The following is a 115,343-nucleotide window of genomic DNA, read 5'->3' on the forward strand; positions in this document are numbered from 1 at the left end:
CAATTGTGTTGTTAAGAAGCTTCAACGTCTTCTCGTCGAGCGCGTCGTCTGTGACCACACAAGCTCCGGTTTCTTCATTCACAACGTTACGCCACAAGCGCTGCAAGAATCGCATGCCGCCAACAACATTACGCGTATTCCATGGACGGGACTCAGAAAGCGGCCCCATGCTCATTTCGTACAGGCGGAACGTGTCTGCACCATAGTTTTCGTACATGTAGTCTGGAGTCACAATATTCTTTAGACTCTTGCCCATTTTGCCGAACTCGCGGTTCACACTTTCGCCGTGCCATGTAAAGGTTGGCTCGCCAGCGCCGTTTGCAGCACCTTCTTCAACCTCATCAGCAGGAACGTACTGTCCGCGCTCATCCGTGTAAGCGTAAGCCTGAATCATACCCTGGTTAAACAGGCGGTGGAATGGTTCAGCAGAATCCACGTAACCCAAATCGTAAAGCGCCTTATGCCAGAAGCGCGAGTAAAGCAAGTGCAAAACTGCGTGCTCCACACCGCCAACATAAAGGTCAACGCCGCCAGAAACATGCTCTTTGCCGGGACGGTTCGTGCCCATCCAGTAGTCATATTCGTCGCTGTCAACCATATGCTCAGCGTCGTTTGGATCCAAGTAGCGCATGTAATACCAGCAAGAACCAGCCCAGTTTGGCATAGTGTTGGTATCGCGATAGTAGGTTTTTACGCCGTCGCCAAGGTCGAGCTGAACTTTTACCCAATCATCGTTTCGGCTCAATGGTGCTTCAGGCTCCGAATTTGCGTCGTCTGGAGCGTAAGTTTTCGGCTGATAATCAGGAACGTCCGGCAAAGCAATTGGAAGCTCGCTATCTGGCACTAAGTGAGCAACACCGTCCTCATCGTAAACGATTGGGAATGGCTCGCCCCAGTAGCGCTGGCGAGAGAACAGCCAGTCGCGAAGTCGGTAAGAAACCCTACCTTTTCCTACGCCTGCAGCTTCAAGCCACGTCGTTACCTTTTTAATAGCTTCGTCCACGCGCAAACCGTTAATAGACAACGCATCACCAAGCTTATGCGTATGCTCTACTGCTGAATTAATAACGATTCCGTCGTGAGAAACGAATGGAGCTTCACCTTCGTAATCCGCCAACTTTTCGCCAGAATCAGCAAGCGGCTCAACAGTGTAGATTACTGGCAAACCGAAGGCCTTTGCGAAATCGTAGTCGCGCTGGTCGCCGCCAGGAACTGCCATAATTGCGCCCGTACCGTAGCCCATAAGCACGTAGTCTGCAGTAAAGAGTGGAAGTTTTGCTCCAGTTACAGGATTAATTGCATAAAGACCAGTAAACAAGCCGGTTTTTGCTCCTGCATCTTCCGTGCGATCTTTAGCAGTTTTTGCGCGAGCTTGAGCTTGATACTCTGCTAAGCCTTCTTTAAGGCTTGCGTAGCCGCCCTTCCAGCTTTCCGGAACGTCTGCACCCCAAGCTTCTGGCACATGCTCAAGAATTGGGTGATCCACAGAAACAACCGCAAAAGTAGTACCAAAAAGCGTGTCTGGACGAGTCGTATACACTTCCAAATCGCGAGTTTCGCCGTCCGCACATGGCACTTCAAAATGCACAGAAGCGCCGTGAGATTCGCCAATCCAGTTTCGCTGCATAAGCTTAACTTTTTCAGGCCAATCAATAGTGTTCAAATCTTCTACCAAGCGGTGTCCGTAAGCGGTAATTCGCATGGACCACTGGCGGAGGTTGCGCTGGAATACTGGGAAGTTTCCGCGCTCAGACTTACCTTCTGCAGTAACTTCCTCGTTTGCAAGCACAGTTCCCAATCCTGGGCACCAATTTACAGGAGATTTAGAAATATAAGCAATGCGGAAATCGTTTAATACATCCGCTTGCTCTACCTTGTTAAGCTCTTCCCACTTTTTGCCTGCAAAACCAGGAATTTCGCGCTTGCCGCTCTTAAATTCGTCAACTAACTCAGCAATCGGACGAGCAGAACCTTTACCGCCATCTTTGCGCACAAAATCAGGGTTGTACCAAGCATCATAAAGCTTCGAGAAAATCCATTGCGTCCAACGCACATAATTTGTGTCAATCGTTGCAAAAGACCTACGATCATCAAAGCTCAAGCCCATGCGGTGCAATTGCCTGCGCATATTAGCAATATTTGCTTCAGTAGTAATGCGCGGATGCTGACCAGTTTGCACAGCATACTGTTCTGCTGGCAAACCAAAAGCGTCGTAACCCATTGCGTGAAGAACATTCTCACCCTTCATGCGATGGTAACGGCTTACAACATCCGTTGCCAAGTATCCAAGAGGATGTCCAACGTGCAAGCCCTTACCGGAAGGATATGGGAACATGTCCATTGCAAAGAAAGAAGGACGACCATCAGCAAGCTTGCCTTCGCCATCCTTCAAATCGCCCTTAACATTAGCAGCCCAGAACGTGCCTTGCTCGTCCCAGGTTTTTTGCCAGCGCTGCTCGATATCTTGTGCGAGCTGCGCATTGTAACGAAAAGCTGGCTCAGCAATAGTAGCTTTGTTGTCAGCTGTTGCATACTGTTGATCGTTGTCGTTCATACCCTAGGACTATAGCGTCTCACATCGTCATTACGCAACACTTTTTACAAGTTTTATGAAGAAAACATGCACTTTTGTGTAAGTTTTCCCAATAAGTGCACAAAATTACGTTATGCTACTCATTTTATGAAATAAGTCGTTAGAATAGTGATTACAGTTTATTAGTAAATAAATATTAAAAAATCAGATAAAAATTACTTAAAACTATAAATATTAAAGGGGATGCGCTTTGAAAGTATCAAAAAATACATTGCTACTTATTGCTTGCTTAGTTTGGAGCGCTGCAGGATTTAATATTCTTCACATCGGATTCATTGCATACCCATCCTACCTATCACCAATAAATTACGCTTTGTCACTGCTAGTTTTTGCGATATTTCAATTCCTCATTTTTGGCAAACTTGTTAAAAAACATACTCAACGAATCCACAATTATGAGGAAGAAAAACAGTTTTTCCTTAAATTCTTTGACGTAAAATCCTTTATCATTATGGCTTTTATGATGACTGGCGGCATTGCTTTGCGCGCAAGCAATATAGCTCCCGAACAGTTTATTGCAGTGTTTTACACAGGATTAGGCGCTGCACTATTTTGCGCAGGACTGCTCTTTGGATATCAATTTGCTAAAGCTGTATGCCCAGCACTACAAAACACTCATACTATGCAATAGCGCTCACAAATACCTGCATCACCTGCAACACCGGCAATATTTCCAAGGAATATTTAACTCGCACTCTATGTAAGGAAGTTACTATGAACCATGCTATGAAGCATTATATTAATACGTCTTTGTTGTATGCTGTCCTCGCCATGATTGGCGGCGTCTTTTATCGTGAATTTACAAAATTTAACGCTTTCCACGCAAAAACTGTGCTTGCCGTAGTTCACACACACTACTTTATGCTGGGCATGGTTGTTTTTCTGTTACTCATACTCGTTGAGAAAAACTTCAGTTTTAGTAACGAAAAGACTACACGAATCTTAATAACGTATCATATTGGACTCAACCTCACAGCGGTAATGATGGTTACTCGCGGCATTACACAAGTGCTACGTCTCCATCTCAGTCCGTCTATAGATTTTGCCATCACCGGTTTAGCAGGAATCGGGCACATCCTACTTGGCGTAAGTATTGTACTCATTTTATTGCAAATTAAACACAGCATCACTCATTGTGCTCAGACTTCAGTAAAATAGTGATTTTGCAAACAATAAATTACCCACGAATTATTACGCATGCAACTCTCCAACATGTGTAATACTCATATCGCACGTGCTACAACGTTAAGAAGGTTGCTATGAATAATAATGTGTACACAAAAAGCAGATCATACGCACCAGATCGTTTTTTTGAATGCGAAGGCAAAGGCTTGCAATGGATGCAAGAAGCTCACGCACATGGCGGCCCACGCGTAGCGAAAGTATTTGAATGGGGAAATGATTACCTCAATATCGAACGTATTAACACTACTTCTCCTACACCGTTAGCAGCATTTGAATTTGGCGCTGCACTCGCCCACATGCACGATTATGGAGCACAATATTTTGGAGAAGCTCCAGCAGATTACGATGGCACCTGCTACTTTGGTCCGCTTACGGATCCGGTTCCAATGCCGACTGGCACATGGCATAGTGTTATTGATTACCTTGCGGACGGACGATTGCGCCCTATGGTTGAGCTTGGGATTGCTCGCAGAGAGCTTACTAAAAGCGATTTAGATCTTACCAACGAAGTTATTGATGCACTGCCTGATTTATTAGGAAAAGCTGCAGAAGATAAGCCTGCTCGAGTTCACGGAGACTTGTGGAGCGGAAACGTTTTATGGACAAAAAGTGACGACGGCAAGCATACTGAAGCTGTTCTTATAGATCCAGCTGCACACGGTGGACATCGTGAAGAAGATTTAGCTATGCTGCACTTATTTGGCATAAGTTACTTTAAGCAGATTATAGACGGATACCAATCTGTGCACCCACTTAAATCAGGTTTTGAGCAGCGTATGACTGTTTGGCAACTGTACCCTATTGCTGGTCATTGCGTATTCTTTGGTGGAGGATACGTAGAAGAATATCGCGATATGTGTCAAAACTTGCTACACTGTTAACAAACAAACAGCAAGTAGCAACAATACGTTACTGTCAATAAACAGTAGCGTAATTTATACGACAATAATCTGCAATTAACCTATAGACTTCATCGTAACCATTACGAAAGGCCATTATTATTATGATTCGTTTGCGCAAGCATGCTTGGCATCGCACTTTTATTGTGCTAACAGCATTAGTTTCGATGCTACTTGTTACTAGTTCTTGTGGTGCGAAGCCACAAGCTACTCCTACACCAACAAGTCCAGCGCGCATTCATCATGGCAATGTTGTTATTTTCACACCTGCTGACGGATTAGCATTAACACGCCACAAACCATTAAGCACGTGGGATCAGCTAGTTCCAGAATTAGTAAAAAGCCTAAAAAGCAAAGGTTTTACTGACAATGCTATTGTTACTAAAACTTCTTCAAGTCTTGAAGATCAAAGTCAAGACGTGCAAGATTATGTAGTAAATTTGCTCACACCCCTACACTTACAACAAGAGAAGATTACAGGTAACACAAAAAAGACCAATAGTAGCAAACAAAAGATTGACACCACAAGCACAACAGCCACAAATACAACTATAAAAAAGCGACTGCAAGCAACAACACTGGTAATCGCTCCGTGGGCTAACAAAAATGGCAATAATAATTATGGCGATTACGTATCATCACCTACTGCAAACACAGCGCAACAAGTTGCAGCACCAACAGACTCAACGCAGTCACAAGATTCTCAATCACAAGACAATCAACATACGCTTCGAGCGGAACAGCGTTTAGCTTCAGCACTTCGTCTTGCTCAAAAAGCTGGCATGCACGTAGTTATGCTTTCTCACTATATTCAAGGTTCTCAGCCTGACGTGCTTTTCCACCTCTCTGATGCCAGCAGCATTGGAGAAACACAAGCAGCAACTTTAGTACAAAAGCTTGCTCTTGACCGCGCTACACGAGAAAATCCTCGCTATATTGAAGTGCTTTTACCATGCCACAACCAAAAGAATATCAATACACACGCTAACAATATGAGTGAAAACAATGACCAAGCACCTTTGGATGCTGATAACATGTCGGATACTACAGGCAGCGACACAGCAAATCTCAAAGATGATTTCGCACAACAAGCATTCGCTGGAATTTGGAAAGTGTTACGACCATATTTTGCTTCTGGCGTATTGCGAAGCACGTCTGGAAAATTACACGCTCATAGCACAGAAAAAGATTGGGTTAACGTAGCTTTTGATGCTGATGCTGCAGACGCAGTAAAAACAGAATTAAAGAATCGCATTACACGCAACACGCATTTACTAACACCTTCACCACTTCATGTTGATGGCATTATTGCGCTCGACGATCAGATTGCATGGCAAACTGCGCAAACTTTGCAAGATTTCGGCTACGAAGGTAGTGCCGCAGATATCAACCCGTCATTTACACTGCCGGATGTTATAGGTAGTTTTATTGGTAAACGTAATCTTATTAAACGACCAGTTCCTGCTCCACGCAGCACTCAGGATCACATGGCAAAAGATGTGCAAGAGCAGCAGCAACCTAAAGAGTATGATGCAGCACAAGCGAAAAAATGGCCAGCAATAACTGGTTACGGCGCGTACAAGAATATTATGCCGAATATTGTAAACGGCAAACAGTGGATGACAACTATTGAGCACAGAGCGCAAATAGTTCACGATATTGTCACTACATGCGATTCGCTTAACCGTACTGGCAAGCTCGCACCAAAAATCACCACAACGTCAACAACATTGGCAGCTGGAATTAGCGTACCTACTGTTCGCGAGCAACTGCTGGCAGTAAGCGCTACAAACTTAAAAGCTCGTTTAATTGATCCAGGCTATATTTCCTTAGCTGACGCGGGTTTGTAAGCATCTCCCTACCGTTTACGTGGAGCGTATATCACATGCTCAATAAGATCGTGGTAACGCTCCGCAACAGCTTGGCGACGCGCTTTTAAGCTTGGCGTAATTAAACCGTTTGCTTGCGTAAACTCATCCGAAACGATTTCAAACTTGCGAATAGACTCAGCACGCGAAACCAAAGCATTAGCTCTAGTAACAGCACGCTCAACTTCTGCGCGCACAATACTATTGCGCGAAGCTTCCTGCAACGAACGCACTTGGCAGGCACCACGAGAAGCAAGCCAAGTATTTACTTCTGTTATATCAAGCGCAATAATAGCTGCAATAAACGGCTTTCTGTCTCCAATTACTACCGCTTGAGCAATAATTGGAGAAGACATTAAAGAAGCCTCTAAAGCATTTGGCGATAAGTTCTTACCACCAGCAGTAATAATAAGATCTTTCTTTCTGCCGGTAATACGCACAAAACCGTCGGCATCTAAGGAACCAAAATCACCCGTATGCAACCACCCGTTAACAATTTGTTGACGAGTAAGCTCAGGATTATTATGATACCCTTTGCATACTGCAGGGCTTTTAATACATAATTCACCATCATTGGCAATCGCCACCGACACACCTTTTACCGGCAAACCAACAGTACCAATACGATAACCTGTTGTAGGATTCACCATCGAAGGCGCACATGTTTCCGTCATACCGTAACCTTCAAGCAACGGTAAACCAATCCCATTAAAGAAATGCGCAATCGAAAGATCGAGCGGAGCTCCGCCAGAAATAGCATATGAAACAGCGCCACCAAAAACTTGTAATAATGGCTTATATACCAGCTTTTTACATATTGCATGACTCAGCGCTAACATTGGCGGAACCATTGCTTCAGATTGTTGCGCGTACGACCATTGACGAGCAACGTTTGCAGCATAAGCAAAAATAAAGCCCTTCATGCCTCTACCGGCTTTCTGTGAAGCTGCATTGTAAATTTTTTCAAAAATACGCGGAACACCCAAAATAAATGTTGGCTTAAAAGTTTGAAAATCGTTAAGAACTGTTTTTAAATTACTTGTTAAACCAAGCGTAATATTTCCAGCAAAACAGAATAATTGCATAAACCTCGCAAAAACGTGTGCTAATGGCAAAAACAGTAACAAGCGAGGGTTACCTTTTAAAGCAATATCTGGCATAGAAATAACACCCGATTGAGCAATAAAAGCAAAATTACTGTGTGTAAGTTCAATACCCTTTGGCTCGCCAGTTGAACCTGAAGTATACACAATTGTGGCAATGTCACTACCTCGAACAGCATGCATGCGCTCGTAAAATTCCGCATCAGTGACCGCTTTACCATACTCGATGCATGCATCAAGCGCACCACGATTCATAACATGCACATCGCGAAGCGTATCGCACTCAGCTTGCACTGCCTCTATTTTCGGCAACATGTCAGAAGACTCAACAAACATGGAAACAACTTGAGAATCTTGCACAATATGTTGTATCTGCAACGATGAGCTTGTTTCATAAATAGGCACTGTGAGCGCACCAATAGACATAATTGCCATATCAAGCACAGTCCACTGCCATGAAGTATGAGCAATAATCGACACAGCATCACCTGGCATAACTCCACGCGCAATAAAACCCTTAGCAACAGCGATAACTGTATCTCGAAAATCTTGAGCCGTGTACGACTGCCAAACACCGTTATTATCAACATATTCAACCAAGGAACCGTTAGCATTGCGCGCCACACGATTTTCTAACAGAGAAAACACGTTAACATCAATATCGATAGCATCATCAAGTGGACGAGAGTACTCTTGCATATGCGCTCCTCTGTGTTTGCCGCATTATCGTATATCTTTACTATACGCGATTCACAATAATCAGCCTATGCTCATATCTACAAGATTGTCGTAAATTTTATTCATTATTCTACAAACATTCCATGTTTCACTTGATTTTTTCTCCAGCGCACAAAACATACTCATATTGTGTTCCATTCAGGTTGCCGGCTTCAAAACAATGTGACGGCGCACTGTTTGAGCAGCAGGATTTACATAAACACGATTTTTCTTCTTTAAACCCCATTGCACACATCGTTTACCACAATGATCAGAACCACCTTCAACATGCCCAAATTTCTGACCTTTCTTTACTCCTACTCCAACAGTAAGCTTCGTGACTGCAGGCTCAAATGTAGAAGTCAACTCACCATGTCGAATACTCACTACTGACTTTCCAGCAACTTTTCCAGCAAAACTAATAACGCCATCTGCTGGCGCAAATAAAGCAGTACCAGTTGTTGCCGCTAAATCAACACCGCGATGCCCTGCTAACCAAGGTTTAGGCGGTGGACTATATGCTTTCACAATACGTGCAGGCTTTACTGGCCACTGCATAACAGAACGACAAGTATCTGCGCTAGAAGCACTTTTAACAAGAGCACACTTATAACAACATGCACTTGCTGATTTTGTAATATAATATCTCAACTGTTGATTGCGCCGTAACACTTCAGATTGCGACAAGAGTGCAGTAAGTAGCACAGCTAGTGCTACAAAAATTCCCAAACTAGCAAAGAAACGACAGAATAGTCCATAAGTATTTCGCCTTTTGCTACTCTGTTGTAACCACCGCTTCATTGCCATCCTAACATGCGAATATTTATTATTGAACATATGCATGCGTACTCCTATGCACCATTTAACGGAATTTACCTTTGATATAAGTGTTCCAAGTCAAGTACAAAAAACATAGGATTTTATTGCATTGTGGATAAAACATACGTGTCAACCAACTCACCGCGACACGCCAAAACACGCCGTATTTGCATCTTAAGAAATTCCGTGTAATATATATGTCTTGTGCGCGGCACACAGTCAAGCACAAGATATTCCTGCGTAGCTCAGTTGGCAGAGCGTTCGACTGTTAATCGAATGGTCGCTGGTTCAAGCCCAGCCGCAGGAGCCATAAAGCCACTGGTTATCCAGTGGCTTTTTGCGTTACAAGCTAGCATAGTAGCGTAACTCAACGTGCTATGTCTGCCATGCTCCTGTGCGTGGATAACATAAACACTTTGGCGTATTATATAAACAGTTGTATTGAGCATATAACAATATTGAGCAATTATCGATAAACAGAGGAAGCATATGATTCAACGTATCTTTGCTAATGTTGACCAGAACAGAAAGCGGAAGCTTATTGTTCTGGTTGTAGGCATTGTTGTACTCGCTTTAGCACTTACCACTTTGGGAACATTCTGGTATATAAAGCAAACTGAGCGCACCAAAGCAGCACGCAAGCAGTGTGAGATTAAAGTCGCACAAGTGATGCAAGCAAATAATTTATGGAAGCAGCTCATAGCCAACAAAGTAATATTGGGTCTTACTAAAGATAATTCTTCTGACGCTAAAAAACTTGCACGCATTATTAGTGAAAAAGTTCCAGATTATGTAGCATGCACAGCAAGTTCTCCAGAAGAACTTGGCAGTCAAAGCGCACAAGCACTAGCTTCATACGATTGGTACTTAAATAGAGCAGAAAAAGTACGAACTTTGTCTGTTGCTTTGCTCAATAAAAACAAAGACAAAGATAAAGGTACCAACAAAGATACCAGCAAAGAAGAAGAAAAAACAAAAGAAGAAACAAAAGAGGTTCAGCAAGCCACTAACAACGTAATTCGTAAGTCGAACGTTGTTCCACAAAGGCGACAAAGCGCTCCAGGCAATGCAAAACCAGGCGAAGGAAAAGACAAGAAGCCTGACGCCAAGAAGCCAGATGGCAAGAAACCTGACGCCAAGAAGCCAGATGGCAAGAAACCTGACGCCAAGAAACCAGATGCCAAGAAGCCTAACGATACGGACAATAAAACTAACAACACTGATAAGAAAGGAAAATCTGGCGAACAGGGAGAATCTAAACCGTCAGTAGGTCAGCAGGATCCACTAGATATTATCGACAAAAATTCTCCTTCACCAAGTGAACCTACTAAGCCTGGAGAAACTCCTCCGCCAAGCAATCCTTCTAAGCCAGGAAACTCTAATTCCGATTCATTTGTTGACGGAGTTGGACCTGTAACGAACATTATTGGTAAATAAATCGTAACCCTTACACTCTTCTGTAGTATCGATTAATGCTCAAGCAAAAAGCTCTCGCAGGTACATACTTGCGAGGGCTTTTTGTATTAGCAATACCCTATTGGGGGTTATTTCCCAAAAAGGGTGTAAAGCTAAGCTGATGAATATTCTGTGGCATAAACCACAGACGCAACACTGTTACTAACTCTCAGTTAGCTAGCTGAGAAAATAACGGTAATCACCCAAACATTGTTAAAAACTCAGTCAACAAACTGAGAAAACAACGGTAATCACCCAAACACTGTTAAAAACTCAGTCAAGTATCTGAGAAAGTAACGGTTGTATGTTACTGGTGCAGTACGTAATCTGCGTTAATAACGAATAAGCGGGGTTATACGTTCTTCGCGCAGTACGTAATCTGCGTTAATAACGAATAAGCGGGGTTATACGTTCTTCGCGCAGTACGTAATCTGCGCTAGTAACAGCGTTTGACGATGTATTGTTATATTCAGCTAATACATACTTGGAATGCCGCTTAGCATAAGAAATAGCCCACATTCGATATGCTGTGAGTCTTACTGTCGTAAGGGTTATGAGCTGATTTTTTACACAGTTTTTGTCCGGGTAGTGGCGAATATGCAGCAAACAGATTCGATTACCGCAAAACGCTTGTATTGCAAGGTCTAAGACATGATTTCTTACACACTTTTGGCCTATAACCCCCTATTGGTACGGTGGCGCCAAGCGACAGAAACTGACGTAGTGAACAAAAGGAGTTAAGCCCAAAAACTGCGTCTAAAAAACGTGTTTTCGTTGAAATACAGATGAATTGAAACTAGCAAGTTGAAATACTGAAGAATTAAAATACCAGGAAAATTAGGCACAACTAAGCTAAAAGTCGAGTATTCAGCATTACGTACGATTTTTGTAAAACATGTTTTCGCATATATCAGACACCACAATTATGGATGCATAGTCAGGCATGGATAATCAGCTTCAGAGCATTGGATTCTCATAACTAAAGCCATGCTGAAACATCTTGCGCAAATGCCATTGCGGTATTATAGCCCAATTGCGCAGTTTTATAATATTAGAAAGCGTGCAAAATATCTCATACGATATCCTGCACGCTTTATTCAACATACGTTTATTTTTTATACCTACAACCAGTAAACGTAACTTCTACTCAACTGTTGTACGATTGTTGCATATTCCACTTAAATCAACTTCTTCAAGCGGAATAACCTTAGTATGATTCTTAATCTTGTAACCAACATACAAAATCAAGAACAACGGCACAGACATGTACGTAATGCCAATAGCCTGCCAGTTAAGAGTTGCAAATGAGTGCAAATCCTGACCAACAATAACTAGAACGCACAGCAAGAATGCTACAATCGGACCGAACGGATACCACTTTGCGCGGTATACTAAATCATCCAAAGAATGCCCTTGCGCCACATACGCCTTACGGAAACGGTAGTGAGCCGCTGCAATACCAGCCCAAGCGATAAAGCCTGTTAAACCACTTGCTGCGACCAGGAACATGTATATTTGCGAACCAAAGATACTCATAAAGAATGTGAACAAAGCTACCACAAATGTTGCAAGCAAAGCTGGAACTGGAATACCACGGAAGCTTACCTTACCGAAAACTTTCGGAGCATTACCATCCTTTGCAAGAGCATAAAGCATTCGCGTTGACGCATACATACCGGAATTTGCTGCAGAAATAACAGAAGTCAAAATCACAGCATTCATAACAGCTGCAGCAGCCGCAAGACCTGCACGTTGGAACACAAGAGTGAATGGGCTAATAGCAATATCCGTTACGTCAGATCCAAGCAAATTCTTGTCAGTGTAAGGAATAATGCACGCAATAACGAAAATAGCGAGGATGTAGAAAAGAAGAATACGCCAGAACACTTGCTTAACAGCCTTCGGAATACTCTTTTCTGGCGTTGCTGACTCTCCAGCAGTAATACCAATAAGCTCAGTACCTTGGAACGAGAAGCCAGCAATAGCAAACGCACACAACACAGCAGGAATACCACCAGCGAATGGAGCATCCTTATGAGTGAAGTTTTGCAAGAATGGTGCCTTGCCGCCAATAATGCCAACAATCGTCAAGGAACCAATAACAAGGAATACTATTACTGCAACGACCTTCACAATAGAAAGCCAATATTCTGTTTCACCAAAGCACTTAACTGTAAGAACGTTAATCAGCAAAATAAGCATAAGAACTGCCAATGAGAAAATCCATATTGGCACTTTCGGGAACCAGTATTGCAACACGATTGCTGCAGTACTAACGTCTACAGCCACCGTAATAGCCCAGTTAAACCAGTAGTTCCAGCCCATTGCAAAACCAAGCGCAGGATCAATAAAACGTCCGGAATACGATGCAAACGAGCCACTAATAGGCATGAACGTAGCCATCTCACCAAGAGATGTCATAAGGAAATAAACCATGATGCCGATTGCGCCGTACGCAAACAAAGCGCCGCCAGGACCAGCCATGTGAATTGTTGCACCGCTGGCAACAAACAGACCGGTACCAATGCTGCCACCTAAGGCAATCATAGAAATATGTCGCGTTTTTAAAGCGCGGTGAACATCGTGATTCTGCTCAGAAGTTTGTGTGGCAGTAGATGATAATGAATCACTCATTTTTCCTCCTTCTTAACACAATCAGAGGCAAAAACAAGCAACAGCGTGCGTGTCGATAGCGCTCCGCAGCGAATGCCGACTCGCTGCGACAGTACTTGGCATATTAAACCAAGTCCCAGCATACTACCTTTGGGAATCAGCAGTAAACTTCGGCGCTCTCCCCTTTGGCAAACATTCATCGCTTTCCCTAGCTCATGTCTGCTACTCTTGTTGAGCGCGACCTCTGGTCGATGGTGTTCATTTTTAGTACGACTTGCAGACAAACAGTAAAAAATACGGCGTGGCGCATAAAAATTGGAAATAATAACAAAAAACGTCACCTCATAAGAAGTGACGTTTAAAATTTGTGGAGCTAGGGGGATTCGAACCCCCGACCCCCTCCATGCCATGGAGATGCGCTACCAGCTGCGCCATAGCCCCGTTTTTATTTATGCCGTTCAAACGAACCTTTGATAGAATACAACAAATTCGTAGTCTTTCCAAATGCGGCGTGTCGAATCATACGCATGCAACACATGCACAATACCGCACTTTCAAGCGGATACCAATCCACATATGACGCACACAAAACACAACAGACCACACCGAAACTCAGTAAGCGCCACTCAGCAATATCTTCAATACGTTACCCCCAGCAAATCAGCCATATAACTACGAATTACTATTAGCTCCGCCTGAAACTTGACCACTTCCTGGCGCAGTAGTACTAGTTGATGATCCACTACCACTGCTGCTACCAGATCCAGCACCAGCATTAGCTCCCGCACCTGCAGTTGAAGTATCACTCCCCGAACTATTGCCGCCAAAACCATCGCCTGAATTTGAACTATTACTATTATTATTCGTATCCGCGCCAGATTCGTTATCTGTATGACCATTCACAGTACTGTCAACATTCTCGTGACTATGCAAATTCTTGCCATTATCTTCATCAGTTGGTTCTTGCGTTGTAGTGTCATTTTCAACAGGTTTCTTATGCTCCACTCGCATATTCTGATTGTTGCGTTGCTGCGGTTGAGGCTGCTGTTGCTGCTGTGGAGCTTGCTCCTGCTGATTCATATTATCGGTGCCTTTACCTTGCGTAAAAAGCAGCACTACGCAAGCGGTAACAACAACAGCCAACAATGCACTCAAAACAGCAATAATAATCGTCGCACGTCGGCTACCAGTATGACGAGCAGGCTCAGGCGGCACAGCATTATAATTTGAACGAATAGCTTGCGATAACGGTATTGGTTCAGCAAGAGAACCTTCCGACAATGCCATGTCTTCTTCACGCTGCTTGCGCAATGCTGAAAGCTCTAAAATACGCGTATTTTCTAATTCTGGATTACGAACTTGTGAACTTACTGTGCGTCCAGCAATTGCGTCAAAAGGCTGCGTTGGTTGCGTTAACTGCTCAGGCTGAGTTGGCTGCATAGCCTGAGTGGATTGCGCAGATGAATCATATTGTTCTCCAGGAATAAATAGATTATTTCCATCTTCCGAAGGATCATCCTGCCATGGTGAAACATCAGATGAATATGGCATATGAATACCATCTCCCGTACTTTGAGAACTAGTTTGCGCATTATCAGCATTATTTGCGATATTATTTGCGATATTATTTGCAGCATTATTTACGGCATCAGCATTATTACGCAAATCCACAGTATCACTGCTCGCAGTGCGTTCAGCAACATTATTTGCATTTGCTTCCGCTAGCTTGCGAGACGACGCATGAATCACATTTTGATACAATTGGGAAGCTACTGCCGACACAATCGAACCAACAGCTACACCTATAACTGAACCAGCAATACCAATTTTAGAAGCAAGCAAAAACGACGTCACTGCTGCAAGCGAGCCAGCTAATACTTGCGTAAACGATATGCCTTTGAAGAAATTCTTCACGTATGTACCCTACATCTACCAATAGCATTAACAAATATAAGGCAATCTGCCCAACACTATTACCGATTTGTTACCAACAATGATGGTAGCACTCAATACAGGAGTTGCACAGTATTGCCTCATAAACTCTTACAACAACGTCACAAGATAATCACATGCTCATTGCAATAACATGCTCAACACAACACAACAAACTATAGTGAAGCTGAATTCAATGAAGTTGATTGCAACGTTACTTTTTTACGCAAAGACGCTTGCTTCACTTTTTTCTCATCGTAATGTTCACCAAAACTTGCAATAATAATAGCTGCAAATATTAACGCAAATCCCACGAATGCCATATTTGACACATGCTCATGATAGAACAACGTAGAAAATAGCAGTGTGAATAAGCTTTCAGTGCACATAATGACGGAAGCGTTCGCAGTAGAAAGATTCACCAAACTATAGTTTTGCATAATCTGTGCAACTACTGTTACTACTACAGTAAGATACAACATATTAGCAATAATTGTTACATGGTCAGCACCATGAAAGTTTGGCAGTGGCTCACTTATAAGAGCACCTGCCATAAAGAGCACTGCAGAGACAGCAAATTGCCCGAAAGTTAATGTCACAGGATTATATTTACGTGAATAGTATGCAAGGAACGTCAAATTAAACGCAAATACTGCTGCACAAATGAGCGTAAGTACATCTCCATACGATAGCGTCAGCACAAGCATTCCTGGTTTTAATGCCACAAAACCGACTCCTGCCACACAAGTTACTGCAGCTATCAAACCTAATAACGTTGGCTTTTTCTTCACAATAAGCCAAGCTGAAAATGGCGCAATCACACAATAAGCTGCTGTAAGAAAAGCGCTGCGTCCCGGATCAATTGATCGCAAACCTTCAGTTTGCAACACTAACGTAGCATAGTAGGTAACGCCAGTAAGTAACGAAGGAATAATTAATGTAGCAGTAAAGGTTTTACGAAGCGTATTGAAGAAAATAACGACCATAATAGCGCACGCACCAACCATACGCACACCCATCAGCCATTGAACAGGAAAAACCTCAAGCGCATATTTTGAAGAAACATAGCTGCCACCCCAAATAGCAGCACAAATAAGCAGCATGAATTGAGCTGTACGAACACCCTTACCTTGAGGCATGCCAGATTGATTGGTTAACGATTGAGCCGTTACATCCTTCACCTTCATAATGCTTCCCCTTCAACTATAAAAGTTGATTCTTTAAAATTTCTCTTTTGTAAAGCATTTTAACTTATAAAGTACACAGAATAGCCTTAAAAACGTGAAAAGTACAACTTTTTGGCGTTTCCCCGGAAAATTTCCGACGTACAACTCGAAAAACTCGAACACCCGACTCTTTTACTTTATTTATTTCACATATCGCGAAATCGGTGATTTATATCACAAGTACATAACTTTTTACATCACACACTCGAATCCTCCTCATAATCAGCGTAATGTAGCTATAAATACGTAATGTAATTGCACACTATAAGCGTGAGGCAATACTGTTTAAAACGAAAGGAATTATTATGGCAACACTTACAGCCGATATGAAGGAATTTATTGCGAATAATTTGGCTTGGATTGCAACAGTAAGCAAAGATGGCGAGCTTGATTTGGGACCAAAAATGTCTATGTTCGTGCTTGACGACAACCACCTTGCCTACCACGAGCGCACTGCAGGCCAGCATTTTAAGAACTTGCAAGACGGCAGCCAGTTGGTTGTAGCAGTTGCTAATTTGGCAGAAAAGAAGGGTTATCGCTTCCGCGGGACCGTAACTCTTCACACTGATGATGCGATTTACGAGGAGCAAGTTCGCGTTGCCGAAGAAAAAGGCACAAAGAAACCAGCTGCAGTTCCAGTTATGGAAATCACTGAGATTCAGGATTTGACTTCTGGCGCTACTGCCGGTAAAACAATTGCGAAAGATTAATACATCGTCATTCAGTCGTGTGGATATTCGTGAGGTAGAGATTTGAGATTTTTCGCACTGAACGAAGGACGCTCGCACTATAAGCGCTCGCTGCTGAGCTTGCACGGAAAGTCCACTGGACTTTCCGTCTGAGCAAGCTCACGCTCCGACCTGCTTTCGCGCGCGCTTTGACCGAGCTTGAAATCAATGGGATTTCAAGCTCCTTCAAAGCGTGATTTGGCTCAATTGTGAAGCACGGTGTGCTTAACGCTCGCGCGGGCAACGCGCTCGCTACTGAGCTTGCGTTGAAAGCACACTGTGCTTTCAACTTGAGCAAGCTCAGCGAATCGAAGTGACTTCTCGCGCATTATGCAGCTCGAAGTCGTCGATTCGCAAATCAGCCGAACGGCTATGCCGTGAGGAATGAGCGCGAAAGCAGGTCGTCGCGCAAAACGCCGAATTACTACGTTTCAAGCAAGCAGCATACAATATCGAGTGGCGTTCGTCCTCAACGGCGAAGATGAACACCACTCAATTTTTTTATTTGATTATTTTATTTGATTATTTAGTTGTCGCTAATTTACTTCGTTTCTTTACGCAATGCTTGCAATCTAGCGTTCATTTCTTCCGCTTTCTTCTTCTCGAAGTAATACATTACTGCAGCAATAGCAATCGGGAAAATAACAGTGAACACAATCCACCCGCAAACCACTAATGGTTCATCTTTGAATGAAATCCATCCAACAATCACCGATACAATAAATTGAATAGCAATTGGCGGCACTAACGCAAAAACGAATTTTGCAAGGTTTGACATACGCTCATTCGACCAAAAAATAGCAAATACTCCATAGCCTATGCCTATAACAAATGTTGCTACAGCATAAGCTGCAATTCTGTTTCCAACCGCGCTATGCGCTAACAAGCTCGACACAAAACTGATTGCAGTAAAAATAGTGCACCCTATGCCAATGCCTTTAACAATATTTTTTACCATTGTTTTACCTAAAGTTGTAACTTGCTTTTCCATAATAATCATTTCCTTTTTAAGTATTAAAAAATTAGTATTAAAATTTTTGATAGTTTTATATTTGACTACGCTTAAAACTACATCCCTAAGCGCTTTTTGAACCCAGATAAGCATCTGCGACTAATCCACTCAACGCTTCCGTCGTCCATTTTTACGCTCATACTTCCGCCGAATCCTGGATCAACTCGAACAATGCGATTTAAGTTCACGATTGCGGATTTAGATATGCGCACAAACGACGCGAATTGCGGATTATCAAAATCCATGAGGCGCTTGTAAGACACGCACTCGCCTTTATCACTGCGGATGATTACGCGCGAATTTTCTACGCAAATCATAATCACATCTGGCTCGTGCATAACAATAATCGAATCATTAATATAACCATATATGAATGAATTATTATTGCTATTTGCCGCATTCGCAGTATTATTTTCAGCATTCGCAGGATTATTTTCAGCGCTGCTTACTTCTGCAGTTTTAGAATCAATGCCCTGCAATTGCGAAATAATGCGTTTAAGATTATCGTCAATATTGTGAACCGACAACTGAACAGACTGCTCTTCTTCTGGCGGCACAATAGCAATTGTTACTTTCATCAAGCCTCCCTTCCGTATACTACCGTTAGCGTTTGCTAGCTTTTGCTAAGTTTTCTTAGCATTTGCTAGCTTTTTGTTTTGTAATTTTGACTATACGGCACTGTAAATAGTCTGTCTTTACAAAATCGCTAAACGGTAGTTTTCGGGTTTTAAGCGGCAAATAAGTGGGAAAAATAGAAAATTACGCAGCTCCCCAAATGCGAATAAGACGTTGGCTCGTAGGATCAGCTGCAGGACCTTGATCGTAAGCATCCAAACGCCAATGAATCGAGCCGTCCGCGTTAAGGCTTGGAATTAAGCGCGCCCAACGACCATTTCCCATTCCGCCAATCGTCTTATAAGAAGGATCTACCTTGTCTAATCCAAGCAGCTTATGAACAGTTTGAGAAAGGCAAGAGCCGTGAGAAAACACTAGTAGATCGCGGTCAGAACCGGTTTTGCGCGTCCACTCTTCAACAGTCGCAGCTGCACGCTCGCCAACTTCTTGTTTCGTTTCTGCACCGTGACGAAGTTCTCCACCCTCGCCTTTTACCCAAGCGTTAAAATCTTCCGGCCATTGTTCGCTAATCTGCTGGCGGTTCAATCCTTCCCACTCACCAAAAAAGCGTTCGCGCACGCCATTTTCAACATGCACATGAAGCCCAATCTTATCTGCAAAAGCATGAGCTGTTTGCTGCGCGCGAATAAGTGGAGAAACAATCGCCACAAAACTAGCGTCCGCTTCTTCCGGCGTAATGCGCACATGCTCAGCACTATTCGGATCCTTTGGATCTTCCAAGTCGGAAGCGCCAAAAAGCACACGCAAAGCTTTACCAGAACGAGTCACCTGATCCATTCCAGAATCATCCAAAGCAATATCAATCATGCCTTGCAAACGGAACTGTGCATTATACGGAGTTTGACCGTGGCGAATAAGCATAACAGAGCGAGCAATTCCTTCGTGCGCACTATTAATGGAATTATTGACGTTACCCGCAACATTTTCTACGAAATCAACCATGGTTTGTACCGTACTTTCTTCTTACTTCTCAGTTTCGCTAGCGTCTTGAATCTCGCTAGCATTTTCAGTTTCGCTCATATGTTCCGGAAGTTGCAAATCGATAGCAGGGCAATCGTTCCACAAGCGCTCTAAGCGATAGAACGCACGTGCTTCCTCATGCATCACATGAACCACGAAATCACCGAAATCAAGCAGAATCCACTGAGCTAATTCCAAGCCCTCTCGAGACAAAGCCTTGCGCTTGTTGTCTTTCAGGAACAAATCTTTTTCAATTTCTTCAGCAACAGCCAATACTTGACGCTCATTAGAAGCAGAAACAACTAACATAGCATCCGTAATACCAAGCAAACTACTCACATCAAAAGCCTGTGCATTCGTAGCTTTTAACCTATCTGCGGCAGCGGCAGCAATACGAACCGCATTAATTGAGCTTTCTAAAGCTGTCATAATGTTAGTACTCCTTAACTATCAAGTGTTTTATTAGCGTTCCCAAGCCGGCTTCCAGCCTTCTACTACATGCTGAGTATTTTCCGAATACACCATAGAATCCGACGGAACATCGTGACGCACTACAGAACCTGCACCCGTAGTAACTCCATCTCCCACAGTAACTGGAGCCACAAACAGATTACCTGCACCAACGTGAGCACCCGAACCAATCGTTGTATGATTTTTATGCACGCCATCGTAATTTGCTGTAATCGTGCCACCACCAATATTCGTATGCTCACCCAAGTCAGCATCGCCAATATAACTTAAGTGCGGCACTTTCGTACCATTGCCAATATGCGCTTTCTTCATTTCCACGAAAGCACCAGCTTTCGTTTCTTCACCAAAAACGTTGCCTGGACGCAAATATGTCCACGGACCAATGTTAGCAGCCTTACCAATATGCGATTCCTGCACGCGAGAACGTTCTACCACAGCATTCTCATCAATTTGCGCATCAATAAGCGTCGTATAAGGACCAACTACAGCACCACTTGCAACCGTAGTATGACCTTGAAGGAAACAACCTGGAAGCACAGTAACATCTTGAGCAAGCGTTACATCATCTTCAATCCAAGTCGTATCTGGATCAAGAATCGTCACACCTTCAAGCATCCACTTTTCGCAAACGCGCTTATTATGCGCTTTCGCGAGCGCAGCCAATTGCACTCGCGTATTGACACCTTCTACACTTAATGGATCTGCAGCAGACATTGCACCAACATGACCAAACTTGCGAGCATGTTCTAATGCATCCGTTAAATAGAATTCACCTTGAGCATTTTGAGCATTCAGATTTGCGATAGCATCACAAAGCACCGCAGCGTCAAACACGTATACGGAAGTATTTACTTCGTGAATCGCAAGTTCTCCAGCATTTGCATCCTTATGTTCAACAATACGTAACACGTCACCATTAGCTTCACGAACAATACGGCCGTAGCCAGTAGCATCGTCTAATACTGCTGTAAGAACAGTTGCCACATTGCCATGATTGTTATGGAAATCAACTAAAGATTGTAAAGTTTGCGTATCTAGTAATGGCATATCGCTTGCAGCAATCAGCACAGCACCTTGTACTGGTTCACCAGTTTCGTTGTGAGCGATTTCGTTAAGATCTTTAATAGCACATTGCACTGCGCGGCCAGTGCCAGGTTTTTCATCCTGATTGACAATAAGAACACTATTGTTGTAACTAATGGCAGCTTCCGTTACACGCTGAGCCTGCGCATGCACAACTACAGCAAGCTTTCCAGGATTCACACCAATCATAGCGTCCATAACACGGTTAAGAAAAGTTTTTCCAGCGAACATATGAAGAACCTTTGGTGTCGCCGAACGCATACGCGTTCCTTCGCCAGCCGCCAAAATAATTGCTGCAGCTACTTTATTCTTTTCCACTCGTGCTCCTTCGCTATATGGTATACATCATTATTGTTACTATCTTTCATTCTATTACGTCTTATCGTCCAGAAAAAACGTACGTTTCAAACAAAAGGGGTTATAGGCCAAAAGTGTGTAAGAAATCATGTCTTAGGCCTTGCAATACAAGGGTTTTGTGGTAATCGAATCTGTTTGCTGCACATTCGACACCTGGACAAAACTGTGTAAAAAATCAGCTCATAACCCTTATGGCAGTAGGGCTTGTGGCATATCGAATGTGGGCTATTCCTTTAGGCGCTTGAGCGTCGAAGCAAGAATCGTACGAATATTTAATAGCAATTCGGCTTGAGTGGCGTTTTCTCAGTCGGTTAACTGAACTAGTAACAGTGTTTAGGTGATTACCGTCGTTTTCTCAGCTAGATAACTGAGCTAATAACAGTGTTCGGGCGATTACCGTTGTTTTCTCAGTCGGTTAACTGAACTAGTAACAGTGTTTGGGTAATTACCGTTGTTTTCTCAGCTAGATAACTGAGTTTTTAACAATGCTGAGGCTATGGTTTATGCCACAGAATATTCATCAGCTTAGTTTTACACACTTTTGGGGAAATAACCCTATAACCCAACAAAAGACAGAGACAAAAACGCAAAAACGCTACCCGGGAAACCCAAGTAGCGTCTGCAGCAAGCTCCCTCACCTGGATTCGAACCAAGACAAAGGGTTCCAAAGACCCGTGTGCTGCCATTACACCATGAGGGAACGGCGGAAAAAACCGCCAAGTCACCATTATGCCATAATATTAAAAAACGTCAAATTGGCGTGGCGCACAGGCACATTACTGGTTTTACGCAAATAAGAAGCCTTGACCGTGATGCTCTGGATAAGTATCGAACAGCTTAGCAACCGAACCATCCTCAAACACTGCTTTAATAGCACTTGCAAGAAGCGGAGCGATTGAAAGAACAGTTAAACCATCCCAACGCTTTTCTTCTGGAATTGGCACAGTATCAGTCAAAACCACTTCGCGAGCGCCACAAGCCTTCAAACGTTCAACTGCAGGACCAGAAAGCACGCCGTGAGTTGCAACAACAGTAACCGACTTAGCACCAGCTTCCTTCAATACGTTGCAAGCACCAGCAATAGTTCCAGCAGTATCAATCAAGTCGTCAACCATCACGCAATCGCGACCAGCAACGTCACCAACTACGCGATTTGCAACCGTCTTGTTAGGGCAAGTGATATCACGAGTTTTATGCACAAAAGCCAAAGGACCGCCGCCCAAGCGCTGCGCCCACTGCTCTGCTACGCGAATACGACCTGCATCAGGAGACACAACAGTTACGTTTGCAAGATCATCACGGAAACGATCACGTACGTAATCAACCAAAACTGGCATAGCAATCAAATGGTCAACAGGACCATCAAAGAATCCTTGAGACTGAGCAGCATGTAAATCAACGCTCATAATGCGATCAGCACCAGCAGTTTTCAGTAAATCAAACATCAAGCGGCAAGAAATAGGCTCGCGACCACGATGCTTCTTATCTTGACGAGAATAGCCAAGAAGTGGGCATACTGCAGTAATAGAGCGAGCAGACGCACGTTTCAAAGCATCAATCATAATCAACTGTTCCATAATGGACTTGTTAACAGGATCACTGTGACTTTGTAACACAAACACGTCAGTGCCACGAACGGACTGCGTATAACGAACATACATTTCACCGTTAGCAAAATCGTATGCTGTTGTTTCCAATACATCAATACCAAGCTGATTCGCTACATCACGCGCAAGCTTCGGATGGGCGCGACCGGTAACGAGAACAAGGTTTTTATCTGGCTTTCCTTCAAGGACGATGCTCACCATATCTCCAAACATTAGTTCGCTTTAGTTCGCGAAATGAACATAATTAATAGTAACTTTTTGCACAGACGATAAACGACAAGCCGAAAAATCAATAGTTACGCACGATACAAACCATGCTTAACTATATACTGAACTACACCGTCAGGAACCAAATACCATACTGGCTCACCATGCTCAGCACGTCTACGTACGTCAGTAGAAGAAATAGACAATGCTGGAATTTCTAAAATATCAACAGGCAAATGCTGTGCGTCACAATGAACCATGTCGTCACAATGAACTACTACGCCAGTATCATTGGTATGTGGTTCGCGAGGAAGCAATGGTGAATTAGAATCTGCCAGCTTTTCTGGTCTAGAATAACCAGGACGAGTAACAGCCACAAACCGCGCTAAGTTCCACATTTCGCGCGCATGCTTCCATTGCATAATTTCAGCAACAGCATCAGCACCAGTAATGAAGAACAGTTCGGCATCCGGATGCTGAGCATGAATATCTCGCAAAGTATCAATAGTGTAGGTTACTCCCGGTCGATCAATATCTACGCGAGAAACAGTAAATTTTGGGTTTGAAGCAGTGGCGATCACCGTCATTAAATAGCGGTCTTCAGCATTGGTAACTTTTTTATCGAGCTTAAACACTGGTCTACCAGTTGGCACGAAAATAACTTCATCTAAATCATACACCCAAGCAACTTCCGAAGCTGCTACCAAGTGACCATTATGAATGGGATCAAAAGTGCCACCCATAATACCAATACGTTGACGCTCATGTACATTGCCGCGCGTAGAAATGCGCCTATGCTTCAATCTTGCTACTACGGCAGGCGCAGCTTCTTTACCTGTAAACGAACCCTGAAACAAATCAGACATACGACGTTCTTCATCAGCGTGTAGCTCAGGATTCATACGTTTCAGATTCCTTATCTTCTGCTTGAGTTTCATTCACGAGACCAGAAGCCACATTAGCACCGTCTGGATTAATGTTACCCATTTCTTCATTCCACTCATCTTGCACAACGCGTTGAATTTCAATGAAAGTTGGCAGCGGAAAATCTGGCTGATACGCACTGCGAATACCCGCTACAGCTTCAGTAATACGCGGCAATATGGCTGTCATAGCGTCAATATCATGTTCACGTTCTAATTCACTAAATTTAGCAATATGTTCTTCCATGCGCCGCATGCACTCAAGAACGTTTTCAAATGCAGACTCATCAGGAAGTGTTACATCACGAGCATCAGCGTCAGGCCAGCCCATTAATACAGCATCAGCATATTCAAGTGACGAACGTTGCGAAGCGGAAGCAATACCATCTTCAATTTGCACTAGAAAAACGTATCTCACAATAGATAAGCGCTCAGCGGCAATATTAAGAGCTTCAGCTGGAGTCAAATTCACGTCATTATTAGGCATACTCTTACCTTACCGCCACGTGACTATTAAGACCAGAACATCTACTTTTTAATTTGCTTACTGTGGCGCGCCGCTCCAAACGCGAGAAAACCACCCCACATTTGGAGGGTCTAAGACCGCACAACACTCCAAACGCGAGAAAACCACCCCACATTTGGAGTGCGCGAACGTACATGCTCAGTGCAAAAACTACTCGCGTATTTGACCGTCTCCGTAGCCAATCCACTTGGTTGTTGTCATTTCACGCAAACCCATAGGACCGCGCGCATGCAATTTTTGTGTTGAAATACCAAGTTCAGCACCAAAACCAAATTCTCCACCATCCGTGAATCGCGTTGAAGCATTGACCATCACTACCGCCGAATCAACATTGCTAATAAAACGCTGAATAGTTGAGTAATCTTCAGCAAGAATAGTTTCAGTATGCCCCGTAGAATATTGCGCAATATGAGCAGCTGCAGCATCTGCATCTTCCACAATTTTTACACCCATATTGAGTGACAAATACTCGCGCTTCCAATCTTCCGTAGTAGCATGCTCAAGCTGTAAACCAGCAATATGAGCAGCTTGCAAAATATTGTAAGACGTATCGTCAGCATGCAATGTAACCTTATGTTCAGCTAAAGCAGCAGCAATTTGTGGTAAAAATTCTTGCGCAACACTACGGTGCACCAATAATTTTTCTGCAGCATTACATACGCCTACACGCTGAGTTTTTGCATTGATAATAATCGGTATCGCTTTTTTAATATCAGCGCTTTTATCTACATAAATATGTACGTTTCCAGCACCCGTTTCAATAACTGGCACTGTAGATTCTTGCACAACTGTAGCAATCAAATTTGCGCTACCTCGAGGCACAAGCACATCAACATGACCATGCGCATGCATCATAGCTGTGGCTCCATCCCTACCCAAATCATCAACTGATTGAATAAGATCAGCACTAAGACCAGCTTCTTTAAGCACTGACTGAATCACTGCAATACTTGCTTGATTCGTATGCTGAGCAGCACTCCCACCACGCAATATGGCAGCATTACCAGATTTAATACACAAAGCTGCTACATCAACAGTTACATTTGGGCGAGCCTCATAAATCATACCCATCACACCTATTGGCACACGAACTTGCGAAAGTCGAATACCATTAGGTAGTGTGTAACCTCGCACAACTTCACCTACAGGATCTTGTAATTGAGCAATATTTCGCACGCTTTGTGCAGATTGTATAATGCGTGACTCATCGAATTTTAGTCGATCGAGTTTACCAGCATCCATACCGCGCAATTGAGCTTCCTCAAGATCTTTCGCATTAGCAGCAGCAATACTTGCAGCAGCAGCTTCTAACGCATCAGCCATAGCTTCAAGCAGCGCATTTTTTGCACGAGTATCTGATTTTGTGAATACTCGCCATGCAGTGCGAGCAGCGTCCGCACGATTATTCACTACATCATCAACAGTCAACGCTTTCCCCCTGTAGATTATTATTCGCTTCATTCCTACCGTAGCATGAAAATTGTTACATGTACGAGATTAGCACACGCCCGTTCGCCTAGCGCTTCAGGTACCATAGTTGGTAGCAATTATCAACATTGAAATCAACGATTTATCAGCATCAACAGTTACGGAGGCATTATGGTAACAGATACCGCTATTTTCCATAGCACGCGTTCCACTACGCCAATCTGCACAGCAAAACAAGCAATTCGTCAAGGAATTGCAAAAGATGGTGGTTTATTCGTAACTGATACTCTTGGTAGCAAGCATTACGATATTTCAAAACTTCAAGAAAAGTCATATCAAGAGATTGCTACGGAAATCCTACAACTATTACTGCCTGACTATTCAACACAAGAGCTTGCTGATTGCGTACAACTTGCTTATGGCAGCCAATGGTCTGATGCTGCTATTACGCCACTTCAGCAACTTGGAAATACGCGAGATTTTGTGCTGGAACTGTTCCATGGTCCTACTTGCGCGTTTAAGGATGTAGCGTTACAAATACTGCCACAGTTGATGTCGCGAACTCAAACTCAAGGTGAAAAAACTACATCAGACAGCGAAAAGAACGTAATGATTCTTACTGCAACTTCTGGAGATACTGGAAAAGCAGCTTTAGCTGGTTTTGCTGACGTACCTGGCACTTCTATGCTTACTTTTTATCCAGAAGGCAAAGTTAGCAGAGTTCAGGAATTGCAGATGACTACGCAGCTTGGCAATAATGTGCAGGTTTGTGCAGTTCGTGGTAATTTTGATGATGCTCAAACAGGTGTCAAACAAATATTCACCAATAGCGAGCTTACGAAAAATCTTGAAGATTCTGCAAATACAACATTATCTTCCGCTAATTCAATTAATGTTGGTCGCCTTGTGCCACAAGTTGTGTACTATTTTGTGGCTTATAAGCAGCTTGTTGAACGCGAAGTCATACAGCTTGGCGATGAAGTTGAATTTTGTGTTCCAACTGGCAATTTTGGTGATATTCTTGCCGGGTATTACGCGAAAATGTTGGGTTTGCCTGTAAAACATCTTATTGTTGCTAGCAATAGTAATAATGTACTATTTGATTTTTTGGTAAGCGGCACTTACAATCGTCAACGCCCATTCCATCACACTGTTGCTCCTTCTATGGATATTTTAGTTTCTTCTAATTTGGAACGCATGTTGTATTACATGTGCGATAAAGACACGCGTTTAATCCAAATGCTTATGAACGATTTACAGCAGTGGGGTGCTTTTGAGATTCCAGAAAATGTGCTTGCAAAGATTCGTTCACTGTTTGGTTGCGGTTGGGCGAATGAGGATCAAATTCGCGAAGCTATTGATGATTGTTGGAATCAATACCAGTATGTGATTGATCCGCATACCGCTTGTGGATATTTCGTCATGCAGCATATGCCACATGACGAAAACGTCCCGAGAGTACTGCTAAGCACTGCAAGCCCGTATAAGTTCCCTCGCGTTGTTGCTGAAGCGTTGCATCTTGAACATGTGCAAGATATGGATGATTTCCAATGCATGGATGCTCTGAGCAAAGTAACTGGTACGATATCTCCAAGTATGCTAAGAAATCTTGAGCATAAGATTCCTCGTTTTACTGATGTTATTGATATTGCTGAAATGCCTAGCTACGTTCAACAACAAGCTCATCATTTCGCAAAATAACAGTCACAAGAGGTGCTATAGGATGTGAGAGGCTAAGGTGCATACCACAGCCTCTCACCTATTCATCATCCTTGTTAAACAGATTTTCATACACTTTTGTAATAACGTTTAAATCGTGTCCTTTTCTAGCAGCTGCTGCAAAAAATCTTCGTCTACGCACTAAAGGTTCGAGATTTTTCGTACGCTGAGCAGTTTTACGCCCAAGCTCCCAAGCTGCTTCATTAAATACTCCCGACTCTTGAGCAGAAGCCATACATTGTGCAATGGCAGCAGGATCAACCTTCTTATGTTGTAATTCCATTCGCGTAGCTTTTGCGCCTAACATGCGCGCTATGCAAGAACGGATTACTGTGTGCGCATATTGATAGTCATCAAGAAGATGTAATTCCAGCAAACGTTGAATAACCGCCTCAACAACAACCTCAGAATACCCTTTTTCTTGAAGACGCTGGCGCATATCCATCACAGAGCGAGGAGCATAATCTAAAAGCCGTAAAGCAGCTTCCTTGCAATCGTCTTCATGAGTTGATTGAGCGGCAGAAACTTGCTGAACAATACGAGAACCATGACGAACGAGATTATTCTTAGCTTTTTTCCTGCTGCCAAAACGAAATCGCACAGCTTTTCTATCTGTAACTTCTTCCCCAGCAGCAATTGCAGTTGCTGCAGCAATATCTTCAGAAGATTGCATACTGTCTGAAATATCTGAAACATCTGAAATGTCTGAAATGTCTGAATTACTGATGCAGGTAGAGCTGCTGAGAAGTGCTGAGTTTCCATCGCGATCATCGTATTCGTGAGTAGTGATGCTTTCACTGCTGCTACTTTCATCACTTTCACACAGTTCATCGTCTACATTATATGAAACTGCACTCGTTCCATACGATATGTTGTTTGTAGGATGTTTTGTGCTTCGTAACGCTGTTTTATGCAATAACTGCTTACGAGTACGAGGAATATTGTTATCATTTTCGCAATCTTCCTCTTTCGCAAGCACTACTGGATGTTCACGAAGAAAACTCGCTACACTTATCACCATATTTCATCCGCTTTATAAGCCCAACTTACTGTTACTTTTGCTGACACATCTTTTGCTACAGCATCTTACTTTGTATCTCTTTACTTTGTATCTGTATCAGTATCTTCAGCTTGATTTAATTCAGCATCTTCAGCGAATTGATCTTTGGACCGCATTAAACCTAATGAAGCTTTAATTTTTTCACTAATTTCTTCAGTAATAGCTGGATTATCCTTCAAGAATTTACGGACATTTTCACGACCTTGACCAAGCTGATCACCTTCGTAAGTAAACCATGAACCAGATTTCTTAATAACATCAGCCTGCAAGCCCATATCAATAACGGAACCTTCAGTAGAAATACCTTCACCGTACAGTACATCAAATTCAGCAGTCTTAAATGGCGGAGCCATCTTGTTCTTTACAATCTTCACTTTGGTGCGATTACCAACAGCTTCTTCACCATTTTTAATAGTGGAAACGCGTCTAATATCCATACGCACAGATGCATAGAATTTCAGAGCTTTACCGCCAGTAGTAGTTTCTGGATTACCAAAGAATACGCCAATTTTTTCTCGAAGCTGATTAATAAAAATAGCAGTAGTGCCAGCTTGAGAAAGAGCACCCGTCATTTTACGCAACGCTTGACTCATTAAACGAGCTTGTAAACCGACGTGACTATCTCCCATATCTCCATCAATCTCAGCTTTTGGAACCAAAGCTGCTACAGAATCAACTACAATCACGTCTAAAGCACCAGAACGAATAAGCATATCTGCAATCTCTAGCGCCTGCTCACCATTGTCTGGTTGAGAAACAATCAAAGCATCAGTATCAACGCCTAATTTACGAGCGTACACTGGATCAAGCGCATGCTCAGCATCAATAAATGCTGCCACACCACCATTACGCTGAGCATTAGCAACAATATGCAAAGCTAATGTTGTTTTACCTGAAGATTCAGGACCATACACTTCCACAATACGACCACGAGGCACACCACCAATTCCTAAAGCAGTATCTAATGCCAATGAGCCAGTAGGAATAACTTCTACATCCTGCATAGGCTTATCGCCTAAACGCATTGCGGAACCTTTGCCATACTGTCGTTCAACATTAGCCAGTGCAGTTTCTAACGCTGCTTGGCGACGCGGATCGGCCTTATCTGCATCAATAAGGCGATCGATATTACTTTTATTTTTTGTTTGCGCCATGTCTGCTACTCCTTTCGCATACCGTTATGTATCGAACGACCTTAGTTCCACACATGTTGCTCACACAAGTGCTCTGAAACAATGTGGATAAAAGCTACAAGCCATAACCACTACAGCACCCATTGATTGCAATCACTTAACAATTCAAGTATACACAATATACGAACATTTGTTCGATATTGCGTGTCTTATTAACATCAACTCAACACACTCAAGCAACCATGCTTAACGAGCAGGCATAGGAGGAGCATTATGATCTTTACCCCACCGCTTACTATCAGGAATACCCATATGATCACATAAAACATTCCACACAACGCGAGGCTCAACGCCAGCTTCTAACGCATCATAAGCGTTCATACCATGCAACTTTTGCAAGCCCTGATCGCGCGCAATACTACGACCTAATTCACGCCCAAAAATCTCTTCAAGCAACTGCCAAAATTCACGCTCGCGCATACATTCCCCTAATTGTTATTACCATAAGCAACACTCAACGCATTATTCAATAATGTGAGAAGATTATACACAGTAGCGTTACGAACTTCTTCACGACCACCCGATAATCTCAATTCAAAAACAAGCACAATATTGTTACTATCGCTGTAATCCCACATATTATTCACGCACTCACATTTAAGCTCTAAACGAGCCTTACAAACAAGGTCACTATGGAAATTACTAACACTCGGTAAGCATAAACCAACATACACTAAACCAGCAGGCTTATTACCATCAGAGCCAGGTCCTGCAACACCAGTAGTAGATAGACCAACTATAGGAAAACAGGAAGCATCTCCATCAGAAGCATCATACGACCATCCACCACCGCGATACACGCGAGCAGCACCCACTGCCATTTGCATAGCAACATCCGGATGAACCGCACCTTCAGTCTGCAACAGATGAGCATTTACACCCAATATTTTCGCTTTGGCATGAATATCATACGTAACAGCAGAACCACAAAATACCCGAGAAGCTCCAGGAACAGACACAAAAGCATCAGCCAACAGTCCACCAGTTAACGATTCAGCAGCAGCAATATGCAAACCTTGCTGCAAACTTTGATCTAACACACTCGCAGCAAGCGAGTAAACAGAAGTTGATGCAGAAAAAGTCGATAAATTTTTCATATTACACTCGATATACTCAGTTTCATACTCAGTCTACTCGCATAAGCTTACGACAGTAATCCATGGTTATCGCATACAATACGACCAAATATGCTTGTAGCTTACAGCTTCTCTTAGCACAACACTACAAAAGCATCTCTAAGAAAAACCGTAAGCTACAAACTATAAGTTGCTCGCAACAAGTTACATGCAATATAACAACAAATATTATTACTCCTGTGGAGGCGGTGGCACCGGCAATCCCGAATGCCTACCTTGAGAACGATCAACCGCATGCTTATCAAAAAATGCGCTATATATGTACAAAACTGCAGAATAGAAGGCAAAACCTAAGGAAATGCCAAGCAAGCCAAACGCCACAGCATAGTACGAAATAATCCAAGCAGGAAGTGAAGCAGCATAGAACGTAGCAATAATAGGGGCAATAATCATAGCAATGCCAATAGATTGAGTTAACGTCTTATACTTTCCAGCAGAAGAAGCTGCAATTACTTTGCCACCATTATGAATAACATAAAAACGCACTGCAGTAATAGCAATCTCGCGCACTAAGAACAAGATTGTTATCCACCAATAAATTTCGCCGAATACTGAAGCGATAATTAACGCAGCCAATATGAGAATTTTATCAGCAATTGGATCAAGCAACTTACCTAATTCAGTAACTTGGTTATATGTACGAGCCATCCAACCATCAAGCTTATCCGTTGCAGCTGCAACAACAAACAACACAAAAGCAGCCCAACGCACTGGAACAGAATTGAAGCCCCATGCGCCCGCACACAAATATAAGCCAATAAAAATAAGCGACAATATAATGCGTGCATAAGTCACTATATTTGGAGCACAATTCCAACCATCAAAAAGCGATGATTTTGCATTCTTCTTCATACCCATATCCTTCATAATATCGCACAATGAAAACTTCTGCATTACCACGAGCACACTTATTGCATGAATACTATCGTATACCACTGCACTATGCTACAACGAGTCAGACTCGCCACGAATAAATGCCAAAACTTTCGGCAAATCTTCAGGCTGAACCAAAACTTCGCGAGCTTTAGAACCTTCAGAAGGTCCAACAACGCCACGAGATTCCAGCAAATCCATCAATCGGCCAGCCTTCGCAAAGCCAACACGCAGCTTTCGCTGAAGCATTGAAGTAGAACCAAATTGCGAACCAACAACAAGCTCCGCAGCCTGAAGCAACTCATCCATATCGTCGCCAATATCACTTGTTTTCAGCTTGCTTTGAGCTTGAGCATCCGCTTTTTGAGCCATCTGCTCAATATCTTCACGATACTTTGGCTTACGCTGCGTGCGAACATACTCCACAGCTTTACGAATTTCAGATTCGCTCACCCATGAACCCTGTACACGTTGAGGCTTAGCAGCACCCATTGGAAGGAACAAAGCGTCACCTTGACCGATTAAAGTTTCAGCACCAACAGTATCGAGAATTACTCGAGAATCAGTTGCAGATGAAGTAGCAAAAGCCAAACGGGAAGGAATATTTGCTTTAATCAAACCTGTTACAACGTCAACAGACGGACGCTGAGTAGCGAGAACCAAATGCACGCCTGCAGCGCGAGCAAGCTGAGTAATACGCTGAATAGAACTTTCAACATCGTTCTTAGCAACCATCATTAAATCAGCCATCTCGTCCACAACCACAAGCAAATACGGGTATGGGGCAACTTTTCGCTCAGAGCCAGCCGGCGCGTGAACCTTTCCTTCGCGAACAGCCTTGTTGAAATCTTTCACATGTCGGAAACCGAAGAATTGCAAGTCGTCGTAGCGAGCATCCATCTCTTTAACAACCCACTCAAGAGCTTGAGCTGCCTTCTTAGGATCCGTAATAATCGGCGTGAGCAAATGCGGAATGCCAGCGTATGCAGAAAGTTCCACGCGCTTAGGATCAACCATAATCATACGAACTTGCTCAGGAGTTGCACGCATAATAATCGAAGTAAGCATTGAGTTAATAAAACTCGACTTACCAGAGCCGGTGGCACCAGCAACCAGCAAATGCGGCATTTTATCGAGAGCTGCCGTTACAAAATGACCCTCAACATCTTTTCCAACGCCTGTAAGCATAGGATTAGGATCATCCATGGCCTTTTGCGAGCGCAACACGTCACCTAAGTGCACAATTTCGCGGTCTACGTTTGGAATTTCAATACCAATCGCAGACTTTCCTGGAATCGGAGATAAAATACGCACATCCGTACTAGCTACAGCGTATGCAATATTTTTTTGTAAATTGGTAACTTTTTCAACTTTTACTCCAGGACCAAGTTCCACTTCATACTGCGTAACAGAAGGACCTCTAAGAAAACCGATTACGCGCGCATCAACATCAAACTGCTCAAACGTGGAGGTCAAAGCACGAATAACATTGTCATTAGCAGGAGTACGAGCAGCATGAGGCTTTCCATGAGCCAGCAAATTCAAATCAGGCAGTCGATACGGTTGTAAATCATCAGTATGAGTATCAGCAGATTCCGCCGCACCCGTAGCAACTTGAGCAGTTGCACCATAAGCACCAGCACCATCGCCATGAGGTGCATCCGAATCTTCCTGATTACGACGATACTGATCCATTCTTTCAGCCGGAATACTCGACCACGGATCAGCTATAGCATCTGCAGTATTACTCATAGGAGCTTTAGGTAACGTTTCTGCAGAAGTAAACTTAGCTGCAGAAGAGGCACTACGAGGTGTCACATAGTCAGTATCAGTATAAGATTGTTCAGACCCTGGCACATGTGAATCACGACCAGCGCCGCTACTTACAGTACGAGCTCGCTTAGGTTCCACATGCTCAAACTCTTCATTGGTATCTCCATGTACAGCGGCAGCATGAGCAAACGCATCATCACCAGCGTACTCATCAAGCAATTCTTCACTGTTATTATTCTTTTTACGTCCGAATAGTGATTGCCACAATTTGGATAGTAGAGAAGTCTTTGCAGACTTGCTCTTTTCTCGAGGTGATGCTTCATCATGCGTTGGCACGCCTTCAGCAAAATGCAAAGAATGAGTATCGTCATCAGCATCTTCAGTAGTATCATCAGCATCTTCAGCATCTTCATCAGCATTTTTAGATGACTTTCGATGGGAATGCTTTGTGAACATACTCGCAACACATTGAGCAATATCAGTCACATGAAGACGAGCAATCAGCAATATTGCAAAAATAGAGATAATAACAAAAATAATAAGAGCAAAAATACGAGAAAGACCCCAAGACAGCGGCGATCCTAAAGCAAATCCCAATAATCCACCAGATTTTTGCAACGCTTCAAAACTAAAAGTATGACGTTGAGCAGCAAAAACAATATCAATAATTGAACAAATAGACCACAGTAACAGAATAAAACCGCCTATAACACGCGGATTACCTGAATCTGCACCACTATTGCGCATTAAACGAAAAGCAACAACAGTTAACCAAACTGGCAATACCACGCTCATAACGCCGAGCAAACTTGAAGCAAGCACGTGCAAACCTATGCCAATGAAACCACTTACACGAAACCATTCAGAAGCACAGAATAACACAGCAAGAACCAACATAATAAAGCACAAACCATCCCTGCGGTAAGCTTCATCATATTCTCCAACACCAAAAAGCGTGCGCACGAGCTTCCCTAAAGTTCGTGGTACAAATAGAAGCATTGTCTCCCACCATGGTTCCTTAGGCGCTGCCTTACCAGCCATACAATACTCCTTCTGCACTATGCGCTATTAGTACGCAATGTCATCATCAACAACATACAAATGTATAACCATACCAGTCTACTCCATAGACGGAGGTTATTGGGGTTATAGGCCAAAAAGTGTGTAAGAAATCATGTCTCACGCATTGTAATACAAGTGTTTTGCGGTAATCGAATCTGTTTGCTGCACATTCGCCACCCGGACAAAAAGTGTGTAAAAAATAAGCTCATAACCCTTATAGCAGTAAGGCTCAATGTATATCGAATGTGGGTTATTTCTTATGCTAAGCGGCGTTCAAAGTAGGTATTAGCTGAATATTTAACAATAAATCGTCAAACTTTGTTACTAATGCAGATTACGTACTGCGCGAATAACGCTAAATCGCAATTATTCGTTACTAATGCAGATTACGTACTGCGCGAATAACGCTAAATCGCAATTATTCGTTACTAATGCAGATTACGTACTGCGCGAATAACGCTAAATCGCAATTATTCGTTACTAATGCAGATTACGTACTGCGCGAATAACGCTAAATCGCAATTATTTGTTACTAATGCAGATTACGTACTGCACCAGTAACATATGACTGTTCTTTCTCAGTTTGTTAGCTAAGTTTTTAATGCTGTTTAGATTATGGATTATAGACACATAATATTCATCATCATAGTTTTACACACTTTTTGGCCTATAACCCGGTTATTGAAATAAAGCAATGAAGAAATGAAAGAATGAAGCGGTTGCCACTTACCCTTTACGCCCTTACAACCCCACTCTTCCAAACAATGCCACAAAACAAAAACGACTAGCAAAAACTAGCCGTTCAAATGGGGTGGCTAACGCGGCTTGAACGCGCGACCTTCTGAACCACAATCAGATGCTCTACCGACTGAGCTATAGCCACCATGTGCATGAAACATACAGAATCACACAACAGAGGAATACTATACACGAATTTTCTGATTTACGCCAGCATCATCTATTTCGGCGCGTCGTAATGTATTTCATATTCATCATACTCATATTCGTGTTGTGGAGATTTGAGATTTTTCGCACAGATTGTATGTTTGCATGTTTATGAAGTTTTGCAATCGCAAATAAAGAAATCCCACAAAACTCACATCATTCGACAATGGCAAATGCAACAATGAGTGTATGAGTTTTTCTGAGCACAATCAACGCATTTTTGGCGTAACTGAAAATAGCAACAACCTGACCGCACTTCTGCTTGGCTCAGGCGAGCTTGGCAAGGAAATTGCGATTGAGCTTATGCGATTAGGCGTGCATGTTTGCGCTGCCGATAGCTACAAAAATGCTCCAGCGATGCAAATAGCTCACGAATATCGCGTGCTTGATATGTCGGACGCCAATGCATTGCAACATCTTATTGACGAAGTGGAACCGAATATTATTATTCCTGAAGTTGAAGCAATTGCCACAAATGTGCTGAAAAATGCTGCGCAACAGCATATTCAGATTGTTCCCAGCTCCGATATTGCTGCCATTGCTATGGATCGCGAGCGCTTGCGTAGAATTGCGCACGAAGATTTAGGGCTGCCTACTACACCGTATTGTTTCGCTTCATCGTATGAAGAATTATGCGATGGTGCTCAGCAGGTCGGCTACCCTTGCGTTGTTAAGCCTGTTATGAGCTCTTCTGGTCACGGCCAGTCAATAGTTCGCAGTCCTGAACATTTATTTGCTGCGTGGAATGAGGCTCAGCATGGCAGACGAGCTGCAGTTGGGCATGAAAATGAGTGTTCTCGCGTTATTGTTGAAGCTTTAGCTCCGCTTGATTATGAGCTTACTGTGCTTACTATAAGTTCTTCTGCAGGTATTACTACTTGCGAACCTATTGCTCAATGTCAGCAGGATGGGGATTATAGAGAATCTTGGCAGCCTGCGAATATTCCAGAATCGATTCGCGTTCAGGCGCAGAATATTGCGAAACGCGCTGTAGAAGGTTTAACTCATATTGCGCACGATTCTAACGAAACTGGTTGGGGTGTTTATGGAGTCGAATTATTTGTGTTGACTGATGGTTCGCTTCTTTTTAATGAGCTTTCACCTCGACCACACGACACTGGCATGGTGACTATGATTTCCCAGCATTACAGCGAGTTTGCGCTTCATGTGCTCGCTATTTTAGGTGTGCCAATTACAGCAACGTATACTGCGCTGTCGTTGCGAGATGGCGAGGTTGCCGCAAGTCACGCTGTAGTTATTGAAGGCAATGGTGCTGTTGGTTTTACTCATGTTGCTCAAGCTTTAAGCACGGATAGCAAGAGTAATAATCGTTTGAATCTGCGTATTTTTGCTAAACCTTCAGTTTATGGTCACAGACGCATGGCTGTTGCTCTTGCCACTGGATTAGACGCACAGGATGCTCGAAACAGTGCGACACGCATTGCACACACGTTGCGGACGGTGTCTGCAAATATTGAAATGCGTTGAAAATCATGTGATTGAGCATAGTTTTGTAAATAGATTTCGTAATTTTTGCCGGCAGTTTTGTAGGCAACAATTGTTACGCTAATCGTGCTGGCCAAGGTCAGGTAAACCTACAAATACTGTTGGTTTGCGCCTACAACTATGAGTGCACGTAAGAGAGGGCATATCATGGAAAAACTTGATAAGTTGTATGAAGGCAAAGCCAAAAAACTGTACGCTACCGATGACACCAATGTGCTCTGGGTTGAATATATGAACCAGGCAACCGCTGGTAACGGTCTGAAGAAAGCTCAGATCGCCGGTAAAGGCAGTTTAAATAACCGGATTACTTCTTTACTATTCCATCTACTTGAGGCGCGCGGCGTAAAAAGCCACTTCCTCGGACGTATTTCCGATACTGAACAACTCGTAAAGCGTATGCGCATGTTCCCGCTGGAAATTATTATGCGTAATACTGCTGCCGGTTCTTTTGCAAAACGGTATAACGTTAAAGAAGGAACCCCACTGAAGAAGCCATTGTTGGAGTTCTGTGTGAAGTCTGACGAACTTGGCGATCCGTTTATTAATCCAGAAGGCGTTGTCGCTCTAGGTCTTGCAACCGACGAAGAGATGGCGGAAATTACTCGTCAAGCTCACGCAGTCAACAATGCTTTGCTTGATATTTTCTCCAAGATTGACGTGCAGCTTGTTGATTTCAAGATTGAAGAGGGCGTAGACAGCGAAGGCAATATTCTTCTTGCTGATGAGATTACGCCTGATACTTGCAGACTTTGGGATAAACGCAATGCTGGTACGGATGGAGTAAGTCATTTGGATAAGGACTTATTCCGACGTGATTTAGGCGACATTATTCCTGCATATGAAGAAATTCACAGCAGGCTTGCAAACTTGGCACAAAGCGAAGGCTTGGATGTTGCTGTGCGCAAACCTGATGATTGCGTAGAATAATAATGATTGTTGTGGCTCGTGCCTTGTTGGGTGCGAGCCACATGCATTCTTACTGATTTTAATAATTTAATTATTGGTAATATTGATACCTGAATTACTACTAATGTGATTCCACTCAATTACTTATAACTTAATTACTTATAATTTAAAAACCTATACAACAACAAACACTGCATTCATACCGCACATTCAACAAGGTAGGTTTCTCGTGGTATTTCGCGTATATGTGGAAAAACGCAATGGTTTTGACGTTCAAGCACAACAGCTTTTACATGAGCTTAAGGAAATTCTTGGCATAAGCGCGATTACTTCCGCACGCATTATCAATAGATACGATGTAGAAGGTATTGGGGAGGATTTGTTCAATACTGCTGTGCGAACAGTATTCAGTGAACCACCAGTTGATAATACGTATGATTATTTGCCTATTGAAACAAGCGAGCACGTGTTCGCTGTCGAATTTTTACCTGGGCAGTTTGATCAGCGCGCGCAATCCGCAAGCGAATGCATTCAGCTTATTAGTCAAGGTGAGCGCCCAATTGTGCGAACTGCTAAAGTCATTGCATTAAAAGGCGATCTTGATGACGCAGCTATGCAAGCTATTAAACATTACATTATTAATCCTGTTGAAGCGCGTGAGGCAGCTCTCGATGAAGTCAATAGTTTGCAACGCGAAACAGTTGTTCCAGCAGATGTTGAAGTAGTGAATGCGTTTAATGATTTAGATGATGCAGGTTTGCAAGATTTTATTCATTCGCGCGGTTTAGCTATGGATTTGGCTGACGCAAAGTTTTGCCAGCAGTATTTCCGTTACGAGCAGCGGAATCCTACTATTACTGAGATTCGCGTTATTGATACATACTGGTCTGATCACTGCCGTCACACGACTTTTGGTACTGAGCTTACTGATATTACTATTGACGACGATACAGTGCAAAAAGCTTTCCAACGTTATCTTTCATTGCGCAGTGAACTTCAACGCGAAAATAAGCCTGTGTGCTTAATGGATATGGCTACTATTGGCGCTAAATATTTGAAGCATACTGGTGAATTAAAGAATTTGGATGAGTCCGAAGAGATTAATGCTTGCACAGTAAAAGTTAAGGTTGACGTGAATGGTCATGATGAAGATTGGCTGTTCCTATTTAAGAATGAAACACATAATCATCCTACGGAGATTGAGCCTTTTGGTGGCGCTGCTACGTGCATTGGCGGCTGCATTCGAGACCCTCTTTCTGGACGTTCCTACGTTTACCAAGCTATGCGCGTGACTGGTGCTGCGGATCCTCGTACGCCTATTAGTGAAACTTTAAATGGCAAACTTCCGCAGCGAAAAATCGTAACTTCTGCTGCAGCCGGCTATTCTTCTTACGGAAATCAGATTGGTTTAGCTACAGGTGAAGTTCATGAGTTATACCACCCGGGGTATGTTGCTAAGCGCATGGAAGTTGGTGCTGTTGTTGCCGCTACCCCAGCCGACCATGTACGCAGGGAAACTCCTGCTCCTGGCGATGTGATTATTCTTCTTGGCGGACGCACTGGTCGCGACGGCATTGGTGGAGCTACCGGCGCTTCTAAAGCGCAAGATGTTGAAAGCATTGAAGAATGTGGCGCTGAAGTACAAAAAGGTAACGCTCCTATTGAGCGTAAATTGCAAAGGTTATTCCGTCGCAAGGATGCGTGCCAGCTTATTAAGCGTTGTAATGATTTTGGTGCTGGCGGCGTTTCGGTTGCAACTGGCGAAATCGCCGACGGCTTAACTATTAATCTCGACAAAGTTTCTAAAAAGTATGAAGGTCTCGACGGTACTGAGCTTGCTATTTCTGAATCTCAAGAGCGTATGGCTGTAGACGTTGCTGCCAATGATGCTGAAGCATTTTTGCAGTATGCTCGTGAAGAGAATCTTGAAGCAGAAATTGTAGCAACTGTTACTGAAGAAGCTCGTATGCGCATGACTTGGCGCGGAAAAACCATTGTGGACTTAAGTCGCGCGTTCTTAGCTTCTAATGGTGCCCCAAAACAGCAGGTACTTCATATTGAAGCTGGAAAATCTTATACGAACCCGTGGCAAGATAAGTCTGATTTGACGCTTACTGAGCGTATGCGTGCTCTTGTTTCAGACATTAATATCGCTTCTAACAAGGGTTTGTCAGAACGTTTCGACTCTACGATTGGCGCTGCGACTGTGCTTATGCCTTTTGGCGGTCGTCGTCAGCTTACTCCTGCTCAAGCTATGGTTGCGAAATTCCCAGTATTTGGTGAAACCAATACAGCTTCCGCAATGGCTTGGGGCTTTAACCCATATTTGATGGAAAAGAATCAGTTTACTGGAGCTTACGTTGCAGTTGTTGAGTCTTTAGCAAAACTTGTAGCAAGTGGTTTCACGCGCGAACGCGCTTATTTGAGTTTGCAAGAGTATTTTGGCAAGCCTCACGACGTTCCAGAACGTTGGGGTAAACCGGCTGCAGCAGTTCTTGGCGCTTTAAGTGCGCAGCTTGATTTTGGCGTGGGTGCTATTGGCGGCAAGGATTCTATGAGTGGTAGTTTTGAGCATTTGGATGTGCCACCAACTTTAATTTCGTTTGCTGTTTCCACTGGTGACGCGCGTTTAACTGTTTCGCCTGAATTTAAGGGTGTCAATCATAAAGTTATACGCATTGCTCCAAAATATAAATCCGACGGAATCACTCCTGAAAAGGAAAGTTTCCTTGAAACTCTGAGTATTATCGAAAATATTACGAAGAATAAGCAGGCTCTTGCTATTGCCACACCTGGCTATGGTGCTAGTGCAGAGAGCTTATTCAAGATGACGCTTGGAAATCATATTGGTCTAACTTTATTCAACAATATAAGCGACGACGATTTATTTAAGCCAGCATATGGCACATTCTACGTAGAACTTCAAGAAAACGCAGAAGTACCGTCTCAAACGGACGCAAGTTTAGTTGATATTGCAATTATTGGCGAAACAAAAGAAAATTACGCAATCACTTCAGCTAGTGGTGAAGAAGTTGATTTGCTTGATTTGCAAAAAATTTGGGAACATGAGCTTGCTTCAATCTTCCCATATAAGAAGCCTGGTGAAATTGTAGAAACTATTAATCATGAAACTCATGTTTCTACTACAAAACGCGCGCACACAGGAAATCTAAAACCGCTTGCGCATCCTCGCGTTATTATTCCAGTTTTCCCTGGAAATAATTGCGAATACGATACTCAAGCTGCTTTTGAGCGCGCAGGCGCCGACGCACATACACTTATTATTAATAACTTAAGTGCCAAGGATATTGCTGAGTCTGCTAATAAGCTAGTTGAAGAAATTAAGAAGAGTCAGATTGTTATGATTCCTGGTGGTTTCTCCGGCGGCGATGAACCGGATGGTTCAGCAAAATTTATTACAGCATTCTTTAGAAACCCTGAAGTTACGGATGCTGTGCGCGATTTACTTCAGCATCGCGATGGCTTAATGCTGGGTATTTGCAATGGTTTCCAAGCACTTATTAAACTTGGTTTGGTTCCGTTTGGAGATATTATTCCTATTGATGCTCAATGCCCAACTCTTACCTACAACACTATTGGCAGACATCAAAGTCGCATTGTTCGTACACGCGTCGCTTCAAATATGTCTCCATGGTTAAACAATACGCAGGTTGGAGATATCCACACGGTTGCAATTTCTCATGGTGAGGGTCGTTTTATTGCAACTGACGAAGTGATGCAAAAACTCATACAAAACGGTCAAATTGCTACACAATACGTTGATAGTAATGGTGTACCGAGCATGAGTCTTAGCGTTAATCCGAATGGTTCAATGATGTCAGTCGAAGGCATTACTAGCCCAGATGGCAGAGTTTTTGGAAAGATGGGTCATTGCGAGCGCGCTGGTCGTGGCTTGTATGTCAATATTCCTGATTTTCACGAGCAGCCACTGTTTCATGCTGGCGTAGAGTACTTTACAGCATAAACAATCCACTATTATTACGCTTAATTATGGTGAAAAGTTTATGCAGCATGATTAATAATTCAGCAAACACAGTTATCGATTGGCAGGGGAGTAAAGATGTCTGCAGAGCTTGAAAACATTCATGAAGAGTGCGGTGTATTTGGCGTTTGGGGTCATTCGGACGCTGCTCGACTCACATATTTTGGATTGCATGCGCTGCAGCATCGTGGGCAAGAAGGTGCCGGAATCGTATCTAACGATAATGGTGCTCTCCACGGCTACCGTGGGTTAGGCTTGCTTACGCAAGTATTTAGTAATGAGCAGGTTATGGATCGTCTTACGGGAAACCGTGCGATTGGTCACGTGCGTTATGCTACCGCAGGTTCGGGAAGCGTTGATAATATTCAGCCTTTCTTGTTCCGATTCCACGATGGTGACGTTGCTCTTGCACATAACGGAAATTTGACGAATTGCACTAGTTTGCGCAATTCTTTGGAAAATAACGGTGCCATTTTCCACTCAAATTCCGACACTGAAATACTCATGCACTTAATCAGACGCTCTCATAAGCCAACTTTTATGGAATGTCTTAAAGAAGCGTTACTTACTGTTCATGGCGGATTTGCTTACTTGCTACTTACACAGGATGCTTTAATTGGTGCTACGGATCCGAATGGTTTCCGCCCTCTTTCGCTTGGCAGAATGAATAACGGCGCATATGTGCTCGCTTCAGAAACATGTGCGCTTGATATTGTTCGCGCCGAATTTATTCGAGATATTGAACCTGGCGAAATTATTGTTATTAACGATAATGGCTACACCATTGAACGTTATACGGATCATGTGCAGCACGCTGTGTGCTCAATGGAGTTTATTTATTTTGCTCGTCCAGATTCTAATATTTACGGCATTAATGTGCACGCTGCTAGAAAGCGCATGGGTTCTCGTTTAGCTCAAGAGTCTCCTGTTGAAGCAGACATGGTTATTGGAGTGCCTAATTCTTCGCTTTCTGCCGCCGCAGGATATGCAGAAGCAAGTGGACTTCCTAATGAAATGGGGTTAATCAAAAATCAGTATGTAGCTCGCACGTTTATTCAGCCTACGCAAGAATTACGCGAGCAGGGAGTGCGCATGAAGCTTTCTGCTGTGCGTAGTGTTGTTCAAGGAAAGCGTGTTATTGTTCTTGATGATTCAATCGTGCGCGGCACAACTTCTAAGAGAATTGTGCAACTTTTGCGAGAAGCTGGCGCTAAAGAAGTGCATATGCGTATTTCTTCACCTCCACTGAAATATCCTTGCTTCTATGGTATTGATATTCAGACTACGAAGGAGCTTATTGCTGCAAAACATTCAGTTGAAGAAATTCGCGATTACATTGACGCTGATTCGTTAGCATTTTTGTCGCTGGACGGGTTAGTTGAGTCGATTGGATTGCACAAGCCTGCGCCTTACGATGGTTTGTGTGTAGCGTATTTTAACGGCGACTACCCTACTGCTTTAGATGATTATCGTGAAGAATTTTTAGCTTCCCTTGCTCCTGAAGAGCGCAAGCATTTGCAAGAAATTAGCAAGCATAGTAAATATGCACACGAAAATCTTATTTAGCTTAATAATTTACTTATTTATTGCAATTGATTAATAAAACTTAAGAAAATACGTATATTAATATGACGAAAGGAACCAACATGCCACACGCATATGAAGAAGCTGGCGTAAGCGTAGAAGCAGGATACGAAGTAGTACGTCGCATCAAATCGCATGTGAATCGCACGAAGCGCCCAGGCGTTATGGGTGGCATCGGCGGATTCGGCGGATTGTTTGACTTGGCATCCCTCGGCTACAAAGAACCTGTGCTTATTTCTGGAACAGACGGCGTTGGAACCAAGCTTATGGTTGCCAACATGATGCATAAGCACGATACGATTGGCATTGATTGCGTTGCGATGTGTGTCAATGATATTGCAGCACAGGGCGCAGAACCATTATTCTTCCTCGATTACATTGCTTGCGGCAAAAATAATCCTGCACTTCTTGAGCAGGTTGTTGCAGGCGTTGCAGACGGCTGCGTGCAAGCTGAAGCTGGCTTAATTGGCGGAGAGACTGCTGAAATGCCTGGAATGTATGCTGAAGACGAGTACGATCTTGCTGGCTTTGCGGTTGGTGTTGCAGAGCGCTCCAATATTGTTGACGGTTCTACTATTACTTCCGGCGACGTGCTGATTGGTCTACCTTCTTCCGGAGTCCATTCGAACGGTTTCTCGCTGGTTCGTAAAGCTTTGTTTGAAGAAGCAGGTTTTAGCGTTGATACGAAGCTGGATGAGCTTGATGGCAAAACGCTTGGCGAAGTATTGCTTGAGCCTACGCGCATTTATGTAAAGGCTTTGAAGCCACTGTTTGCTGAGCATCTTATTAAGGGAGTTGCTCATATTACAGGCGGCGGATTTATTGAAAATATTCCGCGCATGTACGCAGACGATTTGGCTGCAAACATCGACACTCATAGCTGGAATGTTCCGCCTATTTTTGACGTTATTGAACAAGCAGGCAAAGTTGCTCACGCTGAAATGTTCAACGTTTTTAATATGGGCATTGGCATGGTTTTGGCAGTTGATGAAAGCAAAGCAGACGACGCAATGCGAATACTAAACGAGCATAACGAAACCGCTTATATTATTGGCAAGATGACTAAACGCGAAAACGTTGCAGTCGAATTGCAATAAAACTATAAAGGACAAAAAATGAAAGTTTTAGTAGTTGGTTCCGGCGCGCGCGAACACGCTATTGCACATGCACTTCTTAAAGGCGAAAGCGTTGAAGAAGTAACTGTTGCTCCTGGAAATCCTGGTATTGCAGCAGACGGCATTCAAACTGCAAACATTAGCCAGTCGAATCACGAAGCTCTTATTACGTTCATTAAAGATAACAACTACGATTTTGCGTTTATTGGTCCAGAAGTGCCACTGATGAACGGTATTGTTGATGACTTTGAAGCTCATGGTATTCCAACCTTTGGCCCAAACAAGCATGCGGCTCAAATCGAAGGTTCTAAAGATTTTGCCAAAAAGCTTATGGCTCGCCACAATGTTCCAACGGCAGCATACCAAACTTTTGACGCTTTAGAGCCTGCGCGCACCTATGTACTTGAGCATGGTGCTCCAATTGTAATTAAGGCGGACGGCTTGGCTGCCGGCAAAGGCGTTACTGTTGCTATGGACGAGAACACTGCTCTCGAAGCCTTGGAAGATATTTTCGTCGATCACCGTTTTGGCGCCGCTGGAGCAAAAGTTGTGATTGAAGAATTCTTGCAAGGTCAAGAGTTTTCGCTAATGAGTTTCGTAAGCGGAACCGACTTTTGGGTTATGCCAATTTCGCAAGATCACAAGCGCGCCTACGACGGAGATAAAGGGCCAAATACTGGCGGAATGGGAGCTTATAGCCCTGTGCCACAAATTAACGACGAAACAGTTCAGCGCGCTATAGATGAAATTGTGCGTCCAACTGTTGAAGGACTAGCTCAAGAAGGCACACCTTTTACTGGCGTACTGTACGCTGGCTTAATCGATACGAAAGATGGTCCAAAAGTTATTGAGTTTAACGCTCGATTTGGGGATCCAGAAACAGAAGTTGTGCTCCCACGATTAACATCAGATTTTGGTGCCGCTATCTGGAATATTTTGCACCATAAGACACCAGTTTTTACTTGGCAAAAAGAGGGTGTGACACTCGGTGTCATTATTGCTAGTGAAGGATACCCTGGAAACTTGGTTACTGGCACACCACTTCCCCACATTCCTGCTGACGAAACGCAAGGACAGCATGTGTATTATGCAGGAGTAAAAAGCGCAGAAGAAACTCATAATCTCATCACTTCTTCCGGTCGTGTAGCTCTTGTGCAAGTGCACGGGAAAAATGTAACAGATGCGCAAAACACTGTTTATACCATATTAGACAGCATTAATCTTCCACACATGTTCTACCGCCACGATATTGCTTCAAAAGCGTTACAGTAACAGTAATTGCTCACGACAGCGATTCCCAAATTTGAGAAATAACCCCAAATCTCACTATGGGACCCAATATTCCACTGGATCCCATAGTGAGATTTATTTATAAGCTACACAACTTGATGCAATTACGGCATAGTGAAGAAGTTAGTATTGCGCGTATAGCTCTTCCCCGCTGTAATGTCATATTGTATAAGTTTATAGTCGTTAAGCAGCTGCTTCGTTTCTTTATCCATATCACGGTATGCCATTGGTCTGCCGTTACGATCCAAATAAATTGACTGACCTTCAGGAATCCTATCCCATCCTTGAATCGTATTAACAACCGGCGGTTCCATTGCACTCACATGCTTATGCAACTTTGTAAGGAAAGCAACATAAGGAGAAACTCGCGCATTCATATGACGAGCAACTTGAGCAATAAAGAAGTTTGGCGAAGAGTACACATCAGTTTTAGCAGTATGCTTTTTCGTCACACTCGTTGCACGAGCAGCTTTATTTGACCAAATAAAGTAATCAGTTAAATGCAATATAAGAGAATTATTCTTATTCGCACTTGCAGTAGAATACGCTCCAGGAAGATGATCACCATAGAACAAAACCGTTACTGGCTTATGCAACTGATCCAGCTTCTTCAAAAACTTCTCAGTGGCTTTATCCGTATAGTTTGCTCCCTTAGCGTATGTTTGAATAATAGATGATTCTTCTTCACCTAACGGCGCATCATCATCAGTAGACGATACCTGAAACTCATTATTTTCATACCAATTGTTATACGGCATATGGTTTTGCATCGTAACCAATTGAATAAATTCTGGCGACTTCTTGCGAGCAATCGAATCCAAAACGCTATTGTATGCGGACTCGTCAGAAACATAAGGATTCAAATCAATACGATGCTTGTATTTAATAACTTCAGGACGTCGAAGCGTATAGAACTTAGTAAAACCAAACTTCTTATAATTCTTAGCACGCAAATACATAGACGGTTCAAACGGATGGAAAGCAAGAGAATTATTACCATCATTCCAATACTTATTGATAGTAGGCGTCCACGAAAGTTTTGGAACTAACTGCTGATACGGACTCGTAAGAGAAGGATCAAAATTAACCATGCTCAAACCAGTCATCGTCATATATTCAAGATTTGCAGTTCCGCCACCATAGCCAGAGGAAAGCATAAGACCACTATCCGTGTTTTTCTTCACACCGTTTATAAATGGAGTCACAGTCTTATTAAAAGCAAGTCCTGGAACGCGAGCAGGATTCGCAAATGATTCAGAAAGAATCACAATAAGCGTACGATCATTAATCTTATTGTTGCGCGAAGCGTTAATAATTTGCGCCTGCTTCTCATAACGAGCAACCACTTCTTTCATCGTACTTTCGCTATAATTAGCCGGCTTCGTCATCACTTTTGGATTTACTTGTCGCATAAAAGCTACTAGTGGGCCATTAATCTGAGCATCGTATGAAGAATCCCACATTGCTGGAGTATCGCCCATAATCTTATTAAAAGAGTTAGCTACAGAACCAACTGTTCCAGCTGAAGCAATATAAAATGCGAACAGGCTTGCCATCACTACAAAAACGCCACCACGCATACCATAGCGCAAATCTTTGCGCTCAAACCACACAACCATCCCACGATTTTTATCGATCACATGAATCACCATAAACACGGCAATAAAGAAAATTATCGATAGAATCGCAAAAGCAATAACACGAGGCGCATTAGGCGGCAAGAATGTGGAAATATTGCCAGTATCACTCTGTAGGAAATTCAAATCTGCAGGAAGAATCGCCTCATTGCGCACAAATATTTTCATGTACTCTACAGTGGCAACCAGTGTAGCAACAACTAGCATTATGAGCGATGTAATCCAAAAACGGTTTATAACAATCAGCAACAAGCCGTAGAGAACAGCAACAATAAGCACATTCAGTAGAAATACAAAACTCAATACTGTCCACATATTGCTTACCATACGAACAAGATTTTCGTATAAAGCAAGAAAAGCTTGCTTTTTCGCACCAGCTTGCACACCAAGTTGAAGAATAGTAACAATCGCAATATCGTTAAGAACGAAAAATACTATATATAGCCAACGTGGAATTGCTACTTGATGTTCGTTGCATACGGTTCGCATCCGAGTAAAGAAATGTAACAACTTACTTTTGTGTTCTTCGTTGCATTCTTGTTTTTGTTGTTTACTGTTCTTTTGACGATTTTCTTGAACTACTTCTTTTTTCTCTTCTTTTCCTTCTTTTCCTCTTTCTTCTTCACCTTCTTTTGCTTTACTTTTCAAAGATTCCTCTGCAATTGTATTCATAATCTATTCCAATCGTTCCACATCAACGAACATATAAAGACCACATATATAGCTTCTTATTGTAATTATGAGCCTCGTCATAGTTTATTTTTATAAGCAACACTGCAAATATTCATACTTACGATGGATTACAATATGCGCTTCAACTACGTATTATTAGAAATATGTAATCATCGTATTAAAGACAGTCTGTAACAAGTAGAAAACAATCAATAATAAAAATAAAAGCTAATATTGAGAAAAATTTCAGATACATACGTTATATTAACAAGTTTGGTAGCGCATTGTGCATATCAACAACGATAACCATAATTCAAACGTACTCAACGAGAAAGTGTAGGGCTCAAGTATGCTGCAATTGGCAAAAGTAAGTCTTTTGCAAGGCTGGCTGCCAACAAGCTTATTTAGCGTAACTGGCATTGCTCTAGTATTACTGATTGTCATACGAACCAAAAAAGGCAAGCACTTACTGCACTTACTCTTACAACTTGGAGTTGCAAGCATAGCTTTTATTCTTGGTGGCGGCATTGCTTGGCTTATTTCCGACGTATTTCTTGTGTTTGGCGTAAGTCTCGGTTGGCTTGTTATTCTTTCTATTGCATGCGGTTTTGGTCTTATTGGTTTTGCGGGAGCAGCGTTAGTGCTTTCACGCGGATGGAAAAGACTGATTGCAATCATTTCGATTCTTCTCACAATAACAAGCACTGCACTACGCGTTGACATGGTGTATGGAGAGTACACTACGCTTGGCTCCATATTCGGCATGGGTAATTTTCCAAAACTAGAAATCACGAAAGAAAAATCAGCTACAGCCAGTATTCGAGAATGGCGGACCCTAGCAGAACATCATAAATTACCAAAATTACCACAAAAAGGCATTGTACGTTCAGCATATATTCCCAATACCGCATCTCACTTTAATGCACGCACAGCAAACGTATACTTACCACCAGCAGCATTAGTCAAGCATCCACCAAAATTACCTGTTATGGTTATGATGGCCGGTCAACCTGGTAGTCCTAATCATTTTTTTGCTGCAAGTGATATTGCGCGCACATTAGACACCTACGCGCAAAAACACTACGGTCTTGCACCTATTGTTGTAGCGCCAGATCAAAACGGCGCAGCAACGCACAACTCACTGTGCTCAGACACTCACGTGTATGGCAAAGCAGAAACCTATTTAATGCGCGATGTACCACGTTGGATCCGCAAACATTTACCCGTAAGTAAAGATCCTAGTATGTGGCTTATGGGAGGCTTCTCACAAGGCGGCACGTGTGCTACACAATTAGTTCCAGCATACCCACACATTTTCAGTGCAATATATTCAGCAGGTGGCGAACTAGAACCAACATATGTTAACCGTCAAGAAACTATTAAACAATACTTTTACGGCAATACTGCATCATATGAGCGGCACGTTCCCAGCAATGTTATGCGCAAGAACGCTCCTTTAAAGCAGGATTATTACGCTATTGCCGGATCTTGGGATCCTAAATCTCAATCCAATCAAGCAACTATTGCTATCAGCGCACATAAAGCTGGTATGAACGTTCTCACTATGCTTGCTCAAGGATCAGGCCATGATTGGCATACTGTACAAGCAGGATTGCGTATCGTTATCGACCGATTCTGTAAAAAAACGGGTATTGCCAATAGCGCACCAAATTTACATACGTATCCAAATGTACAAATTCTTGTTAACCAACACGTGAATCGACACTAATATGAAACTGTTCTTTTTCCAAAAATATCGCAAGCAGAACAACGCTGAGATTGCTACTAAATCGTCGAATCATCACACGAAAATTTTAGCTAAAGATTTCATCATGTGGCTGCAGCAACGAGTTTTCGCAATTACGTTAACTTGTGTTTTTATTATTATTAACTGCATCCACTGGTTAACCATTACGTTGATGCATATTTATACTTACGGCACGAATGCTACTCTCGCACAATTATTTATGCGTCACCATCCTGCAAAAGGTCCAAGTTTCTTCTTCGGACATGGCAATGTCACAAATTTGCTAGTCAAAATATGTCATTCGCTTATTTTTGTTAACAGTATGCCGTCGCTGCTTGTTAATTGTTTATTAGTTATTGTGCTTATCGGTGTTGCTGAAACACGTATTAGTAAATTGCGTATTATTACCATCGCAATAGTAAGTACAACAATCGGCATAATAGTTGGTCTTACGATTATCGGTAATCTTTCTATCATTATTCGCAATATGCATTGGATTACTAAAATCCCTATTAGACTATCACCATTCACACTGTTTATCGGCGCTTTTATGGCATCTGCAGCTTATGAATCAATTTTATGGCATAGACGCATGCTGGTAATCGGTTACGCTATCACTTCAGCAATGATGCTTTACAGTGGTAATCCTGGTGACTATTGCACTATTATTGCGGCACTTACTGGTCATATTATTGGCAATCTTATGTGCAAGTCAAAGAACGTGCAGCAAAAAGTAAATTGGTGGGAAGGAACTGATTACGAAATTCATCGACTTTTTGCTGTAGCACAAAGCATTGTGGCATTAGGACCAGTATTAGCATTATCGTCTCGCTCGCATGCTGGCATTCTTACTACACTTGGCTTATTTATGTCACCTCAAATGGGTTCTAAGCCATGGCTTACCCGATGCATGACAAATTACAGCACTAATAGCTGCTTACTTCATTCTGGTTTACATCATGCAACTATTGGCGGTTTATGGATTCGTATTCTGCTACCGATGATCACTATGCTGATTATCGCTTGGGGATTGTTGCGCGGACGTAAACTTGCAGCATGGACAGCTATAGTTATTAACGCATTAACAGTATTGTATGCTGGCATGTATTTTGCTGTTTTGCCGTTAATTGCCACGAGTCAACATGTTTCATCGCATCAACATAATGCGGTTGCTGTTGCTTTTATGCTTACTGTACTTCCACCACTACTTATCACTATTCTACTCATCATTAATGTAAAACATTTTTCTATTCGCACAAATCGACTGCAAGTGCGCTTAGGTTTAATTGCTATTATTATCGCTTTATACATTACCGGTACCGGGTATATTACTTTAAGCCTTATGATACCCGACGATTTTAAACCGTCTGCCGATATTTACCATTTACTACGCGATCTACCAGGGCGCTGGATGCCACTCGGCTTTGGTAATCGTTCTAATGCCATGCTTCGCACAGAAACACCATTATCTTCGGCATTAGCGCAGTCTGTTGGCGTAATATTTTGGGCAGTGCTGTTTATGGTGTGCTTTACTTGGTTCCGCAGTAAGCTTTCTACAAGCGAACAAGATAGAAAACGAGCAAGCTCTTTAGTAGAACTTGGCGGCAATACGATGAGCTTTATGACCACATGGCCAGATAATTATTACTGGTTCTCACAAACTGGTCAATCTGCCATCGCCTACCGTCTAAACTACGGTATTGCGCTCACTCTTACTGGTCCTTTTGGTAATACAAACGAATATAAGCAAGATCTTCGCAGATTTATTCAAGTATGTGAAAAAAATTCGTGGACTCCAGCATTTTATGCTGTCCACGATCATATACGTCAAGAACTAGAAAATCTTGGTTTTACCGCTATTAAAGTCGGTACTGACATGCTAGTAAATCCTCACGAATGGCAGACTCGCGGCAAAAAATGGCAAGATATTCGCACTGCTATTAACAAAGCAAAACGAGACGGTATTGTTGACGTCTTAACTACTTATAATGAAGCACCATGGGATATTCAACAGCAGATTGTAGAAATTTCAGAAGAATGGGCTGAGTTGAAAGCTCTTCCGGAAATGAAATTTACTTTGGGTGGCTTGGATGAGCTTCAAGACGAACGCGTAAAAATTTTATATGCCATTAACCAGCAAGGTCGCGTTCTAGGCGTAACAAGCTGGATGCCTACGTATCGCAATCACCGGATTATTGGTTGGACGCTTGATTTTATGCGTCACCGTACTGATAGCCCTAACGGCATTATGGAATTACTTATTGCGCGTATGGCAGAACGCTTACGCGACGAGGGCTTAGAGCACCCTGAATCAGCTGTAGAATTTATGAGCCTTTCAGCAGCACCTTTGGCTGGTATTGACGAACAGTCATTGCATGACGGCGAACCGCAATCAACCAATGTTATTACTCACGCACTTTCCATGATGTCAGACATTTTGGAACCTGCTTACGGTTTTAAATCATTGTACTTCTTCAAGAAAAAATTCCAACCAACAGCAAGTTCAGTGTATATCTGCTACATGGATTCGGCAAAATTAGCACAAATCTCGCTAGCTGTAACTCACGCGTACTTGCCAGAAGCTAGTGCAAAGCAAATATTAGAAATGGCTAAATCGCTACGACCGAAAAGTGGTGAGACGAACAAATGAAACTAAAACTTAACAAATAATTTGTTAAGTTTTGTATCAAACTTCGGCGAGTTCTCCCTACGGTTGCGTAAAGTAACAAGTGCACGTCAGGGAGGTTCATCGTGTCAGAAATAAAGCCAACCGTCGCTGTCGTCATGGGATCCTCAAGTGATTGGGAGACTATGCGTCATGCTTGTGAAATCCTCGATAAGTTCCAAATTCCTTATATGAAACGGGTTATTTCCGCACATCGCACGCCAGAACTTATGGCTGACTTTGCGCATAATGCCCGCAAAGAAGGGTTCCATATTATTATTGCTGGAGCTGGTGGAGCTGCCCACTTGCCTGGCATGATTGCTGCACAAACTACGCTGCCTGTTATTGGCGTACCAGTGCGTTCTCATGCTCTTTCAGGGTGGGATTCACTGCTTTCGATTGTGCAAATGCCAGGAGGTATTCCTGTTGCAACAACTGCTGTCGGTAACTCTGGAGCCACTAACGCAGGCTTACTTGCCGTAAGTATTCTAAGCACAACCGACGAGCGTCTTGCTAACGAGCTTGCAGCGTATCGCGAAGAACTTAAAGCGAAAGTTGAGGAATCTAATGCCGACCTTATCTGAAGTTACTAATGGCGCTGTTGAACGTTTAATGCCAGGTGCCACTATTGGAATCATCGGTGGCGGTCAGCTGGGACGCATGATGGCTATTGCAGCGCGTCATATGGGCTTTAGAATTGGTGTTCTTGACCCGACGCTTGATTGCCCTGTGTTCCAAGTGGCAGATTTACAAGTTGAAGCTAATTATGACGATCCAGAGGGCTTAAGAGAACTTGCAGAACGTTGCGATGTACTTACGTATGAGTTTGAAAACGTGAGCGCAGACGCACTCGATAAAGTTCGTCATCTTACTGCTATTCCTCAAGGAACTGACTTGTTGAGAATTACGCAAGATCGCGTAAGTGAAAAAACCTTTATTAATAGTCATGGAATCGAAACAGCTCCATGGCGAGAAGTAAATAATCTTGACGATCTGGATACTGCTATTGACGAAATCGGTTTGCCTGCTATTTTGAAAACTCGCAGAGGCGGCTATGATGGTCACGGTCAGGATGTGCTGCGTACCGAAGAGGATGTAGCAAATATTCATCATCGTGCAGATCGCGGCGGCAAATTCCCACCTTCAATTCTTGAAGGTTTTGTTGATTTTGCTTTTGAAGCGTCTATTCTCGTTTCTGGCAACGGTAAAGATTTTGTAACGTACCCTCTGGTAAAGAATGTGCATCACAATAGTATTTTGCACATGACGCTTGCACCAGCTGTAGTTGATCCACAAGTTGAACATGCCGCGCACGAACTAGCTTTGAGATTAGCTCGCGGCTTTGAACTTGCAGGCACTTTAGGTATTGAGCTTTTTATTACGAAAGACAATCGCGTAGTAGTAAACGAACTTGCACCTCGACCACACAATTCTGGGCATTACACCATTGAAGCTTGTGATATGAACCAGTTTGAAGCGCATATTCGCGGTATTGTGGGATGGCCTTTGCAAAAGCCTAAGCTACTTTCTCCAGCAGTTATGGTGAATGTGTTAGGACAGCATGTGGCTCCTGTGCGCTCACTCATTTTGGAGCACCCAGAATGGCATGTGCACGATTACGGAAAAGCGGAAGTACGCAAGAACCGCAAGATGGGTCATATTACGGTACTCAGCGACGATCCAGTTGAAGCTGCGGCAGCCTTAGATTCTACCGGCTGCTGGGATGATGAGCTCGACTAAATACAATATATAGTAATAAAAGTAATAAATAAGTATATGTAACTATTGCAAGGTACTTGATGAGACTTACTACCTTGCAATAGTTACTGTAAAAGTCTTGCAATAGTTGCTGTAAAAGACATAACGAAAGGATGCGAGATGACTGACGGACCTTTACGTCGGCATACGAAGCAAAAAGAGATTGTACTCGCCTATTTGCGTGAATCTCGTAATTTTGTTTCTGCACAAGATTTACACCGCATCCTAGCTAAAAATGGCGAAATAATAGGATTAGCCACTGTGTATCGCAGATTAAATGCGCTTACACAAAGCGGCGAAGTAGACACTGTGCGTTTTAACGGACAACAATTATTCCGTATTTGTGACGAAAATACGCATCATCACCATTTGGTATGCGAACGATGCGGAAAAACTGTTGATATTGAGCCACCTGATGACGAAGGATGGATTCATAAGATTGCGCAAGCGCACGGTTACACAGTTGTTGACCACACGCTGGAAGTATTCGGTTTATGCGAAAACTGCCGGAAGCAGTGAACGCGAGTTTCGTAGCGAGCGCTTATAGCGCGAGCGTTATCTCACGTTTGGAGCGTTCATAACCGTGAAACCCTCCAAGCGCGCGCAACTTATCTCACATTTGGAGCGTTCATAACCGTGAAACCCTCCAAGCGCGCGCAACGACCTGCCGAAGCGCTTAAAGCGTAGCGCGAAAGCAATTCGGAGAGGAAAAGCGCACACACTACCCCAAGTTTGGGGACTTAAGTAGGGTGCAAGTAAACAAACGCGCGCAGACCTCGCTTGCGTTGAAAGCACACCGTGCTTTCAACCTTGAGCACTCGGCACTTTTAAAAAGCCCGAAATTCGGGTTATAGGCCAAAAGTGTGTAAGAAATCATGTCTTAGGCCTTGCAATACAAGCGTTTTGCGGTAATCGAATCTGTCTGCTGCATATTCGCCACTACCCGGACAAAAACTGTGTAAAAAATCAGCTCATAACCCTTACGACAGTAAGACTCACAGCATATCGAATGTGGGCTATTTCTTATGCTAAGCGGCATTCCAAGTATGTATTAGCTGAATATAACAATACATCGTCAAACGCTGTTACTAGCGCAGTTTACGTACTGCGCGAAGAACGTATAACCCCGCTTATTCGTTATTAACGCAGATTACGTACTGCGCGAAGAACGTATAACCCCGCTTATTCGTTATTAACGCAGATTACGTACTGCGCGAAGAACGTATAACCCCGCTTATTCGTTATTAACGCAGATTACGTACTGCACCAGTAACATACAACCGTTACTTTCTCAGATACTTGACTGAGTTTTTAACAGTGTTTGGGTGATTACCGTTGTTTTCTCAGCTAGATAACTGAGTTTTTAACAGTGTTTGAGTGATTACCGTTGTTTTCTCAGTTTGTTGACTGAGTTTTTAACAGTGTTTGAGTGATTACCGTTGTTTTCTCAGCTAGATAACTGAGTTTTTAACAGTGTTGCGTCTGTGGCTTATGCCACAGAATATTCATCAGCCGAGCTTTACACACTTTTGGGGCTATAACCCCGAAATTCCAATAATTTCGGGGTTGGTAAAAGAGACAACAAACCAAAAACACAACCAAAAACACAAACCACACGACTCTGCCCTGCCTTCGTCAATCGAGACGAAGGCAGACCTCGCTTGCGTTGAAAGCACACTGTGCTTTCAACCTTGAGCAAGCTCGGCACTTTTAAAAAGCCCGAAATTCTTATAATTTCGGGCTTGGTAAAAGTGCCCCCGACGCGACTCGAACGCGCAACCAACGGATTAGAAGGCCGTTGCTCTATCCTTTGAGCTACAGAGGCAAACAAATGGCTATTATATCAAAACGTCACTATCAACGCGCCATATAACGCACCATATAATCGCAAATAATGCTTATTTATGCAACAAAAGACTCAAACATATTCAACACAATAAACGCAATTAAAAAAATAATAAGCAACACTACTCAAACCAAATAATGCACCACTTATAACTACTGCGCAGGGAAGCAAACGCAACGAAGCAAACACTACTCAATAATCCACGCAAGCGACATGAGCACAGCAAGGAAGAACACGTTTACCAACGTATACGTAAGCAAATAGCGTCCCCTATGCTCAGCATACTGGTGCGTAATGCCCTTGTAGGAAATAAGCGAAGCCATAGACGCAATCAGCGTGCCCATACCACCAAGGTTCGTACCAATAATCAGCATCTTCCACTGATTACAGAATCCAGAAAGCAAAATCGTCGTTGGAACGTTGCTAATGAACTGGCTCGAAGCCACAGAAACTTCCATAGGGTGCGTACCAACCCACATTTGCGCAAGATCGCTAAAACCAGGAACGCGACGCATATTGCCAATAAAAATAAAGAACATAATAAACGTAAGTGGCAACGCCCAGTCGAGTACACGGAACACATGACGGTCACAAAGAAGAAAAGCAACCACCATAATCACTAGCATCAGCCAGTCTGGAATCCAACCACTCACACCACACAAGCACACCACAAACAGCAGGCTATACACAATCACGCGCCAACGCGTAAAACTCATACCATAGCCCATTACGCGAATCTCATCCGGCTGCGGATGACCATGCGAAGGAGCTAACACGCTCTGCTCAATATCGTCGCCATGCAAACCAACAAACTGATCAACTTTACGCGATTTAAAAAACACGAACGCAAACACAACCATCAACACTGCAGCAGTAACAGTGTATGGTGCCATAATCTTCAAAAAATCTTGCGTTGACATATGCGTTAACGCTTTTAAGTACAGATTATGCGCATTACCAATAGGAGTAAGCATACTGCCAACATTGGCGCCAATCGTCATCAGCGTAATCACAAGAATCGCTTGTTTTTCAGCATTTGCCATCACCAGCACAGATAGCGCAAACGGCACGAACGTGACCAATGCCACATCATTCGTAATCCACATTGCAGAGAAAAACGTGAGCGACATAAGCACAAGTACAAGTCCACGTTCTGTTCTCACATGCCTAAGCAAGCGCGCACCAATCGCGCGAAACACACCAATACGCTGGAAACCACACACCACCATCATCAAGCACACAAGCTGCAAAATAGTGTTTACATGAATATAACCTACATATTGAGCGTCCGGAGGCACGAGAAAACAAGAAATAATCGCTAAAATAGCCGCAACAATAAGAATGGTTTCACACTTGACCACGTTTAACAGCCAGCGCTTCATCATTCCTCCGTAAGGCAGTAGATACAACTTAACCTATTATACTAGAAACCCTTTCCCATGGAGCCACCAAGTTCCCGACAAAATCATTGAAATAGCAAGGCATAGGAGACTATTAAGAGCTAGATTTAGCCGCAAATACGCAATACAAAAATCCGCCCTTTTTTAGGACACGCGCATCGCAAAAATTGCATTTAAAGACAAGATTGCGTATATCATATTAAAACAAAGAATTTGTTGTCTACACAAGAAGCGAATTATGGCAGAAATAAACACAACAGAAGATCAGAAGCTTGAACAAAAACTTGCTCGTCAAATTCATCTTCGTGAAAACCACCAGCGAAACACTGCAGATTTAGTTGTTGAATGCTTGGTCAACGAAGGCGTTGAAGTAGTTTTCGGCATACCAGGTGAGGAAAATATTCCACTTCTTGAGGCGATTGAGCGCGATGGTCGCATTCGTTTTGTACTTACTCGCCACGAGCAGGGTGCTGGTTTTATGGCAGCAACTTACGCTCATATTACTGGAAAGCCGGGCGTATGCTTAGCAACACTGGGTCCTGGAGCACTAAATCTTACGCTTCCTGTAGCTCAAGCAAACGCAAGCACTACCCCACTTGTTGCAATTTGCGCGCAAGGTAACGTTTCTAGGCTTTATAAGGAATCTCACCAGATTATTGATTTAGTTGCACTTTTCCAGCCGATTACACAATGGTCTTCTATGATGCTTGCTCCTGCTTCTGCGCCGGAGATGGTTCGTAAAGCGTTCTCTATTGCGGGTCGTAACCGCCCGGGAGCTACTTGCCTTGTTATTCCGGAAGATATTAGCGAAATGCCAGCGCCTGCAGACGCAAAACCGCTTCCACTGCCGCATCCGCTGCATATTATGCCAGCTCCGGACACTATTGAGGAAGCCGCTCAAATTATTAGCCGCGCAAAGCAGCCTATTATTTTGGCAGGAAATGGTGTTGCGCGCTCTCACGCAGAAAATCAGCTTCTTGCATTTGCTGAGCAACTTAATGTGCCGGTTGCAACTACGTTTGAAGGTAAGGGTGTTTTCCCGGATAATCATCCGAATGCGCTTGGCGTCGTTGGCTTTATGCACCGCGATTACGAGAACTTCGCGTTTGATACGGCTGATTTGATTATTGCAGTCGGTTTTTCGATTCAGCAGTTTGATCCTAAGAAAATCAACCCGAATATTGATAAAACTATTATTCACATCAATACTTTTGTGGAAGATACTGACGCGCACTACCCTACTGCGCTGAACATTATGGCAAATATTGGGCAGACGTTGAAAACTCTTACTTCAGTATTAAAGGATCGCAACATTACTTTCGACGTAAGCCACCCTCGTATTCGACAAATGCTTACAGAAGAACTACACTCTTGCGAAAATGACGAAAGCATGCCAATGAAACCGCAGCGCGTAGTTTACGATATTCGTCGCGCTGTTCCTGAAGGCACGAAGGTGCTTGTAGATACGGGCGCTCTTAAAATGTGGATGGCACGCTTGTACCCAACTATGCACCCGAATACTTGCATAATCGACAACAGTCTTTCTACTATGGCTTGGACGCTTCCAGGCGCTGTTGGAGCTTCATTTATTCGCGATAATTCCGGCAAAATGAACACAAAACCAGTTTTGGCTGTGATGGGCGACGGAAGCTTCATGATGAACGTGCAGGAAATTGAAACTGCAGTGCGCGTTGGAAGCCGCATGGTGGTTCTTGTTTGGGAAGATAACGCGTACGGCTTAATTAAGTGGAAGATGGAGCTTCATGCAGGTGAACACGAGTACGTGGACTTCCATAATCCGGACGTGCCAAAATTGGCTGAAAGCTTTGGGGCACGTGGTCACTGCGTTAAGAAGCCGGAAGATTTGTACAATATGCTTCGCGCAGCTTTGGAGCAAGAAAGCGGAGTGGACGTAATTTCCTGCCCAGTTGATTACAGCGAGAATATGAAGCTTATTGAAAAGCTTGGAGATATTGACTTTAGTAACTGACGCATAGCTCCAAACGCGGGAAAATTATCTCACGTTTGGAGCGTTTGTGGCTGTGAAACCCTCCAAACGCGCGCGACGACCTGCTTGAGCGCTGCGATTTAGCGCGCGAAAGCAATTCGGAGCGGGAACTCGCTTAAGTTGGAAGTCCAGTGGACTTCCAACGCGAGTTTCGTAAGCGAGCGCTTATAGCGCGAGCGTTATCTCACATTTGGAGCATTTGTTTTGCTAATCTCTGCACAATAAGTTTTGCAAATAAAAAAGCTACATGATTTGCGATTGCAAGCTTTTGCGCGCAGCTTCCATAGAAGTGATCTGCCCAAGAAGCGCAAGCTTTTCTTGCCCATCCGGCAGTTTTGCCATGCGCGCTCGAGCCGCACCAATTCTACGCATATAACCAATATCAAGCAGTCGAATAAGCAGCTCGTTCGCATACTTACTTTCTGCGCTTGTAGCTCTACGCAGCGGCTCTGAAGGTGATCCACCTGCAGTTTGTTGCACTTGTTGCGTTTGTTGTACTTGTTGATTATTCGTGCCTTCTAATATTTCAGTAGATGCAGGAAGCGGCAGAGGCATAACAGACAACTCAGTAATCACTGATTCAAGCAGTGGACCTGCAGATTTTGTCATCATATGCAACCACAAGCCTTGCGTAACATTACCGGCTGGCAATCCTCCCACAGCAACAAATGCCTGGAATAGCGTACGAAATACAGGAGTAATAAAATTATTTAACGTAAGTTGCGCAAATAATTGTTCGTTAAACGCAAGCGGCACTTGTAATAATAACGCCATAAACTGTTGCTCACACATGAATACAGCATCATCTACGCGATAATAACGCTGATTTTGAGCCGCACTTCGCATGATTGCTATTCGAGAAGATTGAGAATCTGCTGTACGCTCAACACCAGTCTGCTGCACACCTGCTGGAATCATATGATACTTAGATGCGTAAGCGTCGTCATCTCGAACTTGCAAACGACGGCGAGCCGCCTCAACTTCACGCCGCATCACAACCAAATCAACACCGATTGCACGCACAGCTTTACGCATATACAAGTCAAGCAGCGAACGGTCACGAATTTGTGCAATAAGAGGTGCCACCGCTTTCACCGCACCCATTTGACCTGTAGTATACGATGTTTCAAAACGGTTAATTACCGTATCAATCACAAAATCGTATAGAGGACTTGCGTGAGCAACTAGCGAACGCACAGCTTCGTCACCACGCTGAATGCGTAAATCACAAGGGTCAAGATTATTGTCAGCTACTGCAACAAATGTTTGCGTTAAAAATGCTGAATCCAAGCCGAAAGCGTGAAGCGCAGCCTTTTGACCAGCAGCATCACCGTCGAAAGTAAATACGATGCGTGAACTTACTGACTGACCATTTACTTTTATAGGGCCTACAAGTTGAATTGCTCCCAAAGAATCGTCTGCAATAAGTCTGCGCACAATCTTTGCATGCTCAACACCAAAAGCAGTGCCACAAGTAGCAACTGCAGTGTCAATTCCAGCTACATGGCATGCCATTACGTCGGTGTAGCCTTCAACGATTACGACTTGACGTTTTTTAACAATATTTGCTTTGGCTAAGTCAATTCCGTATAGAACCTGCGTTTTGCGGTATAGCGCAGTGTCGGGAGTATTAATATATTTTGCACTAATAGCATCGTCGTCGTACAGTTTGCGAGCACCAAAACCAAGAGTTCTACCAGTAGAGTCGCGAATAGGCCAAGTTAAGCGGCCACGGAAGTAGTCGTATATTCCGCGCTGACCGAGTCGAGCTAAGCCAGCATCAAGCAGTTCTTGACGCGTAAAACCTTTATTCGCTAAGTATCTGACTAGATTATCCCAACCTTTAGGCGCATAACCGCATGCGAAATACGCGCTTTGTTGCGGAGTAAAGTTTCGCCCTGCAAGTAATTCGCGTGCAGGAGCAGCTTCCTCAGTGCTCAGTTGCGAAACGAAAAATTTTTGTGCTTCTTCGTTTGCTTCTAACAGTCTGGCACGTTTGGAACCAGCATGAGCTTGAGCGTCACCGTTCTGCTGCTGATAGTGCATTTCAATGTGGTATCGGTCCGCTAAAAACTCTACTGCTTCACGGAAATCAATATTCTCTTTCTTCTCGACGTATTTAAATACATCACCACCAGCACCACAGCCGAAACAATGCCACATTCCTAAGCTTGGACGCACGCTAAAACTTGGTGTTTTTTCATCATGGAATGGGCAAAGACCTACAAAAGTGCCAGTTCCAGAAGGCTTCAGTGTTACTGTTGCAGACACGATATCGTATAAGTCTGCTGCTGCGCGCACGCGCTCAATGTCTTCTTTCACAATCATTCCAACCATAGTGTCTAGCTTATCGCAAACCGACGGCGAGTGGTATTGCGCGCGTGACTACAATCCCCGTTTTTGACGATTACACAGTTTTGCCGTTTGCCATAATGCACTCAAGGGGTTATATACCAAAACTGTGTAAGAAATCATGTCTCACGCATTGCAATACAAGCGTTTTGCGGTAATCGAATCTGTTTTCTACACATTCGCCACCCGGACAAAACTGTGTAAACAATAAGCTCATAACCCTTACGGTAGTAAGGCTCATCGTATATCAAATGTGGGTTATTTCTTATGCGCAGTCATTCTGCACTAGTAACGAAAAAACGCCGATATTCGTTACGGACGCAGATTACATACTGCGCGAGTAACACTAAATCGCAATTATTCGTTGCTGGCGCAGTTTGTGCACTGCACCAGTAACATATGACCGTTGTTTTCTCAGTCGATTGACTGAATGAGTAACAGTGTTTGGATTGTGGCTTACACCACAGAATATTCATCAGCTTAGCTTTACACACTTTTGAGCCTATAACCCGACTAAAAGGTATGAGCATAAAAAAAAATGGGGACTGAGTATTACCTCAATCCCCATCTCATTCAATAGCTCAACAATACTACTCAGAGCTTCACACAAGCTACACTCAAAGCAACACTATTTCGCTTAGCAATTATGCTTAGTGACGGATCTTGCGAAGAGCAGCACCCATACCAGCAAGCACGGAAGCAGCAACAGCAGCCAAAGCTACAGCAGCACCAGTGTGAGCCAATGGAGCAGCAGCAGCTGCAGCATGCTTCTTCACAGGAGCCTTAGCAGCAGCCTTACCAGGGAAGTTACCAGCCTTCTTCATAGCATCCAAAACTTCCTGAGCACCAGTATCGCAGCTCAAATCCTTAGCATGATCATTAGCAGAATCCAAGATAGCTGCAGCACGAGTACGATTATGATGCGCAACCTCAGCAAGCTTAGAAGCAGCAGCGAGCTTAGTCTTAATAACCTTAGCTGCATCCCAATCCTCAGCCTTCTGAGCATCCTTATAATCATCCTTAAGCTCAGCGAGGATATCCTTCACAGCAGCCTCAACATGACCATAATGAGCAACAGCCTTCTTCAACTGGTTACGAAGCTTACCCAAGTAAGCGCAGTTATCGCCACCGAAGTTCTTCAAAATATTAGCCCAACCAGTCTGCTTCAAACCAAACTCGAGCTTATCAAGAAGAGCATCATAAGCAGCAACATTCGTCAAACCGTGCTTAGCAAGAAGAACAGTCAAACCATCATAGTTCGTGAACAAATGCTCACTACCATCAGGAGACACAAACGTTGGATCCTCAGCCTTAGGCTTTGGCGTTGGCTTTGGAGCTGGTGGAACCGGCGTTGGGGTCGGCGTTGGGGTCGGCTTTGGAGCTGGTGGAACCGGCGTTGGGGTCGGCTTTGGAGCTGGTGGAACCGGCGTTGGGGTCGGCGTTGGGGTCGGCTTTGGAGCTGGTGGAACCGGCGTTGGGGTCGGCGTTGGAGTTGGCTTTGGAGCAGGTGGAACTGGCGTTGGAGCCGGCTTCTTGCCCTTCTCAGCTTCAGCAAGCAAAGCACGAGCACCCTCAACAGTCTTAGCCTTACGAATCTGCTTAGCAACAAACGTAAAGCCTTCAGCTTCAGCCTTCTTAGCTACCTCTTCAATAGTAGAATCAGCAATCTTCTTCAAAGCAGCCTTAGCTTGAGCAAGAAGCCTTACCGTAGGATCCTGATCATCCTTATCAGCAACCTTATCAGGCTTCACACCAGCAGCAGCCGCATTCTTCACCATTTCCTCGTACAAAGCCTTAGCCTGGTCATAAGTCAAGCCCTTGAACAAGTCAGCAGCAGACAACTCAGGAAGCTCAGGCTGAACAAGAGCCTCACCCTTACCACTCTGAGGAACAACTGGCTTTGGCTCTGGCGTCTTCTTAGAAGCACGAGCAGCATCTAACAAAGCCTGAGCACCCTCAACAGTCTTAGCCTTACGAATGTACTTAGCAACAAACGTAAAGCCTTCCTTCTCAGCCTGCTTAGCAATAGCCTCAATAGCAGGATTAATAGCAGGAGTTGGTGGAACTGGCTTTGGCTCTGGCGTCTTCTTAGAAGCACGAGCAGCATCTAACAAAGCCTGAGCACCCTCAACAGTCTTAGCCTTACGAATCTGCTTAGCAACAAACGTAAAGCCTTCCTTCTCAGCCTGCTTAGCAATAGCCTCAATAGCAGCCTTAATAGCAGCTTCCTTAACGAGACGCTGAGCCATAGCATCAGGATCCTCAGTCTTATAGAAGGAAGGATTAGATTCAAGCTCCAAACGCTCTGCTAACTCATCAGGATCCTCAGTCACAAACATCGGATTAGTAGGCTCTTCCTCCTTCTCAGGAGCAACAGTCACGTCATCAACAGGCTTATCAACTACTGGAGCAGGAATATTCTTTAATGTGTTTTCAGCCTTAGTAAGAATAGTGCGGGCTTGCTCAACAGTCTTAGCAGCACGAATCTGCTGAGCAGCTTCATGAAGCAATTCCTTCTCAGCCTTCTTAGCCAAAGCCTCAATAGCAGCCTGAGTAGCCTTAGCCTTCTCAGCCTCAGCAAGCAAATTCTTAGCACTCTCAACAGTCTTAGCACTACGAATATACTTAGCAGTGAAAGTCAAACCTTCAGACTCAGCCTTCTTAGCCAAATCTTCGAGTACATGAGTCAGATTGCCCTTCTCATCAATCTCGTGAATTTTAGCGTCATAATCCTTCTGTTCTTTGGAAGGCTCGGCTGGAACTTTCTTAGCCTCAGTCTTAGCAACAGCTTGGAATAGAGTCGATGCCATATCAAGCTTATCCTTAGCAGCTTGAACAGCATTTTTATCAGTTGAAGTCATTTCAAGACCATGAACTTCAGCAGCATACTCATCATAACGCGCTTTTGCAGTCTTATAATCTACATTAGTAAAAGCAGCAGTAACTTCCTCATCAGTCATTGTAAGGAAGCTTTTCTGCGTAGTTTGATTAGTAGCAGTACTATCGCCTTCTGTACCAGCCAACGCAGGTACGGCAAGTGCTAAGCCTGAAACAAGCGTAGCGCCAGCAGCGAATGCGGCAATCGCCTTTTTACTTAACATAATTTCCCTTTCTTCTTCATTCTCACGCGTAAACGTGCAATGAATTTGCTTACCGAAATCATATTAGGGGCAATTTCGGTACAGTCATAAACCGACCAATGGCCGGCTCATATATTCAACATACCCCCTACCCTGGGCAAAAATCAAGAATAAGCAGCGATATTTTATAAAAAACGCCATCGTGTCCGTGTGGCGTAAGACTGCGTAAATAAGCGTGGCTGAAGAGAGTATATTCACATCCATCAGTAGCTATGAAGAACAGACAAATACCGTAAATCGTAGTTCCGCATAGTATGTCAGCACTGTGGTTCCGCATAGTATTCAGATTAAGCATTCTCAACGTGCACACGTTGCGCGCCACTAGCTCACTGAGTTGTGCATAAATCTTTCAAAGATGCAACTATCAAATACGAGTATTTTTAATAAAATAAGGGTATGTATTCATGAGCACACGATGAGCAGTTGACTAATACAGTACTATCTCAACTAATACAGTACTACCTCAACCAGCGCCACCGCCAGCAAACCAGCGCACCGCCAGCCACCCAGCATCTTTTAACACAAAGCCGCGTGAAGCGTTGCAGCGGAACCATCCGTAAGACTTGCCACCTGATCAATCGCCACGCGAAGCCGATCATTATCATTCGTGCACTCATTCCAATCACCAACAAACACAGCTTCCATAGCGTCATGCGGTCGTGGTGATTTGCTCATAAACACTTCTACTAAGTCCTTCAGCATCTTCTGTTCACGCTCATAAGACTCGTGCGAACGCGGCTCAATCACAAAATGCACAGCCAAACTTTTCAGCATTACAATCTCATACGACGTGTCTTCTGGAATCACCACATTCGCACGGTAACGAATTAATGGCTCAGTACCATAACGCTTACGCGTAGCACGCTCAACAGAGCACGCAAAACGACCAATCAACGCGCTGGTAATATTTTTCAACTGCGCCAAAGCACGCCTAGAACCATCAAACGAGTCAGGGAACATGTGAAGCGCACGTAAGCGTTGCAACGCCGCTAAAAGCTTATCTGCATCCCACTGTTTGCCGTACCAAGCATGCATTTCGCTAATAACCTGATCCACTACGCTCGCATCTGCCACCAAAGCGGGGTTAAAAGCGCCGGTTACAATTGCATCTTCAACATCATGCACACTGTAAGCAATATCATCCGAAAGGTCCATAATTTGACATTCCATCGGCTTCGATTCGTGTGGTGCCTCAAGTTTCAGCCACTCAAATACTTCACGATCATCCGGATATACGCAGAATTTCAAATCGCGCTCGCCTTTGTCGTGTGCCTTAGCTTCTTCTAACCCCCACGGATACTTCACTGCAGCATCAAGTGCTGCACGAGTAAGATTTACTCCCGCACTCCTGCCGTTTTCACGAAAAACTTTCGGTTCTAAGCGGGTAAGCAGGCGAAGAGTTTGCGCATTCCCTTCAAATCCACCAATATTTTCTGCTAATTCCGCGAGCGCGCGCTCACCGTTGTGTCCAAAGGGTGGGTGACCTAAGTCGTGCGATAAACATGCGCAATCAACTACATCTGGATCACAGCCGAGCATTGCTGCAATTTGCCTACCAATTTGCGCAACTTCCAGCGTATGCGTTAAGCGAGTTCGAGCAAAATCGTCCGAACCTGCAACCAACACCTGGCTTTTTGCACCCAGACGACGGAGCGCTGAAGAGTGAATAATGCGCGCGCGATCACGCTCGAATGGCGTTCTAGCACGAGTGTGATGAGGTTCGCTCGCCCAACGTTCAGTATCGTGCAAATCGTATTCGCCAACAGCTTCGTTGTCTGAATCAATTACTTCGTCGCACATACAACACCTCTTTTATTTGCAATGAAGGCTACTTTATTAACCTTCTAAAACAAGCGCAACAAGCTATATAAGACTTTTCTCGTCCAGTTTTGCAATATCGCTAGAAGATAGCACTTCATAAGCATTGCGGTACAAACGCGGCACGCGAGCACCGATTCCAGTCATAATTTCGTAGCTGATTGTTCCTGCGGCTTTCGCCCAATCGTCGGCAGTTGGCTCAGCAAATTCCAAGCCTCTTCCAGGACCAAAAAGCGTTACAGTATCGCCTTCTCGTACACCTAATTCTGCGGCATCGCCTTTTACATCAACTATGAACTGATCCATGCAAACTCGCCCAGAAACGTTCAAAACTCGCGCACCCTTGTTAGTTTCCACGCGCACCGGTCCACCCGGCTTATCTATATGACGCGCACCTTGCATGTCAAATCCGGAAGCAGAACGCAAAATGCCGTCAGCGTACCCAAGCGGCACAATAGCAGTGCTCGTGTTATGTGGAGTCAAATACGTACGTCCGTAGGAAATTCCATGTCCTTCCTCTACGGTTTTTACTGTGCCAAGTTGCGCTTGAAGTGTCATGGCTGGCTGCAATCCGTACGTTTGTGAATCCCCCATTGCAGGATCTGGCTCATAGCCGTACAAACCAATTCCTGGTCGCACCAACTCAAAACGAATTTCTGGACGGTTAAGCGTTGCTGCAGTATTCGCTAAATGGCGGATTTGAGGCGCTAAACCAGCTTCACTCATTCGCTTTGTAAACTCGTGGAATTGCTGAATTTGTCGGTCGGTTGCTTCTACAAATTCTGGAACGTCTGGCGAATCTGCTACTGCTAAGTGACTCCACTGCCCAATAACGTCAATCACGCCTTCGCTAGCGTATTGTTGCAATCTTTCTAAAGCGGCACTAAAACCGGCTGGAGTGAAACCGTTTCGTCCAAAACCAGTATCGACTTTTACGTGCACACGCGCAGGCTTTCCTAAAGCACGTGCAGCAAAAGCTACAGCATCAAGCGAGTCAATAGATCCAACAGAAATATCAATATTTGCAGTAATTAAATCCGCGAAACGAGTAGTTGGAGCACTAGTAAGCCAAGTAAGAATATGGCATCGGCTGGAATCAATACCAGCTGCACGCAAACGTAACGCTTCATAGGGCTGCGCTGTTCCAAGCCAAGTAGCACCTCCAGCTAAAGCAGCGAGCGCACTCGGAATAAGCCCGTGACCGTACCCGTCTGCTTTTACGACTCCCATAACTTCCGGCGCATGTTGACCAGGTTGCAAATCTTGCGAAACTCGTGCAACTAACGTGCGCATATTATCTCGAAGTGCTTTCAAATCAACGATTACCTGACCGGGGTATGTGTTTAAAGCACGAGCATAGTTTGCTGTTAATATTGCTGCATTACTTGCTACATTACTTGCACTACGACTTGCCGTATTACTTACATCTATACTCATAACTCACCTAACTGATTTAGTATGCTTTAATGCTACATGCTCTTTTGCATACTCTCCATAAGCTTTTTAAGAACATATGCGCATTTCATAGCACATGATTGCGCGATTGCAACCATTGGTACGCAATGCGTGTTGCGCTGTGTGCGCGATCTGGAATAACAACTAATCCACAACGACTAAAACCTGCGCGCGTAATTATTTTTTGCATAATTGCGTTATCTGGATGCGTGTCAATGCGCACATTACTATAGTGCTGCTGCGCCCAATGTAAGCATGCTGTTGCCATTTTCGGTTTTATACCTGACGATGCTAAGCGGTGAATAGTTACGTAAGGAGAAACATCATCAAGCCACGCACCGTCAATGCTGGCATACACTTCATCAACACCTTCGCATAATGCGAATTGCGCTAGAATACGCTCGTTACCTGATTCAGGATCTTCATCAACAATCACATAGAAACGCTTTAAACGAATGTCTTCAACAACACTTGAGACAAGCGGAAAACTATTCCCCCACTGATGCGGATTGCCAGTAACGCGCATAAATTTGCGAGCATTTTCATAAATATGCTCAATATTTCGCAAGTCACCAAGCGTTGCTTTTCTTAATGTTATATCTTCCATACCAACCTCTCAAAGAAAGCAAATAAAATTGCGCAAGACTACGCAAGTCACGCAAAGTTAGTTGAGATTGCTCACACAATCTTGCGTTCAAAAGGATCCGAACTAATTCCCTTCGCTAGAATATCTTTACACCATTGACGCGCACCAAATAAACTATGATCTCTATAATTGCCGCAAGATTTAATAGTTGTTGCAGGAATATCATCCCAAGTGGCTTTATACGCAATAAACTCAAGCGATTCCTTCAAAGCGCGCGCCACATCTTCAGTGCTATGCTCACCCCACGTAAGCAAATGAAAACCAGTACGGCAACCAAACGGCGAGCAATCAATATAACCGTCAATACGCTCACGAAGCAACACCGCAATTGTATGCTCAATAGTATGCAAAGCAGCTGTAGGAATCGCTTCCTCATTAGGCTGTGTTAAGCGAATATCATAATTAGAAATAACATCACCATGAGGACCTTGTTGCGTATCGATATAACGCACATAAGGTGCTTTGACTTTCGTGTGATCGAGTTCAAAGCTCTCTGGACGAGGTCGCGAGGCATTCTGTTCACTCATAAATAGTCCCTTCATGTAACTACACAATAAACAACGTACTCTTTAGCGTACTGACTACTTCTATAGTAGACAAGTCGCCTAATGAGTTGAAAGATTTGTTAGTTGAAAGATTTGTTAGTTGAAAGATTTGTTAGTTGAAAGATTTGTTAGTTGAAAGATTTGTTAGTTGAGAGATTTCAGTTTACATACTTGCTGCGTTCACAAGCGCACGAGTGTAATCATGTTGAGGACGATTCAGCACATCGCTAACGCTGCCAGATTCCACAACTTCCCCATCATGAAGCACCATAACACGCGTTGCTACATGCTGAATCATTCCTAAATCGTGACTTACGAAAATGCAGGACATTGTTGGGCGTTCTTTTCTAATAGCGGCAAAAGCGTCGAGAATACGAGTGCGCTCGGCAACGTCAATTGCGCTCATTGGCTCGTCTGCAACCAAAACGCGCGGATTATTGATTAAAGCGCGAGCAATACAAACGCATTGTGCTTGACCACCAGAAAGTTCGTGAGGGTAGCGTTCAGCAAAATCTTTGGGAGGCAAGCCCACTAATATCAACGCGTCATCAACTCGCTGACGAATAGTTTCATTGTCTAATCGCAACGATTTTCGCCATATTTCAAGCGGTTCTGCAACACTTGAGCGAACTGTCCAACGCGGATCTAAAGCCGCAAATGGATGCTGGAAAACAAGAGAAGTTTCTTTACGAAGCATATCATAAGCTGAAATTTTTTTGTACTTCGAGAGGATTGTGGAATTATTTACGTAATTCTGAGTATTCGTAGAATTACTTACGCAATTTGCATTATTTGCACTATTCGTATTATTTGTCGAATGCACAGAATGCAGGATTTTCCCATCATACGCAATACTTCCAGCAGAAATTTCTTGAAGCCCTAGTATTGAGCGAATAAGCGTTGTTTTACCAGAACCAGATCCACCAATAATCGCTAACGATTCACCTGCGCGAACGCACACATCAACACCCTTCAGCACTTCTGCACAACGCTTTCCATGCCCCAAAATAACGTGAATATTTTTCGCTACAATCAGTGCTAAATCTGTACTATTTCCACTATCTTTCGTAATTCTATTATTATTTTCGATATTGTTATTTTCAGTATTATTATTTTCGCTATTACTACTTTTACTATTACTATTTTCGATATTACTATTTTCAGCAGTAAATTTTATTGAATTAACTTTCGTAGAATCCAATTTTTGCGAGCGCAACGTCAACTTTTTAGCCGCACTCACCAATTGCAACGTTGAAGTTACATGTGGATTTTCAAGCAAATCTTGCACATCTGCACTATCAACCAATCGCCCAGAATCAAGCACATAGCAACGCTTTGCAGCGTGAGAGAGCACCGAAAAATCATGTGTTACAAAAAGCATCGAAGCACCCATATCGTCTACAAGTGACGCCAGCATGCGTACAACATCGCGCTGAGTAACAGAATCAAGCGCAGTCGTAGGCTCATCAGCCAAAATCAAGCGAGGAGAAGTAATAAGCGCAGTAGCAATACCAACTCGCTGCTGCTGACCGCCGGAAAGCTCAAACGTGCGTTGAGAAGCAATATTCTGCGGCAAACCAACTTTATCAAGCATAGTAAGCACACGATTATGAACATCATCAGCATCAAGATGATAGTGGATGCGTAAAGGAAGCGAAATCTGCTCCTCAACACTGAGCATTGGATTTAATGCGCGATTCGCCTGCTGAAATACCACCCCCACGTATTTCCCACGAAAATGCGCAAGACTTTCATCGCTAGCACCAACCGTTTGCATGCTCCCTAGAACACACGAACCAGAAACTTGAGCGCGAACTGGCAGCAAACCAGTAGCAGCACGAAGAAGCATAGACTTGCCAGAACCAGAAGAACCAACTAAGCCAACTCGCTCACCATCGTTAACATGCAGTGATACATGGTCAAGAATGAGTTGTTCATCAAGACGTAACACAAGATTTTGAATATCTAAGCTCATTGTGCGCCTACTTTATTCCTTTACCCTTTTGCAGCTTTACAGTTTCGTAGCTTTCGTAGTTTTCGTAGCTTTCGTAGTTATTGGCGATTTTTTGACAGTTTTTGTTGATTTTTCGTAATTTTTGTATTTTTGGCGGTTTCGCAGAAGGATGTAATGCTGTACGCAATACATCGCCTAAAAGATTCAATGCTACAACAACCACAGTCACCATCAAACCAGGCCACACAACCGCCAAAGGATTTACATGAATAAGCGTTACAGAAGTTGCCAAAACACGCCCCCAACTTGGCACGCCAGAAGGAACACCAACACCTAAATACGTTAAACCGCTTTCCGCTAAAATCACCGTTCCTGCAGAAAGCGAAAGCTGCACAAAAGCAACAGGCATAATATTAGGCAAAACATGACGGAATAACACATAACGTCTTGAAGCACCTTGAGAAATTGCAGAATTGACATAATCCGATTGCAAAACAAGCTGGGCACTTGGTCGCACAATACGCGCTAAATTCAAACCATAGCCCACGCCGCAAGCAAGCACAATCACAGCAACACTTGCACCCATTGGCACAGCAAGCATCAACGCAATTAGCACAGTCGGAATAGAAATAAGCGCATCCACTGCCATAATGCTTATGGCGCGAACCAAGCGAAAACGAGCGATCATCAAACTCAGCAACACCACACCGATGACAGCCGACACCAACACCGTGCAGACGACTAACACAAGCTCAATTCTAGAGCCTGCCATAAGCCAGCTCAGCATATCTGCACCAGTGCCATCCGTGCCAAGCCAATGCGCAAACGAAGGCTTCTGCCACACTTCGTAGCCATTTGTTTTCACAAGAGCGTAAGGCGTCCAAAACAATGATATAGCAGCAACAGCAAGCCACAGTGCAAGCGTAGCGCACACGAATTTACCGAAAGTTGCATGCCAGATGCGTTGGAGCATAGTTGAGTGCGCTATGAATTGAGTTGCAGATTGCGCTGCAGATTGCACTGCAGGACGAGCTGCAGATTGTGCTGCGGTACGAGCCGCGGGACGAGCTGCGGATTGTGTCTTGCTCACAACATCATCTTCCTGAAACCTCAACATAATCAACTAACATAATCAACTAACATAATCAACTAACATAATCACCAAAAATTAACGTTCAACTGCATCTTCAGATAGTCGAGCATCAAGCAGACGATGCGTAATATCAATCACTAAGCCAATAAGCAAGAACAATGCAGCCAGCATAAAAAGCTCACCTTGAGCAGCAATTAAATCACGCAAACCAACGTCACGAATCATCCCCATACCCATACCAGGTAACGAAAATAGGTTTTCAATAACCATCACACCCATCACCATATGAGCAAAAGTCAAACCGACAACAGAAACCAACTGCGGAAGCGCCAAACGCAAACCAACTCGCCACACAGCCTGCTTACGTGTCATGCCGCAAGCCATTGCCTGAGTCAGAACCTCACTATGCGCAATATTCTCCAAAACAGCTGTTGTGTAGCGCATAAAACTAGAACCAACAATAATTCCAACTGTAATTGCCGGCAACAATAGCGACAAAAACGCTTCAGAAAAATCGCTCCAACCATCCGTCGGAAAACCTTGCGTCGGCAGTAAGTTCGCCACACCTACACCTCGACCAAGCAACAAAATAAGCAACATACCTCCCCATAAAGCTGGCACAGAGCCTGCGACAAGAGCAGCAAAACGCAAAATCGCCTGAATTGGCTTTCCATCGCGAGTTACCTGCCAGCAGCCAAGAGGAATACCGATTGCGAGCGCAATTGCAAGACCCAAAAAAATCAGCGGAAAAGTAATAGTCGCGCGACTAGCAATAGTCGTGCTTACAGAACGACCAGTCAACATAGATACACCAAAATCGCCACGCAAAACACCACAAAGCCAATCCGAATATTGTGTAAAAAGCGGCTTATTCAAGCCAAGCTCAGCGCGCAGTTGCTCAACTTTGCCACGAGGAGCATTAAGACCAGCCATCACTTGTGCAACATCGCCAGGAAGCACGCGAAGCGCAAGAAAAACAGCCGCAGAAATGCACAATAATGCCGCAATAAAAAGCAGCAAACGTTGGCATATCATACGAAACATAAACCGCCTCCTTTTTTATGGACTTCCAGTTGAAGCGCAGCGCAAGTACACGAATTCAGACACGCGCGCAGTCGTCGCGCTGCGCCAGTAACGGATAGACGCATTTTTTTGTTACTGGTGCAGTTGGCGTTCTGCGTTAGTAACGGATAGACGCATTTTTTTGTTACTGGTGCAGTTGGCGTTCTGCGTTAGTAACGTATAATGTCGTTTTTTCGTTACTGGTGCAGATTGCGTTCTGCGTTAGTAACATATAATGTCGTTTTTTCGTTACTGGTGCAGATTGCGTTCTGCGTTAGTGTCTCTTGATTTGCGCTTAGCAAATCCAACACTAGCTAAGCCGCAAATTGTACAGCGGCAAAATCTCCTGATTCATGTCAAAAGGCATGCCTTCAAGATTCTTCACCTTCGCAGTCACCACGCGGTAATTAAACAGCCAATCAGCCGGCGCATCCTTGCTAATAATTCGCGCAGCCTTAGCAAGCAATTTAGCCGAATCACTTTCGGACGCACTCAGCATTGCCTTAGCGTACAAATCCTGCACTTGCTTATTGTCATAACCGTAGTAGTAAGTAGGATCCGCCCACTGACCAAAATCGTGACTCTCATTGTGATCAACCATCGACAAATCATACTGCTTATTCTTATACACATCCTGCAGCCAAGTAGTAAACTCAACCACATTCACCTTCAAATCAATACCGACCGGCTTAAGCTGCGAGCGCAACTGGTCACCAAGTTGCGTACCGTAAATATTCGGATAAGTAAGCGAAAGCTGCAACGGATGCGACTCATCGAAGCCAGCTTCTTTCATAAGCGCCTTTGCGCGACGTACATCATGCGGATACAACTTCGTTAAGTCCTCATAGCCAGGGTCGAGAGACGGAATTGGTCCACCAAGTGACACGTCTGTGCCGCCACGAGATGCAATAATTTGCTTGTGGTCAATTGCGTAGCGAATAGCCTGACGTACGCGCTTATCTTTCGTACGCTCACCCTTCATATTCATAGCAAGTACAAATTTGTCGGTACCGTTTCCAGCACGCACTACGTAACGCTTGGAATCATCTTTAAAAGGCTTAGCAAGTTGACCAGAAATAGGTGCCAGCGCTTGCACAGCACCAGAAGAAAGCGCGTCAACAGCAGCATTATCGTCTACAAAATAGCGCACAACAATTTTGCTGGTTTGCGCAGGATGAATACCTTTATAACGCGGATTTGCTTTTAATACAACGCGATCGTTCGGCACGAACTTGTCGATTACGTACGGTCCGGAACCAACTGCTTGCGTTTTAGCATCGTATTGAGCATTTTTGTCGAATACTAAACCGGAGCGACTGCAAAGTGCCCACAGTAACTTAGCATTTGGCTCTTTAAGCGTAATTTCAAATGTGTAATCATCCTTCGCTTTTGCTGACTCAACTTTGCCAACCATATTCGATCCGCGATACTGCTTATCAACAAGTTCGTTAAACGACCATGCTGCGTCCTTTGCCGTCAGCTTGTGACCGTTAGAAAATACAGCATTCTTACGAAGATGGAACGTATAGCGCAAACCATCTTTGCTTACTTCCCAGCTTTTTGCCAAGGAAGGTGAAACTTGGTTTTTTGCATTACGAGCAACTAAACCTTCGTACACATTGCCAATAAGCAGCTGATCAAGTGCAGAACCAGATTGATTGCGAATATCGAGATTTGTAGGAGCAAGTTTTAAACCGATTGTGACAGTTTTGTGCGATATCGTTGATGACATCGGCAATGAATGAGATTGGTGCTGCGTAGTAAACGTAGCAAAAATCGCGCTTATTACAACAATTGCAATAACCGCTATCGCAAATAACCAAGGTTTACTGAGCTTATGCTTACTCGAAGAATTATGTGATTTTGCAGCAGCATTCAGCGATTCGTCAGTACTCGCTTGAGGAGTACTCGCTTGAGAAGTACTCGCTTGAGATTTACCAGAGAACATTTCGGTCGCGCCGATTTCTTCGTGCACGCCTTCCTCGGGTTTTGTGTTACCCATACCATAACCTTTCTCAATGGCATATAAATGGTACTAATTTTTTATTACTATTTATTTTTATTACTATTTACTTCTTTATTTTGCTCAACGCTACAGCGCAATTGCAATTGCAAGTTGTAACAATTTACTCATTACGCCTCAAGTCGCAGGCTTTACCAATCGTAGCCTATTAACAAACCAGGCTCACCGTGCACTCATCCAAAAAACTTACCAATAATTTGTATGAAAAAGCTCATCAATAATTGGTATGAAAATAATTTGTATGAATGAATAAGCAAATTCGCAAGCACACACAAGTAAGCACACACAAGTAAGCACACACAAGGTTGTAATATTCATAAAAGTTGTAATATGTATGAAATACATACGCTTTACGAGATATATATCCTACGAATGTGGTTAAATGCCAACAGAACGCAAACTTGCAAACGTGCGCAATAATCTGCAAAAATTACTGCGCAAATGCATGCAAATTTGCGAAACATACAGATGTAAAGCAACGTAACAAGGCGCATACAGTGCAAAAACTGCACAAAACGCATCTCACACAAAGCGAGGAATGATGGCTGAGAACTTGAATACTACAGTAACCGTGAACGAATCCTCAGATCCGCAAAATCAAAGCGGCGAAGACCGCACCGCTTTAAACCGTCAGCTTGCACAAATGCTTAAAGGCGGCGTCATTATGGACGTCACTACCCCAGAGCAGGCGCGAATTGCTGAAGATTCTGGAGCTTGCGCAGTTATGGCTTTGGAGCGTATTCCTGCAGATATTCGCGCAGCTGGTGGCGTTTCTCGCATGAGCGACCCAGCAATGATTCACGGCATTCAGGAGGCTGTGTCTATTCCTGTGATGGCAAAGTGCCGTATTGGCCACTTTGTTGAAGCTCAGGTGCTTGAGGCTATTGAGATTGATTATATTGACGAAAGCGAAGTTCTTTCCCCAGCCGATGACGTATACCATATTAATAAGCGCGATTTTGCTGTACCTTTCGTTTGCGGTGCTAAGGATTTGGGCGAGGCTTTGCGCCGAATCAACGAAGGCGCTTCTATGATTCGCACCAAGGGCGAGCCGGGCACTGGCGACGTGATTCAGGCAGTGCGTCACATGCGCATGATGAATTCCGCAATTCGTAAGCTCACCAGCATGCGTGAGGATGAGCTTTTTGAGGAAGCTAAGAATTTGCGCGTGCCATTTGAACTTGTAAAGTACGTTGCGCAGAATGGCAAGCTTCCTGTCGTGAACTTCGCTGCAGGTGGTGTTGCTACCCCAGCCGATGCTGCTTTAATGATGCAGCTTGGTGCTGAAGGCGTGTTCGTTGGCTCCGGCATTTTTAAGTCGGGCGACCCAGCCAAGCGCGCCGCCGCAATCGTGAAGGCTGTAACTAATTACAAAGATGCCAAGATGATTGCTAAGCTTTCTGAGAATTTGGGCGAAGCTATGGTTGGCATTAATGAGCAGGAAATTAAGCTTTTGATGGCTGAGCGAGGCGAGTGATTTTGACAAACTCCCCTATCAATACTGATAACTCCACTACTGGTAACTCCACTACTGGTAACTCCACTACTGGTAACTCCACTACTGGTAACTCCACTACTGGTAACTCCACTCACACTGTAGCTGTTTTAGCTGTTCAGGGAGCTTTTCTTGAGCATCGCTTGATGCTGGAAGAGCTGGGCGCGCGCGTAATAGAGCTTCGTCAGGCGCGCGATTTGGAGCAGTCTTTCGACAGATTAGTGTTGCCGGGCGGCGAAAGCACCGTGCAAGCTAAGCTTCTTCGCGAGCAAAATATGCTCGAGCCTTTGCGTGAGAGGATTGCTGGCGGTATGCCGGTTCTTGGCACTTGCGCAGGCTTGATTTTGCTTGCGAAGAACGTGGAAGGTAACGAGGTGAACGGCTTCGGTACGCTGGATGTAACAGTTAAGCGCAACGCTTACGGCCGCCAGCTCGGAAGTTTCCACTGCGAAGCTGATTTTGGCGATCTTGGCAAGGTGCCGATGACGTTTATTCGCGCGCCTTATATTGCAGAAGTCGGCTCTCATGCTGAAGTTCTTGCAACTGTTGACGGACACGTTGTTGCCGCGCGCCAAGGCAACCAAATCGGCACATCCTTCCACCCGGAGCTTGACGACGATACGCGGATCCACCAGCTTTTCCTAGATTTGTAATCTGATTCGTAACTCCGGCAAATGTTCCAAAAATTAGACAAAACAACTACATTTGCCGGAGAAAATCTCCCGCAAATGCTCCATAAAAACGGTAAGCTCGCGTGAGCTTACCGTTTTTCATTACTCGCGCAGTTTGCGTACTGCGTTAGTAACGTATAATCCCGTTTTTTCGTTACTCGCGCAGTTTGCGTACTGCGTTAATAACGCATAAAAGTGTTTATTCGTTACTCGCGCAGTTTGCGTACTGCATTAGTAACGTATAATCCCGTTTTTTCGTTACTCGCGCAGACGCCGGGTAATTTTCCGGCAAATGTTCCAAAAAATGGCTGATGCTCGCACTATAAGCGCCTCGCTGCTGAGCTTGCTTTCGCGCGCTAAATCGTAGCGCTCAAGCAGGTCGTCGCTCCAAACGTGGGGAACTTATCTCGCGTTTGGAGGGTTTTGTTTGGTGAACTGCTCCAAACGTGGGGAACTTATCTCGCGTTTGGAGCGTGTCATACGGTTATTTGCTCCAAACGCAATCTGCAATAGCAACAAAGTTTTTAACGCGGAAGTCAAAAACTTACCAAAATACGAAAGTTTTTAACGCCGAATTCAAAAACTTTGAATTTTAAGCAAGTTGCACAGTAAACGTAAACGCACAGCAAACGTAATGCAATTGTAATACAGTGTAAAACGTTTATATAATATTGTATAACAGTGCAATACATTGTAGAATGTAATAAAAGTTGATATATGAATATAAAAGAGCTAGAAAAACAAATCAAAATTAAACAAAATTAACGAGTCAAGAAAACTAATGCGCTTATAGAAGCAAAAATTATAAGTATAAAATCAAGGAGCATATTATGGCAATCAGCGCAACAGCAACCACAACGAAAGCAAAAACCGCAGCGAAAACCGCAAGCATCAACGTGCGCGTCACCAAGGATGTTAAAGCACAGGCAGAAGAATTATTCGCCAGCTTTGGCATAACTCTTAGCGACGCAATCAACATGTTCTTGCACAAGTCGCTTATGGTAGAAGGACTCCCCTTCGACTTAAAACAGCCAAAATACAATAAAGAAACAATCGCCGCGTTTAAGGAATATGACTACATGAAAGCGCATCCAGAAGAGTACAAGCGCTACGACAATGTTACCGAAGCATTGGAGGACGCACTAAAATGAGCCTAAAAGTCGTATTATTAAACTCATTCAAAAGAGATCTTAAGCGTATAAAAAAGCGTGGCTACGACATAAAACTCTTAGATAGTGTCGTGCGAATGATTGCACCGCAAGAGAAACTCGCTGAAAGATACTGTGACCACGCACTTACAGGCAACTATTTAGGATTCCGCGAATGCCATGTAAAATCAGACTGGCTGCTTATATATCGCATAGATAACGATGACGTGGTACTCGTGCTTTCTCGCACGGGAACGCACTCAGACATGTTCAACGAATAGCGCTCCGACCTGCTTGAGCGCTCGCTTTGACCGAGCTTGAAATCAATGGTATTTCAAGCTCCTTCAAAGCGTGATTTGGCTCAATTGTGAAGCACAGTGTGCTTCACATGCCAAATCAGCCGAACGGCTATGCCGTGAGGAATAAGCGCGAAGGCAACTCGGAGCGCCGAGCTTGTTCAAAGTTGAAAGCACAGTGTGCTTTCAACGCAAGCGAGGTCTGCCTTCGTCTCGATTGACGAAGGCAGGGCAGGATTATGTGGCTGTGCTTTAGAAACTAGGTTGTGTTTTGTGTGCGCCAACGACCTGCTTGAGCGCAGCATTGCGCGCGCGAAAGCAATTCGGAGCGCCGAGCTTGCTCAAGGTTGAAAGCACAGTGTGCTTTCAACGCAAGCGAGGTCTGCCTTCGTCAATAAAGACGAAGGCAGGGCAGATTAGTGTGGTTGTATTTTAGAAACTAGGTTGTGGTTGGTGTGCGTGACGACCTGCCTGAGCGCTCGCTTTGACCGAGCTTGAAATCAATGGTATTTCAAGCTCCTTCAAAGCGTGATTTGGCATGTGAAGCACAGTGTGCTTCACATGCCAAATCAGCCGAACGGCTATGCCGTGAGGAATAAGCGCGAAGGCAACTCGGAGCGCCGAGCTTGCTCAAAGTTGAAAGCACAGTGTGCTTTCAACGCAAGCGAGGTCTGCCTTCGTCTCGATTGACGAAGGCAGGGCAGGGTTATGTGGCTGTGAGAGATAGGAATTACTTGTCTCGCAGCGCTACGCTCCTATACCTCATTTGGACTAGTGGACAGGTAGTTAAGTTTAGTTTTTTGCTTACTTTTTTGCGGAAATAGTTATTCATCAACAAGACTACTACTATCGCTCCGCTTTTATATTGCTCGACAAGCAATTCCTATCTCTCACTACTAATAAAACCGCTAGTGTTTCGCGTACGCGACGCCCTGCTTGAGCGCAACATTGCGCGCGCGAAAGCAGGGCGGAGCGGAGGCGATAGTTTCCGTTACTAACGCAGTCGCTCATCTGCACCAGTAACGAAAAAACGCAATTATACGTTACGCACGCAGAAACCATACTGCGCGAAGAACGAAAAATGGTAATATGCGCGCAAATGTGGACTTACGCACGCAGAAACCGTACTGTGTTAGTAACGAATAAACGTTAGCGCTGTTTAGTGTGCTTGCCGAAGGTGGAATCGTCAGTTCGGAACCGAGCAAAGAAGCCGGTTGCCGCACTTACAACAGGTTTAAGCATAGAGCCACTTACAACAGAATGCGCGAAGCAGTGCTTAAAGCCGGCCGCAATATCGAGCGCACCGCCGCCAAAAGCCTTCACAAACCCAGTCAAAGCAGTGCCCGAGAGCACAGACGCAACCCAGCCATGACGACCGAACGCCCCAGCAACCGCGAACATTGAGAACAGTCCAATAGACAAGAACGTAAACATAACAGCCGACTGACCGCCAGTATGCGGCAAAGGCACCGGCTTAACAAAGGTCTCCAAATAGTACATCGTAGTGAAGAACGTTACAGGAGACATTGGATTATCAGGCGCAGCACCCTTTTCACCTTCGCTAAGTTCTGTCCAGTCGCAGTTAGTTCCTGTTCCGCTTGACTTCTTAAACATGATTTTATAAGTACTGCCCTGTTCTTCAGGTTCAGGTTCAGGTTCAGGTTCAGGTTCAGAACTTCCTTCTCCATCACCGTCATCTCTTACAAATCGCGATTTCTTTATAGATTGCAACCTCTTTACACGCGATTTCAACCTTGCACTACGCAAGCTAGAACTAGAATTTTCTTTTCCACCAAATTCCTCACCACCAGTAACTTCGCCCGATTGAGAATCTATAGCACTTCTAAACTTTGAAGCGAAACTCTTTTTTACAACTCTGTACGCATAATCCTGCGATTTTTCATTCTGTTTCTTCTCTAAATTACTCGAATTATACAGTGCATGAACATAGTACGTATAAGTAGTACCACCCGAGTCTATATTGCAATCACATGTCATATTGTCATTTTTTATATCGCCAGGCTCCATTAGCTTGGCTTTAACAGGAATGTAGTATGCAATATTTTTAAAATCATCATCGTTTGAAATTGTATCTAAAATCGTAACATTATTAGTTACGACTATATTATTGCTGTGATAATTCTCATCGAGGGAGAATATTCCACCCGTAGCAAAATTACTTTTGATAGGATCATCATCAGGATGATCATCAAAACCTTGAGACTCCCATCCATTCGCAATCAACGTGCCTTTAAAACCACCAAACATACCATCAACAGAAACAGTAGTAGACTCAGAATTAGTAGGTTTTGTAAAGTTCTTATTGCTGAAATCTAATATAAGACTGTCGCCGCTTTCTGCTCCTGCATTGGAAAACATCAAAGTAAAATCCGTAACTTTTGAAATATCCCACTTGCTTAAATCCACAGCGCCGGTAAGTTTTTTGCAATCAGAAAACATGCTAGACATATTCGTAACATTGCTAACATTCCACCCTTCTAGACCTTTAAGATTACCCAAGCGAGTACAACCACTGAACATGTTAAACATATTCGTTACACTGCCAACATTCCAGCCACTCAATGCACTTATATCAGTCAATCCTGTTATTTTTACTACATCACCTTTTTTGTTTGTATGCTCAAAGTAGCAATCGGAGAACATGCTGCCCATGTTCTCAACACTGCCAACATTCCACTTTTCTAGACCTTTAAGATTACTCAAGCTATGACAACCGCTGAACATGCTACTCATTTTCGTAACACTGCCAACATTCCAACCGCTCAAAGGTTGAAGACTGGTTAAGCCATTACAACCGTTGAACATGCTGCTCATGTCCGTAACACTGCCAACATTCCAACCGCTCAAAGGTTGAAGACTGGTTAAGCTATTACAACTGCTGAACATGCTACTCATTTTCGTAACATTGTCAACATTCCACTTTTCCAAAGGTTCAAGACTAGTAAGACTGCCACAACCGTCAAACATGCTGCTCATGTCCGTAACACTGCCAACATTCCAACCGCTCAAAGGTTGAAGACTAGTAAGAAAACTGCAGCCATAGAACATTCTAAACGTGCTAGCTAATTGGTCTGTACTGCTCTTACCTGTTTTATTCCAATTAGATAATCCACTGATACTATTGAGCTTAGAGCAATATGCAAACATGCCATCCATTTTTTTAACGTTACTTACATTCCAATTTTCTAGGCCCTTAGTATTTTTAATCTTGTAGCACAGCGCAAACATTACCATCATGTCTTTAACGTTACTTACATTCCAATTTTCCAAAAATACAAGCGAACTCATACTCTTGCAGTATTCGAACATACCGATCATTTCCTCAACGTTTTTCGTATCCCAACCTTCCAAAGCAGTAAAATCTGTTATGCTTGTGCAACCCTCAAACATTCTGTTCATGTTCGTAACATTGTCAACATTCCACTTATTTAAAGGTTCAACCGAAGCAATCGCCATCTCACCTGCATACCCGTTTATATCCAAAGCATCATGTTGATTTTGGTTCCTAATAACAGACGCGAACATGCCCTCCATATTCTTAACCTTGCTCACATCCCAACCTTCCAAACCGCTAAGATTTTCTAAACCAGTGCACCCCTCGAACATGTTTTTCATGTTCTTAACATTGCTAACATTCCAATCTCTCATACCTTTAGGATTTTGTAGACGCGCGCACCCCTCGAACATGCTCTCCATATTCGTAACCTTGCTCACATCCCAACCAATTAAACTCGTTGGATCATAAAAATTAACATAAAAGAAATCAACACTCAGTGAGGAATCCTTAAACAGATACGACATATCCGTAACATTACTTACATCAAAGTTTTTGCCATTACGAATGTGAGAAACGTTTGCCCCCGAAAAAAGACCTTCCTTATCTTTTGACAAACTACCGTAGCCATACGCTTTAACACCGTCTACAAAATCGATTTTGCCATCACCAGCAGGGAGAGACTCAATTTTTTCACGAATAGCATCAAATGCATCACTCTTCTCATTGGCACTGATAGCACATTTAGCTTCCCCTGATGGAGACTTAATCGTAACTTTAGTATTATCCTCGTTAATTTCAGCCACGCAAGCAGGAAGCTTTTTAACTTCATCTAGTGTTAATTTCTCACCATCACCCGCGCTGCGATTTTGTTTTTTCTTTTCGTCTTTTTCCTTTTTAGCCTTCTCTTTTGCGTCTTTGTTCTTAGCTTCGGTATTTTTCTTGTTCTTATCTGCTTGCTTGCCTTTTTCTGTTGATTCATTCTTAGGAGCTTTCGCTGGAACATTAGGTTTTTTATTTTCACCACCGGCATCATTGCCTGATTTTGCGCCATTCCCAGCGTCACTACCAGCACCTTCGCTAGCATTGCCGTTATTTACAGACGCCACACCATTAGATTCACTACCAGCTTCCCCATTAGCTGCCCTGTTACCTTCACCTTTACCCTTCTCTTTTGCATCTTTGCTCTTATTATTCTCAGTAACAGCAGCCAAGGCAGCAGCAAACAGTGGATTCCTCGTTATGTTGGCATAAGCCATCGCCGGCAGTACTGCCACGCTCAGTGTCATAGCAACCACACACAAAACAGCACTCAACACTGCTAACACGCGATGCTTCATATTTTTCTTCATATTCCCTCACCCTCGTGATACGCAATAGTCGTTAACTCACATAAAATGGCACATATCTCTCATTTTGTACGCTGATGAAGTTCTACTGTGAACATACTATTTGCGTTCGCTATACCTTTTATAGTATACTCCTATAACTCGAAACAGTAAATATGCATAATTCATGCGGATTTGTGCTCTGCTACCAATGGCACATTTCAATAACATTCTTTATGCTTTACGCTTTATGCTTTATGCTTTATGCTTTACGCTTTATGCTTTATGCTTTACGCTTTACGCTTTACGCTTTATGCTTTACGCTTATAAAGTCACGCATTACCATATACTTACAGACGTGCGAAAAGCACGTTGGTGCGCAGTTACAATAGCGCGCAACCACAACACTACAAATACACAACAACGCAACCACAAAACACAACGCCTCACTCATACGGGGGAAAACTCATGCTTTTAGCAGTAGACATTGGCAACACGAATATTGTGCTCGGCTTTTTGGAGCACAACAGCACTTCCGGCACCCACAGCACTTCTGACACATACAGCACTTCCGGTACCCACAGCACTTCCGACACGTACCACATTGCCGGCACATACCGCATGACAACGAAAGCAAATCACACTTCCGACGAATATGGCATTATGATTACACAATTCCTGCATTTAAGCGGATTCAAGGTAAGCGACGTTGAAGATGTGATTGTTGCTTCCGTAGTACCTAAAGTAATGCACTCATTCCGTGCAAGTATTATCAAATTCTTGCAAATCGACCCGATGATTGTAGGTCCTGGAGTTAAAACTGGCATGAATATCCGCATCGACGAACCACGCTCTCTTGGTGCGGATTGTCTTGCAGATTGCGTTGGTGCATTTAGCGAATACGGTGCACCTGCATTGGTGATTGATTTTGGTACCGCTACTACCTACAATTACGTGGATGCAAGCGGATCTATTACATGTGGATTGATTTGTACGGGTATTCGTACTGCAGCAGCAGCTTTGTGGGATAACACAGCTCAGCTTCCAGAAGTTGAGATTGCGCGACCAAAGTCGGTTCTTGCGAAATCCACGCGTCCTGCCATGCAAGCTGGACTGTACTACAGTTTTTTGGGCGGCATTGAGCGCACGATTGAGCAGTTCAAAACTGAAATTGGTGAGCCTTTTACCGTGATTGCTACAGGCGGCTTAGGTAGATTATTCGAGCAAGATGTGCAAAGTATTGACTATTATGATCCGAATCTTATTTTTAAGGGTATGGCTGCGATTTACCGGCGCAATATACGCTAGTTACTCAGTTAATATACGCTGGTCACTCAGTCAGTTTGCACTAGTTGCTTACTCGACTTTCGCTAGTTGCTTACTCAATTTACGCTAATCTACCTGTACATTTTGCAAGATTTACTCGCCCAAGCTGCGTAAATTTGACGTTTTATACTGCGTAAATTTGACGTTTTATACCGACGGCTACCTCATAATAAAGCCCTGATTGTAGCCGTATTCTTGCAAATCCTTGCTCCACAACTTAAGTCCTTTTTTCATGGAAATTCGAGGACCAGGGTCGTCCGGAAGCCACAGTTGACTTCCGTCGTCCTGCGTAATTCCGGCATCAATCATAGACTGCACATTCAGACGAGCGCGCGATTTACGACTCCAATCATACGCTTGACCAACAGTTGCCCGAAAATCGCTGCGCGAATACACTTCAAACGGCAAATACCGGTACCCCGTATCCACATTGTTTGCAGCCTCAGCAAATACTTGATTAAACTTTTGACCACCAAAATACGGTATGTCAATTCCGCGCGAATCACGAATAGTTGTACGATTCAAAAATGCTGCATCCCCAAGCGTCACAACATCCGCAGGAAACGCTCCCCCACTTACACGCGTATTAATACCCTGCATGTCATGGCACACAAAATTCACGAAACGCAATGCAGCTTCCGGCTTTCGGCTTGACTGCAACACTGACAGCGCAGAACCACCCATTTCCGCATTGCGCTTTTCGCCGTGCAAAGTAGGAACTTGCGCAACTTTCCACAACCCTGCTGTACCAGGCACATTCTCAAGCAACAGCGACGGCATCCATGCTCCAGCAAATACAGAAGCAATTTTGCCAGCTCCAACACCATTCTTCCAACGCTGCGTCCACGTAGTAGTGCGCGTATCAATTAAGCCTTCGTCAATCATAGACTGCCAAAACTTAGTAAACGCCTGAGTTCCCTTATCGTAGTCTAAACGAACAGTCACCGTTTTGCCGTCGTGCGAAGTAATAAAAGGCTTACCTCCAGCAAGCCAAATCATAGCGTTATAAAAGCTCGCATCCCCCGAATCTGCAGCAATATACACGCCAATGTCTTTCAGCTTTCGAGCGGCGTGACGGTAGTCTTCCCAAGTGTGTATTTGCGTTGCATCAACACCAGCCTGCTTAAACACATCATCGTTATAAAACCATGCCATTGGTCCAGAATCCATAGGCAACCCATACACGCGCCCGCCCAATTGCACAGACGACCATGTGCCAGGAGTGTAAAACGTTTGCGTACCTTGCACGCGATCCGTAATATCTAACAACTGACCGCTAACAGCGTATTGTGGAAGCGCAAAATACTCAAGTTGCGCAACATCTGGCATACCGTAGCCATCTTGAATAGCCCTATTGAAATTATTGTAACCACTAGTATCTTTGACTACTACACGAACATCTGGATTAAGTCGCTCAAATTCCGCCGCAAGCCGCTTCATACTTGGTTCCCACGACCACACGGTAATGCTCGTACGAGCGTCAGCATGAGAGCAGCCTGAAATTAACAGCAAAACAACAATGCAAAGTAATGACATAAGCAAGTATCTACACTGCTTGCGTTGTTGTAAAAATCTTACCGACGTAAACATACTCTTTGCCATCCGTACTTCGCGTAATCTATGTTTACTCTACAGTTGCTTTACGATTGTTCAAAAGTTACTCAACAGTTACAGACTTGGCGAGATTTCGCGGCTTATCAACATCATAGCCTTTCAATTTCGCCATATCCATAGCAAATAATTGCAACGCAACTACGTCAACAAGTGGGCTTAAAAGCGTTGGACACTCAGGCCTCCAGAACACAATATCCGCATAACGTGACGCGTCTGGATCCCCTTCTTCCGCAACCGCTATAGTAAACGCTCCACGCGCTTTGACTTCTTCAATACCGGAGATTACTTTTGAGTGCAAAACGTCTCGCCCACGAGAAGAAGGAACGATTACAACAACCGGCTCACCAGCGTCAACCAGAGCAATCGGACCGTGCTTAAGCTCACCCGCTGCAAAACCTTCTGTAAACGTGTACGCAATTTCCTTAAGCTTCAGAGCACCTTCCATAGCAACCGGGTAACCAACATGCCTACCTAAGAATAGGAAAGACTTAGCTTCCAGCGTATGCTCAGCCGCTTTCATGATTGCGTCAGATTGCGTATCGAGAACATGCTGGATTTTACTTGGCATAGTTTTAAGTTGCGCAACAATTTGCTGAATTTCGTCGCGATACATTGTGCCTTTTACTTGTGCCAAATACAGACCAAGCATGTATGCTGCCACAATTTGCGCTACGAAAGCTTTCGTAGAAGCAACAGCAATTTCCGGACCAGCGTGCGTGTAAAGCACAGCATCAGATTCGCGCGGAATACTCGAACCTTGCGTATTACAAATTGCAAGCACGCGACTTCCCTGCTCGCGCGCGTGACGCAAAGCCATAAGCGTGTCCATCGTTTCACCCGATTGCGAAATAGCAACCACCAGCGTGCGATGCGTCAAAATAGGGTCACGGTAGCGAAACTCGTGCGCAAGTTCCACCTCAACCGGCACGCGCACCCAATGCTCAATCGCATATTTTGCAACCAAACCAGCGTAACTTGCCGTACCGCAAGCAACTACAATAATCTTGTCAATCGCACGCAACACATCCTGACCAATATGTACTTCGTCAAGAACAATATTTCCCTGAGCATCAAAACGACCGCGCAAAGTGTCGGCAACAGCGTGCGGATCCTCATGAATTTCCTTATCCATAAAGGAATCCCAACCGCCTTTTTCAACAGCAGACGCATCCCAATCAACTGTAAAACACGTAGGATTTTCAACAATATTGCCATCAAAATCAGTAAGCAGCAGGCCAGCTTTACCAGCGCCGTCAATATTGCCAATGCAAACAGCCTGATCTTGTCCGACTTCCAAAACGCGATCCGTATAAGCTACAAAAGCAGCAACATCTGAACCCAAGAAGTACTCGCCATCGCCAAGACCAACAACCAATGGCGAATCATGGCGAACAGCTGCCACAATACCCGGTTGACGTATATCAACAGCTAAGAGCGTAAAAGCACCCTTCAGCATTTTTGCAGTGCGGCGAAGAGCCGTAAACAAGTCCGGTTTGCCAGTTTCACTTACGATTTCGTTCGCGACTTTACCAAGCAATTTCGCTGCAACTTCAGTGTCAGTTTGAGAAGAAAACTCGTAGCCTTCTTCGTGAAGTTGCTCTTTCAATACCACAGCATTTTCAATAATGCCGTTGTGAATAAGCGCAATGTTGCTATCAGCACTCGTGTGAGGATGCGCGTTTACGTCGCAAGGAGCGCCGTTAGTAGCCCAGCGAGTATGCCCAATAGCTGCACTCGCTTCCGGCATAGGATGCGCACTAATATCGCTTCGTAACACAGCTAGACGTCCAGCCTTTTTACGCACAGTTACGCGATCCATTCCAGGAGCAACCAACGCCACACCTGAAGAATCATAACCGCGATACTCTAAACGCTCTAATCCACCTAAACAAACTTCCAAAGGTTTTGCGCAAACTTTTCCAAAACCTGCGTATCCTACAATGCCACACATAATCTTCTATTGTACGATACACAAGCGAGCGCACGCCAGAGATACACATAACAATACGCAAAAAAGTGATGCAAGTTACGTCTAGCGATACGTACGTTACGTCTAGCGATACATACGTTACGTCTAGCGATACGCAAATTACGTCTAGTGCTGCGCAAGTTACGTCTAACGATACGTACGTCTAGTGCTGCGCAAGTTCTACAAAACGTGCTGCAGAAAATCTTGAAAACGCTCAGTTTGTGGATTCGTAATAATATCAGCAGTGCCCTGTTCGACAATAACACCACCATCCATGAACACGACTTGATCCGCAACTTCGCGAGCGAAACCAATCTCGTGCGTTACTACAATCATCGTCATTCCGTCTTTTGCAAGATCGCGCATAACGTTTAACACTTCGCCAACAAGTTCCGGGTCAAGCGCAGAAGTAGGCTCATCAAACAGCATAATCTCCGGCTTCATAGCAAGCGCGCGCGCAATAGCCACGCGCTGCTGCTGACCGCCTGAAAGCTCTGCCGGATAATGATTCATACGCTCAGCCATACCAACGCGTTTAAGCTCTTCAACAGCTAAGTCGTGCGCTTCTTGAGTATTCATATGCAACACATGCACAGGCGCTTCCATAACGTTTTCCAAAGCCGTCATGTGAGGGAATAAGTTAAAACGCTGGAATACCATACCAAGTTTTGCGCGCTGTTGAGCAATTTCCTTATCGTCAAGCGCTTGCAAACATTGCTTTCCTTTACGCGTTACTTGCTTTACACCAATACGCTCGCCATAAATGCAAATACTTCCCGAAGTCAACGTTTCAAGCTGATTAATTAAGCGCAAAAGCGTAGATTTTCCAGATCCGGAAGGTCCCAACATTACTGTTACACTACCCGGGTTTACCGTCATATTAATGCCGTTTAATACTTGCAAGTTGCCAAATGATTTATGCACGTTCTTCATTACGACTGCCGGAACGTTTGCTGCTGTAGCGTTTGCTGCTGTATCTGTCATTTTTATAATCCAATCTCATTCTTATTTCGCTACTGTATTTCGCTTTATGCAATTACTCATTAAGCATTAAAACCGAGCATCGTAGCATCGTTACGCCCTTTAACATTCTTTTGTTGAGCATGCAAAGACTGGTCGCCACGTTGACCTTTATCGGTATCTAATTGAGCATGTTTCACAATATCTCGCGCTTCAAAGCCCTTGCCAAAATGCTTTTCAAGCATAGATTGCAACACCATCAGAATAGAAGTAATAACCAAATACCAAATACTTGCCACAAGAAGCAACGGAATCGGCTTATAAATACGGTTAGCTATAGCATTCGTAGCGAACTGAAGCTCCAGCGTAAACGGTACTGCAAGAACCAAAGAAGTAGTTTTCAACATGCCAATAGTCTCATTCCCAAGCGGCGGAACAATAATGCGCATTGCTTGCGGAAGAATCACTCGCCTCATCGTTAAAGCCCTACCCATGCCAAGCGCCTGAGCAGCCTCAACCTGACCAGCATCAACAGCTTCCAAACCAGCTCGCACAATTTCCGACAAGTACGCTGCTTCGTTCAGTGACAAACCTACAACAGCAGCCGTAAGCGAAGTCATAATTACATTAGAATCAATAGACCAAAACTCTACAGAAGTAAATGGAATACCAATGCCCAACCGTGGCACAAGCACGGCAAACATGCCCCAAAACACAAGCTGCGTATACACAGGCGTGCCGCGGAAAAACCAAATAAAGAACCAGCTCACACCGCGAAGAACAGGGTTTACTGACTTTCGCATCATTGCTAAACCAACAGCAAGCACAATTGCAATAAGCATAGCAAGCGCCGTTAAAAGCAAGGTCCAGCCTATACCAGCAAGCACGTTGTCGCTTATAAGGTACACACCTACTACTTGCCATTCAAATCGCGGATTAGTAATAATACTGTAAAGAAGCGAACACGCGATCACCGCCACTATAACGCCAGCGATAATAGGACCCGGCTTTTTAACCGGCAAAATGTGCTCGGCGTTAACAGCATCATCTTTCGTCGCAGAAGATTGCTTATTTGCACAATTCAATGTATTCCCCTTGTCAGTACGCTTTTTCATGCTCATCAATTATTAGTAAAATAACCAGTATCGGTAAAGTAGCTAGTATCAGTAAAGTAACCAATGCCAGTAAAGTAACGAAATAATCTGAGTCGCAAAATTACGACTCAGATTAACGATAGCAGGTACAACCTGATGTAATTATTAAGATTGTAACTCAATCACATCTTAGGATTTACTACAGTTTTATCAATAGCAACATCCTCAACACCCCACTTCTTGAGAATATCCTTATAGATGCCGGACTTCATAAGCTTATCAATGCCAGCTTTCACCGCTTTAAGCATGGCAGCATCACCCTTCTTCACAGCTGCACCCATTGGCTCAGCATCCTTGCTATTAGCAAGAATCTCAAGTTTTCCAGCGTTCTTAATAGCCGCATAACCAGCTACTGGAGTATCCGCATACATAACGTCAGCGCGACCAGAAAGAAGAGCTGTAGTTGCGTCAGTCTGCTCCTTGAAACTCATAATTTCGAGAGGCTTATCTTTCTTCGCAGCACACTGCTTCTTGGCTTCTTCCATAATCGGTTCACCAACAGTACCAGTTTCCAAAGTCACTTTCTTACCGCAAAGGTTCTTTGGATCAACTTTAGTAGGATTTCCCTTACGCACTTCAAATGACAATCCAGCATTCGCATAAGTTACGAAATCAACGGACTTCATACGCTCAGCATTTACTGTAAAGCCCGAAATACCAACGTTATACTTGCTGCCGATTGCAGGAATAATAGAATCGAATTGAGCGTGCATAATCTTAGCATTTAAGCCCATAACTTTTGCTAATGCTTTAGAGAAATCAATTTCGTAACCAACAGGAGTTTTGCCGTCGGCAGCAAAGAACTCAGCAGGAGCATAACTTACGTTTACACCAACCGTAAGCTCACCAGTTTTCGCAACTTCCGCCGGAACCAATGCCGCAACAGCATCATCCTTCTTAACCTGGCTCACGTCGTAGCTGCGAGCAACATCTGGATCCGCTGCTTTGGAATCGGCTGGACCACACGCAGCAATACTGCCGAGCAATACCAAAGACGCAAGAGCAGCAATAGGCTTCATAGATTTCAACATAGTTCTTCTCCTCGTATGTGTATTAAGAATCTATAATTTGCATTGATGTGTATAACTATACACGATAACCTTACTATTCTCACAATTATTTATACAAGATATGTATATACAGAGATAAGTATGCTGTTTATTAGTGAAATACTTGGCTTTTTGCGAAAACCTAGCGCATATTATGCGTAATATTGAATATTATACGGCGTGTCGCGCAAACGCGGGGTAAATAATCGCAGCGCGAAAGCAGGTCATCGTGCAAACGCGGGAAAGGTTGCAATCACTGACCGTATTCAGTCAACGCCACGAGCGCGCAAATTACGGTAACGCATAGCGCGCAAAGCTTCACGCTTATCCTGTTCTTCACGCAATGCTTGACGCTTATCAAATTCCTTCTTACCACGCGCTAAAGCAATCTCTACTTTTACGTAACTTCCCTTAAAATACAAACGCAATGGCACTACCGTATAGCCTTTTGCTTCAGTTTGTCTCGAAAGCTTAGCAATCTGTGCTGCATGAAGCAATAGCTTACGCTTACGCTTAGGCGCATGATTATTCCACGTACCGTTTAAATATTCTGGAATATTCGCACCTTCAAGCCACATTTCACCGCGACGATCGATAGTAACAAACGATTCAGCTAACGATGCTCGCCCCTCACGCAATGATTTCACTTCAGTGCCAGTAAGTGCAAGACCAGCCTCATAGCAATCTTCAATAGCATAATCATGATGCGCCTTACGATTTTGCGCAACAGTGACTGTACCATCTTGCGCAGGCTTCTTTACCATTATTGCCCTCCAATACGCATCAACTTATACATAACAAATACAAGAATCAACTATAAACAAAACTTGCCATAAGACATTACTATCTTATGGCAAGTACATACAGTTCCAAAATCAGAGCGCCGAATAACCCACAATAGCGCTACAATTTTGCGAACTATGAGCATTATAACCCTTAATAATGAACATACTCATAATTACCAGGATTATAAATAGTTTCATACGCAGGGAATGTTGCGAAACCAGTGCCACCTTCAGAAATAAGCACCGAACCATCGGCATTCACACGCTCAACAACAGCCACATGACCATACTGCCAATCAGCATTCCAATTACCAACACGCTGACCACGAGCAAATACCATTACCGCGCCAACATGTGGTGTACGATTCACTAAATATCCTAAACGACGACCAGTATTTGCCCAATCTGCTCCATTACCCATATAAGAGCCAACAGGAAGTCCCAGCTGCGAACGACGCAAATAAGCCCACAAAGTGCATTGACGTGCAGGATACGCAGAGCCGCCAACAGTATTACCAGTATTATGACCGTAGCAGAAACCAGCGCGATCAGGACAATTACCAGGAACAGTATAATTCATGCCACTAGCAGCGCCATTAGAAAGCTGCATCGGGGGTAAGGAAACATTAACTCCGGCACCACCCTTAACCTGCTGACGATTACCAGCATTCGGATCAGCGCGAGCAACAGCCTTATTAGCAAGAGCACGAGCCTGAGCATCAATAGCCGACTTCATGGCTATAATCTCTGCAGCTTCACGAGCAGATTGCGAAGTTAAACTACTTTTTTGACTTTCTAACTGCTTACGAATATTTTCACCTTGATCGCGCAAGCTTTGCAACGATTTTTTACGATCATTAGCAGCCTGTGCAGCTAACTGCGCACTTTGTGCTTGAGTATCCGCCTGCTGCTTAAGTTTTGCAATTTCTGTTTCAATAGCAGCTAAACGCTGGCGGCGGTTCATGGAAGTATTCAATGTGACAGCAGCATCATTAGCAGCATTCGCTTCACTACGAGCTACAGCAGCTTCCGACTGCAATTTACCCACAAACTGCTCAGTCGTAGTGGATTTTGTTACAATGCCCATAACATCAGAAGCTTGCGAACCGTGGAAACTTTTACGCGCTAACTGAGCTACCGCAGCTTTAGCATCATCAAAATCAGCACCAGTTTTTTTAATTTTTTCTTCCAAATTGCGCTTATCTTTTTGCGCAGATTGCAAACGCTGCTGCGTTGATTCCACAAGACTACGCGCCTGAGCAGCCTGTTCATCCGCCTGCTGAGCAGCACGCACTTGGCTTGGAATTTGACGCTCATTAAGATCGTTCAATTCAAGAATTTTATTCGCTAATTGCTTATTCACACCCGCAAGTTGGCGCTTCAAATTCTCATTATTCTGCACCTTACGGTTATACTCACTCATACTTACTGCGCGCGCTTCAGATGCTGTTAACACTGAGCCAACCACGCCAGCAAGCATCATGGTACCAGCAACAATTAAGCTCACTAACGTATGAGTGCGCCGAATTGCAATCATGCTACGTCGAGCCTCGCTCATATCACTTCCCTTTCCACATCACTACTGCGAATTATATCGTGACGCAAGGAACCACGCGAGCCAATGTCGCAAAACTTACATTTTACATCATGTTAGGACTCACATAAGTTCCACTCATGAAGTCAATTTTGATACTGCACTAAGTTGATACTGCGCTAATTTAATATTGCGCTAAGCCTTCAAATATCGTCTTAAAGCAATAGCTGAAGCAATAATCGACAACACTACTGCACCGGCTACCAGCATTGGAACGCATAACCACACAGTAGATTGCGTTATAAATGGCATCCAACGAACATTTTGTGCAAGCCAATCAGTTACAAACACTTTTACAACCAAGCTTAATGCCGCACCAGCAAGCAAAGAACCAGCGAAGGAAGCAAAAGCACCTTCAAGAATAAACGGCATGCGAATAGTCCAGTTAGAAGCACCAACTAAGCGCATAATTTCGGTTTCTTGACGGCGGCTCGCTGCAGACATACGAATCGTAGTGCCAGTAAGCATAATAGCTACCACAACCATAACTGCTGCAAGCACAATCGTCACAACAGTAGCGCGATTAAGTACACTGAAAACAGGATCGAAAATTTGGCGCTGATCGACAACTTCTTCCACACCATCTCGCCCAGAAAGAACTTCCGAAACAACCTGGTATTTCATAGGGTTCGTGAGCTTCAAACGAAGCGAATCCTGCATATCTGCGGCTGTAAGCGTTCTACCCTGATACATTCCATTAGGGTACTGCTTTAGGAAGGTATTTTTGTAAAATTCGTTACGACTTACGTACGTAATATTTGAAACGTCGTCGCCTAATTCTTGGTGAATAACATGCTCAAGCTTTACTATTTCAGCGTTTGTTGGGGCTTTTCCAGAAGCGCAGGAAGGAGATTGACTTGTGCCGTCTGGGCAAAGCCATGCAACAACCTCAACCTTGTCGTACCAGTCGCCTTTAGCTTGAGTAATCTGAGCTTGCATGAGCACAGAAGCACCAATAAAAAGGAAGGAAATAAACGTTACAAGCATAACGGAAAGAATCATTGAAACGTTACGGCGTAAACTAATGCATGTTTCGGAAAAAATAAATCGTAAACGCATTACTTCGCTCCTTCAGCTTCGCTCGCATTATTATTGTCGCTACTATTGTTGCTATTACTCTTGTCGTTAGTAACGTTAGTATCACTGCCATTATTACCGTTATCATTGTTTGCAGATGACGGTGCAGATTGAGGAGGAGCTGGCGGCATTGGAGGAAGAGACGACTTATTGAGAACCTCTTGCTGCTGCGACATATGATTGTCTACTTCTTGTTGCGATTCATCAGTGCTTGCAGCATCATCAGCAGTGTGAGCAGATTCAGCAGTGTGAGCAGATTCAGTATCCTCAATATTGTCGGATTCTTCACGCATAACTGACTCTTCTAACTGAGCTTGCGAATTATCTGCACTATTGTTAGCGCTGTCTACTGAATCAGTAGCAGTTTGCTTAATATTGCTAGCTATATCGTTGTTAATAGTTTTATCGTTAGTAGTTTTATCGTTAGTAGTTTTATCGTTAGTAGTTTTATCGTTAGTAGTTTTATCGTTAGTAGTTTTATCGTCAGGAGTTTTATCGTCAGGAGTTCCACTTTCAGAAGTCTCATGCTCAATATCGTCATCCTGCTTATCGCTCACAGAAAGCAATCCACGACCCCAAGTCATTGTTGTTTCCAAAGACTGGAACACTTCGCCATAACGACCAGTACGACCAGAATGAACCGACTGAGCTAAACGAGCAATTCCCTCATTCTCAGAAGTATTACCTTGCAAGGATTGCGTTACAATATCAACTGTTTCTTGAGCTTGAGCAGCACGCTGAGCTTTTTTAGAAAGTTTCTTATGACGTTCAGTATGATGCGTTTGATGAGCTGAATCTTGAATCGCATGACTGTCTGAATCATCAATGTTTCCAACAGATTGTTGTGCTTTAGACTTCTGTTCAACGTCGGAATCTGGGAAGTAAAGCGCAGAATCGTAAGATCCCTCGCGCTCATCTCGCACGATTTTACCCTCATGAAGCTCCACAACTCGTTTACGCATAGAGTTCACGATTTCCTCATTATGCGTAGCCATAACAATTGTAGTTCCTGTGCGATTAATAGCTTCCAAAACTTCCATAATACCAAGAGAAGTAGTTGGATCCAAGTTTCCAGTAGGCTCGTCAGCAAGCAAAATTTGTGGATGATTTACATATGCGCGAGCAATTGCCACACGCTGTGCTTCGCCGCCGGAAAGTTCGTGCGGATAGTTATTTTCCTTACCAGTTAAGCCAACGGTTTCCAGAACGCGCGGCACAAGCGAACGAATAGTCGCCCTACTCGTACCAATCACTTCCAAAGCAAAAGCAACATTTTGATAAACTGTTTTATTATTAAGCAGCTTATAATCCTGGAAAATAAATCCAAGAGATCTGCGATACTGCGGAACCTGACGGTTAGAAAGTCTACGCAAATCGTTACCAGCTACGTGAATTTCTCCACCATTTGCTTCTTCTTCGCGAAGCAGCAAACTCAGCAATGTGGTTTTGCCAGAGCCAGATGCACCAACCAAAAACACAAAATCGCCGCGATCAACATGCAAAGATACGTCATCTAACGCAGGACGCGTGCCTCGAGGATATATTTTTGACACATGATCTAATGAAATCAGCGACATTGTTTCAATCCTTCCGAAGATTATGTGTAATTGTTAGTTTTTGAGCTTAATGTAAACTTATGTTTAAGATTCCGCTTGAGATTCTGCTTAAGATTTTACCTAAGATTCTTCTTACAGATCTTCTTAAGCTTCCGCTTCAGCTTCTTTTTGAGCCGCAACTCGCTGCTCGTGACGCCAACGAATGCCAGCTTCAATAAAGCCGTCAATATCGCCGTCAAAAACAGCCTGAGTTTGCGAAGTTTCGTAGCCAGTGCGCAAATCCTTCACCATCTGATACGGGTGAAGCACGTAGGAGCGCATTTGGTCTCCCCAACTTGCCTTAATATCTCCAGCAAGCTCCTTCTTTTTAGCAGCTTCTTCCGCATGCTTAAGCACCAGCAAACGAGATTGCAAAACTGCCATTGCAGCGGCGCGGTTCTGAATCTGACTGCGCTCATCTTGCATAGAAACAACTAAGCCGGTTGGCAAATGCGTAATACGAACAGCAGAATACGTAGTATTCACACCCTGACCGCCAGGACCTGAAGCTTGGAAAGTATCCACGCGAATGTCGGAATCTGGAATATCAATATGATCCGTAGCTTCAACAAGAGGAATTACTTCAACAGCAGAAAAACCAGTTTGGCGACGTCCTTGATTGTCGAATGGAGAAATACGAACCATCCTGTGAGTGCCGCCTTCTACAGAAAGGCGACCATATGCATAAGGTGCGTCCACCTGGAAAGTAGCGGATTTAATACCAGCTTCTTCTGCATAAGACGTATCCATCATCTTTGTTTTGTAGCCGTTTCGCTCAGCCCAACGCAAGTACATGCGAAGAAGCATTTGAGCAAAATCAGCAGCATCCACACCGCCCGCACCAGAACGGATCGTAACAACGGCAGATCGAGCATCATACTCGCCGTCAAGAAGAGTCTGAACTTCCATATCGTCCAACTCGTGAGCAATAGAGCCAAGCTCCTCTTGAGCCTCGCTCATGGAATCAGCATCGCCTTCTTCTTCACCAAGCTCAATCAAAGTCTTAGTATCCTCAATGCGCTGCTCAACAGTTTGCAAACGCTTCAATTGAGACTGAGCTGCAGAAAGCTTACTGGTAACTTGCTGAGCATGCTCAGAATCATCCCAAAGCCCAGGCTCAGCAGCCTGCTTTTCTAAATCAGCAATCGTAGCCTTCAACGAATCGACATCTAGTGCTTTAGCAATCGAAGAATACTTTGCTTCAACTTCATTTAACGCTTGGGCAAAATCAAATTCCGCCATTTACTTAACGTACCTCTTTACATCTATCTTACGCAATTACTACTCGCGAAATACTTACAAAAATCAACTCTTTATAAGTCTAGCGTACAGTCAAAATCTCTGGGCCATTTTCAGTAATCGCAATAGTATGCTCAGTGTGCGCACCACGAGAACCATCAGCAGAGCGAAGAGTCCAGCCGTCCTTAGGATCTTGGTAAATCTCGTCAGTAGTCTTTAAGAACCATGGCTCAATTGCAATCACAAGACCTGGGCGAAGCTTATAGCCGTGATGAGCAGTACCGTCGTTAGGAACGTGAGGATCACCATGCATAATATGACCGACTCCGTGACCGCCAAACTCAAGATTTACGCTGTAACCATACTCGTGAGCAACGCAACCAACAGCTGCAGAAATATCGCCAAGACGGTTGCCAGGCTGAGCCATGTTAATGCCAGCCTCCAAAGCTTCCTCAGTGCACTTAATTAAGCGTAAATCCTCAGGATCTGCATGCTTTCCAACAACGAAACTAATAGCTGAATCACCAACCCAGCCGTCGACGTTAATCGCCAAATCAAGAGTTAGCAAATCACCATCTTTAAGATTGTAATCGTAAGGAACACCGTGAAGAACAGCATCATTTACAGAAGTGCAAATATAGTGCGCAAAAGGACCTGTTCCAAAATCAGGAGCGTAATCAACATAGCAAGAAGAAGCACCTTTGCGGCTCATAATACGCTGGCGAACGAAGTCATCAATTTCGAGAAGATTCGTGCCAACTTTGGTCATTGCTTTCAAATCTTTAAGAATACTACCTACAAAGCGACCTGCAGGTTTCATCGCTTCAATCTCAGCTGGAGTTTTCAGTTCAATCATGCTTCAAGACTAACGCGCAGGCACGAAAATAGCGCAAGATAGCGCGAAAACATAAGGAAAATATAACGAAAATATTAGCTCATAGTGTCGCTTAATACTTGTAAGCTAAATTCATGCTTAATAACAATGAAAACAATAATAAAGGCAATCACGAATCACAGAAAGAAATTTCTGCTGTAGATTTCGATCCAGCCTCCTTCTCGTCAGTTACTCGTCCACAAGACGACTTGTTCCGTTACATAAACGGTCCTTGGATTGACACTTACACTCTTCCAGACGACCGCCCAATGTACGGCGCTTTCCACAAACTTGCAGAAGATGCAGAGACGCAAATTCGAGATATTTTAGAAAGCGAAGATTGCTCAGCTAAAAAGTCGCAAACTTTATACCGTAATTATTTGGATACTGCAGCTATTGAAAAAGCTGGAATTACACCAATTAAAAGCGATTTAGACGCTGTTGATTCGGCTAGCAATAAGGAAGATTTGGTTCGCACTCTTGGCTCACTTAACCCTTACGGCGGACCGGACGCAATGTTCTATTTTGGCGTTTACGGGGATCCTAAGGACCCTAAGACGAATATTATGCATATTGAGCAGTCGGGATTGGGCTTGCCGGACGAAGCGTACTATCGCGAAGATAATTATGCTCCAATTCGCGCTGAATACGTAAAAATGGTAGCTTCGCTGCTGCGCTTAGCTGGTTACGGTGACGCAACTACTACTCAAACGCAAGCCGAGCGTTTCTTGAATGTTGAAACGCAGATTGCAAGCAAGCATTGGGATAACGTGGCAACTCGCGATTCTCAAAAAACTTATAATCCTTACGATTATGCAGATTTGGCAAAAACGCTTGAAGCGCTGAATCTCGACGCTTTCTTAGATGCTGCACAAAAAGCGTACGACAATTGCGAAGAAGCAAAGCACCAGCCAATCAATCTTCGTGAAGCTTTTAACAAAGTAGTAGTTCACGAGCCAAGCTTTATAGAAGGATTGAATAAGATTTGGCAGGAAGCTGACTTAGAAGATTTGAAGCTTTGGGCGCGCGTGCACGTGATTTTGTGCTGGGCAAGCCTGCTGAGTGAAGATTTTGCCGAAGCTAGATTCGACTTCTACGGCAAAGTGCTTTCTGGTGCCACAAAGCAACGCGACCGTTGGAAGCGAGCAGTAGGCGTTGTTGACGATGCTTGCGGAGAAGAAGTTGGTCACGAATACGTGCGCCTGCACTTCCCTGAATCTTCTAAAAAGTATATGCAGGAATTAGTTAACAATCTTATTAATGCTTACCGCGAGTCGATTTCGCACAGCAGCTGGCTTGGCGAGGAGACTAAAGCGAAGGCCTTGGAAAAGCTTAGTAAGTTTGAGCCGAATATTGGTTACACGAATCATTGGGTTGACTACTCTGCCTTAAATATTAAAGAAAACGCTGGTTTAGTTGAGAATATGCGCGAAGTTTCTCGATTCGGCTTTGGTAGGAATACTGCAAAAGCTGGAAATCCTGTGGACCGCGAAGAATGGCAGATGACTCCGCAAACTGTGAACGCTTACTACGATCCTCTGCTGAACGTAATCGTGTTCCCAGCTGCTATTTTGCAACCACCATTCTTTAACCCAAGCGCTCCAGACGCAGCAAATTACGGCGCTATTGGTGCCGTGATTGGTCACGAAATCGGCCACGGTTTTGACGATCAAGGTTGCGAATACGACGGCGACGGCGTGCTTAACAATTGGTGGACTGAAGAAGACAAAACCAACTTTACTGAGCGCACTAAAAAGCTTATTGAACAATACAATGCTTTTACACCAACGCAATTGATTGTTAAATACTCTCACTTAAAGAACAAAGAAGAGCGCAATGCAATGCCTCACGTAAATGGCGCTTTAACAATCGGCGAGAATATTGGCGATTTAAGCGGCGTAACTATTGCACTGAAAGCCTACGCTTTCGCTTTGCAAAAGAGCGAAGGGCGTGAGATTGACGGAAGTGAAGATGCTATTCGCGAAACTTTGCTGAACGCTCCTGAAGTAGATGGTTTCACTGCTTTGCAACGATTCTTCTTAAGCTACGCGTTGGTATGGCGTTCTAAAGCTCGTAACGAGATTGCGGAGCAGCTGCTTCAAATCGACCCACACTCCCCAGCTGAATGCCGCACTAACGGCATTGCTAGAAACGTTGACTTGTTCTACGATGCGTTCGATGTTAAAGAAGGCGACGAAATGTGGCTCGACCCTGCTGAGCGCGTACACATTTGGTAAAGCATCTCAAATTGAGCATGGAAAACTAGCAATAAAAAAAAAATAAAAATAAAAAAGCCTGCAAGCGTTCTTTGCTCAACGTTTGCAGGCTTAACAATGTTTGCAGGCTTATCAACAATGCTTTGCAACTAAAGAATGCTTTGCAAAACGACGCTTTGCAACTAAACGACGTCTTAAGAAAATCCAAGCTACTACTGCTGCAACGCATGAAACAAGCGCGCTTGACAGCACAATAACAAACGGCATAAACCCATGCGTTACACTACTTTTTTTCATAGCACTCGCAAATTTTTTATGATGCTTATGTTTTACGCGCCTTCCATGTTTTTCGTGAGCAACAACCTTTTTCTTAGCTTCCTCATCTTTACGCTGCTGCTCTTCTTTCTTTTTTTGTTCCTCTTCAGCACGCTTTTTTTGCTCTTCGGGAGATTCAGGACCAATTTTGCCATCAGGATAATCAATATCCCCGTTATATTCCGACAGCGTTAGTGCGCCAACAACGCCATAAGGACCACCCGAAGCCTCTCCGTAGCCGAAAGAAATATTGCTAGGATTCAAGATTTGGTACAAGTGACCATTATCTTCGCTAAAAGCTCCTCCTGTGGCTCGCAATGCCGATTCTTCATTCTGAATCCACAGCTGCATAGAGCCAGCAAGATCCACTCCCCAACTTAAATTTTCAGCCCACGCTTTTCGACCCGTATAATCAGGCGCACTCACACCATCTGGACCAAAATGACCAAACTTTCCATGCTGAGCAGTTTCTTGCGCACGACGAAATGCATCCTGCTCATTCGCAGCATCATATTGAATATTATTTACATACGCTTCTTTGCTGAGACCACAACGACTCACATAATCTTGCAAAGGCATACCATTAAAATACGTGCCACGATTATCGTAAAGACACGATCTTGCATTACGAATAGAAGCGAGAACATAACGAGCTACACTGTCAGACTGAATAAAAGCAGTAGTGGAAGCAGTGTGAGTTGTTTGAATGATTGGGTTCTGTTGATATTGGTGCGAATTTTCTACAGGAGAATCAGTAAAATTTGCGAATATTGCGTATGCAGGTAAACTTGCAGTCGAGCACATAGCCAAACACACAGCCAAGCACGCAGCTAAGCACGCAGCTAAGCACGCAGCTAAGCACGCAATTATTACAGCACTCGTACGCACTAATGCATTCTTCGCAACATCTTTTGAAACATGTATTGAAGGATGCGCTAATGCACTTACGCACATAGCAGGCTTATATTTTGCCTCTTCATAGCTGTTTTGCACCATACATATCTTCTTCACTGCATTCAATATTTTCAACACGTCTGCTCAATGTTACCTTGCGATAAGGAATTATGATGCATATACAGATAGAACTATGGGCAGCGTTGCTACATATTTTGCTATGTCAAGAGATGTATTACATTGTGGATACAACATAGCTTTTAACCACAATAGAAGAATTTTCTAGCAAAGTTGTTGCGCAAAGTTCATAGTTATTACTACTGCGGCATTTCCTCATGGCTGCGAAGCTCAGGGGCAATGGTGGCTCTGATTTCGGGGCTGAAATGGCTGCAGTCCAATTTGTGAAAGGATGATACAACATGGCACAACAACAGTCCACGGTGACGATAAGCGGATACGTAGGAGCTGAACCAGTCAGTTTTGGACGTAATGAAAATTTTCCAGCTTGTTCGCTACGCATTGCAAGCACACAATCATATTACCGTAACGATGAGCACCAATGGCACGATAGGCCAACTACATGGATGACAGTGAAAGCATACCGCACTTTAGCTTCAAATGTGCTGAAAAGCGTACATAAAGGCGATGCAATTATGGTCTACGGTAACCTAAGTACCGAAAGCTGGACGAAAGATGGAAATGATTATAATCGTTTAATTTTGGAAGCCTGCGCTATTGGACATGATTTGAATCGCGGAACTACGCAATTTACCAAGCGTACGAATCAATCAGATACCAATAATCAAACTGAAAAAAGTGCACAAACTGAAGAAAATACTCGCAGCGAAAAAAGTGCACAAACTGAACAAACTAACTCTCACTCACACGCTATGAACGACGAATTTGGGGGTGATGCAGATATCTAAAGAAAAGAAAATAAAATAAAATAATATCTCTCGCACCACGATAAACAATAATGCCGCCAGGAATATTACTATTCTTGGCGGCAAATTGCGATTTATAAAAACTTACGCAAGCAAAGCGTTACGCAAGTAAAGCGTTACGCAAGCAAAGCGTTTACTCGCTCAGCGATGCGGCTTGCAGCCTCATCAACTGGAACTGCTTCAACATCAGAACCATCGCGATTGCGGATTTCAATCGTGCCATTATTCACGGTATCGCGGCCAGCTACAGCAATCAGAGGTACGCCAACAAGCTCAGCATCCTTAAACTTCACGCCTGGAGAAACCTTTGGACGGTCGTCGAAGATTACTTCAATTCCCTGCTTACTCAGCTCCTCAACAACCTTCTCAGCAGCATCGAAAGCAACCTGATCCTTGCCAGTAGCAACAACGTGAACTTGAGCTGGAGCAATAGCCATAGGCCATGCGAGACCAGCGTCGTCGTGATGTGTTTCTGCCAAGCATGCGAGCACACGGCTCACACCAATGCCGTAGCAACCCATCCAAACCGGCACAGCCTTACCGTTTTCGTTAAGAACGCTTAAGCCCAAAGCCTTAGAATACTTTAAGCCGAGCTGGAACACCTGGCCGATTTCCACACCGCGTTCGAAGCTCAACGGACCGGAACCATCTGGGCTCATATCGCCGTCACGAACTTGTGCTGCTTCAACAACGCCGTCTGCTTCAAAATCGCGTCCGTACACAGCGTTGTAAACATGCTTTCCTTCTTCGTCGGCTCCTGTAATCCAGGCACTTCCCTTTGCAACGTGAGCATCCATCAAGTAGCGAACAGGATTTGCAATACCCCTACCCTCTTGGCGAGCTTGAGGACCCAATACGCTAAAGCCAATGTAGCCCTTTACAAACTCAGGATGAGACTTCAAATCATCCTCAGTTGCTTCTTCAATTTCTGCAGGAGCAAACTGAGCCTCAAGACGCTTCATATCTACCTGGCGATCTCCCGGAATACCAATAGCAACAATTTCGCGCCATGGCTCCTCATGCTCGCCGCCTTCAGCGTCTGCCGGATGCTTAACAGCAATAATAAGGTTCTTCAAAGTGTCGGAAGCTTGCCATTCGCGTCCATCTTCGCGAGGATGCAAATCGTTAGAAACCTTCACCAAAGCTTCAATCGTCTTAGCATCTGGAGTTTCGAGAGCTTCTGCTGCAGGAGTTGCCGAATAATCAACATCTTGCATTTCTGGAGTGGTCAAAGCCTCAACATTCCAAGCTTTTCCGGAAGGTGCAAGCGCAAAAGTATCTTCACCAATTGGCATTGGAGCCAAGAACTCTTCGGAATCAGAACCACCCATTGGGCCAGAAACAGCGTGAACAATCACGTATTTAATGCCCAAACGGTCGAAAATGCGAGCGTAAGCAGCGCGCTCTTCAACATAAGCAGACTTCAAACCATCTTCGTTAATCGAGAACGAATAACCATCTTGCATAATAAACTCGCGGCCGCGAATAAGGCCAGCGCGCGGACGGAATTCGTCGCGATACTTCGTTTGAATCTGATACAAAGTAACAGGTAAGTCCTTATAGGAAGAATACATATCCTTAACAAGGAGCGTGAAAACTTCTTCGTGCGTTGGAGCAAGAAGATAGTCAGCTTGGTGGCGATCCTTTAAGCGGAAAATGTTATCGCCATATTCTTCCCAACGGTGAGTGGCTTCGTAAGGCTCACGCGGAAGAAGCGCTGGGAAGTGAACTTCCTGCGCACCAATGCCGTTGATTTCGTCGCGAATAATCGCTTGAACCTTGTTTAAAACCTTAAGTCCTAGCGGAAGCCAGGTCCACACGCCTGGGGCAGATTTGCGAATATAGCCTGCGCGCTGCATAAGTTTTGCGGAAGTCACGTCCGCGTCTGCAGGATCCTCGCGCAGCGTACGAAGGAACAGCTGAGACATACGAAGTACATTGGAATTCATGCGTTCCAATCTATGTGCGCATGAGGACATAAACACTTGTTTACACTACTAAACAAACTCACAATACGTAATTTTCAACTAAAACTCGTCATTGAATCCAAACTCGTCATTAACAGTGCTATCCATACTGTCTGCGCTAACAAAAATATCAAGCTCCTGCTGATCCGCAAAATCAACATCTTCTTTTTTAGCAACAAACGCGGAAGCACCCTCGCTAAAAAGCAGCTCACTCGCCCGCCGTGAAGCCTCACGCAAAGATCCGTCGAGCAGTACAGCATCTGCTGAAACACTAAACGCGCGATCGTTAATACCTTCCAAATAAAGTCCGCCCAGATTTTCCACACGCGAAAGCGCCACGTATCCCATTCCGGGAGCGAAAGTTCTACGCAAATCCATTACCGCACTGTCAAGTGTCATGCCTTGAGACTTATGAATCGTAATTCCCCACGCGCAACGAAGCGGCACTTGATTTACGCTAGCAAGAACCGTTTCGCCGTCTGTCATTTCCCAAGCAGCCGGCTTAAGAGTCACAATATTGCCATTTTCAAACTCAACAATTGGCCATCCGCCTTTAGATTCAGGCGCGAACCTCAAAACACGCCCAACAGAGCCGTTTACGTACTGCTTTTCCTGATCGTTTCGCAACGCCATTACAGCAGCTCCAGCCTTCAAAACTAAACGCTCCGGAGCAAGCATATTCTTCTTTAAGCGCTCAACAAGATTCTTAGGACCGGCTTCCGTTGCCACAAACTCGTGGGGTTCCGCATCAATTGCCGCAAGTTTAGCATTATTTAATCCGTCTGCTTGCGAATTCGTTGGGAAAAGATGCACTGCAACTTCGTCATCTTCCGGATACTCACCAAGGCGACTAGCAAGCACTTGCTTGTCGTCGTCACTTACAAGACCGCCACGAATATCCGTTAAAACTTCAAGCAATTTGCCATCATCCTGACGATGCTGCTCAGTTAAGTAGCACACAACAGGTTTCAAAGCATCCCATGCGAAAGATTCCGTAATATAGCCTTCCGGATTTTTGCCGGCAGCAGCATACTTTTCGCGCGACGAAATGAACTCCTCGCTAGGCTCGAACACGTCGCGATTTCGCATAGAAGTGCTTACAGGCGGAAGTTGGAAAAAGTCACCTGAAATAACTACTTGAAGTCCACCGAAAGGAGCTGGATTTTTGCGCACTTTACGGCACACTTCGTCAACCATGTCAAAAAGCCACGCGTGAATCATAGAAACTTCGTCCAGAACGAGCACGTCCGTAGCTTTTATGCGCTTTCCTCGCCGAGCTCTAATGGTTTTAAGAAGTGTATCCGTAAGCGCGTTTGAAACTCCAACTCCACTCCACGAGTGAATGGTTTGACCGTTTAAATGAGTTGCCGCAATGCCGGTAGAAGCAGTTACAGCAACACTTAAACCGTTTTTTCGCATTTCGCGAATAGCTTCGTTTAATACGTAGGTTTTACCTGCACCCGGAGCGCCGGTAATGAACGCGCTCGCGCCAGCGTTGATTATGGTTAGAGCTTCGGATTGCTTCATTGGCAGTACCTTTTATTGCGTTTAATACGTTTAATACGTTTAATACGTTTAATAGTCGCGCTTTGTTTAGTAATCGCGCTTTATTGAATAGTCACGCTGTGTTTAATAGTCGCGCTTTTCTGCGGAATTTACATCTTCTAATGCTTCTCCGCGACGCTCGTAATCACGAAGCAAGCTCGTGCTTTCAATATGCTGCGCACCGGCTTTTGCCTGTGCTTCGCTTGGTCCTGGCGCTGGAACAAACATCATATCGCGGTAGTAACGAAGCTCATCAATCGACTCAATAATATCCGCGAGCGCGCGGTGACCGCCGTGTTTTGCCGGCTTATTGCGATAAACGTCAGGGTAAAGTCTGCGTGAAATTTCCTTCAGCGTGCTTACGTCGATGACACGATAGTGCAGATTTGCCATTAAATCTGGCATGTAACGGTCGAGGAATTTTTTGTCAGAACCAACTGAGTTTCCAGCAAGATGCGCTTTTCCGCGAGCAGGCAGGAAACGCTTTACGTACTCAACAACCTGCTTTTGCGCTTCTTCTAACGGCAAACCGTTCTTATTCCACTCGTCAACAAGTCCGGAAGAAGTGTGCATATTGCGTACAAAATCGTTCATGTGAGCCACAGCAGCATCGCTCGGCTTAATCACTAGATCAATGCCGTCGTCGAGAACTTTCAAATTAAAATCAGTTGGAACTACAGATACTTCGCATAATTCGTCATGGAAAATATCGAGTCCAGTCATCTCGCAATCAATCCAAATTAAGCGCGATTCTTCCGGCGTAAACGTAAGATCTTCCTTAGCTTCAGCCATTTTCGTTCCTTTCCTAATATTTTTTTTGAACCCACAAGCCTACATCTTCGTACCGACGAAGCGCGTATTAAAAACGACGAAAAGCAGGCAAGTTGTGAGGAACTTGCGTAACTTTTCGCCGTTTAATGCAAAATTACTTGCGATTTACACGCAATTTATACGCAATTTAATCGCATACATAGCGCACACCACGCGCACCACGCGATTTAGTTGTGGAAACCGCTGTAGTTTGGCGCTTCTGCAGTCATCACAATATCGTGAGGATGCGATTCGCGAAGGCCAGCATCCGTAATGCGAATAAAGCGACCGCGCTCTTGCATTTCTTTAATATTGTGCGCACCAACGTAGAACATGGACTGATGCAAGCCACCAAGCAACTGGTAAAGCACAGCATTCAGTGGACCGCGATATGGAACTTCGCCTTCAACGCCTTCTGGAACCACCTTATCAGAGCTGGTAACGTCTGCCTGGAAGTAGCGATCCTTAGAATAAGACTTCTTACCGCGAGGAGCCATTGCGCCAAGCGAGCCCATGCCACGATACAGCTTGTACTGCTTGCCGTGAAGAAGAACCTTTTCACCTGGAGCTTCTTCGCAGCCAGCCAAAGTACCACCGAGCATAACGGTGTCCGCGCCAGCGACCAAAGCCTTAGCAATATCGCCAGAATAGTGGATGCCACCGTCTGCAATGCACGGAATTCCAGCAGCCTTGCAAGCCTGAGCAGCGTCGTAAACAGCAGTAAGCTGAGGCACACCAACACCTGCAACAACGCGCGTAGTGCAAATAGAGCCTGGGCCAACGCCAACCTTTACAGCGTCAACGCCGGCATCAATCATCGCCTGCGCACCCTGGCGAGTTGCAATATTCCCACCAATGATTTGCACAGCATCGAAAGCCTTATCTGCCTTAATGCGACGAATCATATCGAGAGCCAAGCGAGCCTCGCCGTTTGCGGTATCAACCACAAGCACGTCAACTCCAGCTTCCATAAGCGCGCACGCACGCTGCCAAGCGTCCCCAAGGAAACCAATACCAGCGGCAACGCGCAAGCGGCCCTGATCATCCTTAGTAGCATCTGGATACTGTTCAGTCTTTACAAAGTCCTTAACAGTAATCAAGCCTGTAAGCTTACCGTCAGCATCAACCAAAGGCAACTTTTCAATTTTGTTATCCGCAAGCAAGCGGTGAGCATCTTCCTTAGAAATATTGGAAGGACCAGTGACGAGATTTTCACGCGTCATCACATCCTTCACTTTCAAGCGATCGTAATCTTCAGAAGCTATGAAACGCATGTCACGGTTGGTAATAATACCAACTAAACGATTTTCGCTATCTACTACCGGAAGACCAGAAATATGGAAACGCCCGCACAATTTATCTAAATCGGCGAGCGTTGCGTCTGGGTGAACGGTAAGTGGGTCGGTAATCATGCCCGACTCGCTGCGCTTAACAATATCAACCTGCGCAGCCTGATCATCAATAGAAAGATTGCGATGAAGTACGCCAATACCACCATTACGCGCCATGGCAATAGCCATATCGGACTCGGTAACAGTATCCATAGCTGCCGAAATAGTCGGCACTTTCATGGTAATTTCGCGAGTCAGCCGAGTGGAAGTATCCACTTCGGACGGAATAACATCAGTTTCGTTTGGAAGCAAAAGGACATCGTCATAAGCGAGACCGAGCTTCTCGAAAATTGGTGGAACAGGAGCATACACGGATTTCGTGTTCATATCAGTTGTAGCCATAGGGTTACTATACGTTTTTGCTATGACGTTTGCCGAAACTCCGCACGAAACGCTACGAATTGCGAAGTTCGGGCAGGCGGCGACGCAAGTACGGCATCATTGTGAGCACAGTAAGTAGCACAGCAGCAAGAATCATGCCAATAAGCACATACACAGCTTTGAAGAACAAAATCATAATAGAGCCAAATGCAATCAGTGCTGCCCATCCCCATAAAATAAGCACAGCACCCTGCACAGAATGTCCAATTCTCAACATGCGGTGATGCAAGTGCATGCGATCCGGATGCATCGGCGACTGCCCTTTGGCAACGCGCCGCGTAATCGCCAGGCACATATCAAGAACTGGCAAAAACAGCACAAGAATCGGCAACAAAATCGGCATAAATACAGGCAAATAAATACTCGTGTGAACGGCGGAAGGATCCAAATGACCGGTCATAATAATCGACGCGCACGTAATTAAGTAGCCGATAAGCATGGAGCCAGAATCGCCCATAAAAAGTTTCGCAGGATGCCAATTATGCAACATAAATCCCGCACACATGCCCACCATAGCAACGTCAATAAGCGTTGCCATTGAAGCGTAGGACGGCGATGTGCGAGCAAGTATATACGAATAAGTTGCGAAAGCAATACCGCCAATTGCAACAATTCCGGAAGCAAGTCCGTCTAGTCCATCCACAAAATTTACTGCATTAATTGAAGCTACGATGAGTATTGCAGTTATGGCGATTGATACGCTTGGCGATGCCGTTACGAGCGATCCGAGCGGCAAAGTTACGATTTGCAACCCTCCCCATGCCACAAAAACAGCTATAAGCAGCTGACCGGCAAGTTTTAGCATCCAATCTAAATCCCAAATGTCGTCGCATACCCCAAGCAGGCATATCATAACAGCCCCAGCGAGCACCACCCACGGCTGATGCGAGCCTGCAAAAAGACCGGAAATAAACGGCATAGAACTAGCGAACGCCATCGCTACTGCGAAACCAAAAAGCATACCTACCCCACCCATGCGCGGAGTTGGAATAGTATGCACGTCGCGCGCGCGAACTTTACCAACAGCTCCCATGAGAATCGCAAGATGACGCACAAGTGGCATAATAAGCCACGTAGCTCCACCTGCGATGGCCGCAATAAACAGGTATACCCTCATCGATTGCATCCTTTACTATGCGATTATTTTGTAAGTTTTGTAGGCTCTATAGGTTTTATAAAATTCGTAGGATTGATCTGAATCTTCTCCTATTTATTTTGATTGTGTCGATCCGACAGTATCGCAAAATTTAGGTAACTAGTTCCGTAAAGCCGCGCGAATTTCGCGCTCCGAAATCACTCCTTCGCGGAAAATCACGATGCCGTCTTCGTTGTTTGAATCTGCACCAACTACCGTGCTTGCTACATGCGAGCGAGTCGGACCTGCGTTCAAATACAGAGGGATTTCGTCACCAAAAGCATCCACTGCTTCTTCGACGCTGTCTGCACTTTCGTTACCGCTGCGATTCGCACTAGAAGCCGCAAGAGGTCCCGTTACACGCAAAATCCGCATCAATGCTGCACAATCTGGTACACGTACACCCTGCGTCGCTTCAGATTGTGCATCATTTTGCGCATCACTTTTATCTGTTTTGCACAGCGTTGCAAGATGCGAAGCAACCGAACCTTCCTTCGCGCGCGCAATCGGAGAATATCCACCTGGAAGGAACTTTTCTCCTAAAATATCAAGCGGAGAAGGCAAATAAAGCCCAAGTTTTTTTAAATCTTCTACTCCGCTCATTAAAATTTGCAGTGCTTTTGCACGAGGCCTACGTTTGAGTTCGTAAATTTTTGCAACCGCTTTCTCATTAAACGGGTCGCAAGCAACGCCATACACAGTGTCAGTCGGCACTACAATTACGCCACCTTCGTTAATAATTTGCGCTGCCATTTGCAGTGATTCTTCGTTGATATTGCAAATTTTGCTCATTTTTGCCTCTTTCATTACCCCTTGCTTCTTATGTTGCTTCTTAGCTTTTTATTCTGCTTCTTATTTTATTGCAAAAGTATATCTTGGTCTGCCTGTTAAATCGTTGCCAACGCACGAACGCACAAAACCTATACTTTCTGCGTATTTTTGAAGCGCATCACCTTGCGAAATATCGTGCTCCATCACCAGCGCTCCCCCGGGACGAAGTAACGAGAAAGCCGCGCGCATAATCTGCTCCGGAATAGCTAAGCCGTCCGCAGAACCGCCGTACAACGCAAGCGGAGGATCATATTCGCGCACTTCAATCTGTTCCGGCACTTGAGTTTCTGGCACGTATGGCGGATTCGTGATTACTAAATCTACTTTGCCGCAAATTTGCGCAAGTTCCGGAGTTAAATCCGAAATATGCGCTTTTGTTGCATCACCAAGCACAGCATGATACCTGCCAAATACATGCAGATTTTCCTGCTTTTTTGCAGTTTCTTCAAAATTTTTTTGTAAATATTGGAAAGCTTTAGGAGATTTTTCTATAGCCCATACTTGCGCATCCGCAACTTCCGTCACAACTGACAATCCGATTGCACCCGAGCCAGCACATAAATCTACTACCGTAGGCTTACTAACACGCGATTCTCGCAGCCAATCCAATCCAGCTTCAACTACCATTTCAGTTTCCGGGCGCGGCACAAAAACACCCTTGCCGACTCGCAAATCTAAGTAGCGAAAAGGCGCATGACCAACAATATGTTGCAATGGCTCGCGAGAAGCACGTCTACTAACGAAAGCTTCATAACGATCAACATATCCAGCAGAAATATGAGCAGAACCAACACCATTACCCATCAGCAATGTCTTATTAAGTTCAGCTAAGCTCACGCCGCATGCTTCCGCAAGCAGTAAACGCGCGTCATATTCTGCCGATTCTACGCCTGCTCGACTAAGCCGCATAGTAGCATTTCGCAAAAGTTCACGCATCATAGAAGCTTAATTTCTACAAAATAATTTCTACAAAATAATGCTGAACCACTGCTACTTAGCTTGTGCTAAACGGTCAGCTTCATCTGCTTGAATATCACTGTCAATAACTGGTTGCAAGTCGCCATCAAGTACTTGGTCAAGATTGTAAGCCTTGTAGTTCGTGCGATGATCCACAATACGATTTTCTGGGAAATTGTACGTTCGGATTCGTTCAGAACGATCGAGCGAACGCACCTGCGAGTGGCGCATATCCGCCGCTTCTGCTGCCTCCTGCTCGTGCTTCATAGCGAGCAAGCGCGACTTTAGCACACGAAGAGCTGCAGCGCGGTTTTGAATCTGCGACTTTTCATCCTGCATACTCACCACAATGCCAGTTGGAATATGCGTCATGCGAACCGCAGAATACGTGGTGTTCACAGACTGTCCGCCAGGACCGGAGCTCATGAAAATGTCGATTTTCAGATCTTTTGGATCGATTTCGATTTCGTCGTCATCTTCGTCTGCTTCTGGGAACACGATTACACCAGCTGCAGAAGTTTGAATACGCCCTTGCGATTCCGTAACTGGGATTCGTTGCACGCGATGAACGCCACCCTCATACTTCATGCTTGCCCACACGCCGTCTTCTGGAGCAGGTGTGCCTTTTGCGCGAATCGCAAGTTGAACGTCTTTTACACCGCCAAGTTCCGTTGAATTTTCGCTCTGGATTACAGTAGTCCAGCCGCGCTTTTCCGCGTAACGCATGTACATACGCAATAAATCGCCAGCAAATAGTGCCGCTTCCTCGCCGCCTGTGCCAGCTTTAATTTCCATAATCATATCGCGAGCATCGTCAGGATCCCTAGGAATGAGAGCTGTGCGAAGCTTTTCTTTTGCCGTTGGAAGTTGCGCTTCTAAGCGCTTAGCTTCCTCAGCAAAATCCGGATCGTCGCTTGCCATTTCGTTTGCGGCTTCAAAGTCGTCGCAAAGCTGCTTGTAGTTGAGGTAAGCGTTTACGATTGAACCAAGTTCCGCATGCCTACGACCGAGTTTACGAATAGCGTCCGGGTTTGACGCAACTTCCGGGCTTCCCATGCGACTTTCAATATCGCGGTACTCCTCTAACGCAGTAACTGCTGCTGGGAACTGTTCATCTACTGACTCAGCCATCATATTCCTTTGTAGTCGCGCCTCAAGCGGATTGTGAATCAAAAATATTAAATATTAAAAATTAAAAATTAAACATACACATATTGAGTACATAAAACGCCAGCCCCGCTTCGCGAAGTTACACGAAAACAGGGCTGGCGTCATAAAAGCTACTTAGTCTTCTTACCGTAGCGCTTCTCGAAGCGAGCCACGCGGCCGCCGGTATCGAGAATCTTCTGCTTGCCGGTATAGAATGGGTGGCACTTTGAGCACACGTCAACCGTCATGTGATCGCCATCAGCGGTGGAACGAGTTACGAAAGTGCTTCCGCAAGAGCAGGTAACCTGCACTGCGTGATAATCGGGATGAATACCCTGCTTCATAATGTCTCCTATGGAATTCGGGCGACCCGGGTCGCAAAGCCCCAATAGCTAAGCGTGAACCGGAACCTTCGCAATTTTAGTCACCACCCTCGACGCACTAAATCAGCTTTCGTTATTTTTGCGTTTACGACGGCGACCAGCTTTGCCTACAGCAAAACCTAATACCGAAAGCGTAGCAGACCAAAGAGCTGCAGTAGACTCATCGCTACCAGTTTTTGCTAACGATGGAGCAGGCTGTGCAGGCTCTTCTTGACGTTCTGCATCTACATGCAACAAAGGTTCCGGCATCGCTATTGCGGTTGGGTACTCTGGTTCCGGAGTTGGTGGTACTGGTGCTGGCGGTACCGGAGTTGGCGGTACTGGAGTTGGAGGTACCGGAGTTGGCGGTACTGGAGTTGGTGGAACAGGTTCCGGCGGTACCGGCTGCGGCTCAGGCGTTGGAGGCACCGGTTCCGGAGTTGGTGGAACAGGTGTTGGTGGCACCGGCGTTGGAGGAACAGGTTCCGGAGGCACCGGAGTTGGCGGTACCGGCGTTGGAGGCACCGGCGTTGGAGGCACCGGAGTTGGTGGAACCGGAGTTGGTGGAACCGGAGTTGGTGGAACCGGAGTTGGTGGAACCGGAGTTGGTGGAACCGGAGTTGGTGGAACCGGAGTTGGTGGA

81 protein-coding genes, 5 tRNA genes, 1 pseudogene and 1 riboswitch (2 of these 88 only partly in view) are annotated in these 115,343 nt (G+C 44.2%); of the genes and pseudogenes, 27 read left to right on the plus strand and 60 right to left on the minus strand.

Annotated features, from left to right (window positions below; genetic code table 11):
• Positions 1 to 2,554, minus strand: partial view of a leucine--tRNA ligase gene (gene leuS / locus HXT28_RS03485; protein ID WP_422113247.1) — the 5' portion only. It extends 431 nt beyond the left edge of the window; only the first 2,554 of its 2,985 coding nucleotides appear in the window; its start codon is at positions 2,552 to 2,554; the stop codon falls past the left edge of the window.
• Positions 2,555 to 2,783: 229 nt separating this feature from the next.
• Between leuS and HXT28_RS03490 the strand changes: the two genes are divergently transcribed.
• The 4 genes from HXT28_RS03490 (at position 2,784) to HXT28_RS03505 (ending at position 6,527) form a co-directional block, all read left to right on the plus strand.
• A complete protein-coding gene (locus HXT28_RS03490; protein ID WP_422113248.1) occupies positions 2,784 to 3,224 on the plus strand; it encodes a hypothetical protein in 441 nt (146 codons plus the stop codon).
• 83 nt (positions 3,225 to 3,307) lie between these two features.
• Positions 3,308 to 3,751, plus strand: a complete 444-nt coding sequence (locus HXT28_RS03495; protein WP_016636932.1) for a DUF2871 domain-containing protein — start codon at positions 3,308 to 3,310, stop codon at positions 3,749 to 3,751.
• Positions 3,752 to 3,852: 101 nt separating this feature from the next.
• Complete coding sequence (locus tag HXT28_RS03500) at positions 3,853 to 4,659, plus strand: fructosamine kinase family protein (protein ID WP_422113249.1); 807 nt, start codon at positions 3,853 to 3,855, stop codon at positions 4,657 to 4,659.
• 122 nt (positions 4,660 to 4,781) lie between these two features.
• Positions 4,782 to 6,527, plus strand: coding sequence for a hypothetical protein (locus tag HXT28_RS03505; RefSeq protein WP_422113250.1), 1,746 nt, complete (start codon positions 4,782 to 4,784; stop codon positions 6,525 to 6,527).
• An 8-nt stretch (positions 6,528 to 6,535) separates the two neighbouring features.
• Here the strand turns inward: HXT28_RS03505 and HXT28_RS03510 are convergent, their stop codons facing one another.
• Both HXT28_RS03510 and HXT28_RS03515 read right to left on the minus strand, forming a co-directional pair.
• On the minus strand, positions 6,536 to 8,347 hold the full coding sequence (locus HXT28_RS03510) for an AMP-dependent synthetase/ligase (protein WP_016636928.1): 1,812 nt from the start codon (positions 8,345 to 8,347) through the stop codon (positions 6,536 to 6,538).
• 177 nt (positions 8,348 to 8,524) lie between these two features.
• On the minus strand, positions 8,525 to 8,923 hold the full coding sequence (locus tag HXT28_RS03515) for a M23 family metallopeptidase (RefSeq protein WP_422113251.1): 399 nt from the start codon (positions 8,921 to 8,923) through the stop codon (positions 8,525 to 8,527).
• Positions 8,924 to 9,418: 495 nt separating this feature from the next.
• Here HXT28_RS03515 and HXT28_RS03520 point away from each other — a divergent pair.
• A tRNA-Asn gene (locus HXT28_RS03520) sits at positions 9,419 to 9,494 on the plus strand.
• A 179-nt stretch (positions 9,495 to 9,673) separates the two neighbouring features.
• Entirely contained in the window at positions 9,674 to 10,621 is a 948-nt protein-coding gene (locus tag HXT28_RS03525; RefSeq protein WP_422113252.1) for a hypothetical protein, read from the plus strand.
• A 1,161-nt stretch (positions 10,622 to 11,782) separates the two neighbouring features.
• Here HXT28_RS03525 and HXT28_RS03530 read toward each other — a convergent pair.
• The 4 genes from HXT28_RS03530 to HXT28_RS03545 all read right to left on the minus strand — a co-directional run bounded on the left by HXT28_RS03530 (position 11,783) and on the right by HXT28_RS03545 (position 16,323).
• Positions 11,783 to 13,273 (minus strand): amino acid permease, encoded by a 1,491-nt coding sequence (locus HXT28_RS03530; protein ID WP_422113253.1) that lies wholly within the window; start codon positions 13,271 to 13,273, stop codon positions 11,783 to 11,785.
• 48 nt (positions 13,274 to 13,321) lie between these two features.
• A riboswitch (Lysine riboswitch) is annotated at positions 13,322 to 13,508 on the minus strand.
• 112 nt (positions 13,509 to 13,620) lie between these two features.
• Positions 13,621 to 13,693 (minus strand) — tRNA-Ala (locus tag HXT28_RS03535).
• Positions 13,694 to 13,924: 231 nt separating this feature from the next.
• Positions 13,925 to 15,166: a hypothetical protein gene (locus HXT28_RS03540; protein ID WP_422113254.1), complete on the minus strand. Its 1,242-nt coding sequence runs from the start codon at positions 15,164 to 15,166 to the stop codon at positions 13,925 to 13,927.
• 194 nt (positions 15,167 to 15,360) lie between these two features.
• Positions 15,361 to 16,323 carry a DMT family transporter gene (locus tag HXT28_RS03545; protein ID WP_422113698.1) on the minus strand — a complete coding sequence of 321 codons (963 nt, stop codon included), beginning with the start codon at positions 16,321 to 16,323 and terminating at the stop codon, positions 15,361 to 15,363.
• Between the two features lie 392 nt (positions 16,324 to 16,715).
• Between HXT28_RS03545 and HXT28_RS03550 the strand changes: the two genes are divergently transcribed.
• Entirely contained in the window at positions 16,716 to 17,120 is a 405-nt protein-coding gene (locus HXT28_RS03550; protein WP_064347609.1) for a pyridoxamine 5'-phosphate oxidase family protein, read from the plus strand.
• A gap of 559 nt (positions 17,121 to 17,679) precedes the next feature.
• Here the strand turns inward: HXT28_RS03550 and HXT28_RS03555 are convergent.
• The 10 genes from HXT28_RS03555 to HXT28_RS03600 form a co-directional block, all read right to left on the minus strand.
• Positions 17,680 to 18,129 (minus strand): DUF3021 family protein, encoded by a 450-nt coding sequence (locus tag HXT28_RS03555; RefSeq protein WP_032814495.1) that lies wholly within the window; start codon positions 18,127 to 18,129, stop codon positions 17,680 to 17,682.
• A gap of 77 nt (positions 18,130 to 18,206) precedes the next feature.
• A complete protein-coding gene (locus HXT28_RS03560) occupies positions 18,207 to 18,728 on the minus strand; it encodes a LytTR family DNA-binding domain-containing protein (RefSeq protein WP_422113255.1) in 522 nt (173 codons plus the stop codon).
• Positions 18,729 to 18,909: 181 nt separating this feature from the next.
• The gene (locus tag HXT28_RS03565; protein ID WP_016637676.1) at positions 18,910 to 19,728 is read right to left on the minus strand and encodes a histidine phosphatase family protein; all 819 of its coding nucleotides are present in this window, start codon (positions 19,726 to 19,728) and stop codon (positions 18,910 to 18,912) included.
• Positions 19,729 to 19,749: 21 nt separating this feature from the next.
• Positions 19,750 to 20,175, minus strand: coding sequence for a ribosome silencing factor (rsfS, locus tag HXT28_RS03570; protein WP_064347615.1), 426 nt, complete (start codon positions 20,173 to 20,175; stop codon positions 19,750 to 19,752).
• A 33-nt stretch (positions 20,176 to 20,208) separates the two neighbouring features.
• Positions 20,209 to 21,618 carry a bifunctional UDP-N-acetylglucosamine diphosphorylase/glucosamine-1-phosphate N-acetyltransferase GlmU gene (glmU, locus tag HXT28_RS03575; RefSeq protein WP_016637674.1) on the minus strand — a complete coding sequence of 470 codons (1,410 nt, stop codon included), beginning with the start codon at positions 21,616 to 21,618 and terminating at the stop codon, positions 20,209 to 20,211.
• A 668-nt stretch (positions 21,619 to 22,286) separates the two neighbouring features.
• Positions 22,287 to 22,357, minus strand: a tRNA-Gln gene (locus HXT28_RS03580).
• Positions 22,358 to 22,442: 85 nt separating this feature from the next.
• Positions 22,443 to 23,465, minus strand: coding sequence for a ribose-phosphate diphosphokinase (locus HXT28_RS03585; protein WP_032814501.1), 1,023 nt, complete (start codon positions 23,463 to 23,465; stop codon positions 22,443 to 22,445).
• Positions 23,466 to 23,560: 95 nt separating this feature from the next.
• Positions 23,561 to 24,373: a nicotinate-nucleotide adenylyltransferase gene (nadD, locus tag HXT28_RS03590; RefSeq protein ID WP_422113256.1), complete on the minus strand. Its 813-nt coding sequence runs from the start codon at positions 24,371 to 24,373 to the stop codon at positions 23,561 to 23,563.
• Complete coding sequence (locus tag HXT28_RS03595) at positions 24,363 to 24,881, minus strand: hypothetical protein (protein WP_016637671.1); 519 nt, start codon at positions 24,879 to 24,881, stop codon at positions 24,363 to 24,365. The genes nadD and HXT28_RS03595 overlap by 11 nt, the downstream gene beginning before the upstream one ends.
• Positions 24,882 to 25,070: 189 nt before the next feature.
• Complete coding sequence (locus HXT28_RS03600) at positions 25,071 to 26,381, minus strand: glutamate-5-semialdehyde dehydrogenase (protein WP_422113257.1); 1,311 nt, start codon at positions 26,379 to 26,381, stop codon at positions 25,071 to 25,073.
• Positions 26,382 to 26,519: 138 nt separating this feature from the next.
• Here HXT28_RS03600 and thrC point away from each other — a divergent pair, with 138 nt between their 5' ends.
• Positions 26,520 to 28,049 (plus strand): threonine synthase, encoded by a 1,530-nt coding sequence (gene thrC, locus HXT28_RS03605; protein ID WP_422113258.1) that lies wholly within the window; start codon positions 26,520 to 26,522, stop codon positions 28,047 to 28,049.
• A 58-nt stretch (positions 28,050 to 28,107) separates the two neighbouring features.
• Here thrC and HXT28_RS03610 read toward each other — a convergent pair whose 3' ends face one another.
• The 7 genes from HXT28_RS03610 to HXT28_RS03640 all read right to left on the minus strand — a co-directional run bounded on the left by HXT28_RS03610 (position 28,108) and on the right by HXT28_RS03640 (position 36,047).
• Positions 28,108 to 29,088, minus strand: coding sequence for a regulatory protein RecX (locus tag HXT28_RS03610; protein WP_422113259.1), 981 nt, complete (start codon positions 29,086 to 29,088; stop codon positions 28,108 to 28,110).
• Positions 29,089 to 29,168: 80 nt separating this feature from the next.
• Positions 29,169 to 30,281 carry a recombinase RecA gene (gene recA, locus HXT28_RS03615; RefSeq protein WP_422113260.1) on the minus strand — a complete coding sequence of 371 codons (1,113 nt, stop codon included), beginning with the start codon at positions 30,279 to 30,281 and terminating at the stop codon, positions 29,169 to 29,171.
• Between the two features lie 225 nt (positions 30,282 to 30,506).
• Positions 30,507 to 30,740, minus strand: coding sequence for a DUF3046 domain-containing protein (locus HXT28_RS03620; RefSeq protein ID WP_016637665.1), 234 nt, complete (start codon positions 30,738 to 30,740; stop codon positions 30,507 to 30,509).
• 8 nt (positions 30,741 to 30,748) lie between these two features.
• The gene (locus tag HXT28_RS03625) at positions 30,749 to 31,417 is read right to left on the minus strand and encodes a CinA family protein (RefSeq protein ID WP_422113261.1); all 669 of its coding nucleotides are present in this window, start codon (positions 31,415 to 31,417) and stop codon (positions 30,749 to 30,751) included.
• Between the two features lie 210 nt (positions 31,418 to 31,627).
• Positions 31,628 to 32,308, minus strand: coding sequence for a CDP-diacylglycerol--glycerol-3-phosphate 3-phosphatidyltransferase (pgsA, locus tag HXT28_RS03630; protein ID WP_422113262.1), 681 nt, complete (start codon positions 32,306 to 32,308; stop codon positions 31,628 to 31,630).
• Between the two features lie 93 nt (positions 32,309 to 32,401).
• On the minus strand, positions 32,402 to 35,143 hold the full coding sequence (locus HXT28_RS03635; RefSeq protein ID WP_422113263.1) for a DNA translocase FtsK: 2,742 nt from the start codon (positions 35,141 to 35,143) through the stop codon (positions 32,402 to 32,404).
• A gap of 828 nt (positions 35,144 to 35,971) precedes the next feature.
• A tRNA-His gene (locus HXT28_RS03640) sits at positions 35,972 to 36,047 on the minus strand.
• A gap of 251 nt (positions 36,048 to 36,298) precedes the next feature.
• Here HXT28_RS03640 and purT point away from each other — a divergent pair.
• From purT to purD, 6 genes are all read left to right on the plus strand, one after another.
• The gene (gene purT / locus HXT28_RS03645; protein ID WP_422113264.1) at positions 36,299 to 37,597 is read left to right on the plus strand and encodes a formate-dependent phosphoribosylglycinamide formyltransferase; all 1,299 of its coding nucleotides are present in this window, start codon (positions 36,299 to 36,301) and stop codon (positions 37,595 to 37,597) included.
• A gap of 165 nt (positions 37,598 to 37,762) precedes the next feature.
• On the plus strand, positions 37,763 to 38,542 hold the full coding sequence (gene purC, locus HXT28_RS03650) for a phosphoribosylaminoimidazolesuccinocarboxamide synthase (RefSeq protein WP_032814135.1): 780 nt from the start codon (positions 37,763 to 37,765) through the stop codon (positions 38,540 to 38,542).
• 208 nt (positions 38,543 to 38,750) lie between these two features.
• On the plus strand, positions 38,751 to 42,506 hold the full coding sequence (locus HXT28_RS03655; RefSeq protein WP_422113265.1) for a phosphoribosylformylglycinamidine synthase: 3,756 nt from the start codon (positions 38,751 to 38,753) through the stop codon (positions 42,504 to 42,506).
• Positions 42,507 to 42,602: 96 nt separating this feature from the next.
• Positions 42,603 to 44,090, plus strand: a complete 1,488-nt coding sequence (gene purF / locus HXT28_RS03660) for an amidophosphoribosyltransferase (RefSeq protein WP_422113266.1) — start codon at positions 42,603 to 42,605, stop codon at positions 44,088 to 44,090.
• 80 nt (positions 44,091 to 44,170) lie between these two features.
• Positions 44,171 to 45,205: a phosphoribosylformylglycinamidine cyclo-ligase gene (gene purM, locus HXT28_RS03665; protein ID WP_064347636.1), complete on the plus strand. Its 1,035-nt coding sequence runs from the start codon at positions 44,171 to 44,173 to the stop codon at positions 45,203 to 45,205.
• 18 nt (positions 45,206 to 45,223) lie between these two features.
• The gene (gene purD, locus HXT28_RS03670; RefSeq protein ID WP_422113267.1) at positions 45,224 to 46,495 is read left to right on the plus strand and encodes a phosphoribosylamine--glycine ligase; all 1,272 of its coding nucleotides are present in this window, start codon (positions 45,224 to 45,226) and stop codon (positions 46,493 to 46,495) included.
• 122 nt (positions 46,496 to 46,617) lie between these two features.
• Here purD and HXT28_RS03675 read toward each other — a convergent pair whose 3' ends face one another.
• Entirely contained in the window at positions 46,618 to 48,639 is a 2,022-nt protein-coding gene (locus tag HXT28_RS03675; protein ID WP_422113699.1) for an LTA synthase family protein, read from the minus strand.
• 532 nt (positions 48,640 to 49,171) lie between these two features.
• Here HXT28_RS03675 and HXT28_RS03680 point away from each other — a divergent pair.
• From HXT28_RS03680 to HXT28_RS03700, 5 genes are all read left to right on the plus strand, one after another.
• The gene (locus HXT28_RS03680) at positions 49,172 to 50,551 is read left to right on the plus strand and encodes an alpha/beta hydrolase (RefSeq protein WP_064347640.1); all 1,380 of its coding nucleotides are present in this window, start codon (positions 49,172 to 49,174) and stop codon (positions 50,549 to 50,551) included.
• A 1-nt stretch (position 50,552) separates the two neighbouring features.
• The gene (locus HXT28_RS03685) at positions 50,553 to 53,219 is read left to right on the plus strand and encodes a bifunctional lysylphosphatidylglycerol flippase/synthetase MprF (protein ID WP_422113268.1); all 2,667 of its coding nucleotides are present in this window, start codon (positions 50,553 to 50,555) and stop codon (positions 53,217 to 53,219) included.
• Positions 53,220 to 53,353: 134 nt separating this feature from the next.
• Positions 53,354 to 53,818: a 5-(carboxyamino)imidazole ribonucleotide mutase gene (gene purE, locus HXT28_RS03690; protein WP_422113700.1), complete on the plus strand. Its 465-nt coding sequence runs from the start codon at positions 53,354 to 53,356 to the stop codon at positions 53,816 to 53,818.
• Positions 53,802 to 54,974, plus strand: a complete 1,173-nt coding sequence (purK, locus tag HXT28_RS03695; RefSeq protein ID WP_064347643.1) for a 5-(carboxyamino)imidazole ribonucleotide synthase — start codon at positions 53,802 to 53,804, stop codon at positions 54,972 to 54,974. Before purE ends, purK begins: the two co-directional genes overlap by 17 nt.
• A gap of 138 nt (positions 54,975 to 55,112) precedes the next feature.
• Entirely contained in the window at positions 55,113 to 55,511 is a 399-nt protein-coding gene (locus HXT28_RS03700) for a Fur family transcriptional regulator (RefSeq protein ID WP_016636812.1), read from the plus strand.
• A gap of 1,233 nt (positions 55,512 to 56,744) precedes the next feature.
• Here HXT28_RS03700 and HXT28_RS03705 read toward each other — a convergent pair.
• Both HXT28_RS03705 and HXT28_RS03710 read right to left on the minus strand, forming a co-directional pair.
• Positions 56,745 to 56,817 (minus strand) — tRNA-Arg (locus HXT28_RS03705).
• A gap of 209 nt (positions 56,818 to 57,026) precedes the next feature.
• Complete coding sequence (locus HXT28_RS03710; RefSeq protein WP_032814854.1) at positions 57,027 to 58,220, minus strand: SLC13 family permease; 1,194 nt, start codon at positions 58,218 to 58,220, stop codon at positions 57,027 to 57,029.
• 256 nt (positions 58,221 to 58,476) lie between these two features.
• On the opposite strand from HXT28_RS03710, the gene HXT28_RS03715 reads away from it, so the two are divergent.
• Positions 58,477 to 60,228: an acetolactate synthase large subunit gene (locus HXT28_RS03715; protein WP_422113269.1), complete on the plus strand. Its 1,752-nt coding sequence runs from the start codon at positions 58,477 to 58,479 to the stop codon at positions 60,226 to 60,228.
• Positions 60,229 to 60,489: 261 nt separating this feature from the next.
• On the opposite strand, the gene dnaG is transcribed toward HXT28_RS03715, so the two are convergent.
• The 10 genes and pseudogenes from dnaG to HXT28_RS03765 form a co-directional block, all read right to left on the minus strand.
• The gene (gene dnaG / locus HXT28_RS03720; RefSeq protein ID WP_422113270.1) at positions 60,490 to 62,583 is read right to left on the minus strand and encodes a DNA primase; all 2,094 of its coding nucleotides are present in this window, start codon (positions 62,581 to 62,583) and stop codon (positions 60,490 to 60,492) included.
• Between the two features lie 665 nt (positions 62,584 to 63,248).
• Positions 63,249 to 65,699: a hypothetical protein gene (locus tag HXT28_RS03725; RefSeq protein WP_422113271.1), complete on the minus strand. Its 2,451-nt coding sequence runs from the start codon at positions 65,697 to 65,699 to the stop codon at positions 63,249 to 63,251.
• A 555-nt stretch (positions 65,700 to 66,254) separates the two neighbouring features.
• The gene (locus HXT28_RS03730) at positions 66,255 to 67,538 is read right to left on the minus strand and encodes a deoxyguanosinetriphosphate triphosphohydrolase (RefSeq protein ID WP_422113272.1); all 1,284 of its coding nucleotides are present in this window, start codon (positions 67,536 to 67,538) and stop codon (positions 66,255 to 66,257) included.
• A 63-nt stretch (positions 67,539 to 67,601) separates the two neighbouring features.
• Entirely contained in the window at positions 67,602 to 68,993 is a 1,392-nt protein-coding gene (gene alr / locus HXT28_RS03735; protein ID WP_016637113.1) for an alanine racemase, read from the minus strand.
• A gap of 85 nt (positions 68,994 to 69,078) precedes the next feature.
• Positions 69,079 to 69,618 (minus strand): hypothetical protein, encoded by a 540-nt coding sequence (locus HXT28_RS03740; RefSeq protein ID WP_016637114.1) that lies wholly within the window; start codon positions 69,616 to 69,618, stop codon positions 69,079 to 69,081.
• A gap of 71 nt (positions 69,619 to 69,689) precedes the next feature.
• Positions 69,690 to 70,184 carry an S-ribosylhomocysteine lyase gene (locus tag HXT28_RS03745; RefSeq protein ID WP_422113273.1) on the minus strand — a complete coding sequence of 165 codons (495 nt, stop codon included), beginning with the start codon at positions 70,182 to 70,184 and terminating at the stop codon, positions 69,690 to 69,692.
• 181 nt (positions 70,185 to 70,365) lie between these two features.
• Positions 70,366 to 72,177, minus strand: coding sequence for an ABC transporter ATP-binding protein (locus HXT28_RS03750; protein WP_422113274.1), 1,812 nt, complete (start codon positions 72,175 to 72,177; stop codon positions 70,366 to 70,368).
• A 133-nt stretch (positions 72,178 to 72,310) separates the two neighbouring features.
• Positions 72,311 to 73,129: pseudogene (locus tag HXT28_RS03755) on the minus strand (ABC transporter permease); the annotation flags it as partial.
• A 195-nt stretch (positions 73,130 to 73,324) separates the two neighbouring features.
• Complete coding sequence (locus tag HXT28_RS03760; RefSeq protein WP_422113275.1) at positions 73,325 to 74,293, minus strand: ABC transporter permease; 969 nt, start codon at positions 74,291 to 74,293, stop codon at positions 73,325 to 73,327.
• A gap of 328 nt (positions 74,294 to 74,621) precedes the next feature.
• Positions 74,622 to 76,313, minus strand: a complete 1,692-nt coding sequence (locus HXT28_RS03765) for an ABC transporter substrate-binding protein (RefSeq protein WP_422113276.1) — start codon at positions 76,311 to 76,313, stop codon at positions 74,622 to 74,624.
• A gap of 664 nt (positions 76,314 to 76,977) precedes the next feature.
• Here HXT28_RS03765 and pdxS point away from each other — a divergent pair.
• From pdxS to HXT28_RS03785, 4 genes are all read left to right on the plus strand, one after another.
• Positions 76,978 to 77,811 carry a pyridoxal 5'-phosphate synthase lyase subunit PdxS gene (gene pdxS, locus HXT28_RS03770; RefSeq protein ID WP_050397242.1) on the plus strand — a complete coding sequence of 278 codons (834 nt, stop codon included), beginning with the start codon at positions 76,978 to 76,980 and terminating at the stop codon, positions 77,809 to 77,811.
• Positions 77,808 to 78,482, plus strand: a complete 675-nt coding sequence (pdxT, locus tag HXT28_RS03775) for a pyridoxal 5'-phosphate synthase glutaminase subunit PdxT (protein WP_422113277.1) — start codon at positions 77,808 to 77,810, stop codon at positions 78,480 to 78,482. The genes pdxS and pdxT overlap by 4 nt, the downstream gene beginning before the upstream one ends.
• 848 nt (positions 78,483 to 79,330) lie before the next feature.
• Positions 79,331 to 79,651: a type II toxin-antitoxin system RelB/DinJ family antitoxin gene (locus HXT28_RS03780; protein WP_422113278.1), complete on the plus strand. Its 321-nt coding sequence runs from the start codon at positions 79,331 to 79,333 to the stop codon at positions 79,649 to 79,651.
• Positions 79,648 to 79,929 (plus strand): type II toxin-antitoxin system YafQ family toxin, encoded by a 282-nt coding sequence (locus tag HXT28_RS03785; RefSeq protein ID WP_422113279.1) that lies wholly within the window; start codon positions 79,648 to 79,650, stop codon positions 79,927 to 79,929. The genes HXT28_RS03780 and HXT28_RS03785 overlap by 4 nt, the downstream gene beginning before the upstream one ends.
• A 1,164-nt stretch (positions 79,930 to 81,093) precedes the next feature.
• On the opposite strand, the gene HXT28_RS03790 is transcribed toward HXT28_RS03785, so the two are convergent.
• Positions 81,094 to 84,591 carry a BspA family leucine-rich repeat surface protein gene (locus HXT28_RS03790; protein ID WP_422113280.1) on the minus strand — a complete coding sequence of 1,166 codons (3,498 nt, stop codon included), beginning with the start codon at positions 84,589 to 84,591 and terminating at the stop codon, positions 81,094 to 81,096.
• A 444-nt stretch (positions 84,592 to 85,035) separates the two neighbouring features.
• Here HXT28_RS03790 and HXT28_RS03795 point away from each other — a divergent pair, with 444 nt between their 5' ends.
• The gene (locus tag HXT28_RS03795) at positions 85,036 to 85,875 is read left to right on the plus strand and encodes a type III pantothenate kinase (protein WP_422113281.1); all 840 of its coding nucleotides are present in this window, start codon (positions 85,036 to 85,038) and stop codon (positions 85,873 to 85,875) included.
• Positions 85,876 to 86,052: 177 nt separating this feature from the next.
• On the opposite strand, the gene HXT28_RS03800 is transcribed toward HXT28_RS03795, so the two are convergent.
• From HXT28_RS03800 to map, 11 genes are all read right to left on the minus strand, one after another.
• Complete coding sequence (locus HXT28_RS03800) at positions 86,053 to 87,429, minus strand: extracellular solute-binding protein (RefSeq protein WP_422113701.1); 1,377 nt, start codon at positions 87,427 to 87,429, stop codon at positions 86,053 to 86,055.
• Positions 87,430 to 87,550: 121 nt separating this feature from the next.
• Positions 87,551 to 89,458: a glutamine--fructose-6-phosphate transaminase (isomerizing) gene (glmS, locus tag HXT28_RS03805; RefSeq protein WP_422113282.1), complete on the minus strand. Its 1,908-nt coding sequence runs from the start codon at positions 89,456 to 89,458 to the stop codon at positions 87,551 to 87,553.
• A 198-nt stretch (positions 89,459 to 89,656) separates the two neighbouring features.
• Complete coding sequence (locus tag HXT28_RS03810; RefSeq protein WP_016637009.1) at positions 89,657 to 90,460, minus strand: amino acid ABC transporter ATP-binding protein; 804 nt, start codon at positions 90,458 to 90,460, stop codon at positions 89,657 to 89,659.
• A gap of 59 nt (positions 90,461 to 90,519) precedes the next feature.
• Entirely contained in the window at positions 90,520 to 91,557 is a 1,038-nt protein-coding gene (locus HXT28_RS03815) for an amino acid ABC transporter permease (RefSeq protein WP_016637010.1), read from the minus strand.
• 155 nt (positions 91,558 to 91,712) lie between these two features.
• Positions 91,713 to 92,621, minus strand: coding sequence for an ABC transporter substrate-binding protein (locus HXT28_RS03820; protein WP_016637011.1), 909 nt, complete (start codon positions 92,619 to 92,621; stop codon positions 91,713 to 91,715).
• A 284-nt stretch (positions 92,622 to 92,905) separates the two neighbouring features.
• Positions 92,906 to 93,403: an SsrA-binding protein SmpB gene (gene smpB / locus HXT28_RS03825; RefSeq protein ID WP_016637147.1), complete on the minus strand. Its 498-nt coding sequence runs from the start codon at positions 93,401 to 93,403 to the stop codon at positions 92,906 to 92,908.
• Between the two features lie 172 nt (positions 93,404 to 93,575).
• Complete coding sequence (locus tag HXT28_RS03830; protein WP_422113283.1) at positions 93,576 to 94,982, minus strand: CHAP domain-containing protein; 1,407 nt, start codon at positions 94,980 to 94,982, stop codon at positions 93,576 to 93,578.
• A gap of 171 nt (positions 94,983 to 95,153) precedes the next feature.
• On the minus strand, positions 95,154 to 96,077 hold the full coding sequence (gene ftsX, locus HXT28_RS03835; RefSeq protein ID WP_032814340.1) for a permease-like cell division protein FtsX: 924 nt from the start codon (positions 96,075 to 96,077) through the stop codon (positions 95,154 to 95,156).
• A complete protein-coding gene (gene ftsE, locus HXT28_RS03840) occupies positions 96,077 to 97,672 on the minus strand; it encodes a cell division ATP-binding protein FtsE (protein ID WP_422113284.1) in 1,596 nt (531 codons plus the stop codon). The genes ftsX and ftsE overlap by 1 nt, the downstream gene beginning before the upstream one ends.
• A gap of 123 nt (positions 97,673 to 97,795) precedes the next feature.
• Positions 97,796 to 98,932 carry a peptide chain release factor 2 gene (gene prfB / locus HXT28_RS03845; RefSeq protein WP_422113285.1) on the minus strand — a complete coding sequence of 379 codons (1,137 nt, stop codon included), beginning with the start codon at positions 98,930 to 98,932 and terminating at the stop codon, positions 97,796 to 97,798.
• Positions 98,933 to 99,011: 79 nt separating this feature from the next.
• Positions 99,012 to 99,785 carry a type I methionyl aminopeptidase gene (map, locus tag HXT28_RS03850; protein WP_016637152.1) on the minus strand — a complete coding sequence of 258 codons (774 nt, stop codon included), beginning with the start codon at positions 99,783 to 99,785 and terminating at the stop codon, positions 99,012 to 99,014.
• A 113-nt stretch (positions 99,786 to 99,898) separates the two neighbouring features.
• Between map and HXT28_RS03855 the strand changes: the two genes are divergently transcribed.
• Entirely contained in the window at positions 99,899 to 102,040 is a 2,142-nt protein-coding gene (locus HXT28_RS03855) for a M13 family metallopeptidase (protein ID WP_422113286.1), read from the plus strand.
• A gap of 111 nt (positions 102,041 to 102,151) precedes the next feature.
• Here the strand turns inward: HXT28_RS03855 and HXT28_RS03860 are convergent, their stop codons facing one another.
• Complete coding sequence (locus HXT28_RS03860; protein WP_422113287.1) at positions 102,152 to 103,330, minus strand: CAP domain-containing protein; 1,179 nt, start codon at positions 103,328 to 103,330, stop codon at positions 102,152 to 102,154.
• A gap of 317 nt (positions 103,331 to 103,647) precedes the next feature.
• Between HXT28_RS03860 and HXT28_RS03865 the strand changes: the two genes are divergently transcribed.
• A complete protein-coding gene (locus HXT28_RS03865; RefSeq protein WP_016637155.1) occupies positions 103,648 to 104,154 on the plus strand; it encodes a single-stranded DNA-binding protein in 507 nt (168 codons plus the stop codon).
• Between the two features lie 134 nt (positions 104,155 to 104,288).
• Here the strand turns inward: HXT28_RS03865 and HXT28_RS03870 are convergent, their stop codons facing one another.
• From HXT28_RS03870 to HXT28_RS03915, 10 genes are all read right to left on the minus strand, one after another.
• On the minus strand, positions 104,289 to 106,121 hold the full coding sequence (locus HXT28_RS03870) for a proline--tRNA ligase (RefSeq protein WP_032814342.1): 1,833 nt from the start codon (positions 106,119 to 106,121) through the stop codon (positions 104,289 to 104,291).
• A 78-nt stretch (positions 106,122 to 106,199) separates the two neighbouring features.
• The gene (locus HXT28_RS03875; protein ID WP_422113288.1) at positions 106,200 to 107,666 is read right to left on the minus strand and encodes a PIF1 family DEAD/DEAH box helicase; all 1,467 of its coding nucleotides are present in this window, start codon (positions 107,664 to 107,666) and stop codon (positions 106,200 to 106,202) included.
• A 102-nt stretch (positions 107,667 to 107,768) separates the two neighbouring features.
• On the minus strand, positions 107,769 to 108,476 hold the full coding sequence (orn, locus tag HXT28_RS03880) for an oligoribonuclease (protein WP_004117685.1): 708 nt from the start codon (positions 108,474 to 108,476) through the stop codon (positions 107,769 to 107,771).
• 206 nt (positions 108,477 to 108,682) lie between these two features.
• Positions 108,683 to 110,227 (minus strand): IMP dehydrogenase, encoded by a 1,545-nt coding sequence (guaB, locus tag HXT28_RS03885; protein WP_064346923.1) that lies wholly within the window; start codon positions 110,225 to 110,227, stop codon positions 108,683 to 108,685.
• 52 nt (positions 110,228 to 110,279) lie between these two features.
• Complete coding sequence (locus tag HXT28_RS03890; RefSeq protein ID WP_064346925.1) at positions 110,280 to 111,383, minus strand: MraY family glycosyltransferase; 1,104 nt, start codon at positions 111,381 to 111,383, stop codon at positions 110,280 to 110,282.
• A 138-nt stretch (positions 111,384 to 111,521) separates the two neighbouring features.
• Positions 111,522 to 112,193, minus strand: a complete 672-nt coding sequence (locus HXT28_RS03895; protein WP_422113702.1) for an L-threonylcarbamoyladenylate synthase — start codon at positions 112,191 to 112,193, stop codon at positions 111,522 to 111,524.
• Between the two features lie 60 nt (positions 112,194 to 112,253).
• Entirely contained in the window at positions 112,254 to 113,168 is a 915-nt protein-coding gene (gene prmC / locus HXT28_RS03900) for a peptide chain release factor N(5)-glutamine methyltransferase (RefSeq protein ID WP_422113703.1), read from the minus strand.
• Positions 113,169 to 113,222: 54 nt separating this feature from the next.
• On the minus strand, positions 113,223 to 114,320 hold the full coding sequence (gene prfA, locus HXT28_RS03905) for a peptide chain release factor 1 (protein WP_032814123.1): 1,098 nt from the start codon (positions 114,318 to 114,320) through the stop codon (positions 113,223 to 113,225).
• Between the two features lie 149 nt (positions 114,321 to 114,469).
• Complete coding sequence (gene rpmE, locus HXT28_RS03910) at positions 114,470 to 114,682, minus strand: 50S ribosomal protein L31 (protein ID WP_004118797.1); 213 nt, start codon at positions 114,680 to 114,682, stop codon at positions 114,470 to 114,472.
• Between the two features lie 102 nt (positions 114,683 to 114,784).
• Positions 114,785 to 115,343, minus strand: the 3' end of a protein-coding gene (locus HXT28_RS03915) for an InlB B-repeat-containing protein (RefSeq protein ID WP_422113289.1). The gene runs 9,800 nt beyond the window's last position; only the last 559 of its 10,359 coding nucleotides appear in the window; its start codon lies off the right edge, out of view; its stop codon occupies positions 114,785 to 114,787.

It is taken from the genome of Gardnerella washingtoni, assembly GCF_049262705.1.
In the GTDB taxonomy this organism is placed as follows: Bacteria; Actinomycetota; Actinomycetes; order Actinomycetales; family Bifidobacteriaceae; genus Bifidobacterium; species Bifidobacterium vaginale_D.

Bases quoted from the DNA above. Each gene is read 5' to 3' on its own strand.
- prmC (WP_422113703.1), bottom strand. From the start codon at position 113,168: ATGCGTGAACTTTTGCGAAATGCTACTATGCGGCTTAGTCGAGCAGGC.
- thrC (WP_422113258.1), top strand. From the start codon at position 26,520: ATGGTAACAGATACCGCTATTTTCCATAGCACGCGTTCCACTACGCCA.
- HXT28_RS03765 (WP_422113276.1), bottom strand. From the start codon at position 76,313: ATGGGTAACACAAAACCCGAGGAAGGCGTGCACGAAGAAATCGGCGCG.
- HXT28_RS03750 (WP_422113274.1), bottom strand. From the start codon at position 72,177: ATGAGCTTAGATATTCAAAATCTTGTGTTACGTCTTGATGAACAACTC.
- HXT28_RS03680 (WP_064347640.1), top strand. From the start codon at position 49,172: ATGCTGCAATTGGCAAAAGTAAGTCTTTTGCAAGGCTGGCTGCCAACA.
- HXT28_RS03830 (WP_422113283.1), bottom strand. From the start codon at position 94,982: ATGAGCGAGGCTCGACGTAGCATGATTGCAATTCGGCGCACTCATACG.
- HXT28_RS03530 (WP_422113253.1), bottom strand. From the start codon at position 13,273: ATGAGTGATTCATTATCATCTACTGCCACACAAACTTCTGAGCAGAAT.
- HXT28_RS03525 (WP_422113252.1), top strand. From the start codon at position 9,674: ATGATTCAACGTATCTTTGCTAATGTTGACCAGAACAGAAAGCGGAAG.
- HXT28_RS03710 (WP_032814854.1), bottom strand. From the start codon at position 58,220: ATGAAGCGCTGGCTGTTAAACGTGGTCAAGTGTGAAACCATTCTTATT.
- dnaG (WP_422113270.1), bottom strand. From the start codon at position 62,583: ATGGTTGGAATGATTGTGAAAGAAGACATTGAGCGCGTGCGCGCAGCA.
- ftsX (WP_032814340.1), bottom strand. From the start codon at position 96,077: ATGCGTTTACGATTTATTTTTTCCGAAACATGCATTAGTTTACGCCGT.
- HXT28_RS03855 (WP_422113286.1), top strand. From the start codon at position 99,899: ATGCTTAATAACAATGAAAACAATAATAAAGGCAATCACGAATCACAG.
- HXT28_RS03875 (WP_422113288.1), bottom strand. From the start codon at position 107,666: ATGAAGCAATCCGAAGCTCTAACCATAATCAACGCTGGCGCGAGCGCG.
- smpB (WP_016637147.1), bottom strand. From the start codon at position 93,403: ATGGTAAAGAAGCCTGCGCAAGATGGTACAGTCACTGTTGCGCAAAAT.
- glmS (WP_422113282.1), bottom strand. From the start codon at position 89,458: ATGTGTGGCATTGTAGGATACGCAGGTTTTGGAAAAGTTTGCGCAAAA.
- rsfS (WP_064347615.1), bottom strand. From the start codon at position 20,175: ATGACAGCTTTAGAAAGCTCAATTAATGCGGTTCGTATTGCTGCCGCT.
- nadD (WP_422113256.1), bottom strand. From the start codon at position 24,373: ATGAATCCTGAGCTACACGCTGATGAAGAACGTCGTATGTCTGATTTG.
- prfB (WP_422113285.1), bottom strand. From the start codon at position 98,932: ATGGCGGAATTTGATTTTGCCCAAGCGTTAAATGAAGTTGAAGCAAAG.
- HXT28_RS03730 (WP_422113272.1), bottom strand. From the start codon at position 67,538: ATGTGCGACGAAGTAATTGATTCAGACAACGAAGCTGTTGGCGAATAC.
- HXT28_RS03545 (WP_422113698.1), bottom strand. From the start codon at position 16,323: ATGCCTCAAGGTAAGGGTGTTCGTACAGCTCAATTCATGCTGCTTATT.
- HXT28_RS03700 (WP_016636812.1), top strand. From the start codon at position 55,113: ATGACTGACGGACCTTTACGTCGGCATACGAAGCAAAAAGAGATTGTA.
- HXT28_RS03555 (WP_032814495.1), bottom strand. From the start codon at position 18,129: ATGGAAAAGCAAGTTACAACTTTAGGTAAAACAATGGTAAAAAATATT.
- purT (WP_422113264.1), top strand. From the start codon at position 36,299: ATGAGTTTTTCTGAGCACAATCAACGCATTTTTGGCGTAACTGAAAAT.
- HXT28_RS03635 (WP_422113263.1), bottom strand. From the start codon at position 35,143: ATGGCTGGTAAGGCAGCGCCTAAGGAACCATGGTGGGAGACAATGCTT.
- HXT28_RS03510 (WP_016636928.1), bottom strand. From the start codon at position 8,347: ATGCAAGAGTACTCTCGTCCACTTGATGATGCTATCGATATTGATGTT.
- map (WP_016637152.1), bottom strand. From the start codon at position 99,785: ATGATTGAACTGAAAACTCCAGCTGAGATTGAAGCGATGAAACCTGCA.
- HXT28_RS03815 (WP_016637010.1), bottom strand. From the start codon at position 91,557: ATGAGCATGAAAAAGCGTACTGACAAGGGGAATACATTGAATTGTGCA.
- HXT28_RS03725 (WP_422113271.1), bottom strand. From the start codon at position 65,699: ATGTTAAGTAAAAAGGCGATTGCCGCATTCGCTGCTGGCGCTACGCTT.
- ftsE (WP_422113284.1), bottom strand. From the start codon at position 97,672: ATGTCGCTGATTTCATTAGATCATGTGTCAAAAATATATCCTCGAGGC.
- pdxS (WP_050397242.1), top strand. From the start codon at position 76,978: ATGCTTAAAGGCGGCGTCATTATGGACGTCACTACCCCAGAGCAGGCG.
- HXT28_RS03585 (WP_032814501.1), bottom strand. From the start codon at position 23,465: ATGGTGAGCATCGTCCTTGAAGGAAAGCCAGATAAAAACCTTGTTCTC.
- HXT28_RS03500 (WP_422113249.1), top strand. From the start codon at position 3,853: ATGAATAATAATGTGTACACAAAAAGCAGATCATACGCACCAGATCGT.
- purK (WP_064347643.1), top strand. From the start codon at position 53,802: ATGCCGACCTTATCTGAAGTTACTAATGGCGCTGTTGAACGTTTAATG.
- HXT28_RS03790 (WP_422113280.1), bottom strand. From the start codon at position 84,591: ATGAAGAAAAATATGAAGCATCGCGTGTTAGCAGTGTTGAGTGCTGTT.
- HXT28_RS03810 (WP_016637009.1), bottom strand. From the start codon at position 90,460: ATGACAGATACAGCAGCAAACGCTACAGCAGCAAACGTTCCGGCAGTC.
- HXT28_RS03560 (WP_422113255.1), bottom strand. From the start codon at position 18,728: ATGAAAGTAACAATTGCTATTGTGCCGCCAGAAGAAGAGCAGTCTGTT.
- purM (WP_064347636.1), top strand. From the start codon at position 44,171: ATGCCACACGCATATGAAGAAGCTGGCGTAAGCGTAGAAGCAGGATAC.
- HXT28_RS03860 (WP_422113287.1), bottom strand. From the start codon at position 103,330: ATGGTGCAAAACAGCTATGAAGAGGCAAAATATAAGCCTGCTATGTGC.
- purD (WP_422113267.1), top strand. From the start codon at position 45,224: ATGAAAGTTTTAGTAGTTGGTTCCGGCGCGCGCGAACACGCTATTGCA.
- prfA (WP_032814123.1), bottom strand. From the start codon at position 114,320: ATGGCTGAGTCAGTAGATGAACAGTTCCCAGCAGCAGTTACTGCGTTA.
- HXT28_RS03505 (WP_422113250.1), top strand. From the start codon at position 4,782: ATGATTCGTTTGCGCAAGCATGCTTGGCATCGCACTTTTATTGTGCTA.
- HXT28_RS03745 (WP_422113273.1), bottom strand. From the start codon at position 70,184: ATGAGTGAACAGAATGCCTCGCGACCTCGTCCAGAGAGCTTTGAACTC.
- HXT28_RS03890 (WP_064346925.1), bottom strand. From the start codon at position 111,383: ATGAGGGTATACCTGTTTATTGCGGCCATCGCAGGTGGAGCTACGTGG.
- HXT28_RS03865 (WP_016637155.1), top strand. From the start codon at position 103,648: ATGGCACAACAACAGTCCACGGTGACGATAAGCGGATACGTAGGAGCT.
- HXT28_RS03715 (WP_422113269.1), top strand. From the start codon at position 58,477: ATGGCAGAAATAAACACAACAGAAGATCAGAAGCTTGAACAAAAACTT.
- purF (WP_422113266.1), top strand. From the start codon at position 42,603: ATGTCTGCAGAGCTTGAAAACATTCATGAAGAGTGCGGTGTATTTGGC.
- HXT28_RS03620 (WP_016637665.1), bottom strand. From the start codon at position 30,740: ATGCGCGAGCGTGAATTTTGGCAGTTGCTTGAAGAGATTTTTGGGCGT.
- HXT28_RS03740 (WP_016637114.1), bottom strand. From the start codon at position 69,618: ATGGAAGATATAACATTAAGAAAAGCAACGCTTGGTGACTTGCGAAAT.
- HXT28_RS03785 (WP_422113279.1), top strand. From the start codon at position 79,648: ATGAGCCTAAAAGTCGTATTATTAAACTCATTCAAAAGAGATCTTAAG.
- HXT28_RS03675 (WP_422113699.1), bottom strand. From the start codon at position 48,639: ATGCGAACCGTATGCAACGAACATCAAGTAGCAATTCCACGTTGGCTA.
- HXT28_RS03685 (WP_422113268.1), top strand. From the start codon at position 50,553: ATGAAACTGTTCTTTTTCCAAAAATATCGCAAGCAGAACAACGCTGAG.
- HXT28_RS03595 (WP_016637671.1), bottom strand. From the start codon at position 24,881: ATGCCTAATAATGACGTGAATTTGACTCCAGCTGAAGCTCTTAATATT.
- HXT28_RS03550 (WP_064347609.1), top strand. From the start codon at position 16,716: ATGGCAACACTTACAGCCGATATGAAGGAATTTATTGCGAATAATTTG.
- guaB (WP_064346923.1), bottom strand. From the start codon at position 110,227: ATGGCTACAACTGATATGAACACGAAATCCGTGTATGCTCCTGTTCCA.
- purE (WP_422113700.1), top strand. From the start codon at position 53,354: ATGGGATCCTCAAGTGATTGGGAGACTATGCGTCATGCTTGTGAAATC.
- purC (WP_032814135.1), top strand. From the start codon at position 37,763: ATGGAAAAACTTGATAAGTTGTATGAAGGCAAAGCCAAAAAACTGTAC.
- HXT28_RS03610 (WP_422113259.1), bottom strand. From the start codon at position 29,088: ATGGTGATAAGTGTAGCGAGTTTTCTTCGTGAACATCCAGTAGTGCTT.
- HXT28_RS03600 (WP_422113257.1), bottom strand. From the start codon at position 26,381: ATGAAGCGAATAATAATCTACAGGGGGAAAGCGTTGACTGTTGATGAT.
- HXT28_RS03495 (WP_016636932.1), top strand. From the start codon at position 3,308: ATGAACCATGCTATGAAGCATTATATTAATACGTCTTTGTTGTATGCT.
- alr (WP_016637113.1), bottom strand. From the start codon at position 68,993: ATGAGTATAGATGTAAGTAATACGGCAAGTCGTAGTGCAAGTAATGTA.
- rpmE (WP_004118797.1), bottom strand. From the start codon at position 114,682: ATGAAGCAGGGTATTCATCCCGATTATCACGCAGTGCAGGTTACCTGC.
- HXT28_RS03870 (WP_032814342.1), bottom strand. From the start codon at position 106,121: ATGAATTCCAATGTACTTCGTATGTCTCAGCTGTTCCTTCGTACGCTG.
- HXT28_RS03800 (WP_422113701.1), bottom strand. From the start codon at position 87,429: ATGTCATTACTTTGCATTGTTGTTTTGCTGTTAATTTCAGGCTGCTCT.
- HXT28_RS03565 (WP_016637676.1), bottom strand. From the start codon at position 19,728: ATGGTTGATTTCGTAGAAAATGTTGCGGGTAACGTCAATAATTCCATT.
- recA (WP_422113260.1), bottom strand. From the start codon at position 30,281: ATGGCGCAAACAAAAAATAAAAGTAATATCGATCGCCTTATTGATGCA.
- pgsA (WP_422113262.1), bottom strand. From the start codon at position 32,308: ATGAAGAAGAATGCAAAATCATCGCTTTTTGATGGTTGGAATTGTGCT.
- HXT28_RS03820 (WP_016637011.1), bottom strand. From the start codon at position 92,621: ATGTTGAAATCTATGAAGCCTATTGCTGCTCTTGCGTCTTTGGTATTG.
- HXT28_RS03795 (WP_422113281.1), top strand. From the start codon at position 85,036: ATGCTTTTAGCAGTAGACATTGGCAACACGAATATTGTGCTCGGCTTT.
- HXT28_RS03780 (WP_422113278.1), top strand. From the start codon at position 79,331: ATGGCAATCAGCGCAACAGCAACCACAACGAAAGCAAAAACCGCAGCG.
- HXT28_RS03895 (WP_422113702.1), bottom strand. From the start codon at position 112,193: ATGAGCAAAATTTGCAATATCAACGAAGAATCACTGCAAATGGCAGCG.
- HXT28_RS03515 (WP_422113251.1), bottom strand. From the start codon at position 8,923: ATGCAGTGGCCAGTAAAGCCTGCACGTATTGTGAAAGCATATAGTCCA.
- HXT28_RS03760 (WP_422113275.1), bottom strand. From the start codon at position 74,293: ATGTTTCGTATGATATGCCAACGTTTGCTGCTTTTTATTGCGGCATTA.
- HXT28_RS03625 (WP_422113261.1), bottom strand. From the start codon at position 31,417: ATGAAAAATTTATCGACTTTTTCTGCATCAACTTCTGTTTACTCGCTT.
- orn (WP_004117685.1), bottom strand. From the start codon at position 108,476: ATGGCTGAAGCTAAGGAAGATCTTACGTTTACGCCGGAAGAATCGCGC.